Here is a 113,959-nt window from a genome sequence, read left to right as displayed (position 1 = left end):
GACCTGTTGTTCCGCTCGCTGCTGGACCTGTCCAAGCTGGAAGGGCGCAAGGTCTTGCCGACGCTGGAGCCGTGCGAGCTGGGTGCGCTGATCCGCGACGTGATGAGCCAGTTTGCCGCCGACGCGCGCGAAAGCGGGCTGACCCTGACGCCGCGCGTGCCCGACGAGCTGTACGCGATGGCCGAGCCCGTGCTGCTGCGCCGGGCCCTGTTCAACCTGGTGCAGAACGCGCTGCGCTACACCCAGCGCGGCGGCGTGCTGGTGACCGCGCGTCAGCGCCGCAAGAACGTGCGGCTGGAAGTCTGGGACACCGGCGCCGGCGTCACGCCCGAGCACCTGCCGGACATCTTCTCGCCGTACTACCAGGTCCACAACCCGCAGCGCGACCCGTCGCAGGGCCTGGGCCTGGGGCTGGCGATCTTCAAGGAATGCGTGCGGCTGATGCGCGGCACCTACGGCGTGCGCTCGGTGCCGGGCAAGGGTTCGGTGTTCTGGTTCGCGCTGTCGCCGGTGCCGGCCGAGACCGTGGCCAGCGTGCGCGAGATGCGCGCCATGGCGCAGGCCGAGGAGGCCAGGCCCGACCGCCTGCAGGGCACCGTGCTGGTGGTCGACGACGACAGCCAGATCCGCAAGGCCTGGATCGCGCTGATGGAGGCCTGGGGCATCCGCGTGGCCTGCGCCGCCCACGGCGCCGAGGCCGACCAGCTGTTCGCCAAGGGCCTGCGCCCGGACATCATTTTCTGCGACCTGCGCCTGCCCGGCAGCGAGAACGGCCTGGACCTGCTCGAGCGCTGGCAAAACACGCAGCCGCAGGCGCGCAGCGCGCTGCTGACCGGCGACCTGAAGTCGGCCGCGCTGGCGGCGGCGGAAGAGGCGGGGTATTTCGTGCTGCCCAAGCCGGTGGACCCGGCCTCGCTGCGGATGCTGCTGCGGCGCTGGCTGCGGCCGGCCTGAGGTAGGCAGGGCAGCAGGAAGGGGGCGGCGGCTGGCCTTACTGGCGCAGCCGGAACCGTTCCATCCGGGACATGACCTGCATGCGGGTGCGCACGCCCAGGCGCTGCAGGATGGCCGACACGTGTTCCTTGACGGTGTTCTCAGTCAGCCCCAGCCGGCGCGCGATCACCTTGTTCGGCAGGCCTTCGAGCACCAGCGCCAGCACCGAGCCCTGGCGCGGCGTCAGGCCGAGTTCGGCAGGCGTGACCGGAATGCCGTGGGCCGGGCCGAACGACTGCGCGTGCCCGTTCAGGGCTTCATCGGTGGGGAAGGAGGTGTCGCCCGCCAGCACCTTGCGCACCGCGGCAGTGAAGGCGTTGGCATCGAGGTGCTTGCCGACGAAGCCGCAGGCCGACAGCGCGCGGGCGCGGCCGACGATTTCAGGCGTGGCCTCGGCGGACATGAAGATAAAGCGTGCGCCCGGGATGACGGTCTTGAACGACTGCATGGCATCGAAGCCGGTGCCATCGTTCAGCCAGATATCCAGCAGCACGATATCGGGGCGCAGACCCTGCTGCAGGCTGGCCAGGGCTTCGCGGGCACTGCCGGCGGCATGGACTGCCACATCCGGCATGACTTCGGCCAGGAAGGCCGTGGTCCCTGACAAGGCCATAGGATGATCATCGACCACCAACAACGTCGGTGCAGCGTTCGACATGCGAATTCCCGTTCAATTTCCCGTTTCGTCCTTGTTGTCACCAGCTCCGGAGAGCCCCGTGTCATGCACAGGAATGGCGCGTGGACGTAGGGCCCACTCTAGCAGAGGGGGCGAAGCGTCACAATCCACCAATCGGGTTATAGGGCTTCGCTACCACAGGCAAGAGCTTTCGCGTCTGTCCGAATCTAGTGAATTAAGCACGTAATGGGTTGGCTTTACCGGAGTTTAGCGCCTTGCCTTGGTAGAATTGCGCGATGAAAAAAATTGTCATCCTGATTTCCGGGCGGGGCTCCAACATGGAAGCCATCGTCCGTGCCTGCGCAGGCGGTGGCTGGCCCGCCCGCGTGGCGGCGGTTCTGTCGAACCGGCCCGATGCCGCCGGACTGCGGTTTGCACAGCAGCAAGGCATTGAAACCGGCGTGGTCGACCATCGCCAGCACCCTGACCGGGCCTCCTTTGATGCGGCGCTGGCCGAGGCCATCGACGCCTACGCACCCGATCTGGTGGTGCTGGCCGGTTTCATGCGTATACTCACGCCCGGCTTCGTCGACCGCTATGCGGGCCGGCTGCTGAATATCCATCCGTCGCTGCTGCCGTGCTTCCCGGGCCTGAACACCCACAAGCAGGCGCTGGACGCTGGCGTCAAGCTGCATGGCGCCACCGTGCACTTCGTGACCCCTGAACTGGATCATGGTCCGATCGTGATCCAGGCTGCACTCGACGTGCGGCCCACGGACACGCCCGAGAGCCTGGCCACGCGCCTGCTCGAATGCGAGCACGTGATCTATCCCCGCGCCGTGCAATGGTTCGTCGAGGACCGCCTGCAACTGCAGGACGGCGTAGTCAACGTTATCAACCCGGCCGAACCGCAATTGCTGATGGCCATCTCCGCCGATACCCCGGCGGGAGGAGTCAAGGCATGAGCCGTACCCAGGCAGGAACCCGATCCCCGCGCAGCGAGAGCCGCGCCCCCGCGCGCAGCAAGGGCAAGGGCAGCCCCATCCGCAGGTCGCCCAATGCCGACGGCACCCAGGTGCGTTCGCACGGCGGGCTGCATGCCGCCCATATCCAGCATATCGACCGCCTGCTGGGCAAGGTCATGCTGTTCGCGCGCCCGGCCGATGCCGTGGTCAGCTATTACTTCCGCGAGAACGCCAAGCTTGGCCACCGCGAGCGCGGCATCATCGCCGAGGCGATCTACGCGGTGCTGCGCCGGCGCGTCGAGTTTGCCCAGTTTGCCGAAAGCGGCACGGGCGCGACCTCGCGCCGCCTCGCGCTGCTGGGCCTGGCCGCGACGCTGGGCCGCGACACGCTGACGCCGTTCCTGCATCCCGAAGAAGCCGAGTGGCTGGACCGCCTGACTACGATCGAGCGCTCCAGCCTGGCGCCGCGCGTGCGCGCCAACCTGCCCGAGTGGCTGTACGACGAACTGGTGCGCCAGCATGGCGACGCCTTTGCCGCGGCGCTGGGCGATGCCTGGCTGCGCCCGGCGCCGCTGGACCTGCGCGTCAACCTGGCCAAGACCAGCCGCGAGGCCGCGCTGGCCGAGCTGCAGGCCGCTGGCCTGGGCGCCGAGCCCACGCCGATGGCGCCGGCCGGCATCCGCATGGCCGGCAAGCCGGCGCTGAACCAGCTGCCGATCTTCGTCAACGGCCTGGTCGAGGTGCAGGACGAAGGCAGCCAGTTGCTGTGCAACCTGGTGGCGCCCAAGCGCGGCGAAATGGTGGTCGACTTCTGCGCCGGCGCGGGCGGCAAGACCCTGGCGCTGGGCGCGGCGATGCGCTCGACCGGCCGGCTCTATGCCTTCGACGTATCGGAAAAGCGCCTGGCCAACCTGAAGCCGCGCCTGGCGCGCAGCGGCCTGTCCAACGTCCATCCGGTGCTGATCGATTCCGAGCGCGATGCCAAGATCAAGCGCCTGGCCGGCAAGGCCGACCGTGTGCTGGTCGACGCGCCGTGCAGCGGGCTGGGCACGCTGCGCCGCAACCCCGACCTGAAGTGGCGGCAATCGCCGGAGTCGGTGCTGGAACTGACCGCCAAGCAGAGCGCGATCCTGGACTCCGCCGCGCGGCTGGTGAAGGGCGGCGGCCGCGTGGTCTACGCGACCTGCAGCGTGCTGGAAGCCGAAAACGAGCAGATCGTGCGCGATTTCCTGGCCTCGCATCCCAACTTCCGCCTGGTGCCGGCCGCCGAAGTGCTGGGCGAGCAGAAGATCGAAGTGGCCGGGCTGTCGGACAACGGCATGTTTGCCCTGTATCCGCACCTGCACCAGACCGACGGCTTCTTTGCCGCGGTGCTGGAACGCACGAGCTGAGCGCTGTTGCCTGCCGGGCCGCCCGCCGTGCGCGCGGGCGGCCGCGCCAACCCTGAGTCTGCACCATGAACGGTGAAACCCTGTCCGACCTGGGCGGCCTGAAGGACCTGAAAGCCTCCCATTCGATGTTCGGCAAGATGCTGGACGACCTGATCCGCGATGCAGGCGGGCCGGGCTTCTTCTGGCAGCTGCTGGTGCTGGCCGGCTGCCTGCTGGTGGCGTGGCCCCTGGCACGCTTCGTGGTGCGGCGGCTGGAAGCGCGCTATGAAAGCTCGAGCTTTTCCGTGCGCTTTGCCGCCGCCAGTCTTGAGCGCGCCATGTTCCCGCTGGCCGGCTGGGTGCTGGTGCTGATCGCCCGCTTCGCGCTGGCGCCGCTGATCCCGATCAGCGTGCTGCGGCTGGCGCTGGTGCCGCTGTTTGGCATCACCGCCCTGAATTTCACGTTCTATGTGCTGCGCCGGGTGATGTCGGGCAGCGGCCAGCTGCACGGCATGCTGCTGCTGGTGGAGAAGGTGCTGACCACGCTGGTGTGGGTCGGCATGGCGCTGTACGTGCTGGGCGTGCTGAGCGACGTGGTGGCGTGGATGGAGGGCGTGACCTTCTCCATCGGCGGCAAGCAGAAGATCAGCATGGCCGATACCCTGATGGCGGTGGTCTGGATCCTGCTGACGGTGCTGGTGGCGCTGTGGTTCGGCTCCTGGCTGGAAGAGCGGCTGATGCGCTCGACCAGCCTCGATGGCAATCTGAAGGTGGTGCTGACGCGGATTTCCAAGGCTCTGCTGCTGCTGGTGTCGCTGCTGCTGAGCCTGTCGCTGGTGGGGATCGACCTGACCGTGCTGTCGGTGTTCGGCGGCGCGCTGGGCGTGGGTCTGGGCCTGGGTTTGCAGAAGATCGCCAGCAACTACATCTCCGGCTTCATCATCCTGCTGGACCGCTCGGTCAAGCTCGGCGACCAGATCACGGTGGACAAGTACACCGGCATCGTGTCGCAGATCCGCACCCGCTATACCGTGGTGCGCAACGGCGACGGCGAAACCCTGGTGCCGAACGAGCAGCTGGTGGCGCAGCCGGTGCAGAACCATTCGTTCTCGAACACCAATGTGCGCGTGGCGACACGCGTGCAGGCTGACTACAATGCCGACCCGGAAACGGTGATCGCATTGCTGGCCGCCTGCGTGCGCGACCTGCCGCGTGTGCTGCCCGAGCCCGCGCCGGCCGCGTTCCTGGTGCTGTTTGCCGACAGCGGCATCGAGTACGAGGTGGCGGTCAACATTGCCGATCCGCAGAACGGCAAGCTGGGCGTGCAGTCCGCGATGAACCGCGCAATCTGGCGCACGATGCGCGAGCATGGCATTTCCATTCCCTATCCGCAGCGCGAAGTCCGCGTGCTGGGCGAAGCACCCTTGCCCGGCACCGATCTGCCCCCATCTAACGCAGTAGCGGATGCCGCGAATGCGGCGAGTGCGGCATAAGTCAGCACAGGCCCGCGGGTAGGCGCAGCATGCGCCACCCGTGGAACGAAAACCGTTGCGTGCCGTCAAAATCCGGGAAATAGCGTATGCTTGCGCGTCCCGCGATCCGGTAGAATGCCGGGTTGTCGTGGGTTGCAGCCAAGGTTGCAGGCGCACACTCCCACATCAGACAGCCGCCAGATTGCAGCGGCTCGTACCTTGTCCCGCCAGCCCTGCGCCATTCCAGCGCCGGCGCGAGACTCGTGTGCCTGGGAGCCCGGAATGACTTCGGGTCCCGTGGCAGGCGCCAGAAAGCTACCGCAATCACTTGGGTTCGCAGCCTTTTTTCTGCGCGTTGCGTGCACCGGCCCCGCTGGCCTGCACGGGAAAGTCCCTGTTTAACCGACGGAGAACAGTTTGTTCGACACTATTCTTGACTGGGCCGCCAACGGCCTTGCCAACTGGACCTGGTGGGAGATCGTCATCTACACGCTCGTGGTGACGCATATCACGATCGCCGGCGTCACCATCTTCCTGCACCGCTGCATGGCGCACCGGTCGCTGGATCTGCACCCCATCGCGCAGCATTTCTTCCGCTTCTGGCTGTGGCTGACCACCGGCATGGTCACCCGCGAGTGGACCGCCATCCACCGCAAGCACCACGCCAAGTGCGAAACCGAAGACGATCCGCACAGCCCGCAGACCCGCGGCATCCGCAAGGTGCTGCTGGAGGGCGCTGAGCTGTATCGGGCCGAAGCCAAGAACAAGGAAACCGTTGCCAAGTTCGGCCATGGCTGCCCCAATGACTGGATCGAGCGCAATGTGTATTCGCGCTTCGGCTGGCAGGGCGTGGGCCTGATGCTGATCATCGACCTGGCGCTGTTCGGCGTGATCGGCATGACCGTGTGGGCCGTGCAGATGCTGTGGATCCCGATCCATGCCGCCGGCGTCATCAATGGCCTGGGCCACTGGTGGGGTTATCGCAACTACGATTGCGAGGACGCCTCGACCAACGTGTCGCCGTGGGGCCTGATCATCGGTGGCGAAGAGCTGCACAACAACCACCACACCTACCCGACCTCGGCCAAGTTCTCGATCAAGTGGTATGAGTTCGATGTGGGCTGGGGCTATATCCGCGCGATGCAGGCAGTCGGCCTGGCCAAGGTCAAGAAGACCCCGCCCAAGGCGCGCCTGGTGGAAGCCCGTCCGGTCGATGAAAACACGCTGGAAGCCATTATCGCCAACCGCTATGACGTGATGGCGCGCTACGCCAAGGCTGTCAAGGGCGCGTTCCGCCAGGAACTGGAAAGGCTCAAGGAAGGCCGCGTGGCCGAGTACCGCAGCTTCAAGCCCGCCAGCAAGTGGATCCACCGCGAGGAAACCAAGCTGGCCGCGCCGCAGCGCGAACAGCTGGCCAGCATCGTCGAGCAGAACAAGGCGCTGCAGACCTTCGTGGAAATGCGCCGTGAACTGGCCGCCATCTGGGGCCGTTCCAACCTGACGCGCGAGCAGTTGCTGCAGCAGCTGCAGGCCTGGTGCCATCGTGCCGAGGCCAGTGGCATCCAGGCGCTGCACGATTTCTCGCTGCGCCTGCGCCGCTACGCCTGATACAATTCGGCCGCGCCGTATGGTTTGACAAAGCCCCGCCCATGGCGGGGCTTTTGTTTTAGATAAACTCCCCAATATTCTGGCCGGGCCGCATCCTTGCTGGCGCAGGTCTAGAGGAGTACCGGAGATGACCCCACAATCGATCAAGACCGTCGAGTTCGAAAAGCCGAACCTGGCGAATGCCGAAAACGCCACTGGCGGCAGCTGCGTGGCCCATGCCTGGGCCAAGGTGCCGCCGGTGCTGACGCCCGATGAGCGCCAGTCGCTGAAGGCGCGTATCCGCCGCCTGCTCAAGGAGCGCAACGCGGTGCTGGTGGCGCACTATTACGTCGACGCCGACCTGCAGGACCTGGCCGAGGAAACCGGCGGCTGCGTCTCTGACTCGCTGGAAATGGCCCGCTTCGGCCGCGACCATGAGGCCCAGACCCTGGTGGTGGCGGGCGTGCGCTTCATGGGTGAGACCGCCAAGATCCTGAGCCCCGAGAAGACCGTGCTGATGCCGGACCTGGACGCGACCTGCTCGCTGGACCTGGGTTGCCCGGCCGACGAGTTCGCCGCCTTCTGCGACGCGCACCCGGACCGTACCGTGGTGGTCTACGCCAACACCAGCGCCGCGGTGAAGGCGCGCGCGGACTGGATGGTGACCTCCAGCATTGGCCTGAAGATCGTCGAGCACCTGCATGCGCAGGGCAAGAAGATCCTGTGGGCACCGGACAAGCACCTGGGCGGCTATATCCAGAAGCAGACCGGTGCCGACATGCTGCTGTGGCAGGGCTCGTGCCTGGTGCACGACGAGTTCAAGGGCATCGAGCTGGACCTGCTGCGCCGGGAATTCCCCAACGCCAAGATCCTGGTGCACCCGGAGTCGCCGGAGAACGTGGTGGCGCAGGCCGACGTGGTCGGCTCCACCTCGCAGCTGATCGAGGCCGCCCAGAAGCTGGACGCGACCGAATTCATCGTCGCCACCGACAACGGCATCCTGCACAAGATGCGCATGGCGGCGCCCGGCAAGCATTTCATTGAAGCGCCCACCGCTGGGAACAGCGCCACCTGCAAGAGCTGCGCGCACTGCCCGTGGATGGCCATGAACGCGCTCACCAACCTGGCCGAGGTGCTGGAAACGGGCCGCAACGAGATCCATGTCGACCCGGTGATCGGGCGCCAGGCGGTGACCTGCATCGACCGCATGCTGGACTTCGCAGCCGCGCAGAAGCGCAATGTGCGTCCGTCGGCCGACCTGGCCAGGGAACAAGCGCTGTTCCAGGGGATCGGCCCGGCATGAGCGTGAATCCTGTTTTCGATAGTTACGGCCCGGCGCTGCAGGCCGCGCTGCAAGCCAATGTGCAGGCCGCCATCGCCGAGGATGTCGGCAGCGGCGACCTGACCGGGCTGCTGGTGCCTGCGGCCAAGGCGGCGCGCGCGCGCGTGATCGTGCGCGAGTCCGCGGTGCTGTGCGGCCAGCCGTGGTTCGATGCCTGCATGCGCGCGGTCGATCCGGCGCTGGAAGTGCACTGGCTGCAGCACGAAGGCGCGCGCATGGCACCGGACTCGGTGGTTTGCGAGATCACCGGCCCGGCGCGCTCGCTGCTGACAGCCGAGCGCCCGTCGTTAAACTTCCTGCAACTGCTGTCGGGCGTGGCCACCGCCACGCGCCGCTATGCCGACCTGATCGCCGGCACCCGCGCGCGCGTGCTGGATACGCGCAAGACGCTGCCGGGCCTGCGCCTGGCGCAGAAGTATGCGGTGCGCATCGGCGGCGGCGAGAACCAGCGCCTGGCGCTGTACGACGGCATCCTGATCAAGGAAAACCATATCGCCGCGGCCGGCAGCATCACCGCTGCCATGCAGGCGGCGCTGGCGCTGGACACCCAGGCATCGGTGCAGATCGAGGTGGAAACGCTGCCCGAGCTGGAAGAAGCGCTGGCGGCCGGCGCCACGTCCGTGCTGATCGACAACTTCACCGTGCCGATGATGCAGGACGCGGTCAGGCTCAACCAGGGCAGGGCCCTGCTGGAGGTGTCGGGCGGCGTCAATGCCGATACCATCCGCACCTTTGCCGAGACCGGCGTGGACCGGATCTCGGTCGGTGCGCTGACCAAGGACGTGCGGGCGACTGACTATTCGCTGCGGATCATCGGCTGACGCTTCGCGCGATACCAGAAAAACGGGGTGGGGCCTTGCGGCGCCACCCCGTTTTTCTTTGCCTGGCCAGCCGTCAACGCTTCGTTGCGGCCGGCGGCTGCATCACAGTCGGCAGCGCCTTGGGCAGCGCATCCGGATAGTCGCGGCTGAAATGCAGGCCCCGGCTTTCATGGCGCGAGTAGGCGCTGTCCACGATCAGCGAGGCCACTTCGACCAGGTTGCGCAGTTCCAGCAGGTCGCTGGTGACGCGGAAGTTGGCGTAGTACTCGGCGATCTCCTCGCGCAGCAGGCCGATGCGGTGCTGGGCGCGCTCCAGCCGCTTGCTGGTGCGCACGATGCCGACGTAGTTCCACATCATGCGGCGCAGTTCGTCCCAGTTGTGCGACACCACCACTTCCTCGTCGGCATCGGACACACGGCTTTCGTCCCAGGCGGGCAGGGTGATGTCCGGCAGGCCGGCCTTGTCCTTGGAGGCGATGTCCACGGCCGCGGCGCGGCCGATCACCATGCATTCGAGCAGCGAATTGGAGGCCAGCCGGTTGGCGCCGTGCAGGCCGGTGCAGGCGGTTTCGCCCACGGCATACAGGTTGCCGATGTCGGTGCGTCCCGAGGTGTCGGTCACCACGCCGCCGCAGGTGTAATGGGCGGCCGGCACTACGGGGATCGGCTCGCGCGTGATGTCGATGCCGAGCTCCAGGCAGCGCGCGTGGATGGTCGGGAAGTGTTCCTTCAGGAAGGACTCGGGCTGGTGGCTGATGTCCAGGTAGACGCAGTCCAGGCCGCGCTTCTTCATCTCGAAGTCGATCGCGCGCGCGACCACGTCGCGCGGGGCCAGTTCGGCGCGCTCATCGTGTTCGGGCATGAAGCGGGTGCCGTCGGGCAGCTTGAGCAGGCCGCCTTCGCCGCGCACCGCTTCGGAGATCAGGAAGGACTTGGCATAGGGGTGGTACAGGCAGGTCGGGTGGAACTGGATGAATTCCATGTTCGACACCCGGCAGCCCGCGCGCCAGGCCATGGCGATGCCGTCGCCGGTGGCCGTGTCGGGGTTGGTGGTGTACAGGTAGACCTTGCCCGCGCCGCCGGCGGCCAGCACGGTGTGCGTGGCGGTGAGGGTGCGCACCGCGCCGGTGCTGTCATCCAGCACGTACAGACCATAGGAGCGGTTGCCCGGCAGACCCAGCTTGCGCGAGGTGATCAGGTCGATCGCGAAGTGGTCTTCCAGGATGGTGATGTTCGGATGTTGCGTTGCCTGCTGCAGCAGCGTGCTGACCACGGCATGGCCGGTGGCGTCGGCGGCGTGGATGATGCGCCGGCGGCTGTGGCCGCCTTCGCGCGTCAGGTGGAAGCCCAGTTCGGCCTGCGCGTCGCGCGTGAACGGCACGCCGCGGTCGATCAGCCACTGGATGGCCTCGCGCCCATGCTCCACGATGAAGCGCGTTGCCTCTTCATCGCACAGCCCCGCACCGGCAACGAGCGTGTCCTGGGTGTGCTCGTCATGGCTGTCGCCGGAATCCAGCACGGCGGCGATGCCGCCCTGTGCCCAGTCGCTGGCGCCCTGGGTCATGGCGCGCTTGCTGAGGATGGCCACCCGGTGGGTGTCGGCCAGCTGCAGCGCGACCGTAAGGCCGGCCAGGCCGCTGCCGACGATGGCGACGTCGAAATTCATGGTGCGGAGTGCGCCGGGGGCGCTTGGCGGATGGGGGAAACGGGAAAGTCTACACCCGCGCGCCATGCCGTGCATCAGTGCCATGGCTGGGGTGGACGCTTATTGCACCAGCGCGACCAATCCGGGCGCACAAACAAAAAGCCCCGCGACATGGCGGGGCTTTCTGGCGGGATCCAGGATCAATTACTTGATCTTGGTTTCCTTGTAAGCGACGTGCTTGCGGACGACGGGATCGAACTTCATGATCTCCATCTTTTCCGGCATGGTGCGCTTGTTCTTCGTGGTCGTGTAGAAATGACCCGTACCTGCGGTCGATTCCAGCTTGATTTTGTCGCGGCCGCCCTTGCTTGCCATGATGTGCTCCTAATTAGACTTCGCCGCGTGCGCGCAGGTCGGCGAGCACGGAGTCGATGCCTTTCTTGTCGATCAGGCGCAGGCCGGCGTTCGAGACGCGCAGGCTCACCCAGCGGTTTTCGGATTCAACGAAGAAACGACGATTCTGCAGGTTGGGCAGAAAACGGCGCTTGGTCTTGTTGTTTGCGTGGGAAACGTTGTTGCCGACCATCGGCGCTTTCCCGGTCACTTGACAGACGCGTGCCATGAAGCACTCCTAAATCTTCTATTCGTGGACAATGTTCGCAACAGATCAACAAAAGGCGCGCGGGCCCGGACTGCAGCGGTTGAGACTTCAGCAAAACGGGCATTATAGACTGGAATCCCTCGCCGAATCAATGCCCGCTGTGCTTTGCCGTTGGCAGGTGTTGCTGCCTGGCCCAAGCCGTGGCGTTGGCGTCACAGCCCCGGCAAGCGGTCGCAGCAGTCGGCCAGCGAGTGGATTTCCTGCCCGGCCACGATGAAATGGTCGAGCAGCCGCACGTCGATCAGGGCGAGCGCGCGCGCCAGCTCGCGGGTCAGGTGGAGGTCGCTCTGGCTCGGCTCGGTGGTGCCGCGCGGGTGGTTGTGGGCCACGATGATGCCGGCTGCATTATGCACCAGCGCCTGGCGCGCCACCTCGCGCGGGTAGACGGCGGCGCGCGTCAACGTGCCGCGGAACAGCTCTTCGCTGGCCACCATGCGGTTGCGCGGATCCAGGAACAGACACAGGAAGACCTCGTGCGGCAGCGGCGCCAGCGTCAGGCGAAGGTAGTTGCGCACCGCCTCCGGGGAATCAAAGCCGGTGGGCAGCCGCAGCGACTCTGCCAGCGCGCGCCGCGCCAGTTCCGGGATGGCCTGCAGCTGGGCATATTTGGTCTCGCCCATGCCCCTGACGCCGGTCAGCGCATGCGCCTCGGCCGCGAGCAGGGCGGTCAGCGAGCCAAAACGGTGCAGCAGCTCGCGTGCGAGGTCCACGGCACTTTTGCCGGTCGTGCCTACGCGCAGCAGGACGGCCAGCAGCTCGGCGTCGGAGAGGGCGGCGGCGCCGCATTCCAGCAGTTTCTCGCGGGGCCGCTCGCAGGAGGGCCAGTCGGCAATGGTCATGGGTAAGTCCGGGGTAGTCACGCCGTGATCAGGGTTACACCCGAGCGCGGGGCGGCGGGCGACGGTCCAGTCGAATACAATAGGGGTTGTTGACTGGTTGATCACCCATGAATTTGCAAACTTTCGCGTCGGAAGCCGACGGCGGCACGGCTGGCCGCAAGACTGTCCAGCCAGACTCTTTCCTGACCCTGCACTACAGCATCGCACTCGAGAACGGCACCGAGGTAGTCAGCACGTTCGAGGAGAAGCCCGCGACGCTGCTGCTCGGTCAGGGCCAGTTCGCGCCGACGCTGGAACAAGCGCTGCTCGGCATGCCAGAGGGCGAGCGCATGACCTACCGGCTGGCGCCGGAGCAGGCCTTCGGCCCGCGCAACCCCGAGCTGCTGCAATGGGTGTCGCTCGCCACGCTGCGCGAGAACAGCTCATTCGAAGAGGACTACAGCCCGGGCGACCTGGTGGAATTCAACGCGCCCGGCGGCGGCAAGTACGCGGGCGTGCTCAAGGAGATCGGAGAGACGGCTGCGCTGTTCGACTTCAACCATCCGCTGGCCGGGCAGATCATCCTGTTCGACGTGCAGCTGATCGGCATTCTCTGAGCGCGCAGCATGTGTGCCGAACCTGTCCTGATACCGCAGCATGTCTGACCTGACCCCCGCACCCGACGCAGAAATCCTGATGGCCCAGCCGCGCGGCTTCTGCGCCGGCGTGGACCGTGCCATCGAGATTGTCGAGCGTGCGCTCGCGCGCTTCGGCGCGCCCATCTACGTGCGCCACGAAATCGTGCACAACGCCTATGTGGTGGCCGACCTGCGCCGCAAGGGCGCGGTGTTCGTGCACGAGCTCGATGAAGTGCCGGCCGGAGCCACCGTTATCTTCAGCGCCCATGGCGTGTCGCGCGAAGTGCGCGAGGACGCCGCCGCGCGCGGGCTGCATGTGTTCGATGCCACCTGCCCGCTGGTGACCAAGGTGCACGTCGAAGTGAGCAAGATGCGCGGGGAGGGCTGCGAGATCGTGATGATCGGCCATCGCGGCCACCCGGAGGTCGAAGGCACCATGGGCCAGGCCAACAGCGGCATGGTGCTGGTGGAGTCAGTCGCCGATGTCGGCAGGCTGCAGATCGCCGATCCGTCGCACCTGGCCTACGTCACCCAGACCACGCTGTCGGTGGACGAGACCCGCGAGATCGTGGCCGCGCTCAAGGCGCGCTTCCCGCAGATCCGCGAGCCCAAGAAGCAGGACATCTGCTATGCCACGCAGAACCGCCAGGACGCGGTCAAGTTCATGGCGCCGCAGGTGGAGGTGGTGATCGTGGTGGGCAGCCCCAACAGCTCCAACTCCAACCGCCTGCGCGAGCTGGCCGAGCGCCTGGGCGTGCCGGCCTATATGGTGGATGCGCCCGAGCAGGTGCGGGCCGAGTGGGTCGCCGGCAAGCGCCGCATCGGCCTGACCGCCGGTGCCTCGGCGCCCGAGGCGCTGGCCCAGTCGATCGTCGAGCGCCTGCGCGAACTTGGTGCGCGCCAGGTGCGCCCTCTCGATGGCATCGAGGAGAACATGGCCTTCCCGCTGCCGCGCGGGCTGCTGCCCACCAGCGCAGCCGCGTGAGGGATGCGCGGGCGTGCCCGCCTTTCAGTCCTGCCTGATTAAGAGGGCGCCGCTTGATGCGGCGCCCTTTTGTTTTTGGTGCCTTCGGATTGGCGGGCCATCATTTGTCGCCCGATTAATGCACGCGCACGGTGCAGTCATGGATGCCTGTCTTTTGTGTCAGACAAATCAGGGTAATCCCCTGATCTGGGGTTTTCCCTATTATGGTGCGGCGCTACATTCTGCACATTAGAGATTGGCGCCATTGCAATTAAATGAAACGCCTAATTAATAAAGGAGCATTATAGGTGGCGCCGGCGATGCTCATTCGCGCCCTACGGGCGGCGCAGGCACGATTCTTGTAAGTAGGTGGGGCGACCACGTCATGTGGGTGGGAATTGCCACAATCTGTGCATTGGGGAAATTCCCTAGCTCATTTGACCGGTAAATGGTTAAGGATGTTGCGTCGCGTATTGCATCGCCAAAGAAAGGGGATACAATGCGCGCGTTTCAAATTGAAACTAAACAAAGGCGGTCCAGGGAAACGCCCCGGGAGGCGTTGCAAATCCCTGTTTTTGTGAATCCTAGGAGATCACTCATGCAAATCACGTTTGCCAAGATTCTGCCGATCGCGGCCGCAGTGGCGCTGGTCACAGCTTGCGGCAAGAAGGAAGAGAAGCCGGCTGAGGCGGCATCTTCGGCGCCGGCGGCTGCGGCTCCCGCAGCGGGTGGCGGCGAGGTCGTCGTCAAGATCGGCCACGCGGCCCCGCTGACCGGCGGTATCGCGCACCTTGGCAAGGACAACGAAAACGGCGCCCGCCTGGCCGTGGAAGAAGTCAACAAGACCGGCCTGGAAATCGGTGGCAAGAAGATCAAGCTGGAACTGGTCGGCGAAGACGACGCCGCGGACCCGAAGACCGGCACCTCCGTGGCGCAGAAGCTGGTCGACGCCAAGGTCGTCGCCGTGGTCGGCCACCTGAACTCGGGCACGTCGATCCCGGCCTCCAAGATCTATAGCGATGCCGGCATCGTGCAGATCTCGCCGTCGTCGACCAACCCGGACTACACCAAGCAGGGCTTCAAGACCACCTACCGCGTGGTGGCCACCGACGCCCAGCAGGGCCCGGCACTGGCCAACTATGCCAGCAAGACCCTCCATGCCAAGAGCGTGGCGATCGTCGACGACGCCACCGCCTACGGCAAGGGCCTGGCCGACGAGTTCGAGAAGACCGCGAAGGCGGCCGGCGTGAACGTGGTGGCGCGCGAGGCCACCAACGACAAGGCCACCGACTTCAAGGCCATTCTCACCAAGATCAAGGGCAAGAAGCCTGACGTCATCATGTACGGCGGCATGGACGCCACTGGCGGCCCGTTCGCCAAGCAGGCCAAGGAACTTGGCATCGGCGCCAAGATCGTCGGCGGCGACGGCGTCTGTACCGACAAGGTGGCTGAACTGGCCGGCGATGCCGTGTCGAACATCATCTGCTCGGAGGCAGGCCTGGCCCTGTCGAAGATGGAGACCGGTGCCGACTTCGAGAAGCGCTACCAGGCTCGTTTCAACGCCCCGGTGCAGATCTACGCACCGTTCACGTATGACGCCGTGATGGTCATCGTCGACGCCATGAAGCGCGCCAACTCGACCGAGCCGGCGGCCATCCTGGCCGAAATGCCCAAGACCAACTACAAGGGCGTGATCGGCAACATCGCCTTCGACGAGAAGGGCGACATGAAGGAAGGCACCATCACGCTGTACGAGTACAAGGACAAGAAGAAGTCCGTCCTCGACGTCGTGAAGATGTAATCAGGGCTTACCGGCCCATCCGAACGGCACCGTGAGTATTTTGCGGTGCCGTTCTTTTTAGCCTCGCCTAATGTAGAAGCATCCTTACCCTGGATGGAGCATGGCAGGCCGCTTACCAGCAAACCAACCTCAGCAACCTTACCCATCACACATCATGGTCCCCCCGGCATCCACACCATGCCGTAAGGTCCGGGACTGAAGCAGGAGTTTTCATGGATATCTTTATCCAGCAGATCGTGAACGGTCTGGTGCTCGGCAGCATTTATGCGCTGATCGCACTGGGCTACACCATGGTCTACGGCATTCTGGGGATCATCAACTTCGCCCACGGCGACGTGCTGATGATCGGCGCACTGACCGCATTGTCAGCGATCCTTGGGCTGCAGAAATACGCCCCCGGCCTGCCGGAGTGGCTGACGCTGGTGATCGCCACGCTGATCGCCATGCCAGTTTGCGCAGTACTGGCCTATTCCATCGAGCGAATCGCCTACCGGCCCTTGCGCAATGCGCCACGGCTCGCACCGCTGATCACCGCGATCGGGGTCTCAATCATCCTGCAGACGATGGGCATGCTGATCTGGTCGCGCAACCCGCTGACCTTCCCGCAGCTGCTGCCGTCCGAGCCCATCGACATCGGCTCGACCGGCGCCACCATCACCGGCAAGGAAATGGTCATCATCGGCATGGCCGTGATGGTGATGGCCGGGCTGCTCGCGCTGGTCAACCGCACCAAGCTCGGCCGCGCCATGCGCGCCACCGCCGAGAACCAGAAGGTGGCCGGCCTGATGGGCGTGAACCCCAATTTCGTCATTTCCGCCACCTTCATGATCGGCGCCACGCTGGCCGCGCTGGCAGGCGTGATGATGGCCACCAACTACGGCAATGCCCACTTCTACATGGGTTTCATCCCCGGCCTGAAGGCGTTCACCGCCGCGGTGCTGGGCGGCATCGGCAACCTGGCGGGCGCCATGGTCGGCGGCATGCTGCTGGGCCTGATCGAGGCACTGGGCGCCGGCTATATCGGCGACCTGACCAACGGCGTGTTCGGCTCGAACTACCAGGACGTCTTTGCCTTTATCGTGCTGATTACCGTACTTGTGTTCCGTCCGTCCGGCATCATGGGCGAGCGGGTGGCCGAACGCGCTTGAGGAGCGAATCCATGAATACTCCGATTCCATCCACGGCGGCGGTTGCGGCGCCTTCCCGCGTGCCGGCCAAGACCCTGGCCGCGCTCATGGGCTTCCTGGTGGTCGCGCTGTGCGCGCCGTTCATCGTGCAGACGCTGGGCGGCAACTACTGGGTGCGCGTGCTCGACTTCGCGCTCATCTACATCATGCTGGCGCTGGGCCTGAATATCGTGGTGGGCTTCGCCGGCCTGCTCGATCTCGGCTATATCGCGTTCTACGCCGTCGGCGCCTACCTGATGGCCTTGCTGGGCTCGCCCCACCTGTCCAACCAGTTCGAGTGGATCCATCAGCTGTTCCCCCACGGCCTGCATCTGTCGATGTGGTTCGTGTTGCCGATCGCGATCCTGGTGGCGGCCACCTTCGGCGTGCTGCTGGGGGCGCCGACGCTCAAGCTGCGCGGCGACTATCTCGCTATCGTGACCCTGGGCTTCGGCGAGATTATCCGCATCTTCATGAACAACCTCGACCGCCCGTTGAACATCACCAACGGGCCGAAGGGGGTCACGGCGGTGGACCCGGTCCATATCTTTGGCTTCGACTTCTCGAAGTCCCACGAGATCTTCGGCCTCAAGTTCACGCCGGTGTTCATGTACTACTACCTGCTGGTGTTCCTGGTCATCGTGATCGTGTTCATCTGCCTGCGGCTGCAGAACTCGCGTATCGGCCGCGCCTTTGTCGCGATCCGCGAGGATGAGATCGCCGCCAAGGCAATGGGCATCAACACTCGCAACATCAAGCTGCTGGCCTTTGCCATGGGTGCCTCGTTCGGTGGCGCTTCCGGTGCAGTGTTCGGTGCCTTCCAGGGCTTTGTGTCGCCTGAATCGTTCGTGCTGTGGGAGTCCATCTATGTGCTGGCCATCGTGGTGTTGGGTGGCATGGGACACATCCCTGGCGTGATCCTCGGCGGCATCCTGCTGGTGGGCTTCCAGGAACTGCTGCGCGTGGTGGCCGAGCCGATGCAGACTGGCCTGTTCGGCCACGTGATCGTCGATGCCGAAGTGCTGCGCCAGTTGCTGTTCGGCCTGGCCCTGGTGGGCGTCATGCTGTATCGCCCGGCGGGCATCTGGCCGTCGCCGCGCAAGGAAGACCGTCCGGTGGTGCGCCGGGCGGGCAGTGTGGGCCGTTTCTGATCAGGGGGATAACATGAGCAACAACAATTTCCTCCTGTCGGTACAGGGGGTCAACAAGCGTTTCGGCGGCCTGCAGGCGCTGTCCGACGTGGGCCTGCAGATCAATCCGGGCGAGATCTATGGCCTGATCGGCCCCAACGGGGCCGGCAAGACGACGTTCTTCAACGTGATCACAGGCCTGTACACGCCCGATTCCGGTGAGTTCGTGCTGGGCGGCAAGCCCTACCAGCCGACCGCCGTGCACGAAGTGGCCAAGGCCGGCATCGCCCGTACCTTCCAGAATATTCGCCTGTTCAACGACATGACCGCGCTCGAGAACGTGATGGTGGGCCGGCACGTGCGGACCAAGGCAGGCCTGCTCGGTGCGGTGTTCCGGCCGCCTTCGGTGCGCCGGGAAGAAGCGGATGTGGAGGACCGCGCGCATGACCTGCTCGACTACGTCGGCATCGGCAAGTACGCCAACTTCACCTCGCGCAACCTGTCGTACGGCCACCAGCGCCGGCTGGAGATCGCCCGCGCGCTGGCGACCGAGCCCAAGCTGCTGGCGCTGGACGAACCGGCCGCGGGCATGAACGCGACCGAGAAGGTCGAGCTGCGCGGCCTGCTCGACAAGATCCGCAATGATGGCAAGACCATCCTGCTGATCGAGCACGACGTGAAGCTGGTGATGGGCCTGTGCAACCGCATGACGGTGCTGGATTACGGCAAGGTGATTGCCCAGGGCCTGCCACAAGACGTGCAGAACAACCCCGCGGTGATCGAGGCCTACCTCGGCGCATCGGCACACTGATGGCCGGAGGACAAGCAATGACACAGACTGTACTGAAGATCTCGGGCCTGAAGGTTGCCTACGGCGGCATCCAGGCCGTCAAGGGCATCGACCTCGATATCAAGGATGGCGAGCTGGTGACGCTGATCGGCGCCAACGGCGCCGGCAAGACCACCACCATGAAGGCCATCACCGGCCTGCAGGGCTGGGCCGGCGGCGACGTGGAATACATGGGCAAGTCGATCAAGGGCGTGCCCAGCTACGCGCTGCTCAAGCAGGGCATGGCGATGGTGCCGGAAGGCCGCGGCGTGTTCGCGCGCATGACCATCACCGAGAACCTGCAGATGGGGGCCTACACGCGCAACGATGAAGCCGGCATCAAGGCCGATGTCGAGCGCATGTTCGGCATCTTCCCGCGCCTGAAGGAGCGTGCCAACCAGCTGGCGGGCACCATGTCCGGGGGCGAGCAGCAGATGCTGGCGATGGCGCGCGCGCTGATGAGCCAGCCCAAGGTGCTGCTGCTGGACGAGCCCTCCATGGGCCTGTCGCCGATCATGGTCGAGAAGATCTTCGAGGTCGTGCGCGACATCTCGGCGCAGGGCGTGACCGTGCTGCTGGTCGAGCAGAACGCGCGCCTGGCGCTGCAGGCCGCGCACCGCGGCTACGTGATGGAGTCGGGCCTGATCACCATGAGCGGGGACGCCAAGCAGATGCTGGACGATCCGAAGGTGCGGGCGGCCTACCTGGGCGAATAAGTTCTTTCGCTCCGGAAGCAAAAAGGCCTCGCATTGCTGCGAGGCCTTTTTCATGGGCGCAAGGTGCTTACACCAGCTTCTTCAGCAGCGTGCGCAGCATGCCCATCATCTGGTCGATCTCTTCGCGGGTCACGTTCAGGGCCGGCATGAAGCGCAGCAGGTTGGGGCGCGGCGCGTTCAGCAGCAGGCCCTGCGGGCCCATGTCGCGCGCTTCTTCCACCAGTTGCGGGCCGATGTCCTTGTTCAGGAGCAGCGCGCGCAGCAGGCCCTCGCCGCGTTCGCCGCCCAGGCCGAACTCGGCCGACAGCGCCAGCAGCTGTTCCCGCAGGTACTCGCCCTTGGCCTTGACGTCGTCGAGGAAGCCCGGCGCGGTCAGCTGCTCGATCACGGCGCTGCCGACCGCGGTCATCAGCGGGTTGCCGTTGTAGGTGCCGCCCTGGTCGCCGGCCTCGAAGCTGGCGACCTCGGCCTTGCACAGCAACGCCGACAGCGGCACGCCGCCGCCGATGCCCTTGCCCAGCGTCATGATGTCCGGCTCGACGCCCGCCAGCTCATAGGCGAACAGCGTGCCGCAGCGCCCGCAGCCGGACTGGACTTCATCGACGATCAGCAGCAGCTTGTGCTTGTCGGCCAGCGCGCGCAGGCCCTGCATGAACGCGCGCGTGGCGGGGATCACGCCGCCTTCGCCCTGCACCGGCTCCAGCATGATGCCGACAGTCTTGTTGGTGATCAGCTTCTCCACCGAGGCCAGGTCGTTCAGCTCGGCGCGCGGGAAGCCCGGCACCTGCGGCGCGAAGATGGTGTCCCAGCCGGCCTTGCCCGACGCGCTCATGGTGGCGAGCGTGCGGCCATGGAAGCTGTGGTCCATGGTGATGATCTCGAAGGCGCCGTCCTTGTGCTTGCGGCCCCATTTGCGTGCCAGCTTGATCGCGCCTTCGTTGGCCTCGGCGCCGCTGTTGGCGAAGAAGACCTTGTCGAAGCAGCTGCTGTCGGTCAGCTGGTTTGCCAGCTTGAGCATGGGCTCATTGTAGAAGGCCGGGCTCGGGTTGATCAGCTTGTGCGACTGGGCCACCAGTGCGTCGATCATGCCCTGGTTGGAATGGCCCAGGCAGTTCACCGCCCAGCCCTGCACGAAGTCCAGGTATCGCTTGCCGTTGTGATCCGTCAGCCAGGAGCCCTTGCCCTCGGTGAACACGAGTTCGGGCCGGTTGGTGATGTACATCAGGGATTGGACGGGATACTCAGCAAATGCCATGGCGGACTCCAGGGGTCGGCGTGTAACGATGGACGGACGGGCGCGAAAGACGCAACAGGAACAACAAAAACAAAAAGCCACGGGGGTTGCCCGTGGCTCGTTGACCTGAACAGACGCAGTCGACGGTCAGCCGCGCGGCACCCCAGCGGGGAGCGACGTACGGAAGCTGCGGCGTCGGTTGAAGGTCGTGTGCATGCGGGCAAATATAAGGCGCATGGGCCCGGGTGTCAAAACGAATTTTGGCGGGCCCGGGCATTGTTGCGCTGAAGGAACGGCTGTCCGGCGGCCTCAGGCCGCGGGAGCGGCCGGGTGCATGTCGGCCTCGGAGGTGAACGAGTCGGCGAAGAACGCGTCCTCGTGCAGCTTGCACTGGTGGGTGAAGTCGCCACGCGCGGCATTGATCATCACCGGCGCGCCGCAGGCGTAGACCTCGTGGCCCGACAAGTCGGGATGGTCGGCGATCACGGCCTGGTGGACAAAGCCGGTGCGGCCCTGCCAGTTGTCTTCCGGCAGCGCGTCGGAGATCACCGGCACGTACCGGAAGTCGGGCAGGTCGCGCGCCCATTGCTCGGCGAGCGCGTGCATGTACAGGTCCTTGGGCCGGCGGCCGCCCCAGTACAGTGTCATCGGGCGCGTGATGCCGGTGTAGGCGGCGTGCTCGACGATGGCCTTGATCGGGGCAAAGCCGGTGCCGGAAGCCAGCAGGATGATCGGGGCGTCCGATTCTTCGCGCAGGAAGAAGCTGCCCAGCGGGCCCTCGAAGCGCAGGATGTCACGCTCCTTCATGACCGGTTGGCCATCCCTGGCGCCGAAGACGTAATCGGTGAAGGCGCCGCCCGGCATATGGCGGATATGCAGCTCGATCGGGCCGTCTTCATGCGGCGGCGTGGCGATCGAATAGCTGCGGCGCTTGCCGTCGCGCAGCAGGAATTCCACGTACTGGCCGGCCAGGTACTGCATGCGCTCGGTCGCCGGCAGCTGCAGCTTGATGGCGATCACGTCGTCGGCCAGGCGCTCGAGCGAGGTGACGCGGCACGGCACCTTCTTGATCGGGATGTCGCCCGCGCCGTGGACTTCGCGGCATTCGATGGTGACGTCCGAGGCGGCGTTGGCGCAGCAGAACAGGGCGCGGCCCTCGGTCTTTTCCTGTGCGGTCAGGGCCGCCGCAGCGTGGTCGCCCTGCACGATGTCGCCTTCGAGCACGCGGCCCTTGCACGAGCCGCAGGCGCCGTTCTTGCAGCCGTAGGGCAGCCCGATGCTGTGGCGCAGGGCCGCGCCGAGGATGGTTTCGTCCGCGGCCACTTCAAACTTGTGGCCGCTGGGCATGACGGTTACTTGATAAGCCATAATCGGTCTATGAGCCAAATTCTGTCGAAGCTGCAGCCCTCGCGCCTTCCACAACCTCCGCGGCTGCCGGCACCTTCGCGCCGGCTGGGCCGCCCGCGCCTCCTGATTGTCGGCTGCGGGGATGTGGGGACGCGCTGCCTGCGAATCCTGTCGTCGCGCATGCGTGTCTTTGCCGTGACGTCGCAGCCGGCGCGCCGCGCCGAACTGCGCGCCGCCGGCGCGGTGCCGCTGGTGGCGGACCTGGACCGGCCGGCTACGCTGGCGCGGCTGCGCGGGCTGGCCACGCAGGTGCTGGACCTGGCGCCGCCGCCCGGGCAGGGCGAAGGCGATCCACGCACGCGTGCACTGCTCGCCGCATTGCGCCGGTCGGCCTGGCGCCGTGCCAGGACGTCCGCCAGCATGCTTCCCGGCGAGCCCGCCATTCTACCCGACCGTACCCCGCCCCGCGTTGCGTTTGTCTACGCCAGCACCTCCGGCGTCTATGGCGACCGGCAGGGCGCCCGGGTCTCGGAATTCCACGCGGTGCGGCCCCAGACCGCGCGCGCGCGCCGCCGCGTGGCCGCCGAGCAGGCGGTGCGCGCCTTTGGCCGCGATGCCGGCTGGCGCGCCAGCGTGGTGCGCATCCCCGGCATCTATGCCGAAGACCGCCTGCCGGTGGCCCGGCTCAAGCGCGGCACGCCGGCGCTGGTGCCGCAGGACGACGTCTATACCAGCCATATCCACGCCGACGACCTGGCGCGCACAATGATCGCGGCGCTGTTCCGCGGCCGCCCGCAGCGCGTGGTCCATGCCAGCGACGACACGGAGTTGCGCATGGCCGACTATTTCGACCTGGTCGCCGACCGACGCGGCCTGCCGCGCCCACCGCGGATCACGCGCGGCGAAGCGCGTGAAGTGATCGACAAGACGCTACTGAGCTTTATGAGCGAATCGCGCCGCCTCGACAACCGCCGCCTGAAGCGCGAGCTGCGCCTGCGGCTGCGCTATCCCACCGTCACCTCCTTCTTCGACGCCTGACCGCCTTGCCGGTGCGCCCTGTGCGGCTGGCACGGGGCTTGCTATCTCTGCGCGTCGTTTTGATCCTGTCTATACAGCATCGCTTCCGGAGCGCTGACATGGTGCTGGCACCCTGATCCGTGAACCGGGGTGGTGCAAGGCCTGTTAAGGAATTCCCGCCGGAAAGCGATTTTTAAGGCATCTATCTGCCTGATAGCTTGGTGGAAGCCCTACGTTGACTTGTATATACAGGCATTGTTTAATGCCCGAAAACGAGCGCGGCCGCACGCATGGCCAGCCGTCGACGGACACACCAAAGGAGCGCACAGATGAAGGTTCACAGCAGGATTCGCGGTCGGATGGCAATGCAGGCTGCGATGCTGGTCGCGGCACTCGGAGCCGGTGCGGCGCACGCCCAGGCGACCCAGGTCACGCTGGGCATGAGCGGCTGGACCGGTTTCGCGCCGCTGACGCTGGCCGACAAGGCCGGCATCTTCAAGAAGCACGGCGTTGATGTGGACATCAAGATGATCCCGCAGAAGGATCGCCACCTGGCGCTGGCCTCGGGCGCGATCCAGTGCGCGGCCACCACGGTGGAAACGCACGTGGCCTGGAACGCCAACGGCGTGCCCATCACCCAGATCGTGCAGCTCGACAAGTCCTACGGGGCCGACGGCCTGGCCGTGCGCGCCGATGTGAAGAGCTTTGCCGACCTGAAGGGCAAGACCATCGGCGTCGATGCGCCGGGCACCGCGCCTTACTTCGGCCTGGCCTGGATGCTGAAGAAGAACGGCATGTCGCTCAAGGACGTCAAGACCACCACGCTGTCGCCGCAGGCGGCCGCGCAGGCCTTCGTGGCGGGTCAGAACGACGGCGCCATGACCTATGAGCCGTACCTGTCGACGGTGCGCCAGAACCCGGACAAGGGCAAGATCCTGGCGACCACGCTGGATTACCCGATGGTGACCGACACGCTAGGCTGCGCGCCCAAGTGGCTCAAGGACAACCCCAAGGCCGCGCAGGCGCTGGTCGACAGCTACTTCGAGGCCCTGGAGATGATCCAGAAAGAGCCGGCCAAGGCCAACGACATCATGGGCGCCGCGGTCAAGCAGACCGGCGAGCAGTTCGCCAAGTCCTCCGCCTACCTGCGCTGGCAGGACCGCGAGGCCAACCGCAAGTTCTTTGGCGGCGAACTCGCCAGCTTCAGCAAGGAAGCGGCGGGGGTGCTGCTGGATATCGGCGTGATCCGCCAGGTGCCGGACGTGACGGCGCTGTATGACGCGCGTTTCCTCAAGTAACCGACAGTCTTCTGGAGGCGTGACGTCATGACGCAAGCCCGACTTGGAACACCCGCCCCGGCCGCCGCTGTGGCGGCCCCTGCCGCAGCGGCAGCGCTGGTGCGCCGGCGCCACCCGTGGCTGGCCCCGCTGGTGCCGGTGGCACCCAACACCCGTTGGCTGCTGGGCCTGTCCTTCTTCGTGCTGTTCTTCGGCATCTGGGCGGTGGTGACGCTGGGCGGCTTCGTGCCGCGCACGTTCCTGGCCGACCCGATGACGATGGCGAAGGAGGGTGTGCTGCTGTTCACCGAGTACAACTTCATCGGCGACATCGGCATGACCGTGTGGCGCGTGCTCGGCGGCTTCGTGCTGGCCGCGTTGCTCGCGGTGCCGCTGGGCATCTTCATGGGCGCCTACAAGGCGGCCGAGGCGTTCTTCGAGCCCTTCGTGTCGTTCTGCCGCTACCTGCCCGCGTCGGCCTTCATCCCGCTGCTGATCCTGTGGGCCGGCATCGGCGAGACGCAGAAGCTGCTGGTGATCTTTATCGGCTCGTTCTTCCAGATCGTGCTGATGGTGGCCGTGGCCGTCGGCGGCGCGCGCAAGGACCTGGTGGAGGCGGCCTACACGCTGGGCGCCAACAGCGCCGGTATCGTGCGGCGCGTGCTGATCCCGGGCGCGGCCCCGGAGATCGCCGAGATCCTGCGGCTGGTGCTGGGCTGGGCCTGGACCTACGTGATCGTGGCCGAGCTGATCGGCTCGTCGTCGGGCATCGGGCACATGATCACCGACAGCCAGGCGCTGCTCAATACCGGGCAGATCATCTTCGGCATCATCGTGATCGGCTGCATCGGCCTGGTCTCGGACCTAGTCTTCAAGCGCGCCAACCAGCGCCTGTTCCCGTGGAGTTCGATCCAATGAGCGCACTGTCCATCCAGCAGGTCTCGCGCACCTTCTCCAACCCGCGCGGCGGCCAGACCCTGGCGCTGCAGCCGGTCGACTTCGAGGTCGGCGACAACGACTTCGTCACCATCCTCGGGCCCTCGGGCTGCGGCAAATCCACGCTGCTGCGCATCGTGGCCGGACTGGACACTCCCACCAGCGGCCGCGTGCTGCTGGACGGTCAGCCGGTGTTCGCCCCCGGCGCGGACCGCGGCATGGTGTTCCAGTCGTACACGTTGTTCCCGTGGCTGACGATCGAGCAGAACGTGCGCTTCGGCCTGCGCGAGCGCGGCATGAGCGCGGCCGAGCAGAAGGAGCGCAGCGACTTTTTCATCCAGCGCGTGGGTCTGCGCGGCTTCGAGCACCATTACCCGAAGCAGCTGTCGGGCGGCATGCAGCAGCGCACCGCGATTGCGCGCGCGCTGGCCAACGATCCCAAGATCCTGCTGCTCGACGAGCCCTTCGGCGCGCTCGACAACCAGACCCGCGTGCTGATGCAGGAGTTGCTGCTGGGCATATGGGAGGCCTCGCGCAAGACGGTATTATTCGTGACCCACGATATCGACGAGGCCATCTTCATGGCCAACCGGGTGGCGGTGTTCTCCGCCAGGCCGGGTCGGATCAAGAGCGAGATCGCGGTGGATTTTCCGCATCCGCGCCATTACACGATCAAGACTACTCCGGAGTTCTCCGCGCTCAAGGCGCGGCTGACCGAGGAAATCCGCGCCGAGGCCATGGCCGCGGCCGAGCACTAAGACCTTATGAACCACGCCGCCGGCACTTCACCTTCCGCTTCTGCCTCTCCCACCGCGCTCTACCAGCAGGTGAAGGAGTACATCGCCCGCCAGATCCAGAGCGGCGCGTGGCAGCCGGGCGACCGGGTGCCGTCGGAGCAGGAACTGGTGAACCGCTTCAGCGTCTCGCGCATGACCGTCAACCGGGCGCTGCGCGAGCTGCAGGAACAGGGCCGGGTGGTGCGCGTGGCCGGGGTGGGTACCTTTGTGGCCGAGCACAAGCCGCAATCGACGCTGCTCTCCGTGGTCAACCTGCAGGACGAGATCCGCATGCGCGGGCATGACTATGCCTGCGACGTGATCCTGGTGGAGCGCGTCTCGGCATCGATCGAGGTGGCCGCCGCGCTGGAACTGCGCACCGGTGAATCGGTGTTCCACTCGGTGTGCGTGCATCGCGAGGACGGCGTGCCGGTGCAGCTTGAGGACCGCTACGTCAACCCGCGCGTGGCGCCGGACTTCATCAGCCAGGATTTCAGCGAGACCCAGCCCGGCGAGTACCTGCTGCGCCACGTGCCCTACGATCAGGTGGAGCATGTGGTGGATGCCATCGCCGCCACGCCGGAGCAAGCCGCGCAGCTGGAAATGCCGCCCACGCAACCTTGCCTGATGCTGACGCGCCGAACCTGGACCAACGGCGTGCCGGTGACTTTTGTGCGTTGCCTGCATCCGGGCAACAGATATCGCCTCGGCAGCCGCTTCCGCGCCGAGGGCAACCCCGCTTTCGGCTGATTCCACAAGACTCAGCCCAACGGTTCAATTTTTACTCTAAGCTGTATAGACAGGAACATACAAATGACTGCGAGCGTACAAGCCAGCCAACAAGACCAAGCTTCCCGCCCCGTGCTGACCTTGCAGCCGGGCCAAGTCACCCTGGCCGACCTGCGCCGCGTCTACCGCGGCGAGGTGCGCCTGGCCATGGCCGAATCGGCCTGGGCCGGCGTGCGTGCCGCGCAGGCCACGGTGCAGGACATCATCGACGCCGACGCCGTGGTCTACGGCATCAACACCGGCTTCGGCAAGCTGGCGCAAAGCCGCATTCCGCACGACAAGCTGGCGCAACTGCAGCGCAACCTGGTGCTGTCGCACAGCGTGGGTACGGGCCCGGACCTGGCGGCCGACACCGTGCGCCTGATCCTGGCCACCAAGGCGGTGAGCCTGGCGCGCGGCCATTCCGGCGTGCGCCCGGAACTGATCGAGGCGCTGCTGGCGCTGGCCAACCACGGCGTCACGCCGTGCATCCCGGCCAAGGGTTCGGTCGGTGCCTCGGGCGACTTGGCGCCGCTGGCGCATATGTCGTGCACGCTGATCGGCGTGGGCGACGTGCTGATCGACGGCAAGCGCCTGCCGGCCGCCGAAGGCCTGGCCCATGCTGGCCTGAAGCCGTTCGAGCTTGGCCCGAAGGAAGGCCTGGCGCTGCTCAACGGCACGCAGGTGTCGACCGCGCTGGCGCTGGCCGGCCTGTTCGGCGCCGAAGACGCTTTTGCCGCCGGGCTGGTGGCGGGCGCGCTGTCGCTGGAAGCCATCAAGGGTTCGGTCAAGCCGTTCGATGCCCGCATTCATGCGGCCCGCGGCCAGGCCGGCCAGATTGCCGTGGCCGGCGCCGTGCGCGCCATGCTGGACGGCAGCGAGATCGTCGATTCGCACAAGGCCTGCGGCCGCGTGCAGGACCCGTACTCGATCCGCTGCCAGCCGCAGGTAATGGGCGCGTGCCTGGACAACCTGCAGCACGCCGCGCGCATCCTGCAGATCGAGGCCAATGCCGCCTCGGACAACCCGCTGGTCTTCTCCGAGCAGGGCGATGTAGTGTCCGGCGGCAACTTCCACGCCGAGCCGGTGGCCTTCGCCGCCGATATCATCGCGCTGGCGATCGCCGAGATTGGCGCCATTTCCGAACGCCGCCTCGCGCTGCTGCTCGATACCGGCCTGTCTGGCCTGCCGCCGTTCCTGGTGCGCGAGGGCGGCCTGAACTCGGGCTTCATGATCGCGCAGGTGACCGCGGCCGCGCTGGCCTCGGAGAACAAGTCGCTGGCGCATCCGTCCAGCGTCGACAGCCTGCCGACCTCGGCCAACCAGGAAGACCATGTGTCGATGGCCACCTACGGCGCGCGCCGCCTGGGCGACATGGCCGCCAACACGGCGGTGGTGGTCGGCATCGAGGCCATGGCCGCGGCCCAGGGCATCGAGTTTCACCGCCCGCTGAAGTCGTCGCCGCTGGTGGAGCAGGAACTGGCCCGCATCCGCGCGCGCGTGGCCTTTGTCGAAGAGGACCGCTACCTGGCGCCGGATATCGAGGCGATGAAGCAATGGGTGGTGCAGGGCGATGCCGGGGCGGGCTGGCCCGACGCCGTGCGCGCGATCCTGCCGACCAACCTGTCGTAACGCGCCCCGCACCGACACTGCCAGACCCGATCCGCAGCCGGAGAACAAGACATGAACGCCAACGAAAACCAATTCATCCAGCGCGGCCAGCGCGAGATCCGCGCGCCGCGCGGCAGCCAGCTGCATTGCAAGAACTGGCTGATCGAAGCCGCCTACCGCATGATCCAGAACAACCTCGACCCGGACGTGGCCGAGCGCCCGCAAGACCTGGTTGTGTACGGCGGCATCGGCAAGGCCGCGCGCAACTGGGAATGCTTCGACGCCATCCTCGACAGCCTGCGACGCCTCGGTGAAGACGAGTCGCTGCTGGTGCAGTCGGGCAAGCCGGTGGGCGTGTTCCGCACCCATGCCGATGCGCCGCGCGTGCTGATCGCCAATTCCAACCTGGTGCCGCACTGGGCCAACTGGGACAAGTTCAACGAGCTGGACCGCGCCGGGCTGATGATGTACGGCCAGATGACGGCGGGCTCGTGGATCTATATCGGCACGCAGGGCATCGTGCAGGGCACCTACGAGACCTTTGTCGAAGCCGGCCGCCAGCACTACAACGGCGACCTGTCGGGCAAGTGGATCCTGACCGCGGGCCTGGGCGGCATGGGCGGCGCGCAGCCGCTGGCGGGCGTGCTGGCCGGTGCCTGCGTGCTGGCGATCGAATGCCAGGAATCGCGCATCGATTTCCGCCTGCGCACGCGCTATGTCGACAAGAAGGCCACCACGCTGGATGAGGCGCTGGCGATGATCGCCGAGGCCACGCAGAAGAAGGAAGCGATCTCGGTCGGCCTGCTCGGCAATGCCGCCGAAATCCTGCCGGAGCTGGTCAAGCGCGCGCAGGCCGGCGGCATGCGCCCGGACATCGTCACCGACCAGACCTCGGCGCACGACCTGGTCAACGGCTATCTGCCAGCCGGCTGGACCGTCGAGCAATGGGACGCGGCGCGTACGAATGATCCCAAGTCGGTCGAGGCCGCCGCGCGTCCGTCCATCGTCAGGCACGTGCAGGCCATGCTCGATTTCCAGAAGATGGGCGTGCCGACGGTCGACTACGGCAACAATATCCGCCAGGTCGCGTTCGACGAGGGCGTGAAGAACGCTTTCGATTTCCCCGGCTTCGTGCCGGCCTATATCCGCCCGCTGTTCTGCCGCGGCAAGGGCCCGTTCCGCTGGGTCGCGCTGTCGGGCGATCCCGAGGATATCTACAAGACCGATGCCAAGATGAAGGAGCTGTTCCCGGAGGACAAGCACCTGCACCGCTGGCTCGACATGGCGCACGACCGCATCGCCTTCCAGGGCCTGCCGGCGCGCATCTGCTGGGTGGGCCTGGATGAGCGCCACCGCGCCGGCCTGGCCTTCAACGAGATGGTCAAGTCCGGCGAGCTCAAGGCGCCGGTGGTGATCGGCCGCGATCACCTGGATTGTGGCTCGGTCGCGTCGCCCAACCGCGAGACCGAAGCCATGCGCGACGGCTCGGATGCGGTGTCGGACTGGCCGCTGCTCAACGCACTGCTGAACACCGCGGGCGGTGCCACCTGGGTCAGCCTGCACCATGGCGGGGGCGTGGGCATGGGCTTCTCGCAGCATGCCGGCGTGGTGATCGTGTGCGATGGCACCGATGCGGCGGCAAAGCGCATCGAACGCGTGCTGTGGAACGATCCGGCCACCGGCGTGATGCGCCATGCAGATGCGGGCTATGACATCGCCATCGAATGCGCGCATGAGAAGGGCCTGAACCTGCCGATGGTGAAGGGCGTATGAGCCAGTCGCTACCAAGACGCTTCGCGCTGGCCGACATCGCACCCACGCGCTGGAAGAACGGCGGCGGCAACACGCGCGAGATCGCGGTGTGGCCGCCGGCCGCCGGCATGGATGATTTCATCTGGCGCCTGAGCGTGGCCGATATCGAACGCGACGGCCCGTTCTCGGCGTTCCCGGGCATCGACCGCCAGATCGTGCTGCTCGAAGGCGCCGGCGTGACGTTGCGCGCGGACGATGCCAGCTTCCGCCATCGCCTGGATCGCATCGGCGAGCCGTTCGCCTTCTCCGGCGATACCGGCCTGCAGTCAACGCTGCTCGGCGGCGCCACGCGCGACTTCAACGTGATGACGCGGCGCGGCCACTGCCGCGCGCGTGTCGAAGCCTTCCGGCAGGGGTTTGCATTCGACACCGGCGGCCGTACTGTCTGCCTGCTGGCCGTCAGCGGAGCATGGCGGGCGCACGACGCCGGCCTGGTGCTGCAAGCGGGCGAAGGGGCGCTGTACGGCGCCGCCGACGCCGCCACGCCTTCGTTTGAACCTGTGGGCGACGCGGCCCTGTGCCTGTGCGTCACCCTTGAGACGGAGCCCGGTCAATGACGCTGTCCCCTCGATCCTCAACCTTGTCCGCGCTCAGCGCGGACGGCGTCTGGCACAACTGCCACCTGCTGCCCGATGGCGATCCCGCACGGGCAATCCGCGATGCCGCGCTGGTGGTCGAGCAAGGTCGCATCGCCTGGCTCGGCGCCGCCGCGGACCTGCCGGATGCCTGGCGTGGCGCACCGCGCCATGACGCCAACGGTGCCTGGATCACGCCGGGCCTGGTCGATTGCCATACGCACCTGGTCTACGGCGGCCAGCGCGCCGACGAGTTTGCGATGCGGCTGGCCGGCGCCGGCTATGAAGAGATTGCGCGCGCCGGCGGCGGCATCGTCTCGACCGTGCGCGCCACGCGTGCCGCCGACGAAGACACGCTGTTTGCGCAGGCCGCGGCGCGCCTGCGGCCGCTGCTGGCCGAGGGCGTCACCGCCATCGAAATCAAGTCTGGCTACGGGCTGAACCTTGAAGCCGAGCGCAAGCAACTGCGCGTGGCGCGCCGGCTGGGCGAGCACTTCGGGATCTCGGTCCACACGACCTTCCTGGGTGCGCACGCGTTGCCGCCGGAATACGCGGGCCGTGCCGACGACTATATCGACCTGGTCTGCAACGCCATGCTGCCGGCGCTGGCCGAGGAAGGACTGGTCGATGCCGTCGATGCCTTCTGCGAATCGATCGGTTTTTCGATTGCACAGACCGAGCGCGTATTCGAGGCCGCGGCGCGCCGCGGCCTGCGCGTCAAGCTGCATGCCGAGCAACTGAGCAACCTCGGTGGCGCGGCACTGGCAGCGCGCCACCGCGCCTTGTCCGCCGACCACCTCGAGCACCTCGACGAGGCCGGTGTCGCGGCGATGGCAGAGGCCGGTACGGTGGCGGTGCTGCTGCCCGGTGCCTACTACTTCCTGCGCGACACCAACCTCCCGCCGATCGCGCTGCTGCGCCAGTACGGCGTGCCGATGGCGATCTCGACCGATCACAACCCGGGCACTTCGCCGGTGACTTCGCTGCTGTTGATGATGAATATGGCCTGCACCCTGTTCCGGCTGACGGTGCCGGAAGCGCTGGCTGGCGTGACCGTGAACGCCGCGCGTGCGCTCGGCGCGGCGGATCGCCATGGGTTGCTGGAAGTGGGGCGCGTTGCGGACTTCGCGCTCTGGCGCATCGATTCGCCTGCCGAGCTGGCGTATTGGTTCGGCCGCAACCCGGTGGCGACGGTGGTGCGCCAGGGGCGTGTGTATGCGCACGAAGGAGCCTCGGCATGAGCGACACGCAACTCTTCGCACCCTTTGCGCTGCTGCCGACCGGCTGGGCACGCGATGTACTGCTGGCCTGGGATGAGCAGGGCCGCTTCACCACCGTGCAGACCGGTGCCGCACCGGAGGCTGGCGTGCCGTGCGCGGTCGGCCCGGTGCTGCCCGGCATGCCCAACCTGCATTCGCACGCATTCCAGCGCGGCTTTGCCGGGCTGACCGAATTCCGCAGCAGCCCGCAGGGCGACGACCCGGCCGGCGCCGATTCATTCTGGAGCTGGCGCACGCTGATGTACCGCTTCGCGCAGCGGCTCTCGCCCGACACGCTGGAGGCCATCGCCACCCAGCTCTATATCGAGATGCTGCGCGCGGGCTACACCAGCGTGTGCGAGTTCCACTACGTGCATCACGATGCCGGCGGCAAGCCTTATGCCGATGCCGCCGAGATGTCGCTGCGGCTGCTGCGCGCGGCGCAGCGTACCGGCATCGGCATGACGCTGCTGCCGGTCCTGTACCAGACCGCGGGCTTTGGCGGCAAGCCGCCTCTCGCTGAGCAGCGCCGTTTCCTGCATGACACCGACGCGATGCTGAAGCTGCTGGAACGGCTTGGCCCTGCGTGCGTGCTGTCCGGCGCGCGGCTGGGGCTGGCACCGCATTCGCTGCGCGCGGTGCCGGAGGAAAGCCTGGCGCACGCACTGGCGGGGCTGCAGGCGATCGACCCGCAGGCGCCCATCCACATCCACATCGCCGAGCAGCAGAAAGAGGTCGACGACTGCATCGCCTGGTCGGGCACGCGCCCGGTGACCTGGCTGTTCGACCATGTGCAGGTCGACGCGCGCTGGTGCCTTGTGCATGCCACCCATATGGACTGGGACGAGCGCCGGCGCCTGGCGCACAGCGGCGCGGTGGCCGGCATCTGCCCGACTACCGAGGCTAACCTGGGCGATGGCGTGTTCGAGGCCGCGCCCTACCTGGCGCAGCATGGCGCATGGGGCATCGGCTCCGACAGCCATGCCAGCGTCAGCGTGGCGGAAGAGCTGCGCCTGTTCGAATACGGGCAGCGGCTGGGGCTGCAGCGGCGCAACGTGCTGGCGTCCGACACGCATGCGCAGGTGGCCGACCGCTTGTACCTGGAAGCCGTGGCCGGTGGCGCGCGCGCCTCGGGCCGCGCGGTGGCCGGACTGGCGGTGGGGCAGCAGGCCGACTTCGTCGTGCTGGACGGCGCGCATCCGACGCTGGCGGGCCTTGACGGGCCGCAGGCGCTGGCCACCCATGTGTTCGCCTGCCACGGTCATGAGACACTAGCGGATGTCCGCACGGCCGGCCGCAGCCGCGTGCAGCATGGCGCGCATCCGCTGCAGGCTGATACGGGGCGCCTGTTCATCGCGGCGCGCGCCAGCCTGCTGGCCGACTGAAACCGGGCGCACGCCCACTGCATCGCAAAGACCATGTCCTTCTCCACCGATACCCCCGCCTTCACCCTGCATCGCGGCACGCGCCCGTTGCTGGTATCGATGCCGCACGTCGGCACGCACCTGCCGGCTTCGGTCTCGCAGCGCCTGACCGCCGAAGCGCGCACGGTGCCCGACACCGACTGGCACCTGGAACGCCTCTACAACTTCGCCCGCGAACTGGGCGCATCGGTGCTGGTGGCCACGCACTCGCGCTATGTGGTCGACCTGAACCGCCCGCCCGACAACGCCAACCTGTATCCCGGCCAGGACACCACCGGCTTGTGCCCGGTCGATACCTTCGACAAGACCCCGCTGTATGCCGACGGCAATGGCCCCGACGATGCGGAAATCGCCGTGCGCCGCGACGCGATCTGGCGCCCGTACCACGAGGCGCTGGCCGCGGAACTGGCCCGCCTGAAGGCGGAGCACGGCACGGTTGCGCTGTGGGATGCGCATTCGATCCGCTCGGTGCTGCCGCGCTTTTTTGAAGGCAGGCTGCCGGACTTCAACCTCGGCACGGCCAATGGCGACAGCTGCGATGCCACGCTGGCCAGCCAGCTGCTGGAGCAGGCCAGTGCGGTAGCCGGCCATACCGCGGTGCTCAACGGGCGCTTCAAGGGTGGGTATATCACCCGGCAATATGGCAAGCCGGCAGACGGCGTGCATGCGGTGCAGCTGGAGTTGTCGCAGTGCGCGTATATGAGCGAGGTGTATCCGTTTGCGTATGATGAGGCGCTGGCGACGGCGTTGCAGCCGGCGCTGCGGGGGATGCTGGCGACTGTGTTGGAGTTTGTTGAGTCCTGTTGAGGGATGTTGGGGGTTTGTTTTGGGCTTGTCCCTGCGCGGTTGGTTGGCGTGCTTGGCGGGTGTGGGCTGTTTCGCCGGCGTAGCCGGCGGGGCTGCTTGCTCGTAGGCTTGGTTATGTCGGTCGGGTTCGATGTTGTCGTAGGATTAACCGCCTGGTTCCGCCCTGCTGGGCGGGTCACTTTTTGTCCGAGCGACAAAAAGTAACCAAAAAGCGCGTCGCCTCTGGCGGCTGGCCATCAATTTGGTGGTGGGGGTGGTTCGGGCGGCGGTGCTTGCCGTTTGGCGTGGTTGGCCGTTCGGGCCTGCTACGCACCCTGTCTGTGCCCACATCAACGGACTATTGGACGAACCCGACTTTAGGCGGTTGGCAGCCTGCTAAGCACCGCGTCGGTGGGACGCCTTCGGCTGCGCTTCGCGCCGGCCCTAACGTGGCAGAGCTGCGGACCACGTCCTGATTTGCGCCTTTGGCCCGGCATCACGACAGCGCCATGCGAGCGCAGCGACGCACTCCGTGCCCGAGCACCCGACCTACGATACTGAGTGCGCGCAGCGCAGCCGTAGGCGTCCTACCGATGACCTGGTTAGCAGGCTGCCAATAGCCTAAAGTCGGGTTCGTCCAATAGTCCGTCGACGCAGGCACCGGACAGGGTGCGTAGCAGGCTCGAACCACCTACCCCATCGAACGGAAATCACCGCCGCTCGAACCACCCACGCCGAGGAATGGATGGCCAGCCGCCAGAGGCGACGCGTTTTTTGGTCACTTTTTGTCGCTCGGACAAAAAGTGACCCGCCCAGCAGGGCGGAACCAGGCGCTTAAACCTACGACAACATCGACCCCGACCTACATAACCAAGCCACCGAGCAAGCAGCCCCGCCGGCTAAAGCCGGCGAAACAGCCCACCCCCGCCAAGCACACCAACCAACCACGTAACGACGACCAAAACCTACCTCAAATCCACCCCAACGAACAAAAAAAAAGCCCAGCGCAATGCCAGGCCCAGGCCACGCCAGCGAAGGCTTATTTCTTCAAGACATTCTTGTCGGCCTTGCTCCCCGTCGCCGCGTTGTACTTCTCGACATAGGCCTCGAACAACTTGCGGATCGAGCGCCCGATCTTGGCGTAGTCGGCTTCGTTCAGGTTGGCCAGCGACACCCGCCCTGACGGATGGCGCGTGCCGAAGCCGCGGCCCGGCAGCAGCACCACGCCCGCCTCATCGGCCAGCTGGAACAGCAGCTCGTTCGGCTCGACCGAGTTCAGCACCCATTTGACGAAGTCCGGCCCGATCGCCTTGCCGCCCAGCTGCTCGATATCGAGCAGCGTGTAGTAGTCGACGGCATTCGGGTCGTCGCTTTCGGGCGCAATGCCGATCTCGCGGTACAGCGCGGCCTTGCGGCCGCGGATCAGCCGCTTCATCGCGTTCTTGTAGTTGTCCGGCGTATCCATCAGCGAGAACAGCGAGAACAGCACCATCTGCACCTACTGCGGCGTGGACAGGCCGGCCGTGTGGTTCAGCGCCACAGTGCGGCTGTCGGCCACCAGACGGTCGATGAACTTGAGCTTCTCCGGCTCGGTGGTGATCGAGCTGTAGCGCTTGTTCAGTTGCTGGCGCTGTGCGTCCGGCAGCTTGCCGATCTGCAGGTCGAAGATATTGTCGCGGTGCGTGGCGATCACGCCCAGGCGCCAGCCGGTCGCGCCGAAGTACTTGGAGAACGAATACACCAGGATGGTGTTCTTCGGGCACATCGCGAACAGCGAGACGAAGTTGTCGGCAAAGGTGCCGTAGACGTCGTCGGTCAGGATGATCAGGTCCGGGCGCTCCTTGACGATCGAGGCCAGGTACTCCAGGCTTTCTTCGCTCATGCGCACCGACGGCGGGTTGCTCGGGTTGACCAGGAAGAAGGCCTTGACCTTGGGGTCGCGCAGCTTGTCGAGTTCCTTCTTCGAATACTGCCAGCGCGACTCGGGATCGGCATTGACCGACAATTCCACCAGCTGGTAGTCGTTCAGCTCCGGGATCTCGATATACGGCGTGAAGATTGGCATGCCCAGCGCGATGGTGTCGCCGGCCTTGAGCAGGTGGTTCTCGCGGATGGTGTTGAACAGGTAGGTCATCGCCGCGGTGCCGCCTTCGACCGCGAACAGATCGAACTCGCCGATGAACGGATGGTTGCCGATCATCTCCTTGCGGATGTACTGGCCGACGACAATCTCCGACAGCTTGAGCATGCGGTCGGGCACCGGGTAGTTGCAGGCCAGGATGCCTTCGCACATTTCATAGAGGAAGTCGCCCGCGCTCAACCCGAGCTGGTCGCGCACGTATGACACCGCGCCGGCCAGGAACTTCACGCCCGGGGTATCGGCGAACTCGCGCGCAAACTGGTTGAAGCGCTCCTCGATGCCTTCGCGGCGCGGGAAGCCGCCCACGCCCTCGGGCATGTACGAGAACGAACGCTCGGATTCGCGCATCGCGACAGGCCCAGCTGCCAGAAGCCGTGGCGCGGCACGGTGGCGAGGAAGTTGGGGTTGCCGCGGCCGGCGTTCAGCATCAGGCGTTCCGCGTCGCTTCTGGCCAGCTTGATCAGTTCATCCTTCAGCTCGAAGGGGGAGAGGCTGGACAGCTTGGAGATATCGAACTTGCTCATGGCTTGCTCCTGTGTTGACGCTTGTCGGTTGGGCCGGCGGGCCAGGTTGGGAGAGGGAAGGCCCGCGCAGCAGGAGAGATGGCGAGAAAGACGCGCGCTAGACGAGACCCACTACCAGCGGCCCCAGCAGCGTCAGCAGCACGTTGGCCAGCGCATAGGTGATGGCGAACGGCACCGCCGGCACCGGGCTTTCGGCCTTGTCGAGAATGCCGCCGAAGGCTGGGTTGGCGCTGCGCGAGCCCGACAGCGCGCCGGCCAGCACGGCGGCGTTGTCGTACTTCAGCACGTAGCGGCCAAACAGCATCGTCAGGAACAGCGGCAGCAGCGTCACCACCGCGCCCAGCAGGAAGATGGTCAGGCCGCTCTGGCGCAGCGTGGTCACGGCCTGCAGGCCGGAGTTGATGCCGACGATGGCCACGAACGCGGCCAGGCCGAAGTCCTTGAGCTTGGCAGGCCGCGGTCGGCATCGCGCCGAACATCTTGTGCTTGGACCGGGCCCAGCCGAACACCAGGCCCGACAGCAGCGCGCCGCCGCCGGCACCGAGCGTCAGGGGAATCGAGCCGACGCGCCATACCAGCAGGCCGATCAGCAGGCCCACCAGCACACCGGCGCCAAAGTAGACGAAGTCCGTCTTCTCGCTGGGCACCAGCTCATAGCCTGCGGTCTCGGCGGCACGCGTGGTATCGGCGGGGGTGCCGTAGAGCGTGATGATGTCGCCGTGCTGCAGCTTGAGATCCGGCAGCAGCGGCAGCGGATGGTCGTAGCGCTCGATGTGCTCGATATACACGCCATGGCGCATGTCGCGGCCCACGGTCTCGACGATCTCGGCCACCGTCTTGTTGTTCATGCCCTTGGCGGTGAACACCACCTTGCGCGACTGCATCACCAGGCCCATGCCCTTCGCATTGGCCACTTCCTCGCCGATCTGCGCCGCGGTCGGCACCATGGCATCGCGCCGGCCCACCAGCAGCACCAGGTCTTGCCTGACTTCCAGCTGCTTGCCGGCACGCAGCACCTGTTCCACGGTGACCAGGTCTTCGCCGCCGATCTCGATCTGCGACACGGTCTTGCCGACCGCGCCCGTGACGCGGAAGATCCGGCCCACCAGGCGCGGCAGCGCACCGCGCTGGCCCGGGCCGAATTGCGGCAGGCCACCGCTGAGCTGGGCTTCCATCGTCTTGGCGTCGGTCTTCAGGTCCGACTTCATGAGGCGCGGCAGGATGTTCACGCACACGATGATCGCGCCCAGTGAACCGAACACATAGGTCACCGCATAGCCGATGGCCACATTGGCCTGCATCGTCTTGACCTGGTCGGGCGGCAGGCCCAGCTTGGTGATGGCGTCGCCCGCCGTGCCGATGATGGCCGACTGCGTCATGCCGCCGGCGGCCAGGCCGGCTGCCAGGCCCTTGTCGAGGTGGAACAGCTTGGCCAGCACCACCACCGTGACCAGGCCGCACACCGCCATGAACACCGACATGGCGATCTCGCGCAGCGAGCTGCGGTTCAGCGAGTTGAAGAACTGCGGGCCGCTTTCATAGCCCACGGCGTAGATGAAGACCGCGAACATCACGGCCTTGACGCCGTTGTCGATCTCGACGCCGACCTGGCTGATCAGCACCGCGGCGAGCAGCGAGCCAGCCACGCCACCCAGCTGGAAGCGCCCGAACGTGATCTTGCCGATGGCGTAGCCGACTGACAGCGCGAAGAAGAGCGCCGATTCGGGCGACTTCTGGAAAATCTCATGCAACCATTCCATCGAAGGCTCCTGAAGCGAGTGATGCGGGTTGGGTGAGTCGTTGCATCGGTTTGCGTGGGTGGTGGGAATTCGGCACAGGACCAGGCGGCGCAGGACTAACGGTGGGTGGCGTGCAGGGTGGAGGGCATTTCCATGGCGCGGCGGCGTGTCCTTGGTAAGAAGGTGATCACGGCGATCACGGCAATCACGGTGGCGCCGCGGGACGCGCGTGCAGGGCGCGACCGCATCGACCGTGCGAATGCAGCGTGAGGCATTATCACTGCCGCTTTTTGGCCAGCGTATTGAAAGCTTTTGTCGGCGAATTAAACGCAGTCAACATTGCGCGCGCAGGGCTGCGCGGATCTGAGACTGGTGGGGTGAGCGGTGCTGATGCGGAGGAGGTGGAAGCGGGCGGAAGGGGGATGCCGCCTCACCCGATCGGGTTGGGCGGCAGTGACGAAAGCGCTGCAGTCAGCGCCCGCCGGCGAGGGGCGCTTCGATATGCCGGGCGCACTCCGGCGATCCCGGGTGCGAGTCCGGCAGCCCTCGCGCCGCCGCTGCGGTGCCCGCCAGGCCCGGAACCATCTCGTACGCAGCACCGACGACCTGGTCCACCTGCACGTCGTCGATATCGGTCCCGACCAGGGGATTCGCGATGCGAATGCGCTCGCTGTCGCCCGCGGGCCCGGTCACATGCCAGAGCGTGGGCCCGAAAATGGCGACAACCGGCGTACCGAATGCCGCCGCGACATGGGTAGGCCCGGTATCTGTGCCGATCAGAAGCGCGGCCTCGGCGATCAGCGTCATCATCTCCGGCAGCGGGGTTTTTCCGCAGAGATTGCTGGCATTCGGGAATTTGTCGGCAATCTTCGCCATATGCTCGGCTTCGGCCGGCGTGCCGATCAGGACCGGCTTATGCCACGGGAAAAACCGCGCCCAGCCTTCCAGCAATTCGATCCATTTATCCACCGGCCAGAGGCGCGTGTTCTTTCTATTGTGGTAGAACGAGCTGTTCCCGGTATGCAGGCAGATATAGGGCTGGTCGAGGCCATAACGCGCCCGGATATCGATTGCCGGCTTCCGCAACGAAGGCATGGCGCGGTGTGCGATCGCTTCGGGCACGCAATACGCCAACAGGCGCTGGATGACCTTGGTTCGGTGTGTTTCAGGCGGATCCACCTCATGGCGCACCTTGTAGACCTTGACCTTGTGGGCAGCGGGAAACAGCCAGCCCAGGCTGGGGAAGAAGTCTGACCGGTTAATGGTCAGGTCCAGGATCAGGTGGTAGGGGTAGCGAACCAGCGCGCGCGCCAGGATCAGCCATTTGTGCGGATTGACCAGCAGCGGCAGCCGGGGGCCGCCCCGCAAGATCAGGACGCGCGAAACCCGGGGGTCGTGCTTGAACAGGGCGTCGGATCGATGCTTGACCAGCAGATCGATTTCCATGTGCTCACCGTACGCTTCGCGCAAGGCGTCGATCGATGCGCTGGCCCACACCACATCACCAAGCCCACCCGTGCACATGATCAATGCGCGGGGGCGGGTCTTGCCGGTGGTCAACGGTCTTTTCAAATGCAATGGCCGCTCCAGAGTTCAGGGGGGTCGGGGGGACGTGTGGTGTCGGACAGCCTGTTGCCCGATGGGTTCCGGCAGGATTCTTACTCGGACCCGGCACCATCTGCTGGCCGGTCTATGAGATTGCCTGCCTGGCCGCCCGTCACGATCATGGGTCCCGCCGGAGCGTATTGTATTTCAGTGTCTGAGCGGGATCGCAGCCGGTTGTAAGTTCTTGCCGGAAATGTGCCCCAAGACGCGCAGCGTCTGATAAAGGCCGGCGCTGCATCGGATCGAATGAGCACAGCAAGCCTACCTCAGCGGGTTGCCAAGCTCAGTTCATGAACCAGATCAATGAGTGCCCGCAGCCGCGCCGGCACGAACCGATGGCCGGAGTAATAAAGCCTCAAGCCGCCAAACGATGGGCACCACGGCACCAGCACAGGTGTCAACGCGCCGGACTTCAACTCATCCTGGATAAACCATTCGGTGATGAAGCCGATGCCCAGCCCGAGCAGCACGGCTTGCTTGATGGCGGGAAGCTCATTGAGGGCCATGCGCATGGGTAGATCCATCTGCAGCTTCTGGCCGCCTTTCTCCAGCTCCCAGCGGTAGATGCCCCCGTGTGACATGCGCATGCCGATGCTCTGGTGCTTGAGCAAATCACGCGGATGCCTGGGTGTGCCGTGGCGTTTGAGGTACTCGGGCGTTGCTACCACGAGCATGCGGATGTCGCGCGAGAGCGGCACGGCAATCATGTCCTGCGGCACGGATTCGGCGAGGCGAATGCCTGCATCAAAGCCCTCGGCGACGACGTCGATCATGCGCGATTCGCTCACGATATCGATGCGCACCTCGGGGTAGCGCTGCGCGTACTGGTTAAGGAGCGGCTCCAGCAGCAGGAAGGCTACGCCCTGTGGTGCGTTGATGCGCAGGGTGCCGCTGGGCACATCGATGCCGGTGCCGGCTTCTTCGCCGGCGCTTTTGATTTCGGCCAGCGCGGGGGCGATGCGCTCCACATAGCGCTGGCCGGCATCCGTGAGCGCTACGCTGCGTGTCGAGCGGTTGAAGATGCGCACCTTCAGGCGCGCCTCCAGCCCGGCCACGGCGCTGCTCACGGCCGTGGTGGACATGCTCAACTCCTGCGCCGCGCCACGAAAACTGCTGCGGCGCGCGACGGCCAGAACCACCTCCAGCTCGGTCATTCCTGTCCTGTGCATGGATTGTCCTGAAATTACGGATACATCATCATCAATAAACTCGCTTATCAGAACAATAAACCATTCCTAGACTTCGCTCCATCCCGGCTTGAAATCATGTGAGCCGCTTTGAAAAGGAGCAGTCATGCAGCAACGTATTGAGCACATCTATATCAACGGCGAATTCGCCGTGCCGCACGGCCAGGAATGGTTCGCCCTGCACAACCCCAGCACCGAGGAAATCATCGGCCAGGTACGGCTGGGCGACGCGCAGGACGCGCTGCGCGCCATTGCGGCGGCCAAAGCCGCGTTCCCGGCCTGGTCACGCACCTCGCGCGAGGAGCGCATCGCGGCGCTGCAGCGCATGCACCGGGCCGTGGCGGCGCGCGAAGAAGAGTTGATGGAGGCCATCCTTACGGAATACGGCGCGCCTTCGGTGCGCGGGCGCTGGATGGCGACGTATCCCGCCGCTGTCATTGCCCAGGCCATCGACACGCTGCAGTCCTTTGCGTTTGAAGAGCAGGCAGGGAGTGCACGCGTCATCCTGACGCCCATCGGCGTGGCGGGCCTGATCACGCCCTGGAACAGCAATGCCGGCTTCATCTGCAACAAGCTTGCCACCGCGCTGGCGGCGGGCTGCACTGCCGTCATCAAGCCCAGCGAGATGAGCGCCATGCAAACGCAGGTGATTGCCCGCGCACTGCATGAAGCAGGGCTGCCGCCGGGCGTGTTCAACATCGTCAACGGCCGGGGCGAAGTCGTGGGCGAGGAAATCGCGCGGCATCCCGATATCGCCAAGATCTCATTCACCGGATCTTCCGCCGTGGGCCAGCATCTGGTGAGCGCGGGCGCAGCCACCATGAAGCGCGTGACGCTGGAGCTCGGCGGCAAGTCGCCAACCGTGGTGCTTGACGATGCGGACTTCGCCGCCATCATGCCCCTGGCGCTGCAGGCCGGCTTCGTCAACAGCGGCCAGGCCTGCATCGCCGGCACGCGCATCCTCGTGCCGCGCCTGCGGCTCGCGGAGTTCGAGCAGGTCGCCAGGCAGGCGGTTGCACAGTTCAAGGTTGGCGACCCGCGCTATGTCGAGACCGCCATCGGCCCGATGGTGAGCGCCAGGCAGTGGGAGCGCGTGCAGCACTACATCCGCATCGGCATCGATGAGGGCGCGCAGGTGCTGGCGGGTGGACAGGGACGGCCCGAGGGACTGCAGGCGGGCTGGTTCGTCAAACCGACGATCTTCACCAACGCTACCAACCAGATGCGCATAGCGCGCGAGGAAATCTTCGGCCCGGTGCTGACCCTCATTCCCTATGAGAATGACGCCGACGCTATCGCCCTTGCCAATGACACGCACTATGGCCTGAGTGCCCTGGTGCTCGGCAACGACCCGGAACGCTGCGAACGCGTGGCGCGCCAGATCGACGCAGGCCGCGTGCTCGTCAATACGCTGGCCAACGAGCCGCGCGCGCCATTTGGCGGTTTCAAGCATTCAGGGCTTGGGCGCGAGATGGGCAAGTGGGGGATGAGCGCGTACCTGGAGCCCAAGACTTTGCTGATGGCGGCGGGGCTGTCGGGGCATTGATTCCATCCACAGGCGCATCGCCTATGTGGCAGAGCGCCAATGCCGTTCAGTTAGCGACTGTCGTTCCCGCGCTGGCGGGAACCCAGTGACGTTCAAAAGACGCTGGACCCGCCTGCGCGGGAATGACGGTGGGGCTTGGGACCTTAACTGTACGGCATTACCCCGTAGACCCTGATTCTACGGGGGGCTGGAATGCATTGGGGGTACCTGGTGCCGGGGTCGGACTGAAACAGTTGTCGGAAAGCCACGCCAGATAATGGTTTGGCTTTTCTTGATCAGGAATGTACCCCCGGATGTACCCCCAGAGATACCCCGCTGCACCACTTAGGCCGCACGCCCAAACAAGAGCACCTCGCCGGGACTCGCGCGCCAGCCGGCGAGGTGCAGAGTGCGGGATCGAGGAAACGGATTGCCCGCACGGCATCAGTGTGCGATGGGAATTGATCAGGTTCTGTGCGCCACTGAACAGAGCGGCACGGATGCGACGCCCAGAAAAAAGCCCTTGTGCCAGGTAGGACAAGGGCTCTGCGTTTCTCTTTGGACCGGAACCAAGTCCGTGCGACCAGGTTGAGTTATCACAGCTGTACGGCTGTACACAAGGCAGCGCAGGCATCGTCACGGCCATCGCGTCAGAGGGCAATGGTTGTCTGGCCAAGGCAGGGTAGCGCAGGCGCGACAGGGCCAGAGCTTGCCGGAGGCTCGCTGGAATCGGTGCTGCAGAGGGAGATCCCTCGCGCGCGATGCGTGCGGATTGCCTACCAGAACTTAGAGGCGCGATCATGCCCAAGCAACCGCGCCATCTGCCCGAACAGCGCGGCGTCCTTGGCTTCCTCGATCCGCTCCAGTTCGTCTAGCAGGCGCTCGCGGGTCCGCAGTAGGGGGCAGAGAAGCCAAATCCGCCCGCCGCCGTAGTTGCTGGGCGTGCTGAGGGCCCTAATGCGCTGCTCCACGCCCTCGCCGTCAATCCGATATAAAACCGCGATGCAGGGTATCGGGCTCAAGCGGCAGTCAGGCAGGGCAATGGCATAATTCCGCTTTCTCGCGACTGATCAAATGGACCTCTTCTCGATCTGGCCTAGCATCGTAATCATCACTTTTTGTCTGGTCTTGGTTTGGCCAAAGCAGTTGTGGAGATTTCTTGATGATCCCCCGGCAAAACAAGGCCTGCGCTACGTGACGGTGGACGGCTTGCGAGGATTCCTTGCGCTGGCGGTGGTGCTGCATCATTGCGTCATCAGCTACGGCTTCCATCAAACGGGGGAATGGAAACTCCCCCCGTCTCCCTTTTACGCGATCCTTGGCCAGGCCGGCGTGTCAGTGTTCTTCATGATCACGGCTTTTCTCTTCTGGGGACGTCTTCTTGACGAAGGGAAGCGGGTAGACTGGTTCGCTCTCTATTGCAACCGCTTGTTCCGCATCGCACCCCTGTACTGGGTTGTGATCGCATTGATGCTTCTGATGGTGGCCATCAAGACAGACTTCAGCATGGCTGTTCCGCTCGCTGATCTGCTAAGTCAGGTCTTTCAGTGGCTGTTGCTGGCCATCATGAAGGCGCCGCCGGCGGTGAATGGCTACGCGCACACCAATACGATTACAGCCGGCGTTACCTGGACCCTCTACTACGAGTGGATGTTCTACTTCTCCCTTCCGTTGCTGGGCATCGCTTCCGCCAAGCGCTCACCACTTGGATTCTTGCCAGTCTGCATCTGGGTCATCTTCGTCCTGCCAGATACTCTCACTAACCCCTACGCGCGCTACTTCGTGGCAATGTTTGCCATTGGCATGGCCGCTGCCAGCATTGTTCGGCGATCCCCGGAGATAATTGGTGACAGCGCGCTGAAATCGATGGTAGCAGTAGCCTTGCTTGCTTATCCGCTTCTGAATAGGGACACGGCCTACGAATGGACGTCCATCGCATCCCTAGGAGCGTTCTTCTTTCTCGTCAGCAGTGGCGCCTCCCTATTCGGGCTTCTAACGTCCAGAAGCGCTATCAGGCTGGGCATCATGAGCTACGGTATTTACCTCCTGCAGGGGCTTGTAATTACCGTATTTCTTTCACCGCACGTCCTTGGTGCATTTGCAAGGAAGGGGCCGGCTCAATTCTGGCTGACTGGCCTGGCCATTGCACTTGCACTTGTGTGTATTGCAGCAGTGTCATATCACTTCATCGAGAGGCCGTGCATCCGCATCGGGAAGAGGGTAGGGAGGGAGCGACGGCGGGTAGACATCGGCGACGAGACAAGTGGGGTACTGTCTTAACGTAGAGCCGCTTCTTACTGCGCTACTCATAGGGTGACAATGGTCGCCAGCGATCATGCAGGGAGCAAATACCCAGAACGTTGACTGCGTGCGCAGGTTGCTGGCATAAGTGAATTCGCGAGGCATCACCAGAACTTAGATGCTCGAGCGTGCCCCAGGAGGCGGGTCAGTTGCCCAAACAGAACGAACTACGCCGCAACGAAGGCCAAAATATCGTCACGGTACGGCGAGCCGAGCAGACAGAGGGCGGCGTAATGCACCGTATCGGCGTCTACATGATTGGGGGCAGAGTAATGCCGGTAGCGACCATATGTGAGAACTGGCTGCTGCGTCTGCAGGAGCTTGCGGTACGCCATTCCTATCTCGGCCTGGCCGCCGCCTATCCACCCTGACGCTGATCGAACTATGGGGCGGGGCGAAACCACGCGATCCCAACGGTAGGCATACGCGCATGTATGTGACGCTGTTGAATAGTCCTGCCTGGCGCGTGCTGGGGTCATCTGCTGCCAAGTTGTTCATGGACCTGCGGGCATCCGTCACCGGCACCGAAGATGCGCGTTTTTTGATTGCAACGTCAGTCGTGGGCATAGCGGGATATGCGTCGCGGTGGATGGGGTCGTCTTGCACCCCACATGCCCCCGCCGTGTTGGGGTGGGTTGGGGGTACATTCTCCCGCGAATGAGGCACTTTTCACGAGATACCCCCAAATGTACCCCCGCTGCCAGTGGGCGTTCTTGGACGTCGCGGGAAGCAAAAACCCCCGCAAAGCTAGGCTGGACGGGCGTTTGTGGACTATTTGGACTGCTTGGGACTTGTTCTTGGTGCCCGGGGTCGGACTCGAACCGACACGCCTTGCGGCGGGGGATTTTGAGTCCCCTGCGTCTACCTGTTTCACCACCCGGGCAGGGTGTATGGCGCCGGAACCGGTGCCGTGCTGAGCCGAGGATTATGCCGGAATTCCCGGCATCGGACAACCGACGCCGGATCCTTGGGCGGTCGCGCAAATCCGGTAGCATGGCGCCCAGCCCCTGACACGCCCACCACCCCGACCACCCCCCGACTGCCATGACCAATCAAGCTTCGCTGGCGCGCCTCGCCAGCCTGCCTTCGCAGGACCCCGGCTTCTATGACCGGGAGTACAACAACCGCGCCAATGTGCCGGACAACCCGGCCCATATGGCGCGCTGGGCGCAGTGGTCCGCGCAGGTGCGCGCGCGCAGCCCCTTCCTGGCGGACCTGAGCTATGCCGGCGAGGACTCGCCGCATGCGCAGGGCGAGACGCTCGACTACTTCCCCGCGCAGCGGGCCAACGGGGCGCTGCCGCCGCTGCTGGTGTTCGTGCATGGGGGCTATTACCGGGCGCTGGACAAGCACGACCACAGCTTTGTCGCCAGCGCGTTGCCGGCGCTGGGCGTGTCGGTGGCCGTGGTCAACTACACGCTGGTGCCAGCGGTGACGGTGCCTGAGATCGTGCGGCAGGTGCTGCGCAGCGTGGCCTGGCTGTACCGGCAGGCGGACCGGCTGGGCCATGATCCGGACAAGCTCTTCCTGGCGGGGCATTCCGTCGGCGGGCACCTGGTGGCGATGCTGATGGCCGCGCGCTGGCCGCAGCTGGATGCGGACCTGCCGGTCGACCTAGTCAAGGGCGGGCTCTCGGTCAGCGGGCTGTACGACATGGAGCCGCTGCGGCGCGCGGCCTTTTTGCAGCGCGACCTGCAGTTCTCGGAAGACGATGTCGCGCGGCTGTCGCCCGCGTATATGCCGCCGGCCAGCGGTGCGCCGCTGGCGATCGCGGTGGGGGAACTCGAGGCCGCCGAATACCACCGCCAGCACGCGCTGATCCGCGCGGCGTGGCCGGCCAAGGTGGCGCATCCGGCGGCGAGCGACCTGGTGCTGGCGGACTGCCATCACTTCAATGTGCTGGACAGCTTTGCCAGCGCGGACGGTGCCCTGACGCGCGCGGTGCTGCGGCTGATGGAGCGCTGACAGGAAGGGCGTCAGCCCTCCAGCACGCGCAGCAGCGACGAGGTGTCGTCCGTGCCCCAGCCCCTGGCCATCAGCGCGCGCAGCTGCGCCGAGGTGGCCTGCATCGCGGGCAGGTCCAGGCCGATTTCCTCGGCGATATCGCGCGCCAGCCCGAAGTCCTTGTCGTGCAGCCGTGCCTCGATGCCGGCCGCGAAGTTGCGCGCCACCATCTTGGGGCCCATCAGGTCGAGCATGCGGCTGCCGGCCATGCCGGTTGCCATGGCCTCGAACACGCGGCCGGTGTCGACGTTCTGCGCGGCGGCAAAACGCATGGCCTCGGCAATGCCTTCGATATTGACCACCTGCGCGATCTGGTTGCACAGCTTGGCGACCTGGCCCGCGCCGTGGTCGCCGATATGGGTGATGGTCTTGCCCAGCCGTTGCAGCAGCGGACGCACGCGCTCCAGCATCTCGGGCTTGCCGCCGACCATGATGGTCAGCGTGGCGGCCTCGGCGCCCATGGTGCCGCCCGAGACCGGGCAGTCCAGTGCCTCGATACCGTGCGCGGCCAGCGCCGCGGCGATCTCGCGCGTGACGATCGGCGAGATGGTGCTATGGTCCACGCAGATGGTGCCCGGCGCGGCGCCGTGGATCACGCCCTGCTCGCCCAGCAACACTTCGCGCACGTCTTCGGACGAGGTCACGTTGGTGAAGACGACGCTGGCGCCGCGCGCCGCTTCGGCGGGGGTGAAGAACGGTTCCGCCCCCAGCGCGCGCGCGGCCTCGGCGGCTTCCGGGCGGCGCACGAAGGCGCGCACGGTGTGGCCGGCGCCCAGCAGGTGGCGGACCATGTGCGAGCCCATGGCGCCCAGGCCGATGAAAGCGACGGTGGTGGGGGTGTGGCTGGTGCTCATTGCAATGCTTCCTTTCTTGATGCGTTGATGCAGCGGGCTGGTCCACTGAATCACTGAAGTTGGTCGGAGCCTGCCATGTCATGCGGGCGCATCGCGTCGTTGCAAATGCTCGCAATAGCCGTGCTATTGCTGCGCTTTGCCCTTGCAGGGCGCACATGCGCTTGCAAGCGCATGTCGCTACGCAGGCGGATTGCCATGCAATCCGAAACCCCTGCTTCGCCCTAGCGCTGCATCCCGCATGACATGTCCTTCACCTCCCATTTCAGTGATTCAGTGGACTACTTGTCGCCCGCATAGGCAAACTTGCCGTTGCGGATCACCCCCATCACGCGTGAACGCTGGTCGAAGCCCTGGTGGTCCTTCGGGTTCATGTTCATCACGCCGTTGGGGATGGTGAGATTGGTGGTGGCTTCCAGCGCGTCGCGCATGGCGGCGCGGAACTCGCGCGTGCCGGGCTGGGCGCCGGTCTTCAGCGCGCGGCGGGCGGCGTCGTCCAGCAGCATCCACGCGCCCCAGGCATCGCCGGCGAACTGCGTGACGCTGTCGGCGCCGTACTTGGCCTCGTAGCGGTTGACGAACTCCAGCGCCACCTTGCGCACCGGGTGGCTCTCGGGCAGCTGGCGCGCCACCACCACCGGCCCGGTCGGGAACAGCGTGCCTTCCACGTCCTTGCCGCCCATGCGCAGGAAGTCCCAGGTGGCGATGCCGTGGGTCTGGTAGACCTTGCCCTTGTAGCCGCGCTCGCCCAGCGTTTTCTGCGGCAGGACGGACGGCGTCCCGGCGCCGGCGATCAGGATCGCGTCCGGATTGGCCGCCATCAGCTTGAGCACCTGCCCGGTCACGGAGGTGTCGTTGCGCGAGAAGCGCTCGTTGGCCACCACCTTGATCTTGCGCACCTCGGCCAGCTTCGAGAACTCGCGCCACCAGCTTTCGCCGTAGGCGTCGGCAAAGCCGATAAAGCCGACGGTCTTCACGCCATGGTTGCTCATGTACTCGGTCAGCACGGTCGCCATGTGCGAGTCGTTCTGCGGCATCTTGAAGGCCCAGCGGCGCTTGGCGTCGGCCTGCGGCTCGACGATGGAGGCCGAGGCGGCCAGCGCCACCATCGGCGTCTCGCCCTCGGCCACGGCGTCGAGCGCGGCGATGGCGGTGGGCGTGATATTGGGGCCGACGATCACGTCGACCTTTTCCTCGGAGATCAGCTTGCGCACGTTGCGCACCGCGGCGGCGGGGTCGGTGCCGTCGTCCAGGATGACGTAGTGCGCCTTCTGCCCGCCCAGGGTCTGGGGCCACATCAGCACGGTGTTCTTGGAGGGGATGCCGATCGAGGCCGCCGGGCCGGTGGTGGACACATCGACGCCGACGCGGATGTCGGCATGCGCGGTGCAGGTGAAGAGCAGGGCGCCAGCCAGCAGCAGGGGGCGCAGGGGCAGTTTCAGCATCGTCTCCTCCGTTCTTATATGTGACGGGAAGGATAGCCGAACTCGGCCGGCGGGGCACCTCCGTGCCCCGCCGCGACCGTCAGGCGGTCAGCGCACGCCCAGGCGCCAGAGCGAGGTCACTTCGGCGGAACGCGCTGCATGCAGCGGATCGGCCGCATCCGTCGCGCGCGGGTGGCGCGGGCGGATATCGGAGCGGCCCAGCACCTTCAGCCCGGCGGCGTCGATCCAGGCCGTCAGCTCCTCGCGCGGGCGCAGGCCGAGATGCTCGGCCAGGTCCGACAGCAGCAGCCAGCCTTCGCCGCCCGGCTCCAGATGGTCGGCCAGCCCTTGCAGGAAGCCGCGCAGCATGGCGCTGTCGGGGTCGAAGACGGCGCGCTCGACCGGCGAGCTGGGCCGTGCCGGCACCCAGGGCGGGTTGCACACCACCAGCGGCGCCCGGCCTTCGGGGAACAGGTCGGCCTGGACGATCTCGACCTCCGCGGTGTAGCCAAGCTGCGCGATGTTCTCGCGCGCGCAGGCCAGCGCGCGCGGATCCTGGTCGGTGGCGACCACGCGCCGCACGCCGCGGCGGGCCAGCACCGCGGCCAGCACGCCGGTGCCGGTGCCGATATCGAAGGCCAGGGTCTTCGCCGGCAGCGGTTCGGCCGCGACCAGGTCGATATATTCGCCGCGCACCGGCGAGAACACGCCGTACCAGGGGTGGATGCGGTCTTCCAGCGCGGGAATCTCCACGCCCTTCTTGCGCCATTCAAAGGCGCCGATCATGCCCAGCAGCTCGCGCATCGATGCCACATAGGCTTCGCCGGCCGGGCCGTAGACCTGCTCGCAGGCGTCGCGCACATCCGGCGCGCGGCGCAGCGGCACCTCGTGGCTGGCCTCGAACGGCAGCAGCAGCATGCCCAGCGTGCGGGCGCGCTGCGACTGGGCCAGCCGGTGCAGGTGAAAGGCTTCGGTCGGCGAAGCCGCCGCACCCTTGGTCTTGTCCTTGGCCTTCTGGCCGGGGCGGCTGGCCTTCTTGGGCTTGCGCTCGGTGCGGCGGGCCAGCGCGTGCAGCAGCTGGCGCGCGTTCTGGAAGTCGCCGCGCCACAGCAGCGCAGTGCCTTCGCAGGCCAGGCGGTAGGCGGTGTCGGCGCTGGTAGTGTCATCGGCGATGACCACGCGCCGGGGCGGCGGCAGGCCGGCTTCGGAGCGCCAGGCGGCGCTGCGCTCGACGCCGTCCTCAGTCCAGTGAATACGGGGCAGGTCGCTCACAGGGCCTCCGGCCGGCAGGGCGTGATGGGCAGTGCATGCATGGTGGGGTTTGCTTCTTATATAGAAGAGGCGGCGGCGGGCCGACCTCAGAGTTCGTAGGCTTCGTGTTCGCCGGACATGGCCTGCTCAACCAGCTTGCGGTTGAGCGTCGGCGAGAACAGTTCGATGAAGGTGTAGACAAAGCTGCGCAGGTAGGCGCCCTGCTTGACGGCCAGGTGCGTCACATTGCTGCCGAACAGGTGGCCGGCCGGGATCCCGCGCAGGTTGCGGTCGCGCTCGGCATCATAGGCCACGCCGGCGACGATGCCCACGCCCAGTCCGATCTCTACATACGTCTTGATCACGTCCGCGTCGATGGCCTCCAGCACGATGTCGGGCTCCAGGTGGCGCAGCGCGAAGGCCTTGTCGATCTTGGTCCGCCCGGCAAAGTTGGCATCGTAGGTGATCAGCGGGAAGCCCATCAGATCCTCCAGCGCCAGGTGCTTCTTGTCCAGCAGCGGATGATCGGGTGGCGTAATCACCATATGCGTCCACTGATAGCCCGGCAACGACACCAGGTTCTTGTCGGCGGAGATGCCTTCCGTGGCGATACCGATATCGGCCTGGTCGTGCAGCAGCATGTCGGCGATCTGCGACGGGTTGCCCTGCTGGATCGACAGCCGCACCTTGGGGTAGCGCTTGGTGAACTCGCTGATCACCCGCGGCAGGGCGTAGCGCGCCTGGGTGTGGGTGGTGGCGATGGTGAAGTTGCCCTGGTCCTGTGCCGCATAGTCCATGCCGACGCGCTTCAGGCTTTCCACTTCCTGCAGGATCTTCTCGACCGAGCTTAGGATGCGCCGCCCCGGCTCGGTCAGGCTGCGGATGCGCTTGCCATGGCGGGTGAAGATATCCACGCCCAGCTCTTCTTCCAGCTCGATGATGGCCTTGGACACGCCAGGTTGTGACGTGTAGAGCGCTTTGGCGGCTTCGGTCAGGTTGTAGTTCTGCCGGACGGCCTCACGCACGAAACGAAACTGGTGCAAGTTCATATATCTGGGTTCGTATAAACAAACAACTTCTTATTAGTTTGAGGTATGAGGCCAGTTTATTACGATTCTCGAACTTTGTTAATGAACGGCCTGCCCTCAGTGCGTCTTCTCGCAGCAGCTACTTTGTGATGCGAGATCCACGGGCCAGGCCCCCACCGAGTCCCCCATGTCTGTTGCCTATACCGTTTCCGGTCTATTTGTAGGCGTCCTCGTCGGTCTGACCGGGGTGGGAGGGGGCTCGCTGATGACGCCGCTGCTGACACTGCTGTTCGGCTTCTCGCCGGCCACCGCGGTCGGCACCGACCTGGCCTTCGCGGCCATCACCAAGGGCTTTGGCACGATCGCGCACCGCGCCCACGGCCATGTGCAGTGGCAAGTGGTGCGCCGCCTGTGCATCGGCAGCCTGCCGGCGGCCGTGGCCGCCATCCTGGTGCTGAAGAGCGCGGGCGAGCTCAACGCGCAGTGGCTGCATGCGATCCGGCTGACCATCGGCGTCTCGGTGCTGCTGACGGTGCTGTCGCTGCTGTTCCGCAAGCAACTGCTGGCCTGGCTGGCGCGCAACCCCCGCTTCCAGCTGGAAGGCCGCCGCCAGGCGGTCGCCACCGTGGCGGTGGGCGTGGTGCTGGGCGTGCTGGTGACGGTGTCGTCGATCGGCGCCGGCGCGGTTGGCGCCACGCTGATCCTGCTGCTGTATCCCCATATGAAACCGGCCGAAGTGGCCGGCACCGACATTGCCTACGCCGTCCCGCTGACGGCGATTGCCGGGCTGGGCCATGTGTGGCTTGGCACGGTCGACTGGAATTTGCTGCTGTCGCTGCTGGTGGGTTCGATCCCCGGCATCTGGCTGGGCGCGCAATTGTCGCGGGCGCTGCCCGAACGGCTGGTGCGTGCCGCACTGGCGACCACGCTGACGCTCGTTGCCATCAAGCTTGTTTCCTGAATTTAACGAATACTGAACGGATCCCGCCATGTATCAGTACGACCAATATGACCAGCGCATCGTCGCCGAGCGCGTCGCCCAGTTCCGTGACCAGGTGCGCCGCCGCCTGTCCGGCGAGCTGACCGAGGAAGAATTCCTGCCGCTGCGCCTGCAGAACGGCCTGTACATGCAGCGCCATGCCTACATGCTGCGCGTGGCGATCCCGTACGGCCTGCTGTCGTCGAAGCAGATGCGCAAGCTGGGCCATATCGCGCGCGAGTACGACCGCGGCTACGGCCACTTCTCTACCCGCCAGAACATCCAGTACAACTGGATGGACCTGGAGCGCGTGCCCGACGTGCTGGCCGAGCTGGCCAGCGTCGAGATGCACGCGATCCAGACCTCGGGCAACTGCGTGCGCAACATCACCACCGACCACTTCGCCGGCGTCGCGCCGGACGAATCGGTGGACCCGCGCGTGCTGGCCGAGCTGCTGCGCCAGTGGAGCACCTTCCAGCCGGAATTTGCCTTCCTGCCGCGCAAGTTCAAGATCGCGATCTCGGCATCGGCCGACGACCGCGCGGTGGTGCAGATGCACGACATCGGCATCTACGCCTACAAGAACGCCGAAGGCGAAACGCGCCTGCGCATCCTGGCCGGCGGCGGCCTTGGCCGCACGCCGATCCTGGGCACGGTCATCAAGGACGACCTGCCGTGGCAGCACATGCTGTCCTATGTCGAGTCGGCCATCCGCGTGTACAACCGCTATGGCCGTCGCGACAACAAGTACAAGGCGCGCATCAAGATCCTGGTGAAGGCCATCGGCGCCGAGAAGTTCGCGCAGGAAGTCGAGGAAGAATGGCAGCACAGCAAGGACGGCCCGGCCACGCTGACGCAGGCCGAGTTCGACCGCGTGGCGCAGTACTTCACGCCGCCGGCCTATGAAAAGCTGGCTGACACCGACGCCTCGTACGAGAACCACCTGCTGGAAGACAAGGCCTTTGCGCGCTGGGTCAGCCGCAACGTGCACGGCCACAAGGTGCCGGGCTACGCCGCGGTGACGCTGTCGACCAAGCCCGGCGTGGTGTCGCCCCCGGGGGACGCCACCGACGCGCAGATCGAAGCCGTGGCCGACCTGGCCGACCAGTTCGGCTTTGGCGAGCTGCGCGTGGCGCACGAGCAGAACCTGATCCTTCCGGACGTGAAGAAGCAGGACCTGTTCAAGCTGTGGGGCCTGGCCAGGAAGGCCGGCCTGGCCACGCCCAACATCGGCCTGCTGACCGACATCATCGCCTGCCCGGGCGGCGACTTCTGCTCGCTGGCCAATGCCAAGTCGATCCCCATCGCGCAGGCGATCCAGGAGCGCTTCGACGACCTCGACTATGTCTATGACCTGGGCGAGATCTCGCTGAATATCTCGGGCTGCATCAACGCCTGCGGCCATCACCACGTCGGCAATATCGGCGTGCTGGGCGTCGACAAGGATGGTTCCGAGTGGTATCAGGTCACGCTGGGCGGCGCCCAGGGCAACCAGACCGCGCTGGGCAAGGTGATCGGCCCGTCGTTCAGCGCCGAGGAAATGCCCGAGGTGGTGACCCGCATCATCGACACCTTCGTGGCCAACCGCATCGAAGACGAACGCTTTATCGAAACCCTGTCCCGCATCGGCATCGCTCCGTTCAAGGAACGCGTTTATGCCGACAAGCAACCGCGCGAGCGCGCTGAAGCCTGAGGACCGGAGACTGAACATGGCAAAGATCATTCAACTGCAACAGGACGGCGCTACCGTCGCCCCCGTCATCGTCGATGACGCCTGGACCGTGCTGCGCGGCACCGCCGAGCAGCCGCTGACCGACGAGCAGATCGCCGCGGCCGTGCAAAGCCAGGACGCGGTGCTGTTCCCGCTGTCGGTGTGGAAGGCCAACGAATCGCTGCTGGCCGGCCGCGACGCGGCTCGCACCGGCGTGTGGCTGGCCCCGGAAGACGAGCCGGGCGATGCCGAGGCCTTGTTCGCGCGCGTGGCGCTGGTGGCGGTGGACTTCCCGGTGTTCCGCGACGGCCGCGGCTTCTCCACGGCCTACCTGCTGCGCACCCGCTACCACTGGAAGGGCCAGCTGCGCGCCATCGGCGACGTGCTGCGCGACCAGCTCAACTTCATGAAGCGTTGCGGCTTCGACGCCTTCGCGGTGCGCGCCGACAAGAGCATCGACGACGCCATCAAGGGCTTTACCGAGTTCACCGTGACCTACCAGGCCTCGGTGGACGAGCCGCTGCCCCTGTTCCGCCGCGCGCGGGCAGAGGTTGGCGCGCAAGCGAAGGAAACGGCATGAGCACGGTGCTGAGCGACATCGCCGTGGTCGATGCTGGCGCCGTATCGGCGCTGCGTCCGCCCGCGCTGTGGGTCGCGCCGGAATACACCGGCAGCGTCGCCGCGCTGGAACAGAAGGAGCGTGAGCTGGGCGAACGCCTGGCGGGCATCGCCGGCCGCTACTTCCGCGCGCGCTTTGCCTCGAGCCTGGCGGCCGAGGACATGGTGCTGACCGACGCGATCCTGCGCGGCACCGAAGGCGTGCGCGCGGGCATCCGCGTGTTCACGCTGCAGACCGGGCGCCTGCACGCCGAGACGCTGGCGGTGCTGGACAAGGTGCAGGCGCACTACGGCTACAGCATCGAGCAGTTCACGCCGGACGCCGAGGCTGTCGAGAACTACCTGAAGAAGCACGGGCTGAATGGCTTCTACGACAGCATCGACCTGCGCAAGGAATGCTGCGGCATCCGCAAGGTCGAGCCGCTCAACCGCGCGCTCTCGCACGCGGACGCGTGGCTGACCGGCCAGCGCCGCGAGCAGGCCGTCACGCGCTCGGAACTGCCGTTCGAGGAACTGGACGAGGCCCGCGGCATCCCCAAGTTCAATCCGCTGGCGGACTGGAGCGAGGCCGAGGTGTGGGCCTACCTGAAGCGCCACAACGTGCCCGTCAACGACCTGCACGCCAAGGGCTACCCCAGCATCGGCTGCGAGCCGTGTACGCGTGCGGTGCGCGCGGGCGAGGACGTGCGCGCGGGACGTTGGTGGTGGGAGAGCAAGGACTCGAAAGAGTGCGGGCTCCACGAACAGAACATCAAGCATTGAGGCCGGAATAAAATGGGCATCATGAACGACATCGCAGAAGCCACCAGCAGCGTGGCGCACCTGTTGCAGGTACAGAACGACCATCTCGACCGCCTGGAGGCGGAGTCCATCTACATCATCCGCGAGGTGGTGGCCGAGTGCCGCAACCCGGCGCTGCTGTTCTCCGGCGGCAAGGACTCGATCGTGATGCTGCACCTGGCGCTGAAGGCCTTCCGCCTGGGCGACCGCAAGATCGAGCTGCCGTTCCCGCTGGTGCATATCGACACCGGCCACAACTATCCGGAAGTCATCGCCTTCCGCGACCAGCGCGTGGCTGAGCTGGGCGCGCGCCTGGTGGTGGGCCATGTCGAGGATTCGATCAAGCGCGGCACCGTGCGGCTGCGCAAGGAAACCGATTCGCGCAACGCGGCCCAGGCCGTGACGCTGCTGGAAACCATCGGCGAGCATCAATTCGACGCGCTGATGGGCGGCGCCCGCCGCGACGAAGAGAAGGCCCGCGCCAAGGAGCGCATCTTCTCGTTCCGCGACGAGTTCGGCCAGTGGGACCCCAAGGCCCAGCGCCCCGAGCTGTGGAGCCTGTACAACGCCCGCATGGCGCAGGGCGAGCAGATGCGCGTGTTTCCGATCTCGAACTGGACCGAGCTGGACGTGTGGCAGTACATCGCCCGCGAAAAGCTGGCGCTGCCGCCGATCTACTACGCGCACGAGCGCGAAGTGGTGCGCAAGAACGGCCTGCTGGTGCCGGTCACGCCGATCACGCCCAAGCAGGACGGCGATGTCAGCGAGGTGCTGTCGGTGCGCTTCCGCACCGTGGGCGACATCAGCTGCACCTGCCCGGTGGCCAGCGTTGCCGATTCGCCGGAAGCGATCATCGCCGAGACCGCGGTGACCGAGATCACCGAGCGCGGCGCCACCCGCATGGACGACCAGACGAGCGAAGCCTCGATGGAACGCCGCAAGAAGGAAGGCTACTTCTAAGCCGCACGCAGCAAAGGATTCAGACATGACTCACCAAGCAACCCATCAAGGCCTGCTGCGCTTTATCACCGCCGGCTCCGTCGACGACGGCAAGAGCACGCTGATCGGCCGCCTGCTGTATGACAGCAAGGCTGTGCTGTCCGACCAGCTGACCGCGCTGGCCAACGCCAAGAACAAGCGCACCGCCGGCGAGCAGATCGACTTCTCGCTGCTGACCGACGGCCTGGAGGCCGAGCGCGAGCAGGGCATCACCATCGACGTGGCCTACCGCTACTTCTCGACCGCGCGCCGCAAGTTCATCATCGCGGACACGCCGGGCCACGAGCAGTACACCCGCAACATGGTCACTGGCGCCTCGACCGCGGACGCGGCCATCGTGCTGGTCGATGCCACCCGTGTCACCGTCAAGGACGGCCGCGCCGAGCTGCTGGCCCAGACCAAGCGCCATTCGGCGATCCTGAAGCTGCTGGAAATCCGCCACGTGATCGTCGCCATCAACAAGATGGACCTGGTCGACTACAGCGAAGAGCGCTTCAACGAGATCCGCACCGCCTACACCGAACTGGCCAGCCAGCTCGGCCTGAAGGACGTGCGCTACGTGCCGGTGTCGGCGCTGCGCGGCGACAATATCGTGCACGAGAGCGATGCCATGCCGTGGTTCCAGGGCGAGCCGCTGCTGCCGCTGCTGGAGGACCTGCCGGTGGAAGAAGCCGCGCCCGAGGACGATGCCGCGCTGCGCTTCCCGGTGCAACTGGTGATCCGCCAGGACGGTTCCCAGTCGGACGACTTCCGCGGCTATGCCGGCCGCATCGAAGCCGGCACCGTGCGCGTCGGCCAGAAGCTGCGCGTGCTGCCCGCCAACCGCGAAGCCGTGGTCGCCGAGGTGCTGACGCCCAACGGCGTGGCGGAATCCGCCAACGTCGGTGACACTGTCACCGTGCGCCTGACCGAGGACGTCGATGTATCACGCGGTGACATGTTCGTCGCCGCCGATGCCGCCACCGCGCCGGCCAAGAAGCTGCAGGCCGACCTGTGCTGGTTCGACGACGAATCGCTGAACCCGGCGCGCAAGTACGTGCTCAAGCACACCACGGCGAGCGTGTTCGCGCGCGTGTCGGCGGTGGACCGCGTGCTGGACGTGCACACGCTGTCGCATGAGACTGGCCGCCACGATATCCGCCTGAACGACATCGGTTCGGTGCAGATCTCGCTGCAGAAGCCGATCGTGTGCGATGCCTATGGCGACAACCCGGCAACGGGCGCCTTCGTCCTGATCGACGAAGCGACCAACCACACGGTGGCCGCAGGCATGATCCGTGCGTTCTCCTGATCGCTGACAGACAGGAACGAACAGGCTAGGGGCCGGAGATGAACCAGCAGGCACAGAAGACTTACGGCAAGGTGAGCCTCATCGGGGCAGGCCCCGGTGCGGCAGATCTCATTACGGTGCGTGGTGCACGGCTTTTGGGCGAAGCCCAGGTGGTGCTGCACGATGCACTGGTAGCGCCGGAGATGCTGGCCTGGTGTCCGCAGGCGGAACTGGTCGAGGTGGGCAAGCGCTGCGGGCAGCGCTCCACCGCGCAGCTGTTCATCAACCGCCAGATCGTCGACCTGGCCAGCAAGTACGAGCGCGTGGTGCGCCTGAAGGGCGGCGACCCGATGCTGTTCGGCCGCGCCGACGAGGAACTGCAGGCGCTGGAAGCGGCCGGCATCGAATACGAAGTGGTGCCGGGCATCACCGCTGCGCTGGCGGCTGCTTCGGCAATCGGCAAGCCGCTGACCAAGCGGGGTGTGTCGCGCAGCGTGGCGTTTGCCACGCAGGCAAAGGCCGCGGATGGTGAGGGCTCGGCCGACATCGAAGCCGCGGTCAAGGCCGATACGCTGGTCTATTACATGGGCCGCGACCAGGCGGCATCGATTGCCGCGCAGCTGATCGCGCATGGCAAGCCGGCTTCTACGCCGGCGTGGGTGGTGGAAGCCGTCTCCACGCCGCGGCAGCGCAGTCGTGAATTCACACTCGGCCGGATGGCCGCAGGTGAAGCGGCCGCGTGGATCGATCCGGTGCAGCCGAGCCTGCTGATGATTGGGGCCGCGCTGGCCGCGCGGGCCACCGAAACGCCGCGCGAAGGCGTCGGCGAAACCGCAGTGCAGACGCCGCGCGCCGCCTGATCTCTACCTGAGCGCCACCAAGCAAAAAGCCCTGTATCGGCATGCCGGTACAGGGCTTTTGTCATGGCGGGCCGCGCTTCTGCTCAGGGCTGGCTGCTTCCGGGCAATGAGGCAACGCAGTACGCCGCCATCGCATCCAGCACCGCATCGGCCTCGCCCACTGCCGTCGCGCAATGGATGCGCAGCCCGGGGTGCGCTTGCCGGCATTGGTCGAGCAAGGCCGGCAGGTCGCGCCGCAGGTGACCGCCCTGGCCCAGGAACACCGGCACCACGGTGACGTCGGACATGCCGTGCGCCGCCAGGTCGGCCAGCGCGTCCGGCAGCACCGGCGTCATCAGCTCCAGGAACGCCAGCCGCACCTCGCACCTGGGCAGGGCAGCGGCTACCTTCTGCTGCAGGCGGTCGAACGGCTCGCGCCAGCGCGCATCGCGCGCGCCGTGCGCGAACAGCACCAGGGCCTGGGTGGGCGCGGTCATGGCAACCCTCGCCTCAGTGCCGGTCCACCCAACGCAGTGCCAGCAGCGCCACCATCAGGTAGAGCGTGCCCGGCACCAGCGCCGAGATGATCGGCGGCCAGGTATGCAGCAGGCCGACATGCGAGAACAGCGTATTCGACAAGTGGAACGACAGCCCCAGCATGATGCCGCCGAACACCTTCACGCCGACGGCGCCGGCGCGTGCGTGCAGGTAGGCGAAAGGCAGGGCCAGAGCCACCATCACGAACAGCGTCAGCGGGTAGACCACCTTCTTCCAGAAGGCGATCTCATAGCGCTGCGTGTCCTGCTTGTTGTCGCGCAGGTGGCGGATATAGCGGAACAGGTCCAGCGTCGACATCCGTTCCGGCGTCACCAGCAGCACCGACAGGATCTGCGGCGTCAGCTCGGAATGCATGGCCACGCGCGGGAACTTGACCTGCTCGGCGCGGAAGTCCGGGGTCAGGGCGTCGCGCGCGGGGGCCGGGTGTTGGGCGGCTGCCGGATGCGCGCCCTGGGCCTGCGGCGCCAGCTCGATGAAGCGGGTTTCGCTGACGTTCTGCAGCTCCCACGACTGGCCCCCCTGGTAGCGCCCCTCCTGCGCCACGCGGATCACGCGCAGGCGGTATTGCGGGTCGAACTCATACATGGTGATGCCGGTGATGGTCTGGTCCGGCCGCAGCCCCGCCACGTTGACGAAGCGGGTGATCTCGCCGCCGCCGGCGGCATCCTTGTCGCGGTCCTTGACCCAGACCCCGGAGCGGAAGTCCGACGACACCGTTGCGCCGATTGCCTCGAGCTTGACCTTCTGCGCGAACTGCTCGGCGCGCGGGCCGATGAACTCGCCGAAGATAAAGGTCACCAGCGCTAGCGGCACCGCCAGCTTGAACAGCGAGAACAGCGCCTGGCGCGTGTTCAGGCCGGCCACGCGGAAGATGGTGAACTCGGACTGGCTGGCCAGCTGCGAGAACACGTAGATCGCACTGATCAGCACCGCGATCGGCAGCACTTCGTACACGCGCGTGGGCGCCTGCAGCAGCACGTGGAACAGCGCGATCAGCGAGGTGTACTTGCCGTTGACGCTCTCCAGCTCACTGAGCATGTCGAAGAACACGAACAGCGACAGCACCGCGAACAGGATGAAGGCGAACACGCCATAGACCAGGCGGCCGAAGTAGCGTTCATAGACGCGCAGGATCCTCATGCCCGGCCTCCGGTGGTCGCACGCGTGCCGGTATTGCGCCTGCGCAGGCCGAACACGGCGCGCCAGCCGCCCAGGCTGCGGTTCTGGCGGTAGCGGAACAGCAGCAGCGCCCCCAGCAACACCCCCAGGTGGATCGGCCACCATGCCAGCCAGAACGGAAGCGCGCCCGAGCGCACCCAGGACTGCGACAGGTTGATCAGGTTGCTGTAGGTCAGGTAGATCAGCACCGCGAACACCAGCGGCGTGTAGCGTCCCAGGCGCGGGTTCACGTAGGCCAGCGGGATCGCGATCATGACGAAGTTAAAGGCCAGGATCGGCAGCGAGATGCGCCACAGCAGCTCGCCCAGGTTTTCACGCGTGGGGTTGCGGATCAGGTCGATGGTGTCGCGGCTCTTGGGCGGCGTGTCGGCCTCGGACTCGGGCGGCTTGTTGTCCACCTTGACCGCATAGCGTTCGAACTCGACGATGCGGTAGTCGATCTGGCCGGGCGTGCCGGAATAGCGCCGCCCGTTTTCCATCACCACCAGGCGGTCGCCGTTGGGCATGGTCTCGAACTGGCCCTGGTGCGCCAGCGCCACGCCGATCTTGTTGGCTTCGGCGTTGGCCACGAAGACATTGCGCGCATGCTTCATGTCGGCGTCCATGCCTTCGATGAACAGCACGTAGTTGGCCTTGGCGGGCTCGATAAAGCGGCCGGCGGCGATCATCGACATCACCCCGCGCTGCTCGAAGCGGTCGCGGAACAGCGTGCTCTGCTGGTTGGCCCAGGGCCAGGCGAACATGCCCAGCAGCAGCGCCAGCACGATGAAGGGCGCGGCGAACTGCAGCACCGGCTTGACCAGGTCGCGCAGCGAGATGCCGGCGGAGAACCACACCACCATTTCCGAATCCTTGTACCAGCGCGTCAGCACGATCAGGGTGGAAATGAACAGCGTGGCCGAGAGCAGGATCGACAGGTAGCCGATGGTGGCCAGGCCGATCAGCATCAGCACGTCGTTGGGGCTGGCCTTGCCGTTGGCTGCCATCCCCAGGATGCGGATCACGAGCGACGTGAGCATGAAGGTCAGCATCACCAGGAACACCGCGCCGGCGGTGTAGGCGAGCTCGCGTCGCAGGGCTTGTTGAAGGATCATGCAGGTTCGGTTCCGGGCTGCCGGCCGGAGCGGGCGATGTGCCGTGCGATGTGCCTGGCAGAACGGCTGGCTGGCGGCACAGCGTGCTGTCAGCGTGGCCGGGGCGTATCAGCGGCGGCAGGTCGCGGGGTAAAAATCGCGGATAATGGAGGCTTTCGTGTCTAACGAGCCCCTGGAAGGAAGCGCGATGGAATTTAGCACAAAAGCCCTGGATTGGAGCAAAGCCGGCCAAAATGGTTTCCTGGCGACCAAGACCGACTGCCTCGTGGTTGGACTGTTCGAAGGCCAGAACCTGGCCGGCGTGGCCAAGGCCCTGGATGTGGCCACCAAGGGCTTGGTGGGCCGCCTGGTCAAGCAGGGCGACTTCGAGGGCAAGCGCGGCACGCACCTGATGCTGCATGAGGTGGCCGGCGTGGGTGCCGCGCGCGTGCTGCTGGTGGGCCTGGGCAAGGAAGCCGATTTCAGCGACAAGGCCTTTGCCGATGCGGTCCGTACCGCCGTGCGTGCCTTGTCGTCCACGCGTGCGGCCACGGCCCTGTGGTGCCTGGCGCAACAGGCGCCACAGCAGCGCGACGTCGCCTGGGCCGTCATCACCACCATCACCCTGGTGCGCGACGCCGGCTACCGCCTGCTGGAGCGCCATCCGGGCCTGAAGCGCGCCAACGCCCAGACTGCCGCCAGCGGCAAGCCCAACGGCAGCGACATGTCATCGCTGCGCAAGGTCGTGATCGCGGTCGACAGCGCCGACGCCCGCGCCGCCACCCAGGCCGCAGTGCGCGGCACCGCCATCGCCAACGGCATGGAGCTGACGCGCGACCTGGGCAACCTGCCGTCCAATATCTGTACGCCGACCTACCTGGCCAATACCGCCCGCGGCATTGCCAAGCGCCACAAGCTCAAGGCCGAGATCCTGGGCCGCAAGCAGATCGAGGCCCTGAACATGGGCGCCTTCCTGGCCGTGACCAAGGGCAGCGAGGAGCCGCCCCAGTTCATCGTGCTGCGCTATGACGGCGCCGGCGCCAAGCAGGCGCCGGTGGTGCTGGTGGGCAAGGGCATCACCTTCGACACCGGCGGCATCTCGCTCAAGCCGGGCGAGGGCATGGACGAGATGAAGTACGACATGTGCGGCGCCGCCTCGGTGCTGGGCACGATCCAGGCCGCCGCCGAGATGGGCCTGAAGCTCAATGTCGTCGCCGTGGTCCCGACCTGCGAGAACATGCCGAGTGGCATCGCCACCAAGCCTGGTGACGTGGTCACCAGCATGTCCGGCCAGACCATCGAGATCCTGAACACCGATGCCGAAGGCCGCCTGATCCTGTGCGACGCGCTGACCTACGTGGAGCGCTTCAAGCCGGCCGCGGTGATCGACGTGGCGACCCTGACCGGCGCCTGCATCATCGCGCTCGGCCACGTCAACAGCGGCCTGTACGCGCGCTCCGACGCGCTTGCCGACGCCCTGCTCCAGTCCGGCCGCCGCGCCATGGACACCGCCTGGCGCATGCCGCTGGACGACGAGTACCAGGACCAGCTCAAGTCCAACTTTGCCGACATGGGCAATATCGGCGGCCGCCCGGCCGGCAGCGTCACCGCGGCCTGCTTCCTGGCGCGCTTTACCGAGAAGTACGACTGGGCCCACCTGGACATCGCCGGCACGGCCTGGAAGAGCGGCGCGGCCAAGGGCGCCACCGGCCGCCCGGTGCCGATGCTGACGCAGTTCCTGATGGACCGCGCGGCCTGAGGGCGGCGGTCAAAGCAAGGAGCATCGACTGTCCATGACGCGCATCGACTTCCACAGCAACGTGCCGGATGTGCTCGGCTATGTCTGCCGGCTGGTCCGCAAGGCCTACGGCGCCGGGCAAAAGGTGGTGATTCACGGCGCGCCGGCGCAGCTGGCGGACCTGGACGCGCGCCTGTGGACGTTCTCCGCGCTGGACTTCCTGCCGCATTGCGGGCTGGAAAGCCCCAATGCGGCGGTCACCCCGATCCTGCTGGCCGCCACCACCGAAGGCGTGCCGCACCACCAGCTGCTGATCAACCTGGCGGACGAGGCCCCGGCGCAGTTTGCCAGCTTTGAACGGCTGATCGAGGTGGTGGGCGCGGGCGATGCCGCGCGCGAGGCCGGCCGCCAGCGCTACCGCTTCTACCGCGAACGCGGCTATCCGCTGACGCACCACGACATCGGCCAGCCCAAGGGAGACGCCGCATGAGCGAACGCACCACCTCGCGGGTGATCCCGCGCCCAGGCCCGAACGACAGCATTCCGCTGCTGACCGAGGTCGTTGAACTGCCGGATGCAGAGACCGCGCCGCAGGGCGGCGTGATCGATACCTTCGGCATGGACGATGCCGGGCTGGTGATGCAGGTGGGCGATACCGGCGAGCCGCCGGCGCAGCCCGCCGCGCACGCCGAGGTCCGCGATCCGGGCGAAGACGACCTGCGCGCGGTCCGCACCGAACTGCTCAGCCGCGTGATGATGCGCTTTCGCACCGAATGGCCGCAGGTCGTGGCCGCCCACACCGAAGCCACGCTGCAGTCGCGGCTGGCGCCGCTGACGGCGCAACTGGCCAGCGAGCTGACACAGTCGCTGGAAGCGCGGCTGGTTGAGTGGCTGGATGCGACGCTGGAGGAGATTGAGAAGACGCCGGGCAGGGATTGAGCCGGCACTTGCTGCCAGTGGCCGAAAAAAAAAGCCTGCGAGCGATCGCAGGCTTTTTGACATCTGGCGCGCCGTAATCAGTCCGTGACCGCACCCTTGCTGGCCGTCGACGCCAGCTTCGAGAACTTCGCCAGCACGCCGCGGGTGTAGCGCGGGGCCGGCTGCTTCCAGCTGCCGCGGCGCCTGGCCAGTTCTTCATCGGACACGTTCAGCTGCAGCAGCAGCTTGTGCGCGTCGATGGTGATCGAGTCGCCTTCCTGCACCAGCGCGATGGTGCCGCCCACGTACGCTTCCGGCGCCACATGGCCGACCACCATGCCCCAGGTGCCGCCCGAGAAGCGGCCGTCGGTGATGAAGCCGACCGATTCGCCCAGGCCCTTGCCGATGATCGCCGAGGTCGGGGCCAGCATTTCCGGCATGCCGGGGCCGCCCTTGGGGCCCAGGTAGCGCAGCACCAGGATGTCGCCGGCTTTGATCTTGTCGGCCAGGATGGCGTCCATCGCGCTCTGCTCGTCCTCGAACACGCGGGCCGGGCCGGTGATGACCGGGTTCTTCAGGCCGCTGATCTTGGCGACCGCGCCTTCTTCGGCCAGGTTGCCCTTCAGGATGGCCAGGTGGCCCTCGGCGTAGAGCGCCTTGTCGATCGGCAGGATCACGTCCTGGTCGGCGCGCGGGGCGTCGGGCACGTTTTCCAGTTCTTCAGCCAGCGTGCGGCCGGTGATGGTCAGGCAGTCGCCGTGCAAGAGGCCCGCCTTGAGCAGGATCTTCATCACCTGCGGGATGCCGCCGGCGCGGTGCAGGTCGGTCGCCACGTACTGGCCCGACGGCTTCAGGTTGCAGATCACCGGCACCTTGCGGCGGATGCGCTCGAAGTCGTCGATGGTCCATTCGACCTCGGCGGCGTGGGCGATGGCCAGGTAGTGCAGCACGGCGTTGGTCGAGCCGCCGGTGGCCATGATCAGCGCCACCGCGTTCTCGATCGACTTGCGCGTGATGATGTCGCGCGGCTTGATGTCCTGCTTGACGGCTTCCACCAGCACGCGGGCCGATTCGGCGGCGCTGTCGACCTTTTCCTGGTCGGGGTTGGCCATGGTCGACGAATATAGCAGCGACATGCCCAGCGCCTCGAACGACGAGCTCATGGTGTTGGCGGTGTACATGCCGCCGCACGAGCCGGTGGACGGGCAGGCGTTCTTTTCCACGCCCTCGAAGTCTTCCTGGCTCATGCGCCCGGCGGTGAATTCGCCCACGGCCTCGAACGACGAGACGATGGTCAGGTCCTTGCCCTTCCAGTTGCCCGGCTTGATGGTGCCGCCGTACACGTAGATGCCCGGCACGTTGGTGCGCGCCAGCGCGATCATGCCGCCCGGCATGTTCTTGTCGCAGCCGCCGATCACGACCACGCCGTCCATCCACTGGCCCTGCGCCGCGGTCTCGATGCAGTCGGCAATGACTTCGCGCGAGATCAGCGAGTACTTCATGCCCTCGGTACCCATCGACATGCCGTCCGAGATGGTCGGGGTGCCGAACACCTGCGGGTTGGCGCCCGATGCCTTGATGGCGTCGATGGCGGCATCGGCCAGGCGCTGCAGGCCGGCGTTGCAGGGGGTGATGGTCGAATGGCCGTTGGCGATGCCCACCATCGGCTTGTCGAAGTCTTCCTTCTGGTAGCCGAGTGCGTAGTACATCGAGCGGTTGGGGGAACGTGCCACGCCTTGCGTGATGTTCTGCGAGCGCTTGTTGAATGCCATGGTGGGAAGTCTCCGGGGGATCTTCAGTGCCGCTCCGCGCTGCGCCTGAAAGCCGAACGCGCGGCGGCGATGTTGTGCGCCAAAGAATGACGCTTGCGTTTTGGAGTGTCAAATATATTATTTGACCTTTATTGAGTCGAAAAAGATATCAGGAGCCATATTGGACCTGCGCCAGCTGCGTTACTTCGTCACAGTGGCGGAAGAGTTGCATTTCGGCCGCGCGGCGCAGCGCCTGTCGATGACGCAGCCGCCCTTGTCGCAGCAGATCCAGGCGCTGGAAGAGGAGATCGGCGTGCAGCTGTTCGCGCGCACGCGGCGCTCGGTGGCGCTGACGCCGGCCGGCCAGCAGTGGCTGCCCGAGGTGCGGCGCGTGCTGGCCGATGCCGCGGCGCTGCCCGGGCTGGCGCAGCGGCTGGCGCGGGGCGAGTTGGGGTCGCTGTCGCTGGCCTTTGTCAGCACCGCCGACTACGGCATCCTGCCTGACCTGCTACGGCGCTTCCGTGCCCGCCACCCGGAGGTGCAGCTGCAATTGCGCGAGGCCACCAGCGACGTACAGCTCGAAGCGCTGATGGAAGGCGCGATCGATGCCGGCCTGGTGATCCGGCCGCAGCTGCCGGCCATGCCGCACGGGCTGGCCTACCTGCCGCTGGTCAGCGAGCCGCTGGTGCTGGCCGTGCCCGACGGCTGGCGGGCAGCGGGCGATGGCAGCGTGTCGCTGCCTGACGGTACGGTTTCGCTACGCGAGGCCGCCCATGAACCGCTGATCATCTTCCCGCGCCGAAGCGCGCCAGCGTTTTATGACATCATTACGGGCTACTATGCGCGCGAGGGCCTGGTGCCCGTGATCGCGCAGGAAGCCATCCAGATGCAGACCATTGTCAGCCTGGTGTCGGCCGGCATGGGCGTGGCGTTGGTGCCGGCGTCGCTGTGCAACCTTCGCCGCACCGGCGTGTCGTACCTGGCGCTGCGCGAGGCCGGCCCGCAGATCGAGACCGGCCTGGTGTGGCGCGACGGCGCGTCCACCGGCGTGGCGCCGGTGCTGCGCTCATTCATCGACATTGCGACCGCGCTTGCGCAAGAAGCGGGCACAGCCGGGCTTGCCCGTCGCTGACCTCACGAATGTCACCGAGGCCGCGGACAATACGCAGGCTGCGGCCTTTTCAACCACCATTCACGCCAACATGCTGATTCATCCCCAGTTCGACCCGGTAGCCATCCACCTGGGCCCGCTTGCCATCCGCTGGTACGGGCTGATGTACCTGGCCGGGTTCATCATGTTCCTGTGGTTCGGGCGCCTGCGCATCCGCCAGCCGCATATCGCGGCCAAGGGCTGGACCACGCGCGACCTGGACGACATGCTGTTCTTCGGCGTGCTGGGCGTGATCCTGGGCGGGCGGCTGGGCTATGTGCTGTTCTACAAGCCGTCCTACTACCTGTCCCACCCGATCGAGATCTTCAAGGTATGGGAAGGCGGCATGGCCTTCCATGGCGGCTTCCTGGGCGTGGTCGTGGCGATGTGGCTGTTCGGCAGACTGCGCCGGCGCCACTGGATGGAAGTGACCGATTTCATCGCGCCGATGATTCCCTGTGGGCTGGCCGCCGGGCGCATCGGCAACTTCATCAACGGCGAGCTGTGGGGCCGTGCCACCGACCTGCCGTGGGGCATGATCTTCCCGCAGGCCGGCGACAACATCCCGCGCCATCCGTCGCAGCTCTATCAGTTCGCGGGTGAAGGCGTGGCGCTGTTCATCATCCTGTGGCTGTTTGCGCGCAAGCCGCGGCCGATGGGCGCGGTATCGGGCGTATTCCTGATCGGTTACGGCGCCTTCCGCTTTGTCGCGGAGTTCGCGCGCGAGCCCGACAACTTCCTGGGCCTGCTGGCGCTGAAGCTGTCGATGGGCCAGTGGCTGAGCCTGCCGATGATCCTGGCCGGCATCGCCATGGTGGTCTGGGCCTACCGGCGCCAGACCGGCGCCGGCGCATCGCAGCCGGCGGCCTGAGTTCCGGTTCCGGCCTGCGCTATTTGCCGGCGCGGCGCAGGGCGTCGATGCGCGCCTGCGTTTGCGGGTGGGTCGACATGAAGTCCTGGCCGCGCTCCGGCTCGGCGTCCGACGCCGAACCGCGCCGGTTCTCCAGCCTGACCAGCACGTCGGCCAGCGCCGCTGGCGGCAGGCCATTGCGCTGCATGACCTCGATCGCATAGGCGTCGGCCTCGCGCTCGTGCTCGCGTGAATAGCGCAGCGTCAGCATGGCTGCCGGCACGCCCGCCAGCACCGACGAGATATCGCCGAACAGGTAGGCCGACAGCGCGGCCAGCGCCGACCCCTGGATCACCTGCTGCAGTCCGTGGCGCCTGGCCACGTGGCCCGCTTCGTGGGCCAGCACGCCCATCATGCCGGGACCGGTGCCCGCCAGGCTGACCAGTTCGTCGGTGACCACGATGGTGCCGCCCGGCAAGGCCAGCGCATTGGCGCCGATTTCTCCGCCCTGGCGGAACAGGATCTGGTAGTCGTGCCCGGCATCGGGCGGCCGCCGCAGCGCCGCGAAGCCCGAGCGGATGCGCTGCTGCTCCGCGGCCGGCAATTGCGTCGGCTTGACCACGCCGTTGTCCAGGCTCGCCAGGGTCAGCTTGCCGAGACGGGCCTCCAGCTCGGGCGGCACCGCGCGCGCCATCATGCCCGCGCCCCATGGCAGCAGCACGTAGTAGCCCAGCACCAGTACCGCAACCAGCGCCGCCACGGCGAGGCCGGCCAGGCGCCAGCTGTTTTGCGCGCGCGCCACCAGACTGTCGCGGTGGCCAGTGGCGGCCAGCATGTGGTCGAAGGCGGCGTGGTCGGTGATCTCGCAGAAGGCGCCGTCGGCAAAGGTGACCAGCCGCGGCGCGCGGCGTACGCGTTCGGACACGCGCAGGTCCGACAGCGGCGCGCGCCGCAGTTCGCCGCCGGAAGCGTCGCGCAGCACGGCCTGCTGTGCCTCGACGGCCAGCGTGGCCGGATGCGCGCGCGACGAGCGGCCATCGAAGAAGGTGACTGGGATCATGGTGCTGGCGTGATCAGCGCATGGCGCCTCAGAGCGCGATGTCGATGTCGTACCAGTCTACCGCCGCCTCGCCCAGCGCACCCACTTGCTGCGCCTCGCCGGCCACGAAGCTGTCGAGCGGACCGGCCGCCAGCATGGTCACGCATTCGAGCCGGTAGCGCGCCGAGCGCACCCGCGCGAACGGCAGGAACAGGCCCAGCGTCAGCGCGATGGCGATCAGGTTGGTGACGAAGATAAAGACCATGCGGGCCGCGCCGACCTCGCTGCGAAACGCATGCGGCGCCAGCGTGGTGTGGCTCCACACGACATTCTGCAGGCGCGCCATCACGTAAGGGCTGACGGCCAGCAGCGCCAGGTAGAAACCGCCCACGCCGATGCCGAACGACAGCATCATGCCCGCCTTGCCCGAAGCGCTCGCGCCCAGCACGAAGCCGGCCAGCGCCGCGGCCGCGACCAGCGCCACCATCACGCCGAAGGCACGCAGGTAGACCCTGTAGAAAGCGCCCGCGCCGGCGTCGAAGGCAAACGGTGCGGTGCCGAAGCGGGTGTGGTTGTGCTGATAACGCTTGAAGCGCTGATGCGCCACCGGCCCCAGCAAGCCCAGCGTGGCCACTGCCGCCAGCGGCCACAGCACGAACACCTTATAGGCATCGGCATCGCCGCCGGTGAAGGCGAAGCGCAGGCCGCGGTAGCTGGAGTTGGCCATGCGAAAACGCAGCGAACGCACCAGCAGCAACGGGAATAGCGCCAGCAGCGCCACCAGCATCGCCAGTGCGAGGAAGGGTGAGAAGGTCGAGGCGATCTGGAAGGCGAACACCAGCGCAAACACGATGGCGCGGCCTTTCAGGATTGCCGACGGCTTGCCGTGGTAGTCGAAGCTGGCGCCGTCGAGCTGCGTATTGCGATAAAAGTACTGCAGCGTGCGGACCTTGGCCCAGGCCGAATAGATGCCGAACGTGACCAGGGTCAGCAGCACATTGACGATCCAGATCCGGAAATACTCCGAGCCGGATCCGTTGAAGGTCAGGGCCAGCGGCCGCGGTGCGGCATGGCGTGGTTCGGCGGGGAAGGCCGCGTCGTCGGCCAGGGTGAAATCGCTGCTGCCAGCTTGCATGGCGGGAGCTCCAGGTGTGTTTGGAAAACGACAGTAAAAGACAGCAATCTTTTCCGTAGTTTCAGAAATGCAACCACATCAATCGGGACATTTGCGGCGATGCGCTCACATTCTCGCACCGATAAATAACGGAGACGGCACAATCTGCATATGCAGTTGCCGCCAGCCAGGTCCCGCCAGCGCGAATGTGGGAAAACCCGCGTAACAGTCTAGAAACATTCTGTTACACTGATCTCATTCTGTAACAAGTTTCGAATGCGCGCCATCAATAAAATCAGGGACTTAGTCCCGCTGGCACGCAAATCGCTATGGATCTTGTTACAAGATGAGCGGCAAGCCACAGTCGCCACGGTAGCGCCAGGGGGGAGTAGGCCTGTAGGGTCAAGGGTCACTTGCCGCGCTTCACGAACCTATACGGGCACGGGAAAATCCGCGCATCCAGCGCGTTTCAAGGGGTGGTGCAGGGCCAGCGCCAGCTAATCCATGGACCCACGCGGCGGACGCTCACGGTGACCGCCTGCGATGAAACAGTAGTACAGGCAGTTCTTTTCAGGCGCGGGCGTTTCCTAGCGGGGAGGCAGGGAAACGCCCGCCGCACCTCGCGCCATATCTCCTTTCTTCTCCGCGGTTTTTTCCGCGACACCCAGCGCAACGCCGGTTTTCCGGGCGGTTGCAGCGCAGCATCGAAATCCCTTGTATCGTTCACGTCCTAATCCATAATTATGAATTATGGCGAACGGGGCGCATCGGTTCCCACAGCCGGATCGTGATCGGCGGCCCGGTCACGTCAAAGAGACCCGGGGGAAGCATGCGCATCGTCCAGCAGGCGTTGTATCTGGAAGTGGCAGACCGGTTGCGCGCCATGATCGACGCGCACAGGTTGGTGCCCGGCGCATGGATCGACGAGAACGCCATGGCCGAAATGCTGGGCATCTCGCGCACGCCGCTGCGCGAGGCGCTCAAGGTGCTGGCCGCCGAGGGCCTGGTGCGGCTGGAGCCGCGCCGCGGCTGCTTCGTCAATGAACTCTCCGAGCAGGACCTGGATGAGATCTTCCCGCTGATGGCGCTGCTGGAAGGGCGTTGCGCCTATGAGGCCGCCCGCAACGCCACGCGCGCCGACCTGGACGCGCTGGACGGCCTGCATGCCGACCTGGCGCGCTACGCGCAGGCCGGCGACATCGACGCCTACTACGAGACCAACGCCCAGATCCATGAAGCGATCCAGCGGCTGGCCGGCAACCGCTGGCTGACGGGGCTGATCAGCGACCTGCGCAAGGTGCTGCGGCTGTCGCGCCACAAGAGCCTGAAGCTGCCGGGCCGGATCCAGGAATCGTGCGCCGAGCACCTGTCGGTGTTTGCCGCGCTCAAGGCCCGGGACCCTGAAGGCGCCGAGGCGATGATGAAGACCCACCTGCTGCGCCAGCGCGGCGCGCTCAAGACGCTGGATGCCGGCGGCGCCGCCGTGGCGGCAGAGACGCAGGCCGTACGCGCGCCGCCTGCGTTGCGCGTGGCGGGCGGCGAAGCGTAGCCGCGCGACGCCACACCAGGCCACACCGATGTTTTTCCCACGTTCCGATCGATGCACCAAGGCAGGTACCGCATGAATTCCTTCGACACAGGTGACCAGAAGATCAGTGCGCCGCTGGGCGAGAGCGAGCCGTCTGGCTCGAATATCCTGTCGCGGCTGGGCCGCTGGTGGGGACGCAAGGGCGAGGGCGACGCCAGGGCCAATGCCAAGGCCACCGCAATCACGCCGGCTGACGGCGAGGCGCCGCTGCCGCCGCGCGTGGTCCGCCGCCAGCGCGAGCAGCTGCGCCTGTGTTTCGACGCGCGCCTGACCGATGGCGCCGCCAATGCCGCCGCGCAGGCCTGGCAGGCTGAATACGAAGCTGCCGGCGAGGCCACCCGGCGCGGCATGCTCGCGGTGCTGGCCGAGGTGGCCGGCAGCGGCGGTGAAGAGGGGGCTGCCGACGCCGACAAGGCGGCGCGGGGCGCACGCGCGCAGGCCGGGCCGTCGGGCCTGAGCCAGGCACTGTCCAATGCGCGCATCCGCTTCTTCAAGCGGCTGGCCGCGCTGCACGGCCAGCGTGGCAGCAGCGCCTGCGGCCTGCATTTCCTGATCCAGCTGCGGGCCGACATGCTGCGCTGGCAGCGCCGCATGCCCGGCCTGCGTCCGCTCGACGACGACCTCGAGGCGCTGTTCTCCAACTGGTTCGACGTGGGCCTGCTGGAACTGCAGCCGATCACCTGGGACTCGCCGGCGTCGCTGCTGGAAAAGCTGATCCGCTACGAGGCCGTGCATGAGATCGCCTCATGGACCGACCTGCGCAACCGCCTCGATTCCGACCGCCGCTGCTACGCCTTCTTCCACCCCCGCATCCCGCGCGAGCCGCTGATCTTTGTCGAAGTGGCCTTCGCCCCGGAGATGGCGGCCGATGTCCATACCTTGCTGGATGAGGCCGCGCCGCTGGAAGACCTGCGCCGCGTCAAGTGGGCGATCTTTTATTCGATCAGCAATACGCAGGCGGGCCTGCGCGGGGTCAGCTTCGGCAATTTCCTGCTCAAGCGCGTGATCGAGGAAGTGCAGCGCGAATTCCCGAAAGTAAAGCAGTTCGCCACGCTGTCGCCGATCCCGGGGTTTGCCGACTGGCTGCGCAAGGAGGATGGCGATGCCGTGGCGCGCGTGCTGGGCGACAAACGTGTGGCGCGCTGGCGTGAGCGCCACGGCAATGCGCCCGCCGACGGCGCCGGTTGGCTGGAAGCGCTGGCGCCGGATGCCGCCGATGCCGTGGTCCGCGACACCGCCATGACCCTGGCCGCGCATTTCCTGGTGCGCGAACGCAACCAGTCGATGCCGGCCGATCCGGTGGCGCGCTTCCACCTGGGCAACGGTGCCTGCGTGGAGCGGCTGAACTGGGGCGCCGACCTGTCGCGCAAAGGCCGCAGCCAGAGCTGCGGCATGATGGTCAATTACCTTTACGTGCCCGAGGCGCTGGATGACAATCTGGCACGCTTGGGCGCCGGCAACCCGCGGATCAGCCGTAGCGTCGGGAAGCTGCTGTGACCCTGGTACGGTCACGGGGATCGCCCTAGTCCGGTCACGGGATCGCCCTCGCACCCGCGGCGCCTGGCGCGCCGCGTTCTTTTGTCGGGACCCATGTCGTAGAAGCAAAGCCAGCCGCGGCGCGTGCCTGTGCAGGTGCGTGTGGCCATCAGCTTGACTTTCCAGAAGAGAGAGGAGACAACAACATGAATCGTCGTCAGTTCAGCCTGGCCGCATGCGCGCGCGCAGCGGGCACGGCCCTGGGCCTGGCCGGCATCAGCGCCGGCGCCATGCTTGCGGCGCCCGCCGCGCATGCCGATACCTGGCCTTCCAAGCCCGTTACCGTGATCGTGCCGTTTCCCGCTGGCGGTGGCACCGACGCCTTTGCCCGGCCGCTGACCGCGCAGCTGTCCAAGCAGCTCGGCAAGCAGTTCGTGATCGACAACCGCGGCGGCGCCGGTGGCACGGTCGGCGCCAGCATCGCGGCCAAGGCCGCGCCGGACGGCTACACGGTGTTTATCGGCGGCGCCCACCACGCCATTGCGCCGTCGTTCTACAAGAAGCTGGACTACGACATCGAAAAGGATTTCATCCCGGTCACGGTGATCGCGCAGCCGCCGCAGGTGGTGGTGGTCAACCCCAGCCGCGTCAAGGCCAACACGTTGCAGGAGCTGATTGCCTACGCCAAGGCCAATCCCGGCAAGCTGAACTACGGTTCAGCCGGCAACGGCTCGTCGCACCACCTGGCCGGCGAGCTGTTCAAGCTCCAGACCAAGACCTTCATCACCCATATCCCGTACAAGGGCGCGGGCCCGGCGCTGTCCGACCTGATCGCGGGCCAGGTCGACCTGATGTTCGACGGCCTGGGCTCATCGGCGCAGCATATCCGCGCCGGCCGCATCAAGGCGCTGGCCGTGGCTTCGACCAAGCGCTCGGCAGCCTTCCCCAATGTGCCGACCGCGGCCGAGGCCGGCGTGCCCAATTTTGACGTGTCCACCTGGTATGCGATGTGGGTGCCCAAGGGCACGCCCAAGGAGATCGTTGACCGCCTGTACGCCGAAACCGAGAAGGCGCTGAACACGCCGGACCTCAAGCAGGTCTGGCTCAGCAATGGCTCGGATACGCCCGCCTTCACGCAGGAACAGTTCGCGCAGTTCCAGCGCGCCGAGATCCGGCGCTGGGCCCAGGTGGTGCAGCAGTCCGGCGCCACGATCGACTGACGGGACACCATGCCAATGCTGATCCGATGCCAGGGGGCACAGCCATGAGCGGCACCGTGCAGTTTGCCGCGCAAGGCACTACTGCCACCGTAACGCTGTCGCACGCGGGCAAGCTCAACGCCATTTCCGCGCAGATGTGGCGCGAGCTGGCCGCGGGCTTTGCGCGCCTGTCGGCCGATACCTCGCTGCGCTGCGTGGTGGTGCGCGGCGCCGACGGCAACTTTGCCGCTGGCGCAGATATCGCCGAGTTTCCCGCCGAGCGTGGCGACGAGGCCGCGGTGCGTCACTACCACATGGCCACCATCGCGCCCGCGCTGGCGGCGGTGGCGCAATGCACGCACCCCACCATCGCGATGATCGAGGGCGTCTGCGTGGGCGGCGGGCTGGAAATCGCCTGCCATTGCGACCTGCGCATCGCCGCCTCGGACAGCCGCTTCGGCGTGCCGATCAACCGGCTGGGCTTCCCGATGGCGCCCGGCGAGCTGCAAGGCCTGCTGGCGCTGGCGGGCCGTGCCACGGCGCTCGAGATCCTGCTCGAAGGCCGCGTATTCGGCGCCGCCGAGGCGCGCGAGAAGGGGCTGCTGACGCGCGTGGTCGAGCTCGGCGCGCTGGCTGCGGAGGTTGATGCCACGGTGCGCCGCATCGCTGCCGGCGCGCCCGCCGCGGCCCGCATCAACAAGGCCACCATCCGCCGGCTGGCGCCGTCGCCGGCACCGCTTTCGCCGGCTGAACTGGATGCCCATTTCGCCTATGCCGAAGGCGCGGACCACGCGGAAGGCGTCGCCGCCTTCCTCGCGCGCCGGCCGCCGCAATTCCGTGGGGAGTAGGGCACTGCCTCCCACATCCTTGTCTTCTTCGTTTTCCTTAGCCTTTCGTTCGATCCCCGCCATGAACGCCAACCTGTTCGCCCTGTTCGAATCCCGCTTCCCCGCCGACCGCACCGCCTGCTGCATCGAGACCCATGACGGGCTGTACTACAGCTGGGACGACCTTGACCGCGCCACCGCCAAGCTGGCCAACCTGCTGGCTTCGCTGCACCTGCCTGAAGGCGCGCGCGTGGCGGTGCAGGTGGAGAAGTCCCCCGAAGCGCTGTTCCTGTACCTGGCCACGCTGCGCGCGGGCTACGTCTACCTGCCGCTGAACACCGCCTACCAGGAAGCCGAGATCGACTACTTCGTCGGCAATGCCGAGCCGTCGGTGGTGGTCTGCGGCAGCAAGAATTTCGGCTGGGTCTCCAAGGTGGCGTTCCGTTACGGCGTGAACCACGTCTTTACGCTGGACGACGACCGCAGCGGCTCGCTGCTGTCGCGCGCGGCGGGCAAGCCAGATGCCTTCGAGACGGTCGCGCGCCAGGACGACGACCTTGCCGCCATCCTCTACACCTCCGGCACCACCGGCCGCAGCAAGGGCGCGATGCTGACGCACCGCAACCTGGCAGCCAATGCACAGACGCTGCATGAATTCTGGGGCTGGCGCAGCGACGACGTGCTGCTGCACATGCTGCCGATCTTCCACGTGCACGGCCTCTTTGTCGCGTCGCACGGCGCGTTGCTGGCCGGCGCCAAGATGATCTGGGCGCCCAGGCTGGACATGGCGCAGGTGCTGAAATTCCTGCCGCGCTGCACGATAATGATGGGTGTGCCGACCTACTACGTGCGCATGCTGCAGGAGCCGCGCTTCGACGATGACACCTGTCGCCGCATGCGGCTGTTCGTGTCGGGTTCGGCGCCGCTGCTGATGGAAACCTTCGATGCCTTCCGCGAGCGCACCGGCCATACCATCCTGGAACGCTACGGCATGAGCGAGACCGTGATGCTGGTGTCGAATCCGTATGATGCGGCGCTGGGCGAGCGCATCGGCGGCACCGTCGGCATGCCGTTGCCGGGCGTGTCCGTGCGCGTGGTCGATGGCGAGGGCCAGCCGTGCGCGCCGGGCGAGATCGGCAATGTCGAGGTCCAGGGCCCCAACGTGTTCAAGGGCTACTGGCGCATGCCGGAGAAGACGAAGGAAGAGTTCACGGAAGACGGCTGGTTCAAGACCGGCGACGTCGGTCGCTTCGGCGGCGCCATGGTCAGCCAGGCTGGCGAGCGCGTGGTGCCGGACAACTACCTGACCATCGTCGGGCGCAGCAAGGACCTGATCATTTCGGGCGGCTACAACGTCTACCCGAAGGAGATCGAGAGCTTTATCGACGAGATGCCGGGTGTGGCCGAGAGCGCGGTGATCGGCGTGCCGCACGCGGACTTCGGCGAGGCGGTGGTGGCGGTGGTGGTGCGCAAGCCGGGCGCGGAGATCGATGAAGCGGTGCTGATCGGCACGCTCAAGGGCCGCATCGCCAACTTCAAGGTACCGAAGCGCGTGCACCTGGTGGACGAGCTGCCGCGCAATACCATGGGCAAGGTGCAGAAAAACGTGCTGCGCGAGCAGTTCGCGGTGCTCTGAGGGACGTGAAGGCAAGCGCCCTGCGCGATGGCGCAGGGCGCGGCCGTCTTACTTCAGCATCTGCACGGAGCCATTGACCGACACCGTCACCTGCGTCTTGCCGCCCTCGACCGGCACCGGCACCGCGGAGTCGGACATCATGGCCTTGGCGGCACCGTACATGCGCGGCATCGGCGGCACCACGCCGGTTTCATTCAGGCTGACTTCGCGGATGGTGTAGCTGTTGTAGCCGAACAGCCTGGTGGTCGACTGCGCCTTGTTGCGGAATGAGGCAACGGCTTCCTCGGCCAGCTTGGCCTCGGCTGCCTCGCGTGCTTCGCGCGACAGCGAGAAGGCGATGTTCTGCACCTGCATCTGGCTGGCCAGTTCGCCCGCGAGCCTGGACACCGCCGAGAAATCACGCGACTTCAGGATGACCTCGGAACGCCCGCGCCAGGTGCTGATGCGGCCGTTGCGGTCGGTGTTGGGGTGGATGGTGAAGCCGCCCGATTCGGCGGTCACGCCCTGGACGCGGCGCGCCTGCGTGATGACGGCCTGGGTCCGGGTCGACAGGCCCGAGGAGATCGCGGCCGGTTCGGCGCCTTCCTGCTCAGCAGCAAGGGTCAGGTGCACGATATCGGTCGGCACTTCGGTGACGGCCTGAGCGCTCAGCGACAGCACGCCCGACGGCGTTTCAGTGGGGCCGCCATGCGCCGAAGCGACGACGGCGGTGGTGCCAAGCAGCGTGGCGGCGAGCCAATGTTTCATATGTTCTCCCGTTCAAACGTGATGGGTATCAGACGTAAGCGGAGGTCCAATCGTTCCGCGACATTGCAAACCATTGTTACGAAGCCGGCGCGGGCGGGGTCTCCCCCGTTCGGGTCAGAAGGCCTGCCAGGCCTTCCACAACATATAGGTTGCCAGGCACAGCAGCAGCACGGCAAAGATCTTGCGCAGCTGGCCCACATCCATCCGGTGCGCGGTGCGCGCGCCCAGCGGCGCGGTCAGCACGCTGGCCGCCGCGATCACCAGCAGCGCGGGCAGGTAAAGATAGCCGAGCGAACCCGCCGGCAGTCCCGGCGCCTGCCAGCCGCTCCAGATGTAGCCCGCCACACTCGCAGCCGCGATCGGGAAGCCGAGCGCGGCCGAGGTGGCCACCGCGTTGTGGATCGGCACATTGCACCACGTCATGAACGGCACCGAGACGAACGCGCCACCCGCGCCCACCAGGCTCGACAGGAAACCGATCACGCCGCCCGCGCCCGCCATGCCGGCGAACCCCGGCAGCTGCCGGCCAGGCTTGGGGCGCCGGTTGCGCAGCATCTGCAGCGCCGAGAAACCCACGAAGCCGGCAAAGGCCAGCGACAGCCAGCTGGTCTTGAGCGCCGCGAAGACCTTGCCGGCGCCGATCATGCCGCCGATCAGGATGCCAGGCGCCAGCGCCAGCACAATCGGCCAGCGCACCGCGCCGCGCTTGTGGTGCGCGCGCACCGACGACAGCGAGGTGAACAGGATGGTGCCCATCGAAGTGGCGATCGCCATATGGACGATGGCTTCGTCGGCAAAGCCCAGGCTGGTGAACAGCAGCGTCAGGAACGGCACCATCATCATGCCGCCGCCCACGCCCAGCAGGCCGGCGCAGAAGCCGGTGAAAGCGCCCAGGGCAAGCAGGGCGGGGATCAGCACCGGCAGGTTGTCGAACTGCATTGTGTCTTGAAGATCGTTGTTATTGTTGTCAGTCTTGCCCGGCCGGGCATGGCTCAGCGCATCAGCTTGCCGGTGATGAAGCGCCATTCGGCCGGCGTCACCGGCGTGATCGACAGTCGGTTGCCGCGCCTGAGCACCACCATGTCGGCCAGCTCCTCATGCTCGCGCAATGCGGCCAGCGGGATCAGCGCGCTCTTGCGCCCGAAGCGCACGTCGACCAGCAGCCAGCGCGGGGCCTCGGCCTTGGAGGCGGCATCGAAGTACGGGCTCTTGCGGTCGAACTGGGTGGGGTCGGGGTAGGGCGTGGAGCAGACCTCGGCCAGGCCGGCAATGCCGGGCTCCGGGCACGACGAGTGGTAGAACAGCACGCCGTCGCCGAGCCGCATGGCGTCGCGCATGAAGTTGCGCGCCTGGTAGTTGCGCACGCCGGTCCAGGGCAGTGTGCCTTCCCGGGCCAGGTCGTCGATGCTGGCTTCGTCCGGTTCCGATTTCATCAGCCAGTACTGGCGGGCGCGTTGGTTCTGGTTGGGGCTCACGGCGCGGCTCAGGAATGGAAGGCCCGTGGGGAAAACACAGGCAAGAAAAAAGGCGATGGTTCAGAAAACCACCGCCTTTTTAAGGGGTCCCCGCCTTGGCCGCTGGGTCGGCATCCTGAACCCAAGTGAGGTTCAGAGTGGCTGCGGAAGTCGCATTTCGGGTACATCATCCACTCAGGGAGTCCAGGCCAGGCCCAGACTATGAATGCGATGACGCGCTCGCCCACGCGACATAATCCCGCACCATGCAATGCATATCGGTTCAAGGAGTTTATGACCCTCACGAACCAGGCAGGGAAACTGTCAAGCGTCTGACTCTCCAGGCGCATCATCGTGCCCGGAAAACCGGACCGCGTGCGGGATGTCAGACGTTTGCCGTTTCTGACTAGGATGGGATGAAAACGGCGGCCGGGCGCGATAACCTGGCCTGTCTGCTGCACATCTGTGGTGCCTCGTGCAGTCTGGCTACACTATACACCGCGTCGCAGGCCATACCAAGTCCACTCGCGCGTGTCGTTACATTTTGTGCGACAGCGCGGCATCCGCAGCACATCCCATCGTCATCGCTCAGCCTCGCGTACCCGTGCCAACGTGCGCATATTGCCGCAGGGCTTCGTCGGCGCGGTCGTTGAGTTCGCGGATGCGCGCGCGAATGGCATCGACCGGGATCGCGCCGTCGGCCTGCTGCTTGCGCTGCATCGACAGCAGGTCCGAGGCGATGCTGATTGCGGCCATCACCGCCACGCGCTCCACGCCCTTGGCCGCGCTGCCGCTGCGCAGCTTGTTCATCTGCGTGTCGACCAGGGCCACGGCTTCGAGCAGCGCTGCCTCGTTCTCGGGCGCGATGGCAAAGCGGTAGGCCTGGCCGGCGATGTTGACTTCGACTTGCTTGTTGCTCATGCGTGTTCTCCGGGGGCCTTGTGCGCTTCGGCGCCCTGCGCCGCGGCTTCTTCGCCGAGCAGGTCGAGCTGGCGCGTGTCGCTGGCGGTTGGCAGCTTGTCAAGGATGGACTGGATGCGCAGCTGCGCTTCCTCGATCTTGATATTGAGCAGCTCGCGGTCGGCGGCCATGGCCTCGCGCTCGCCGCGCAACTGCGCGGCTTCGCCCTCCAGCCGGGCGATCTCGTCGCGCAGCCGCTGGTTCTCCGCCGCCAGGGTGTCCGCATGGTGCAGCACGCGCCCGATCTTGGCGGCCAGTTGTTCGAGTTCGGTGAGCATAGGGCCTGTCATGATGGGAGTGGTGTCAGGTATCGCGATTCTAGCCGATGCGCCGGCTTGCACAATGCGGAGGAAAGGGTTTGTGACCGGGCACCCGCATGGAAGTTGCAGCCTTCTGCACTCAAAACGCTGCGAGAGTTGTGACAAAACGCTACCGGTGGGCGCGCGGCCGGTGCGTCGCTGGTGCGTTGACGCGGGGGGCGAAACCACCTAGACTCGCGCACGTTCCAGGTGCTCGCCCTTTTCGTCCCTGGCGAAAGGGCAGTTCAACGGGAAACAGGGAGCCGGGCCGGCTGCGCGCCGGACGGGCCAACCTGTGCTGCCCCCGCAACGGTAAGCGACCGCGTGCGCATCTGCCAGACCCCGACATAGCCGACAGCCAGCCTGCCGGCGACGCCGCTGGCAAGGCCGGATCCATTCCCGGCCACATGCCCCGCAGGACCGGCCACACGCCACTGAACCCACAGGTTCGGGAAGGCGCCGGCCCAGTGTCGCCAGCCCGGATACCGGCCTGAACTTGGGCTGCCGCCCGTGCGCGGCACGCCTCATCGCCATATGGTCCGCGGGGGAACGGGCCCGGCCGTTCCTATCCAGTCCTGCATCATGCGTTCATCGCTCCACAGGTCGACCCGCCCGGTAACCCCGGCGGTGCGTCCGTCCGTGTCCGCCATCCTGGCGGCCATCGCCTCGTTCACCCTGGTCCCGGCCACTTCGTTCGCGCAAGCGGCCGACGGCGGCACTGCGCAGCTTGCGCCGGTGGTGGTCACTTCCACCCGTACTGCCCAGTCGATTACCGAGGCGCTGCCGCATACCACGGTGGTCACGCAGCAGGACATCGTCAATTCGCAGGCGCCTGACCTGCGCACGCTGCTGCGCAACCAGGCCGGCGTGGAGTTCTCGACCAACGGCGGCATGGGCAGCAATACCACGCTGTTCATGCGCGGCGCCAACTCCAACCAGACGCTGATCCTGATCGACGGCGTGCGGGTCTCGTCGGCCAGCAGCGGCACCGCGCAGCTGGCCAATATCCTGCCCGACCAGATCGACCACATCGAGGTGGTGCGCGGCAACGTCTCGGCGCTGTACGGCTCGGACGCGATCGGCGGCGTGGTGCAGATCTTCACCAAGAGCGGCGCGGGCCAGGCGCCGGCGGCCAATGCGCAGGTGGAGTACGGCAGCAACAACACGCGCCAGGGCACGGTCGGCTATGGCGGCCAGGTCGGCGATACCTCGTTCAACCTGACCGGATCGGCATTCAAGACCGATGGCTTTTCGTCGATCAACACGAAGCAGGCGCCGCGTGCCAACCCCAACGACAACCCGTACGAGAACCAGAGCGTGTCGGGCCAGGTGAAGCACCGCTTTACCGCCGACTGGGATGCGGGCGTCAGCGCCTATTACTCCAAGAGCAAGTTGTCCTTCGACAGCACTTTCGGCCGTCCCACCGACGACAACCGGACAAACAGCGAGTTGTACACGGTGCAGGCCTTTGCCAACGGCAAGCTTGTGCCGGACTGGTCCACGCACTTCAAGCTGGCACAGAGCGAAGACCGCAGCGACACCTTCCTCAACGGCACGCAGAACGGCGCCTTCCATACGCGCAACCGCCAGTTCAACTGGCAGAACGAGTACGCCCTGGCTGCCGCCCACACGCTGCTGTTCGGTACCGACTACCTGCAGCAGGCGCTCGATGCCAACAGCTTCGGCACTGCCTTTGGCCCGACTCGCAATGTGTTTTCCGTGTTCGGCGGCTATGACGGCCGTTTTGGCAAACACCAGTTGCAGCTCAATGCCCGCAACGACCACTACTCTGATTTTGGCAACCAGGGGAGCTTCTTCGCCGGCTACGGCTACAACCTGACCAGCGCGCTCAAGCTGATCGCCAATGTCAGCAACGCCTTCCGTGCCCCGACCTTCAACGAGCTGTATTTCCCCGGCTTCGGTAATCCCAACCTGCAACCCGAGCGCGCCAAATCCGCCGAAGCGGGCCTGCAGTACAACACTGCGAGCACCGGGCTGTTGCGCGTGACCGCATTCGAAACCCGCTACGACAACCTGATCGTCAACGTGACGCAGCCCAATGGCCTGCTCGCGCCCCAAAACGTCAACAAGGCCAAGGTGCAGGGGGTCGAGGCCTCGTGGCGCGCCAGCGTGTACGGCACCGACCTCGGCGCCAGCGTGACCTTCCAGAATCCGGTCGACGAGCAGACCAACACCCAGCTGCTGCGCCGCGCGCGCCGCCATGCCGCGCTGGACGTGGGCCGCAACTTCGGCAACTGGCGCTTTGGCGGCGAATGGCAGGTGTCGTCGTCGCGCATGGATACCGGCTCGCGCCGACTGGGCGGATACGGTATTGTCAACCTGAACGCCCGCTACAACATCGACAAGCAATGGTTCATCGCCGCCCGCGTCGAAAACCTGTTCGACAAGGACTACCAGCTCGCCTACCCCTACAACACGCAGGGGCGCGCGGGCTTCATCACGCTGGGCTGGCGCCAGCGATGAGCGCACGGGCGCGCCATGTCTGAGTTCCGGCGCGCCCTGGCGATCTGGCTGGTGCTGGCGCTCGCCGCGCTGCTTGCGTTCGCGTTCTCGCTGGCGCTGGGCAGCGTGTCGCTGGATATGCGCGAGCTCTGGCTGGCGTTAAGCGGTACCGACACCGGCACCGCCGGCGCCATCGTGCGCGAGCTGCGGCTGCCGCGCGCGGCCGCGGCGTTTGCCTGCGGCGGGCTGCTGGCCCTGTCCGGCGCGCTGATGCAGGTGCTGCTGCGCAACCCGCTGGCCGAGCCCTATGTGCTGGGCGTATCGGGCGGCGCCTCCACCGCCGCGCTGCTGGCCATGCTGCTGCTGGCGCCGTGGTGGGGCGTGCAGGCCGCCGCCGCGGCCGGCGCGCTGCTGGCGATGGTGCTGGTGGCGTCGCTGGCGCGGCGCGACCTGCTGCATCCGCAGGTGCAGGGCGGCCACCGCGAGGCCGGCGCCCGGCTGTTGCTGACCGGCGTGATCCTGGCCGCGGGCTGGGGCGCGGTCATTACCCTGATCCTCTCCGTCGCACCGGAATCGCGCCTGCGCGGCATGCTGTTCTGGCTGACCGGCGACCTGAGCGGCACCGCCAGCTACGGCGGCGCGCTGGCCATGCTGGTGGTGGCGCTGCTGCTGGCCATGCCGATGGCGCGCGCGCTCAACGTGATGCTGCTGGGCGAGACCGTGGCGCAGTCGCTGGGCGTGCGCGTGGGCCGCGTGCGGCTGGCGACCTTCATGCTGGCGTCGCTGTGCATCGCCGCGGCCATCACCACGGCCGGCTCGATCGGCTTTGTCGGGCTGGTGGTGCCGCACCTGGTGCGACTGGCCTGGGGCAACGACCAGCGCCTGCTGCTGCCGGCCGCCACGCTGCTGGGCGGCGCGCTGCTGATGGCCGCCGACCTGATCGCTCGCACCGTAGTCGCGCCCGCGCAACTGCCGGTGGGCGTGATCACCGGGCTGCTGGGCGTGCCGACCTTTCTCTACCTGCTGCTGCGGAGGCCGCGATGAGCCAATGCCCGCACTGGTCCCATCCTCTCACTGTCTGTCCGCAGCTCGTGCTGCGCGATGTGACGCTGCGCACCGGCCAGCGCGTGCTGGTGGACAGCCTGAGCATGACCATCGGCCCGGGCCAGCTGTGGTGCATTGCCGGGCCCAACGGTGCCGGCAAGTCCACGCTGATGACGGTGCTGGCCGGCCTGCGCCACGCCGACGGCGGCAGCGTCGAGATCGACGGCACCGCGCCGGCGCAGGTTGCACCCGCGGTGCTGGCGCGCCAGCGCGCCTACCTGCCGCAGGCCGTGCACGACACCTTCTCGATGCCGGTGCTCGACGCCGTGCGCGTTGGGCGCCATCCGCACCTGTCCGGCTGGGGCTGGACCGGGCGCGAGGACGACCGCGTCGTCCACGACGTGATCGGCGCGATGGATATCGAGGCACTGGCCGCGCGCGATGTGCTGACCCTGTCCGGCGGCGAACGCCAGCGCGCCTCGCTGGCCGCCGCGCTGGCGCAGCAGGCGCCGCTGCTGTTGCTGGACGAGCCGGTATCGCACCTGGACCTGCGCCACCAGATCCTGGTGCTGGAGCAACTGGCCGCGCTGGCCAGCGCGGGGCGCCACGCCATCGTGGTGATCCTGCACGACCTGACGCTGGCACTGCGCTACGCCACCCACGCCCTGCTGATGGCCGAAGACGGCACCACGCTGCACGGCGCCGCCGCGCAGGTGCTGACCCCCGAACATTGCTCGCGCGCGCTGCGCACCGCCATCGTCAGCGTCACCGACGGCGCGCATACTGCGCTGATTCCCGACGGCGCCGCCCCTACCCACCCCCGATACACGCCATGACAGATATTCAGAACCCGCCTGCCGAAGACCCGGACCGCGATGCCCGCCACAAGGCGCGCATGGTGCGCAAAAAGGAAGTCGTCGACGCCAAGATCGCCGCCGCGCAGGACGAGCGCGGCGTGATCGTCATCACCACCGGCAACGGCAAGGGCAAGTCCAGTTCGGGCTTCGGTATGGTGGTGCGCGCGCTCGGGCACGGCATGCGCACCGGTGTGGTCCAGTTCATCAAGGGCGCGCAGCCCACCGGCGAGGAGATGTTCCTGCGCCGCTTCCCCGACGAATGCGCCTTCCACGTGATGGGCGAGGGCTATACCTGGGAAACCCAGGACCGCTCCCGCGACGTGGCCAAGGCCGAGGCCGCCTGGGAAGTGGCGCGCGGCATGCTGCGCGACCCGGGCATCGGCCTGGTGCTGTTCGATGAGTTGAACATTGCGCTCAAGCTGCACTATCTTGATGTGGAGCAGGTCATTGCCGACCTGCGCGCGCGCCCGCCGATGCAGCACGTGGTCATCACCGGCCGCGGCGCGCCGCCGGCGCTGGTGGAGGCGGCCGATACCGTCACCGACATGACGCCGGTCAAGCATGCCTTCCAGCAGGGCATCAAGGCGCAGCGCGGCGTGGAAATGTAGCCGCACCTTTTGGGACATAAAGTCAAAGCACCATGCAGTTTCCGGAAATCACTCCCCTCGACGACACCCTGCGCCCTGTGCTGCAGGCCGCCATCGACGACAAGACCAAGCCGCTCGGCGCACTGGGCCGGCTTGAGTCGCTGGCCTTGCAGCTGGGCCTGATCCTCGGCACGGCGCGGCCGGCGCTGCAACGGCCGACGGTGATTGTGTTTGCCGCGGACCACGGCGTGGCCGATGCCGGTGTCAGCGCCTATCCGGCCGAGGTCACGGCGCAGATGGTGCAGAACTTCCTGGCCGGCGGCGCGGCGATCAATGTGTTCTCGCGCCAGCACGGCATTGCGCTGGAGATCGTCGACGCGGGCGTGCGCGTGCCGCTGCCGGCGGCTCAAGGTCTCGTCAATTGCCGCATTGCCGACGGCACCCGCAACTTCGCGGTCGAACCCGCGATGACGCCGGAGCAGGCGGCCGCGGCGATGACCGCCGGGATGGCGCGCGTGCTGCGCCATGCGCAGCAGGGCTGCAACGTGATCGGCTTCGGCGAGATGGGCATTGCGAATACCTCGGCGGCGGCCTGCGTGATGCAGCGGCTGACCGGCCTGCCGCTCGAAGACTGCATCGGGCGCGGCACCGGGCTGGACGATGCCGGCCTGGCGCGTAAGCGCGAGGTGCTGCAGCGCGCGCTGGCGCTGCACGCCGATGTGCAGGCGCCGCTGGACGTGCTGGCGACCTTCGGCGGCTTCGAGATCGCAATGATGGCCGGCGCTTTCCTGGCCGCCGCGGCCAGCCGCATGGTGATCCTGGTCGACGGCTTTATCGCCACGGCCGCGCTGCTGGTGGCGCAGCGCCTGGACCCCTACGTGCTGCAGTACTGCGTGTTCACGCACTGCTCGCACGAGCGCGGCCACCGCGCGCTGCTGGACCAGTTCGGCGCCGCGCCGCTGCTGGCGCTGGACCTGCGCCTGGGCGAAGGCACCGGCGCCGCGCTGGCGTGGCCGCTGCTGGCTTCGGCGGTGGCGTTCCTGAATGAGATGGCGACCTTCAGCGGCGCCGGCGTCAGCACCGCGTCGCCATGAGCGTGCCGTCCGACCCGGTGCCAGTGTCTGAACCACGCACCCCCGCGGGCGTGGCCGGCGAGTTGCGCTATTTCCTGACGGCGCTGGGCTACTTCACGCGCGTGCCGCTGCCGGGCTGGCTGGCGCGCTGGGTCGGATTCGAACCGCATTACCTGCACGCGGCCGCGCGCTACTTCCCGCTGGTCGGGCTGCTGGTGGGCGGTGTGGGTGCGCTGGTCACCTGGGGTGCAATGCTGTGGTGGCCGCCCGGCGTGGCCGTGCTGCTGGGCATGGCCGCCACGCTGCTGCTGACTGGCGCCTTCCATGAAGACGGGCTGGCCGATTGCGTCGATGCCTTCGGCGGCGCGTGGCAGCGCGAGGACGTGCTGCGCATCATGCATGACTCGCGCATCGGCGCGTTCGGCGCGATTGCGCTGGTGGTGGCATTGCTGCTCAAGTGGCAGTTGCTGGTGGCGATCGCAGAGCGCGGCGGGTTGATGGTGCTGCTGGCGGTGATGGTCGCTGCGCATGCCGCCAGCCGCGCGATGGCGGTCAGCTACCTAGCCACGCTGACCTATATGCGCCCGGAGGGCAAGGCCAAGCCGGTGGCGCAGAAGCTGGCCGGCGCGGGGCTGGTGTTCGCGCTGCTGTGCGGGCTGGTGCCGCTGTGGCTGGTGTCGCCGTGGTTCTGCGCGGCGGCAGCCGGCGCGCTGCTGGTGCTGCGCCTGCTGCTCGGCCGTTACTTCGTGCGCCGCATCGGCGGCTATACCGGCGACTGCCTGGGCATGGCCCAGCAGTGCGCCGAGATCCTGCTCTACCTGGTGGCCGCGGCATGGATGTGGTCCTGATCCGCCACGCGCAGCCACAGGTGCCCACGGGTACCTGCTATGGCTGCCTCGACCTGCCGCTGGTGGTGCCGCTGACGCCTGCGGCGGCGGGGATCGCCGCGGACCTGCCCACGCCTGATCGCATTGTCGCCAGCCCGCTGGCGCGCGCGCTCGGCACGGCGCAGGCGCTGGCGCAGACGTTACCGGCGGGCGTGCCGGCCATCGACACCGAACCCCGGCTGCGCGAGATCGATTTCGGCAGCTGGGAGGGCGTGGCCTGGGACGCGATCGACCGCGCCGCGCTCGACCAGTGGGCGGCCGACCTGCTGCACGCGCGCCCGCATGGCGGTGAATCACCGGCGCAGGCGATGGTGCGGGTGGCCGGCTGGGCCGCGACGCTGGCTGAAGATCGCGCGCAATGCCTGTGGGTAGTCTGCCACGCCGGCCCGATGCGCATGCTGGCCGCGCACTGGCTGGGCTTGCCGCTGGCGGCGACAGTGAACTGGGAGTTGGACTTCGGTGCCAGTTGTGGCTTCACGCTGGGGCCGGGCGCTGTCCGGCTCGGCTGGTGGAACCGCGCCGCCTGATCAGCGTGGCGGCCGGCGGCTGCGCGCCGTGTCGAGGTCCTTGCAGATCTGCCCGGCACCTTGCACCGCGCGCGGACCGGCACGGTTGACCAGGTCGCCGTCGATCACAAACAGGTTGTTGCGCGCCACTGCCGTGACCTGCTTCCAGCGCCGCCACATCTCGAAATCCGGCAGCGGCTGGTCCGAGCGCGTGGCGCCGATGCCTGCCGTCAGCATGGCTTCCGGGTTCCCCGCGATCACCGCTTCGATGGACACGGTCGGTACCAGCGGCGTCTCGGCCGCGAACAGGTTGCGCCCGCCGCACAGCGCCAGCATGTCGCTGACCAGGTGCTGGCCGTTGAGCGTCATCAGCGGCTGCTGCCAGACCTGGTAGAACACCGTCACAGGCGGGCGCGCCGCGTAGGTCTTGCGTAGTGTTTCCACCTGCTGGCGGAAGCCGTCGGCGGCGCGTCGCGCGGTGGCCTCGGTGCCAAGCAGCGCGCCGAGCTTCTCGATGTCTTCCGCGATCGTCGCCAGCCTGCGCGGCTCGCTGTAGAACAGCGGGATGCCGAGCGCGCGCAGGCGGTCGGTCTGCTTCTGCGCATTGCCATGGCGCCAAACCACGATCAGGTCCGGCTTGAGCGCGGCAATGCGCTCCAGGTCCAGCGCCTTGTTGTCGCCCACGCGCGCGATCTCGCGCGCTTGCGGCGGGTAGTCGCTGTAGCTGACCGTGCCGACGATGCGATCGCCGCCGCCCGCGGCGAAGAGCATTTCGGTGACGTGCGGCGCCAGCGAGATCACGCGGCGCGCGGGCTGCGCCAGCGTCACGGTCTGGCCCGAGTCGTCGACGGCGGACACCGCGGCGCAAGCGGGTAGTGCGGCGAGCAGCAGGGTGGAAGCGATAACAGGCGTCAGGCGGTTCAGCATGGAATTCGGAAGTGGTTCAGGCAGTGGCCGCGGCCAGCGCCGTGTCCAGCCGCTGCCAGGCGTGTGGCTGGTCCGGCGGCAAGCCCAGGCGCAGGCTCGGCGGGCAGCCGCCGGCGGCGTCGAAGTAGCGGGTCCAGACGCCCTGTTGCGCGAGCATGTGATGCAGCCGTGCGGCTTCGTGATGCGGCACCCAGCAGAACAGCGGATGCATCACCGGTGGCAGGCCATGGCGGTCCAGCAGTGCGGCCAGCCTGGCCCCGCACGCTTGCAGCCGCGCACGCGTGGCGTCCTGCCAGGCGTGGTCGGCCAGGGCGTGACGCGCCACTTCGCGCGCAGGGCCTGATACGGTCCAGTGGCCCAGGCGCGCGCGCAGCGCATCCAGCAGTGCAGGCTGTGCCAGCACGAAGCCGCAGCGGATGCCGGCCAGGCCATAGAACTTGCCGATCGAGCGCAGCACCACCAGCCCGGCGTTGCTGCTGTGCGCGGCCACTGAACTGTCGGGCATGCAGTCGATAAAGGCTTCATCGACCAGCAGCGTGCCGCCGCGCGCCATCAGCTTCGCATGCCAGCGCAGCAGCGTGGCGGCGGGCAGCACGCGGCCGGTCGGGTTGTTCGGGTTCACCACGACCAGGTGGTCTAGCTCTTCTGCCAGCTCCGCCCGCGCGAAATCGGTTTCGTCCAGTGCCACCACCGTATGCCCCGCGGCCGCGAAGGCCGGCGCATATTCGCTGTACCCGAGTGCGGCGATGCCTACGCGGCCCGGGCGCAACAGGCCCGGCAGCGTGCGGATGGCAGCCTGCGAGCCGGCCACGAGCAGGGCATGCGGCGCGCCACATGCCTGCCCCGCCATTTCGGCCAGGCCGTCGTCATCCTGCGGCAGCCGCTGCCACACCTGCGCGGGCAGCGCCGGCACCGGATAGCCGTCGGGATTGATGCCGGTGGACAGGTCGAGCCAGTCGACGGCGGGTCGGCCGTAGCGCCGCACCGCGGCCAGCAGGTCGCCGCCATGGCGGATCGGGGGCAGGGCGGAGTTCATGTCGGCGTGGAGACAGCCAGGACGGCCAGCGCGCTGGCGCCTGCCAGCACCAGCCACAGCCATAGCGTGCGCTCGACCAGGCGCAGGCAGGCCATCACATGCGCGGCTTGCGGCGCAGTGCCGGCGCCCAGCGGCGGGCGTTGTTCGATTTCACCGTGGTAGCGCGCCGGGCCGCCCAACTGCACACCGACTGCACCGGCACCCGCGGCCATCACCGGGCCGGCATTGGGACTCGACCACGCCGGCGCCTGCGTGCGCCAGCAGCGCAGCGCCTGCGCGGTGGCGCCGAGCAACGCATACGACAGTGCGGTCATGCGCGCCGGCACGAGGTTGAGCGCATCGTCGATGCGCGCCGCGGTCCAGCCGAAATACACCAGCCGCGGTGTGCGGTAGCCCCACATCGCGTCGAGGGTATTGGCCAGGCGGAACACGATCACCGCGGGCGCGCCGCCGACCAGGAACCAGAACAGCGCGCCGAAGATCGCGTCATTGCCGTTCTCCAGCGCCGATTCGCAGGCGGCGCGGGCCAGCGCTTCGCTGTCGGCATCGGCGGTGTCGCGCGAGACAATGCGCGCGGTCAGCGTGCGCGCGGCGGGCAGGTCAGCCGCGGCGAGGGCGTTGGCGATCGGGGCGATATGCTGGTGCAGGCTGCGCGCGCCGAGCGCGGCATACAGCGCCACGGCATGCAGTGCCAGCGCGGCAAGGGGGTGCCAGCCGGCGACGGCGTCGACCAGCCACCATGCGAGCGCGGCCGGGACCAGCACCAGCACGCACCAGCCGGCAAGGCCGGCGATGCGCTGGCGCCAGGGTGCGCCACGGCGTGCGGGATCGTTGAGCCGGTGCTCCAGTGCGGCTGCGATGCGGCCGAAGCCCACCAGCGGATGCCAGCGGCGCGGCTCGCCGAGCCAGCGGTCCAGCAACGCGCCCAGCCATGCCGCTGCCACGCATGCCGGCCAGGCCAGCATCAGCATGTGGGATCGGGGCCTTTTACCGCAACCGGAATGCCTGCCACCAGCAGCCGCACGCAGTCGGCCGCGGCGGCCAGCTTCTGGTTCAGGCGACCCAGTTCATCGACATAGAAGCGGGTGATGGCGCCCATCGGGATCACGCCGAAGCCGATCTCGTTCGAGACCAGGATCACGTGGCCCGGCAGCGTGGGCAGCGCGTTGAGCAGCGCTTCGATTTCTTCCGTGAAGGCATCCGGCGGCGTGATCACGCCATGTTCGGGATAGCTGCGGCCTTCCAGGAACAGCAGGTTGTTCATCCACAGCGTCATGCAGTCCACCAGGATGCAGCCGTCGTGGCGCGCGTTGCCATAGAGCGCATCGGCCAGGTGCACCGGCTCTTCCACCAGGCGCCAGTCGGCGGGACGGCGGGCGCGGTGCAGGGCGATGCGGACCTCGAGCTCCTGGTCGGCCAGCGCCGGGTCCTGGTGCGCGGTGGCGATGTAGGTGACCGGGCCGCCGGTGATGGTGGCGTGGTCGGTGGCGAGCTGTTCGGCGAAGTGGCTCTTGCCGGAACGTGCGCCGCCCAGCACCAGGGTGAGCTGGCGGCTGCCGGCCCCGCTGGCGGCGGCACGCGGCTGGGCCGCCGCGGCAGTGCCGGGCGCGGTGGCGGGTGCGATGGCCGGGGTTTCCATCCGCGTATTGTAGCCGCCGCATCCGGCCCTCGCACGGCCCGCGTGCAGGCTGGTGCGATAATCCGCCAATGCAATTCGACTCTCCGCAATCCCTGCCGCCGGGTGCCCTGCGCGGCACGCTGATGGTCCAGGGCACGACCTCCGACGCCGGCAAGAGCACCATCGTGGCCGGCCTGTGCCGGGTGCTGGCGCGTGCCGGCACGCGCGTGGTGCCGTTCAAGCCGCAGAACATGGCGCTGAACAGCGCCGTCACCGCCGATGGCGGCGAGATCGGCAGGGCGCAGGCGCTGCAGGCGCAGGCCGCGCGGCTGGCGCCGCATACCGACATGAACCCGGTGCTGCTCAAGCCCAGCAGCGACACTGGCGCGCAGGTGATCATCCACGGCCGCGCACGGCTGGACCTGGATGCGCGCGCCTACCATGCCTACAAGCCCGAGGCGATGAAGGCCGTGCTGGCTTCGCATACGCGCCTGGCGCAGGGCTATGACGTGGTGCTGGTGGAAGGCGCCGGCAGCCCGGCGGAGATCAACCTGCGCGAGCGCGACATCGCCAACATGGGCTTTGCCGAGCGCGTCGACTGCCCGGTGGTGCTGGTGGCGGACATCGACCGCGGCGGCGTGTTCGCGCACCTGGTCGGCACGCTCGACTGCCTGTCCGACAGCGAACGCGCGCGCGTGACCGGCTTCATCATCAACCGCTTCCGCGGCGATATCGGCCTGCTTGAGCCAGGGCTGGACTGGCTGGTGGCACGCACCGGCAAGCCGGTGTTCGGCGTGCTGCCTTACCTGCACGGCCTGCATCTCGATGCCGAGGATGCCATCATCGGCGCGCAAGCGGACAAGACCGGCACGCCGGCGCAGCGCCTGCGCGTGATCGTGCCGGTGCTGCCACGCATCGCCAACCATACCGACTTCGACGCGCTGCGCGCGCACCCGCAGGTGGACCTGCAGTTTGTCGGGCCGGGCATGCCGATACCGCCCGCGGACCTGGTGGTGCTGCCTGGCAGCAAGAACGTGCGCGGCGACCTCGACTTCATGCGGGCCAATGGCTGGGATGCGGCGCTGGCCCGGCACCTGCGCTATGGCGGCAAGCTGATCGGGATCTGCGGCGGCATGCAGATGCTGGGGCGGCAGGTGCACGATCCCGATGGCCGCGAGGGCGCGGCCGGCAGCAGCGCGGGCCTGGGCTGGCTGGATTTCGAGACCACGTTGGCGGCGGAGAAGCAACTGCGCCAGGTCGGCGGCCGGCTGGCGCTGGACGAGACCGATGCGCCGGTGCGCGGCTACGAGATCCACCTTGGCGTCACTACCGGCAACGGGCTCGGGCGGCCGGCCCTGTGGCTGGACCGCGACGGCACGGTGCTGCCCGACGGCGCGCGCTCGGCCGACGGCCAGGTGCTGGCCACCTATGTCCACGGCCTGTTCGACGAGCCGGCCGGCTGCCAGGCGCTGCTGCGCTGGGCGGGGCTGGACGGCGCCCAGGCGGTGGACCTCGATGCGCTGCGCGAAGCGTCGCTAGAGCGGCTTGCCGACACCATGGCCGCGCACCTGGACCTGGGGGCGATGCTGGCGCCGCTGGGGCGCTGAGGCTGGTCAGCTTGGCAAGGGACTGGGAAGACACCGGGTCCTGCTAGAATCGCGAATCCTTCGCATTTGCATTCTGCCTGGAGATGGCTTCTACGCCATATTCCGCGCACTGCAGCGTCCGCTCAACGTACTTCACCTCCGTCATGGTCACCGGCCGCCTGCGCGTCGTCTTCGTCAAGCTGCACCTCTATATCGGCCTTAGCCTTGGCCTGCTGTTCGTCCTGATGGGGCTGACCGGCATGACCATCGCCTGGCGCGACGAGCTGGATGCGTGGCTCAATCCCGACCTGCTGGTGGCGTCCGCGCCGATGACGGCGCCGGTTTCTCCTGCCACCGTCCAGGCGGTGACCGAGCGGCTGGCGGCGCCGCCATACGGCAAGCCCACCCTGCTGATGCTGCCAGCCCATGCCGACGGCGTCTTTACCGCCTGGTACCAGGTCAAGGGGCCCGACGGCGTGGTGCCCGGACGCTCGCGCCAGGTGATGGTCGACCCGGTCACGCTGGAAGTGAAGGGCGAGCGCGTCTGGGGCGAGGCAGGGCTGTCGCGCCGGCTGCTGCTGCCCACGCTGTTCCACCTGCATCGCTACCTGCTGTCGGGCGATACCGGCAAGACCATTACCGGGGTGGCCGGCATGCTGCTGTTGCTGACCACGCTGGTCGGGGTGGTGGTGTGGTGGCCCAAGATGAAGCTGCGCTCGGTGGTGCAGGCGTTCCGCATCACGCATGGCGGCTCATGGTCGCGCTTCAACTATTCGCTGCATCGCGCGGGCGGCATCCTGGCCGCGCCGGTGCTGGCCACCATCGCTTTTTCCGGCTGGTACCTGAACTTGCCCAAGTGGGTAACGCCGATCGTAGCGGGCGTGGTCACCGTGACGCCGCCGGCCAGGCATGTCTCGGCACCGGCGCCGGCGGGGGCCCGTCCGCTGGACGCGGGCGAGATCATGGCCGCGGCGCAGGCACAGTACCCGCTAGCGCAGGTGACCCGCATCAGCTTTCCGCGCAAGCCCGGCGATGCGTTCGAGATCCGGCTGCGCCAACCCGGCGAAGTGCGCCAGGATACTGGTGCCACACGGCTCTGGCTGGATGCCTGGACCGGGCAGCGGCTGGGCGTGCGGGATCCTAGGGACGCGCCGGCCGGGGATACGCTGCTGAACTGGCTGTTCCCGCTGCATACTGGCGAGGCCTTTGGGCTGCCGGGGCGGGTTTTCATTACGCTGTTTGGGCTGGCGCCGTTGGTGTTTGCTGTGACCGGCGTGCTGATATGGTGGAAGCGGCGGCGCGGGCATCAGCGGCATGTGGTGAAGGTTGCACAGCGGGTGGGGGTGCGGGGGGTGTGAATGGTTCTGGGGGGCGGGTTCGATGTTGTCGTAGGTTTGAGCGCCTGGTTCCGCCCTGCTGGGCGGGTCACTTTTTGTCCGAGCGACAAAAAGTAACCAAAAAGCGCGTCGCCTCAGGCGGCTGGCCACCAATTCCTCGGCGTGGGTGGTTCGAGCGGCGGTGCTTGCCGTTTGGCGTGGTTGGCCGTTCGACCCTGCTACGCACCCTGTCCGGTGCCTGCGTCGACGGACTATTGGACGAACCCGACTTTAGGCTATTGGCAGCCTGCTAACGAGGTCATCGGTAGGACGCCTACGGCTGCGCTGCGCGCACTCAGTATCGAAGGTCGGGTGCTCGGGCACGGAGTGCGTCGCTGCGCTCGCACGGGGCTGTCGTGATGCCGGGCCAAAAGCGCAAATCAGGACGTGGTCCGCAGTGCTGCCACGTTAGGGCCGGCGCGAAGCGCAGCCGAAGGCGTCCGACCGACGCGGTGGTAAGCAGGCTGCCAACAGCCTAAAGTCGGGTTCGTCCAATAGTCCGTCGATGTGGGCACAGACAGGGTGCGTAGCAGGTTCGAACGGCCAACCACCAACACCACCAAATTGATGGCCAGCCGCCAGAGGCGACGCGTTTTTTGGTTACTTTTTGTCGCTCGGACAAAAAGTGACCCGCCCAGCAGGGCGGAACCAGGCGGTCAAGCCTACGACAACATCGAACCCGACCCACATAACCAAGCCAACGAGCAAGAAGCCCCGCCGGCTAAGCCGGCGAAACAGCCCCCACTCAGATCTCCAAATTGTCGATCAACCGAGTAGCCCCCAGCTTGGCAGCCGTCAGAATCACCAGCGGCTCTCCGGCAAGGAATTCCTCACGCGTCGGCGCCTGCAGATCAACGCGCTTGCGGATCGACACATAGTCCGGCTTCCAGCCGCGCTTGGCCAGCGACTCCTTGGCGCCGGCTTCCACCGCCAGCAGGTCGGCCGCGGCGCGGTCGCTGCCCAGCACGGTGTCGCGCACGTCGTGCAGGGTACGGTACAGCACCGGGGCCTCGGCGCGCTCGTCCGGGCTCAGGTAGCGGTTGCGCGACGACAGCGCCAGGCCGTCTTCCGCGCGCACGGTCTCGGCGGGGATGATGTCGATCGGCAGCGCGAACTGCTGCACCATGCGGCGCACGATCATCAGCTGCTGGTAGTCCTTCTTGCCGAACACCGCCACGCGCGGCTGCGCGCACGAGAACAGCTTCATCACCACCGTGCACACGCCCTGGAAGAAGCCGGGGCGGAACTCGCCTTCCAGGATGTCGCCCAGGTCATGCGGCGGCTCCACGCGGTATTCCTGCGGCTCGGGGTACATGTCGCGCTCAGAGGGCGCAAACAGCACGTAGACGCCTTCCTTCTGCAGCTTCTCGACATCGTCCTGCAGCGTGCGCGGGTATTTGTCGAAATCCTCGTTGGGGCCGAACTGCAGGCGGTTCACGAAGATGGATGCCACCACCGGGTCGCCATGCTGGCGCGCCAGGCGCATCAGCGACAGGTGGCCTTCGTGCAGGTTGCCCATGGTGGGGACAAAGGCAGCGCGGTTCTGGCCGCGCAGTTGGTCCCGCAGCTCTTGGATGGAGGAAATGACTTTCATCTGCCTTGGTGTGCTGGTCGTGTGTGGTGTGACCCGGGCGCCTGTTCAAACTGGCAGGCGCCAGACATGCCGGTCTCGGCCTTCTGTCGGGCGTGAGCTTGTCTGGCCGGCTGTCGGCGGATTGTAGAACATGTGGGGCGGGGCCGGACCCCGCGGCGCGGGTGGGTCAGGTAGGGCTGTACGCCAATCGCACATAAATTGGCGCGAACGGCTCGGCCTGGGTGATCTCCACCAGCGCTTCGCGCGACAGCTCCAGCATGGCGATGAAGTTCACCACCACCACAGGCACGCCCTTGCCGGAGCGCACCGCGTCCTCGAACAGCTCGGAGAACTCCATGAAGCGCGCATGCTGCAGCCGGCGCAGGATCTGGCTCATGTGCTCGCGCACCGACAGTTCCTCGCGCGAGATCTTGTGGTGCTGGTTGAGCTTGGCGCGCTTGAGCACGTCGGCCCAGGCCGACTGCAGGTCCACGGTTTCCACTTCCGGGAAGCGCGGCGCCAGGCTTTGCTCGATATAGACCTGCGAGCGCAGGAAGTCGCGGCCCAGCTGCGGCACCGTATCCAGGCGCTGCGCGGCCAGCTTCATCTGCTCGTACTCCAGCAGGCGGCGCACCAGCTCGGCGCGCGGGTCCTCGGCTTCGTCGTCGCTGTCGGCCTTCTTGACCGGCAGCAGCATGCGCGACTTGATCTCGATCAGCATCGCCGCCATCAGCAGGTATTCCGCCGCCAGTTCCAGGTTGGTCTTGCGGATCTGCTCGATGTACGACAGGTACTGCCGGGTGACCTGCGACATCGGGATGTCGAGGACGTTGAAATTCTGCTTGCGGATCAGGTACAGCAGCAGGTCCAGCGGACCCTCGAAGGCTTCCAGGAAGATCTCGAGCGCGTCCGGCGGGATGTAGAGGTCCTGCGGCAGCTTGAACAGCGGCTCGCCGTACAGGCGCGCGAACGCCATCCCGTCGACCATGTCGGCGGGGCCTCCCGGACCGGATGCGGTGGCCACGGCCACGGCCGGCAATTCCACGGGCAGCGGCAGCTTGTCCTGGTCGCGTGCGCTCATGGTCTGGGTGCGGTCGCGGGGGCGGCGGGGATCAGTTGTCCAGCGAGTAGACGTAAGGCTTCTGCGCCACGCGCGAAGCCTCGGCGCGGGCGCGCTCTTCGAGGTTGATCGGCGACTTGTCCCACAGCAGTGCGCGGCCGTCGCGCTGCTCGGCCTCCAGCGTCGGGCGCTCTTGCTTGAGCTGCTTCAGGAACTGGGTGATATCGGATTCGTAGATGGCCATGTTCAACCGTGATGCGCCCGCGCGGGCGCCAGATAGGTGCAGTGGGCCACGATTTTACAGTATCGGCCCCCCGGAATGCATCCGGGCCGGGTGCAACGGCACGGAAAGGGGCGGGAAAGGGGCCGGAAAGTTTCGGGCGCGAGGCCGGGTGTGGTCAAATACCGACTTCGTATGTGTGGACAATCGGCGATGCCGCAAGACACCGCTAATACCGCTGGCCGCGCGCCACGCGACATCAACGGATGAGGATCGAACTGGCAGGGATGGCAGCCCACCGGCCCCGCATCGCCATGCCTAATGCGGCACATGCAGGCTGCGCGCCGTGGCGCGTGGCTGCGCGCGCGCTGGCCGCACTGGGCGCATTGCTGGCGCTGGCGGCCGGGCCGGCCCAGGCCGCCTACAAGGTCGAGGTCGAGGCACCCAAGCCGATCCGCGAGATGCTGGAAGAGCACCTCGACCTGGCCCGCTACAAGGACAGGGCCGACCTCTCGCAGGACCAGTTCGACTATATGGTCGAGACCGTCGGCGAGCAGGTGCGGGGGTTCACCTCCACTGAAGGCTATTTCGACCCGACCACCACCACCCGTGTGGAAGGCGAGGGCGACAAGCGCGTGGTCCACGTGATGGTCGACCCCGGCGCGCGCACGCTGATCCGCAATGTCGACGTCCAGGTGACCGGCCCGGCCACCACGCAATCGCCCGAGCAGGTGGCGGAGGTGCAGGCCAAGTGGGGATTGCCGGTCGGGGAACCGTTCCGGCAGAACGACTGGGACAAGGCCAAGGAAGACGCGCTGGTCACGCTGCAGAGCCACAATTACTACGGCGCGCGCCTGGCCGCGTCGCAGGCGCGCGTGGAGCCGGACGACCAGCGCGCGGACCTGTCGGCCCACTATGCCAGCGGTCCGGCCTACCGGCTGGGTCCGCTCAAGGTGGCGGGCACGCGCCGCTACCCGGAACAGATCATCTACAACGTCAACCCGCTCAACGAGGGCGAGCCCTACCGCGTGGAGCGGCTGCTGGAGCTGCAGCGCGCGATCCAGAACCAGCCGTACTTCTCCAACGTGCAGGTCGACCTGGAACCGCCCCCCGATGCCGACAAGGCGGTCGACGGCGTGGTCACCGCACCGGTGTCGGTGCGGGTGCGAGAGTATCCGGCGCACCGGCTCAACAGCGGCGTGGGCTTTACCACCGACACCGGCGCGCAGGTGGAAGGGCGCTATTCATACTACAACCTGTTCAACCGCGCCTGGACCTTCGACTCGCAGGCGCGGCTGGAGCAGAAGCGTTCCTACCTGTTCGCCGAGACCGCGATGCCGCCGGGCAGGGGCAACTACCGCAACAGCGTGTACAGCAGCTACGAGCGCACCATCGACATCGAGAACACAGACACCACCAGCCTGCGCGCGGGCCTGAAGCGCTCGCGCTCGCGCGAGAAGTACGACGTGACCACGTCGCTCGACTTTTACTACGACAAGCTGCTGCCGATGGACCAGGCCAGCCAGATCAGCAAGGCGCTGGTGCCGGCCTTTGCCTGGACGCGCCGCGATGTCGACAACCCGGTGTTCCCGCGCCGCGGCAATGTGATCAGCACCCAGGTCGGGGTGGCCGCCAAGGGCCTGCTCAGCGATGCCACCTTCCTGCGGCTGTATGGCCGCGTCCGCCAGTACATCCCGGTCGGCAAGCGCGACCTGGTGGTGGCCCGGCTGGAGCTCGGCGCCGACCTGGGCGGCGAAAGCTCGAGCCAGATCCCGGCCACGCTGCGTTTCCGCGCCGGCGGCAGCGATTCGATCCGCGGCTACAGCTACCAGTCGATCGGCACGCCCAGCGGCTCCAGCATCTTGCCGGCCAAGTACCTCGGCACCGGCAGCCTGGAGTACCAGTACTGGTTCAAGCCGGACTGGGGCGTGGCCGCGTTCTGGGATGCCGGCACCGCCTCCGACAACCTGCGCGGCGTGACCATCTACAACGGCGTGGGCGTCGGCGTGCGCTGGCGTACGCCGGTGGGCCCGCTGCAGCTGGACCTGGGCTACGGCATCCAGAAGCGGCAGTTCCGGCCGCATATCTCGCTGGGGGTGGCGTTCTGATGAGCGCCCACGACCTGCCTTCCGTGCCCGGCGGCGGCGACCGGGCCCCGCCCCCGGCAGCCCCCGCGCCGCGCAAGCATCGGCGGCTGTGGCGCGTGCTGGCCTGGCTGGCGGGCATCCTGCTGCTGCTGATGGTGGCGCTGGTGGCCGCGGGCGTGGCGGCGCTGCGCACCGAGGCCGGCACCCGCCACCTGTGGACGCTGGCCACGCGGCTGTCTGCCGGCATGCTCAGCGGGCGGCTGGAAGGCGGCACCGTGGCGCACGGCCTGCGCCTGCGCGACGTGGTGTTCGCCAGCGGCCAGACCCGCGTGGCGGTGGATCGCGTCGACGGCAACTGGACCTTCGGCTGGCAGCCGCGGCGGCTGCATGTGCAATGGCTGCGCATCGGCAAGGCCGAAGTGAAGCTCGGCCCCTCGGCGCCGAGCACCGAGCCGATGCAGATGCCCAGGTCGCTCGAGCTGCCGCTGGCCATCGATGTCGATTCGCTCACGCTTGAGCGGCTGTCGCTGCTGCAGGGCACGGCGCCTACGGCCGCGCCGATGGTGTTCGGCAATCTAGCCGGCGCGCTGCACAGCGACGGCCAGCGCCACCGCGTCAGCGTGGACAAGCTGGAAACGCCCTATGGCAAGCTGGCCGCCAACGCGCAGGTGGGGGCGATTGCGCCGTTCGTGCTCAGCGCCGAAGCCCTGCTGGAGAGCAGCTGGCAGGATGAGTCCTTCGCCGTCAAAGCCACCGCGAACGGCAACCTCGAAGCGCTGCGCGCCGAGCTGCAGGCCAGCGGCGACCGCATCCACCTGCGCGCCGGCGTCGACGTGACGCCGTTTGGCAAGGTGCCGTTCACGCACCTGCTGGTCGATGGCGATCGCATCAACCCGCGCCTGTTCAGCCCGTCGGCGCCGCAGGCCAACCTGACCGTGCATGCCGAGCTGCGGCCGGTGGATGGCGTGGCGGCCGGCAAGAAGGCGGCAGGCGCTGCAGCGGCGTCGGCCCCTGCTGCGGCAGCCGCATTGGCGGCCTCCGCAGCATCCGCACCTGCGGCAGCGTCGACCCCTGCTGCCGTGCCCGCGCCCGCACCGCTGGCCGTCGCCGGCGACATCGAGATCCGCAACCTGGAAGCCGGTCCGCTGGACAAGGAGCGGCTGCCGGTGCAGTCGGTGCGTGCCCATGTCGAACTCAGCGAGATGGCGCAGGCGGTGTCGGACCTGCGCGTGGCGCTGAGCGGCAAGGCCGAGATTAACGGCGGCGGTTCGCTGCGCGGCGGCCGTGGCGGCTTCGACCTGGACGTGCGCAGGCTGGATCCGGCCGCGCTGCATGGCTCGCTGACCAGCGCCAGCCTGTCGGGCCCGGTGGTGGTGCGCATGGAGCCGGGACGGCAAAGCGTGGCGCTGGACCTGTCGGACGGGCCGCTCAAGCTTTTTGCCGATGCCAGCATGGACGCCGAGACCGTCACCCTGGCTGCGCTGCGCGCGGCGGTCGGGCCGGGCCTGCTGACCGCGGAAGGCAAGCTGGGCCTGAAGGACAAGCAGCCGTTCAGCTTCAAGGGCAAGCTGGCCGCGTTCGATCCCTCGCGCCTGGCCAAGGTGGCCGCCGGCCGGATCAACGCCGATTTCACCGCGACCGGCGAGATCGCGCCGCAGCTTGGCGTGGCGCTGGACTTCGCCGTGCACGAGAGCGAATACGCGGGCCTGCCGATGAGCGGCGGCGGCAAGGTGCGCCTGGCGGGCGAGCGGCTGTTGCCGAGCGAGGCGTCGCTGAGCATGGCGGGCAACCAGGTCAATCTGCGCGGCAGCTTCGGCGCGCGCGGCGATGCCTTGAAGCTGGCGGTCGATGCGCCGCAGCTGGAGCGCCTCAAGTTCGGCGTGGCCGGCAGGCTCAAGCTCGACGCCACCATCACCGGCACGCTGAAGAAGCCCGAGGTGGTGGCCGACTACAACGCGCAGGCGCTGGAGGTGGGCCCGCACAAGGTGGCCAGCGCCAGCGGCCGCGCCGAAGTGCGCGGCGGGCTGGACGGGCCGCTGTCGGTGCAGCTGGCCGCGCGCGACTACCGCGGCCCGCAGGCCAGCCTGAGCACGCTCGATGCCACGCTCAACGGCACCCAGGCCAACCACAGCTTCGACGTCAAGGCGGCCGGCAGCCTGAACAAGCGGCCTTTTCAACTGGCGCTGGCGGGGCAGGGCGCATGGAAGGGCAAGGACGGCTGGAACGGCAACATCAGCAAGCTGGAGGAGCGCAGCACGGTCAATCTGCGGCTGGCAGCGCCCACCCAACTGCAGGTGGCCGACCAGCGCGTGCGCCTGGGCGCCACGCGCCTGCTGCTAGATCGCGCCACGCTGGCGATCGACAGCCTGGACTGGGACCATGGCCGCATCCGCACCGCGGGCAGCCTGGACGGGCTGCAGGTGGGCCACGTGCTGGAACTGATGGAAACCATCACCGGCGAGAAGCCGCCGGTGCGCTCCGACCTGGTCATCGACGGCCGCTGGAACCTGGCGCTGGCCGAGACCGCGACCGGGTTTGCCGAACTGCGCCGGCGCAGCGGCGACCTCTCGGTCAACGCGGGCCGGGGCTTCACCACGCTCGGCCTGGGCGAGACCAGCCTGCGCGCCGAAGCCGGCGGCAACCGCATCGCGCTGCGCGGCGGCATGGTGTCGGGCCGTATCGGCAAGGTGGTGGTGGACGCCTCCGCCGGCCTGGTGCAGGAACAGGGGCTGCAGACCGTGGGCCCGGCCTCGACCCTGGGCGGCACGGTAACCGTCGACGTGCCGCGCCTGAAATCGCTGGAAGCGCTGACCGGCCCGCAGTACGCCTTCGACGGCAAACTGGCCGCGGCGATGCGCCTGGCCGGCACGGTCGGCGCGCCGCTACTGACCGGCACCGTCGACGGCGACAACCTGGCCGTCACTATGTACGACCTGGGCCTGCGCCTGACCGACGGCACCGTGCGGGTGGTGCTGGACCAGAACACGGTCGAGCTCAAGCATGTGGAATTCCACGGCGGCGACGGCAAGATCACGGCCACGGGCAACGTCAAGCTGGGCGAGGCCGATGCCAACCTGACCGGCAAGATCGTTGCCGACAAGCTGCAACTCTTTGCCAGCCCGGAACGCACGCTGGTGATCTCGGGCGATGCCAGTATCGGCAACGAGAACAAGCAGGTCGTGATCCGCGGCAAATTTCGCGTCGACCGCGGCCTGTTCGACCTGCCCAAGGCCGGCGCGCCGGTGCTGGGCGACGATGTCGTAGTGATCCGCCGCAAGGACCAGCGCGCCGTGAAGACGGCCGCCACGCCGGCGCCGGAGACCAAGCCGGCCAGCAAGTTCAGCCCGGTGATCGACCTGGCCGTGGACCTGGGCAACAACTTCCGCTTCCGCGGCGCGGGCGCGGATCTGTTGCTGGCCGGCCAGATGGAGGTCAAGAGCGAACCCCTGGCACCGATGAAGGTCACCGGCACGGTGCGCGTGACCGACGGCACCTATGAGGCGTTCGGGCGCAAGCTCAATATCGAACGTGGCATCATCAACTTCAACGGCCCGATCGACAATCCGAACATGAATATCCGCGCCATGCGCCGCAACCAGGAAGTGGAAGCGGGCGTGGAGGTGACCGGCACGGTGCGGCTGCCGCGCGTGCGGCTGGTGTCGGAGCCCAATGTGCCGGACGAGGACAAGTTGTCATGGCTGATGTTCGGCTATGGCGCGGAGAGCGCCGGTGCCGGCCAGCAGCGCCAGATGAGCGGCGGCGCACTGGGCGGCGCGGCGCTGGGCCTGATCGGCGGCAAGGCTGGCAAGGGTATCGTCTCGCATTTCGGCATCGACGAATTCTCGATCGGGCCCAGCACCGCGGGCCTCAATGACCAGCAGGTGGTCAGCATGGGCAAGGCCATTACCGAGCGCATGTCGGTCGGCTATGAGCAGAGCCTGACCTCGGCCTCGAACGTGGTGAAGCTGACCTGGCAGCTCTCGCGGCGCTGGTCGCTGATTGCCAAGGGCGGCTCCATCAACGGTTTGTCGGTCTTGTTCAACCGCCGCTTCGACAGCTGGGCGAACCTGTTCAGCGGGACCTCGAATCGCAGCGGCACCAGAAGGAGCCAGGATGACAGTCAGCCACTCGATTCCGCAGATCGCACAAGCGGCGCCGCGCAGGCGGCCTCGTCCGTCATCGCCGAGCCGGTGCGCCGCTGATTTACGCCCATCCACTTTTGCGTCGCCGCGACGCCTTGCCGCCATGGGACTGATTGCCTCGATGCTTGCGCTGTTCGGCTGCGACCAGCAGAAGGTCGATGAAGCCATGAAGAAGGCGGGCGACACCGCCCGCAACACCTGGAACGCGATCAAGCCCGACAGCGAGCTGTTCAAGGGCATCGTGCCGGGCCAGTCGACCGAGGAAGACCTGCGCCGCCAGGCCGGCAAGCCCGAGATCGTCTGGGAAGAGGCCGACGGCGGGCGCCGGCTGGAATACCCGCGCGGCCCCGAGGGCACCACCACGTGGATGGTCACCATCGGCGCCGACGGCAAGGTCGCGAAGATCGAGCAGGTGCTGACGGCCGAGAACTTCGCGCGCGTGCGCGCCGGCATGAGCAAGGACGACATCCGCCGCCTGCTGGGCAAGCCCACCAAGGTGGAGGCGTTCGCGCTGAAGAAGGAAGAGGTGTGGGGCTACCGCTGGATGGAAACCTCCACTGACAAGGCCTTCTTCAACGTGCATTTCAACAGCGACGGCACCGTCACCACGACCTCGCGCAGCGACGATCCGTCGAAGATGCAGGGCGGCTGAGGCGGGGCAGTCTCGGCCATAAAAAAAAACGGCGGTCGCCCGCAGGTGCCGCCGTTTCGTCTTTGCGCGGGTCAGGTCAGCCGATGCGCATGCCCGGCACCGCGCCATCGTGCGGCTCCAGGATATAGAGGCCAGGTGTGGCCTTTTCATCCGCGGCCGAGGCTGCCAGCACCATGCCTTCGGACACGCCGAACTTCATCTTGCGCGGGGCCAGGTTGGCCACCACCACGGTCAGCTTGCCGACCAGCTGCTCCGACGTGTAGGCCGACTGGATGCCGGAGAACACGTTGCGGGTGCGGCCTTCGCCCAGGTCCAGCGTCAGCTGCAGCAGCTTGTTCGAGCCTTCCACCTTCTGGCATTCGACAATCCTGGCCACGCGCAGGTCGATCTTGGCGAAGTCGTCGATGGTGATGGTGTCGGCGATCGGCTCGATGGCCGGGCCCGCAGCCGCCGGCGCCGCGGTTGCCTGCAGCGATTCGCGGTTGGCGGCCAGCAGCGCGTCGACCTGCTTGGCGTCCACGCGCGTCATCAGGTGCTGGTAGGCCTGCACCGGGCTGGCGGCCGACAGCTGCTTGTCGATGGCGCGCCAGTCCAGCGGCTCGACATTCAGGAAGCGTTCCACGCCGGCGGCCACGTTCGGCACCACCGGCTTCAGGTACACCGTCAGCAGGCGGAAGGCTTCCAGCGAGACCGAGCACGCCGCATGCAGCGCCGCGCGCTTGCTTTCGTCCTTGGCCAGCTCCCACGGCTTCTCGGTGTCGACGAAGGCGTTGACCGTGTCGGTCAGCTCCATCACCAGGCGCAGCGCCTTGCTGTACTCGCGGCTTTCATAGAAATGGGCGACCTGCGGCGCGGCCTGGCGCAGCTGCTCGAGCAGCGGATGGGCCAGTGCGGCCTCATCGACCTTGCCCTCGAAGCGCTTGACCAGGAAGCCCGCGGCGCGGCTGGCGATATTGACGTACTTGCCGATCAGGTCGCTGTTCACGCGCGCGATGAAGTCATCGAGGTTCAGGTCGAGGTCTTCCATGCTCGCGTTGAGCTTGGCGGCGAAGTAGTAGCGCAGCCATTCCGGGTTCATGCCGGTGTCGATGTAGCTCTGCGCGGTGATGAAGGTGCCGCGCGACTTGCTCATCTTGGCGCCGTCCACCGTCAGGAAGCCGTGGGCGAAGACGTTGGTCGGGGTGCGGTAGCCCGAGAAGCGCAGCATCGCCGGCCAGAACAGCGTGTGGAAATACAGGATGTCCTTGCCGATGAAGTGGTACTGCTCGGCGTTCGAGTGCGGGCCGACCCAGGCGTCGAAGTCGATGCCCTTCTTCGCGGCCAGGTTCTGGAAGCTGGCGTAGTAGCCGATCGGGGCGTCCAGCCACACGTAGAAGTACTTGCCGGGCGCGCCGGGGATCTCGAAGCCGAAGTAGGGCGCATCGCGCGAGATGTCCCAGTCGGACAGGGTCGAGGCCTCGCCCTCGGCGCCCAGCCATTCCTGCATCTTGTTGGCGGCTTCGGGCTGGGCCAGGTCGGCCACCCATTCGCGCAGGAAAGTCTCGCAGCGCGGATCGGACAGCTTGAAGAAATAGTGGGCCGACGACTTGCGCACCGGCGTCGCGCCCGACACCACCGAGTACGGGTTCTTCAGGTCGGTCGGCACGTAGGTGGTGCCGCAGACCTCGCAGGAGTCGCCGTACTGGTCCTTGGCGCCGCACTTGGGGCACTCGCCCTTGATGAAGCGGTCCGGCAGGAACATGTTCTTGACCGGGTCGAAGAACTGCTCGACCTCGCGCTCGGCGATCAGGTCCTCGGCCTTCAGGGCCAGGTAGATCTTCTCGCACAACTGCCGGTTTTCATCGGCGTCGGTGCTGTAGTAGTTGTCGAACGACACCAGGAAGCTGTCGAAATCGCGCTTGTGCTCGGTCCAGACGCGGTCGATCAGTTCCTTGGGCGTGATGCCTTCCTTCTCGGCGCGCAGCATGACCGGCGTGCCGTGGGTGTCGTCGGCGCCGACGTAGTAGACCTCGTTGCCCATCATGCGCTGGAAACGCACCCAGATATCGGTCTGGATGTATTCCACCAGGTGGCCGATATGGATCTGGCCGTTGGCATAAGGCAGGGCGGATGTGACGAGGATGCGACGTGCGGTCATAAACAGGAGCCGGTCAGGAGCGGGGACTATCAGGGGGACGGCGCCAGCCAGGGGGACGGGCGCGTGCCGGGAAGCGGCTATTTTAGCAACTGGCCGGCGCCTGCGCGGCGGTTCCGCATGGCGGAATGCCGTGGACCCCGGATCGGTCCGGCCAAAAAAAAAGCGCCGGTCAGAGCCGGCGCAGCTTTCCACAACGGAAAAGGAGGAGAAATCAGGCACCGCCCGGGAGGTCAGCCACCCATCGCGAGCCAGCAACGGTGGCAAGCGGTACCTGTTTCTATGACAGGATCACCCTTGAATTGGTTTCAAAAAAATTTCGACGCGGCGATTTTGTGCCCGTCCGGCCTCAGTCGCGTTGTCCGCGACCGGCTGGGTCTGCCCGCGTCCTTCGGCCGTCAGGCGGTTCCGTGCGACGCCGCGATCACCCAGGTAGCCGGCCACGCTCTGGGCGCGGCGCTGCGACAGCTGCATGTTGTAGTTGGGGTTGCCGGTGCTGTCGGTATGGCCCACCACGTTGGCGCTCACGTCCTGGTGCTGGCCCAGGGTCTGCGCGACCTGGTCGAGCACCGAGCGGAACGATGGCTTGATGGTGGAGCTGTCGGTATCGAAGGTGACCTGGCTGGGGATGTTGACCTTCAGCGAGCCGTCCGGCTGCTCGGTGATCTGGGTGCCCGTGCCCGCGGTGTCCTTGTTCAGCTTGCCGCGGATGGCATTCCAGTTGTAGCCGGTTGCGCCGCCGATGGCCCCGCCCACGGCCGCGCCCACCAGCGTGCCGGTGGTGTTGCCGCCGATCAGGTTGCCAAGCCCCGCGCCGACCGCGGCGCCGACGCCGGTACCAACCGCCGTATGGGTCTGCTGTTCGGTGGCGCAACCAGCGGCCAGCAGCGTGGCGGCGGCGAGCGAGACGGTAACGAGCTTGATCTTCATGTTTTCTCCTTCTGGTGTTCCCGTAAATGTCCTTGGTACCGCATCGCGATGGTAATGCCATGGCTAGCGGCGGTAACCCTTTGTACGTGTCAGACCCGGTCGGACCCGGCACCGCCTACGGTGCCGACGTGCCGGGACGCTCAACCGCACTACAATATGGATATGGCGGCGCGCGCACAAGTGCAAGCTTGTGATATTTGTAAATGTCTGTAATCCCCCACCTCAGGGAGGGTATTGCGCGCGGATTACCGGCCTTCATGGCCGGTGCTGCATACTTTGATACATCAGGCGCGAATTGAGCTGCGCCAGTCCCCCCAATCCTCGAAGCGGAGTTTGTCTTGAGCGTCAGCACTGAGCAGGTCACGGAAGCCCTGCGCACCGTCATCGACCCCAATACGGGCAAGGACCTGGTGTCCACCCGCTCGGCCAGGAACATTCGCGTCGACGGCGGCGATGTTTCGCTGGAAGTCGAACTCGGCTACCCCGCGAAGAGCCAGTTCGATCCGATCCGCAAGCTGGTGGTTGCTGCAGTGCGGCAAGTGCCGGGCGTCAGCAATGTCAGCGTGGCCGTGACCATGAAGATCGTCGCGCACGCGGTGCAGCGCGGCGTCAAGCTGCTGCCGGGCGTGAAGAACGTGATCGCGGTGGCGTCGGGCAAGGGCGGGGTGGGCAAGTCCACCACGGCCGTGAACCTGGCGCTGGCGCTGGCCGCCGAGGGCGCGCGCGTGGGCATGCTCGACGCCGATATCTACGGCCCGAGCCTGCCGATGATGCTGGGCATCGACGGCCGCCCGGAATCCGCGGACGGCCAGACCATGGAGCCGCTGGAAGGCCACGGCCTGCAGGCCAACTCGATCGGTTTCCTGATCGAGCAGGATAACCCGATGGTCTGGCGCGGCCCGATGGTCACCTCGGCGCTGGAGCAGCTGCTGCGCCAGACCAACTGGCACGACCTGGACTACCTGATCGTCGACATGCCGCCGGGCACCGGCGACGTCCAGCTGACGCTGTCGCAGAAGGTGCCGGTCACCGGTGCGGTGATCGTCACCACGCCGCAGGATATCGCGCTGCTGGATGCCAAGAAGGGCCTGAAGATGTTCGAGAAGGTGGGCATTCCCATCCTCGGCATCGTCGAGAACATGGCGGTCTACTGCTGCCCGAACTGCGGCCATGTCGAACATATCTTTGGCCAGGGCGGCGGCGAGAAGATGTGCGCCGACTACGGCGTGGACCTGCTGGGCAGCCTGCCGCTGAACCTGCAGATCCGAGAGCAGGCCGACTCCGGCCGCCCGACCGTGGTGGCCGAGCCCGACAGCCCGGTGGCCGAGATGTACCGCGCCATCGCGCGCAAGGTGGCGATCAAGGTCGCCGACAAGGCGCGCGACATGACCAGCAAGTTCCCGAGCATCGTGGTGCAGAACACCTGAGCGCGCCGCGGCCCCAGCCATGGACAGCCAGCCTATCCCCGACCTGCCGGCACCCGGTGCCCGCCCCGCCGTCACCATGGCGGTGGTGATGCGCAAGGTTGCCCTGGCCAACCGCTGGCAGCCGTGGAAGTGGGAACTCGATGAGGTGCTGCCGGACCTTGGCGAGTTCGGCACCCACCCGGTGTGCCTGGCGCACGACGCCCACGGCGCGCGCTGGCTGTACCCGGGCTTCGAGGTGGAACTGTTCCGCGACCAGGGCGAAGGCTATTACCTGAACCTGACCTCGACCACGCCGTGCTGGTTCGTGCTGTGGCGCATGCCCGAAGACGACGGCAACGGCGAGGAGGCCCATCCGGTGCCGATGACCGTGACGCTGTCGTACAACGAGGCCGGCCGCTGGCTGGACGCCGGCGAGACCGTCGAGAACGTACCGCTGGCACCCGAGCAACGCGAGTGGCTGCAGGCCTACGTCAGCGAACACTACCGGCCCGAGCCCAAGAAGCGGCGCCGGCCCGAATCCTTCAAGGCGCCGGAAGACCGCGCCCGCTACTGACCCCGGCACCCTGACACTACCGTGAAGCTGCCCCGCCGATGAGCGATTCGTCCTTCCTGTCGCGCTGGTCGCGCCGCAAGGCCGCGGTGCGCGAGGGCGTACCCGTGCCGGCCGAACCGCTGACGCCGCCGGCGGCCGAAGCTGTGCCCGCGACGACTGAAGCATCGCCCGTGGTGCCGGAAGTACCGGCCCCGACGCTGGCGGACGTGGCGGCGCTGCAGCCCGGCGATGACATTGCCCGCTTTGTGGTCCGCGGCGTGGATGAATCGGTCAAGCGCGCCGCGCTGAAGACGCTGTTCGCCGATCCGCACTTCAATGTGATGGACGGGCTCGACATCTATATCGACGACTACAGCAAGCCTGACCCGATCCCGCCGGAGATCCTGCGCCAGCTGCGCCAGGCCGAGACCCTGGGCCTGTTCGAGCCGACCGACGAGGAGCGTGCGGCGGCCGAGGCCGCGGCCCGACTGTCCGGACCCGAGCAGGTACCGCCGGCAGCGCACGATGCGGCTGAGGAGGCGGAGCAAGCGGCGGAGCCGATGGCTCAGGCCGAGGTGCCGGCAGCCGTCGAAACACAGCCGCCGGCTGCCAGTCAAACCGTAGAACAGGGCCAGCCAGACCCGCACAAACGCGCGTAGCCCCCGGGGGCACCGCAGCCTACAATAGGCCTCCCCACAATCAGCCGGCCCGCAGACCCCCGCCAAGAAGGGATGTCCGGACCGGTCAGCCGCATTCGCCATGCCGACGCTGATCTGCAACTGCAACGACACCATGCTGCTTGACGGGGCGGCGTTGTCCGAAGCAACCAAGGACGCCAGCCAGGGTCCCTTGAAGGTCCATCGCCTGCTGTGCCGGCGCGAAATCGGCGACTTCACCGCCGCGCTCGACGGCACCGACGACGTGATCGTCGCCTGCACCCAGGAACGCCAGCTCTTTACCGAAGTGGCCGCGCAAGCCGCCCGGGGCAGCGATGGCCGCCCGGTGGTGACCGCGCCGGTGCGCTTCGTCAATATCCGCGAGACCGGCGGCTGGTCGCAGGGCGCCCGGCGCGACCCGAAGACCGCCAATGCCAAGATCGCCGCGCTGCTGGCCGTGGCCGCACTGCCGGAACCCGATCCGGTGCCGGTGGTGGATTACCGCTCCGATGGCGCGGTGCTGGTGCTGGGGCCGGCGCAGCGTGCGCTGCCGTGGGCCGAGCGCCTGGCCGCGATGCAGCTGGAAGTCACGGTGCTGCTGACCGGCAGCGACCAGCGCGAAGGGGCCGCGGCGCAGCCGGCGGCGCGCGCCTATCCGGTCCACAGCGGCCGGCTGGCCTCGCTGACGGGCTGGCTCGGCGCGTTCGAGGCCAGCTGGGAGACCGGCGCCGGCCGCAGCAACCCGATCGACCTGGACCTGTGCACCCGCTGCAATGCCTGCGTCGACGCCTGCCCCGAGGACGCGATCGACTTCAGCTACCAGGTCGACCTGTCGCGCTGCCGCTCGCACCGCGACTGCGTGCGCGCCTGCGGCGCCGCCGCGGCGATCGACTTCGACCGCCCGCAGGGCAGCGTGCAGGGTCGCTTCGACCTGGTCTTCGACCTGTGCGACACGCCCGCCTTCACCATGCACCAGCCGCCGCAGGGCTACCTGCACGCCGGCGCCGATGCCGCGCGCCAGCAGGCGCAGGCGCTGATGCTGGCGGGGCTGGTGGGGGAGTTCGAGAAGCCCAAGTTCTTCCGCTACAAGGAAAGCCTGTGCGCGCACGGCCGCAACCAGACCACCGGCTGCACCGCCTGCATCGATATCTGTTCGACCGAGGCCATCGCGTCGCGCTGGCATGACGGCAAGGGGCGCATCGAGGTCGCGCCCAACCTGTGCATGGGCTGCGGCGCCTGCACCACCGTCTGCCCGAGCGGTGCCATCAGCTATGGCTACCCGGGGCCGGAAGTGACCGGCGCGCGCCTGCGCACGCTGCTGTCGGCATACCGCCAGGCCGGCGCGCGCGATCCGGTGGTGGTGCTGCATGGCGAGGAATATGGCACGCCTGCGCTGCTGGCGCTGGGCCGCGCCGCCCGCGGTGGCAAGGCCAACGGCGTGCCCGCCAATGTCATGCCGTTGCCGCTGTTCCATCCGGCCTCGGCCGGACTGGAGCTGTGGCTGGCCGCGCTGTGCTGGGGCGCGAGCCGCGTGGCCGTGCTGCTGACCGGCGACGAGGCACCGCAGTACCGCGCCGCGCTGCGCGAGCAGATGGCGGTCGGGCGCGCCATGCTGGCGGGCCTGGGCTATGACGGCGAGGTGCTGTCGCTGGTCGAGGCCGCCGACACCGCGGCGCTCGATGCCGGCCTGGCGGCGCTGCGCCCGGGCCGCAACGCGCTGCCGCCGGCGCCGTTCGGCGCCGTGGCGGCCAAGCGCGAGATGCTGGACTTTGTGCTGGACCACCTGGCGCGGCACGCGCCGGTGCCGGCGCAGAGCGTGCCGCTGCCGGCCGGCGCGCCGATTGGCGCGGTCGCCGTGGATACCGGCAAGTGCACCCTGTGCATGGCCTGCGTGGGCGCTTGCCCGTCGCAGGCGCTGCGCGACAACCCCGAGCGCCCCGTGCTCAGCTTTATCGAGCGCAATTGCGTGCAGTGCGGGCTGTGCGAAAAGACCTGCCCGGAAGACGCCATCACCCTGGTGCCCCGCCTGCTGGCCGGCGACGCGGCACGCCGCCCGGTGACCCTCAACGAGACCCAGCCGTTCCATTGCATCCGCTGCGCCAAGCCCTTCGGCACGGCGCAGATGGTGGAGTCGATGCTGGTGCGCCTGGCCGGCCACCCGGCCTTTGCCGGCGCCGCGGCCGAGCGCCTGAAGATGTGCCCTGACTGCCGCGTGGTGGACATGATGGAGCGCGATCCGGGCACGATAACCGGCGCCACGCTGCGCTGACGGCGGCAAGACCCCAGGACAATTCATCACGACATGACAGATTTCCAGCCGATCCAGCTCACCGCCGCGCCGCCCGCCGACGATGCCGAAGACACCGCCCGCGCTGACCTGTACGGGCTGCTCGCAACACTGTTCTATAGCGCACCCGACGCCGCGCTGCTGCACCACATCGCGGCCAACCGCGCCGTGGGCGAGGACGCCAACACCGTGCTCGGCAAGGCGTGGAATGCGTTGTGCGATGCGGCATCCGAAACCACCGCGGCCGAGGCCGAGGAGGAATACCGTCAACTGTTCGTGGGTGTGGGCCGCCAGGATGTGTTCCTGTACGGCTCCTTCTATATGGCCGGCTTCCTCAACGAACGCCCGCTGGTCGCGCTGCGCGAGGACCTGGCCCGTTACGGCCTGGAGCGCCATGAAGGCGTCAGCGAGACCGAGGACCATATCGCCACGCTGTGCGAGGTGATGCGCTTCCTGGTGGCGGGCGACGACCTGTCGGTGTCCAACCTGGGCGAGCAGCAGCGCTTCTACGCGCAGCACCTGCAGCCGTGGGTGGAGCGGTTGTGCGATGCGGTAACGGCGCACCCGCAGGCGCGCTTCTATCGCAGCGTGGCGGGTTTGCTGGGCGCCTTTGCCGGCGTGGAGGCCGTGGCGCTGGAGATGCATTGAGCGCGGACACCGGATCCGCGTGCCGCGAGACGGCTTTGGCACGGCTGAGCCGACGGCAGTCTCTTACTCGAAATCGGGTGGGAAGGTAAGGAAAAACCCGCGCATATCATGGTCTTTCCTGCCAGTTACTTCTAGAATATGCATAAGAACGCATAACGGCGACAACCATCGGGCTTTGACAGCCGAGGAGCCCCACATGAGAGAGAAGCCAACCAGGGTCGCGCGCCGCACGTTTCTCGCGGGCGCTGGAGTTGTGGCTGCCGCTACGGGCGCGGCAGCGCTGACCGCGCGCGGTCCGGCCATGCCGGGCCAGGCCGCAGCCCTGCCGGAACCTACCGACGCCCCGTCGGACAGCAAGGGTTACCGGGTCTCTGACCACATCCGCAAGTATTACCGGACCACGCTGGTGTAACTGCCAGGGCGGCGTGGTCTGCCGCGCCGCCTGCAACCGGACGTCACCGCATGCACACGCGAAGCGTCCGCATCTGAGGTGAGACATGATCTTGACCCGCAAACGCGCGGCGCAGGGCGCATCCGCCCGCCTCGCCGACGCAGCCTCCGGCCGACTCACGCAGCGGCTCGCGGCCAGCCTGGCCGGTGCGATGCCGACCATGGACCGCCGCAGCTTCCTCAAGCGCTCGGGCATCGGCGTTGGCGCCGGACTGGCGGCCTCGCAACTGACGCTGCTGCGCAAGGCCGACGCGGCCGACGACAAGACGGCCGCCGCCGACGGCAAGACCGGCATCGTGGTCAGGCGCACCGTGTGCGGCCACTGCTCGGTCGGCTGCGCGGTCGACGCGGTGGTGCAGAACGGCGTGTGGATCCGCCAGGAGCCGGTGTTCGATTCGCCCATCAACATGGGCGCGCACTGCGCCAAGGGCGCCGCGCTGCGCGAGCACGGCCACGGCGAATACCGTCTCAAGTACCCGATGAAGCTGGTCAACGGCAAGTACCAGCGCATCGG

99 protein-coding genes, 1 tRNA gene, 1 other RNA gene and 2 pseudogenes (2 of these 103 cut by a window edge) are annotated in these 113,959 nt (G+C 67.0%); 65 read left to right on the top strand and 38 right to left on the bottom strand.

The window, feature by feature from the left end; translation table 11 throughout:
* Positions 1-954, top strand: partial view of a hybrid sensor histidine kinase/response regulator gene (locus DN412_RS01550; protein ID WP_115012893.1) — the 3' portion only. The gene continues 861 nt to the left of window position 1, outside the view; the window shows 954 of its 1,815 coding nt (coding positions 862-1,815); its start codon lies off the left edge, out of view; the stop codon is at positions 952-954.
* Between the two features lie 37 nt (positions 955-991).
* On the opposite strand, the gene DN412_RS01545 is transcribed toward DN412_RS01550, so the two are convergent.
* On the bottom strand, positions 992-1,651 hold the full coding sequence (locus tag DN412_RS01545) for a response regulator (RefSeq protein ID WP_078197747.1): 660 nt from the start codon (positions 1,649-1,651) through the stop codon (positions 992-994).
* Positions 1,652-1,905: 254 nt separating this feature from the next.
* Between DN412_RS01545 and purN the strand changes: the two genes are divergently transcribed.
* The 6 genes from purN to nadC all read left to right on the top strand — a co-directional run bounded on the left by purN (position 1,906) and on the right by nadC (position 9,166).
* A complete protein-coding gene (gene purN / locus DN412_RS01540) occupies positions 1,906-2,574 on the top strand; it encodes a phosphoribosylglycinamide formyltransferase (protein ID WP_115012892.1) in 669 nt (222 codons plus the stop codon).
* Entirely contained in the window at positions 2,571-3,965 is a 1,395-nt protein-coding gene (locus DN412_RS01535) for an RsmB/NOP family class I SAM-dependent RNA methyltransferase (RefSeq protein ID WP_115012891.1), read from the top strand. The genes purN and DN412_RS01535 overlap by 4 nt, the downstream gene beginning before the upstream one ends.
* Positions 3,966-4,030: 65 nt before the next feature.
* Positions 4,031-5,437: a mechanosensitive ion channel family protein gene (locus DN412_RS01530; RefSeq protein WP_115012890.1), complete on the top strand. Its 1,407-nt coding sequence runs from the start codon at positions 4,031-4,033 to the stop codon at positions 5,435-5,437.
* A gap of 396 nt (positions 5,438-5,833) precedes the next feature.
* A complete protein-coding gene (locus tag DN412_RS01525; RefSeq protein WP_078197743.1) occupies positions 5,834-7,024 on the top strand; it encodes a DesA family fatty acid desaturase in 1,191 nt (396 codons plus the stop codon).
* 127 nt (positions 7,025-7,151) lie between these two features.
* Complete coding sequence (gene nadA, locus DN412_RS01520; RefSeq protein WP_115012889.1) at positions 7,152-8,306, top strand: quinolinate synthase NadA; 1,155 nt, start codon at positions 7,152-7,154, stop codon at positions 8,304-8,306.
* Positions 8,303-9,166, top strand: a complete 864-nt coding sequence (gene nadC, locus DN412_RS01515; protein ID WP_115012888.1) for a carboxylating nicotinate-nucleotide diphosphorylase — start codon at positions 8,303-8,305, stop codon at positions 9,164-9,166. The genes nadA and nadC overlap by 4 nt, the downstream gene beginning before the upstream one ends.
* Before the next feature lie 73 nt (positions 9,167-9,239).
* Here nadC and nadB read toward each other — a convergent pair whose 3' ends face one another.
* From nadB to radC, 4 genes are all read right to left on the bottom strand, one after another.
* Positions 9,240-10,832, bottom strand: coding sequence for an L-aspartate oxidase (nadB, locus tag DN412_RS01510; RefSeq protein ID WP_115012887.1), 1,593 nt, complete (start codon positions 10,830-10,832; stop codon positions 9,240-9,242).
* Between the two features lie 183 nt (positions 10,833-11,015).
* Positions 11,016-11,186 (bottom strand): 50S ribosomal protein L33, encoded by a 171-nt coding sequence (gene rpmG / locus DN412_RS01505; RefSeq protein ID WP_078197739.1) that lies wholly within the window; start codon positions 11,184-11,186, stop codon positions 11,016-11,018.
* 13 nt (positions 11,187-11,199) lie between these two features.
* Positions 11,200-11,433: a 50S ribosomal protein L28 gene (gene rpmB, locus DN412_RS01500; RefSeq protein ID WP_006575661.1), complete on the bottom strand. Its 234-nt coding sequence runs from the start codon at positions 11,431-11,433 to the stop codon at positions 11,200-11,202.
* A 191-nt stretch (positions 11,434-11,624) separates the two neighbouring features.
* Positions 11,625-12,311, bottom strand: coding sequence for a RadC family protein (gene radC / locus DN412_RS01495; protein ID WP_115012886.1), 687 nt, complete (start codon positions 12,309-12,311; stop codon positions 11,625-11,627).
* A 107-nt stretch (positions 12,312-12,418) separates the two neighbouring features.
* Here radC and DN412_RS01490 point away from each other — a divergent pair, with 107 nt between their 5' ends.
* The 7 genes from DN412_RS01490 to DN412_RS01460 all read left to right on the top strand — a co-directional run bounded on the left by DN412_RS01490 (position 12,419) and on the right by DN412_RS01460 (position 19,534).
* Positions 12,419-12,907 carry an FKBP-type peptidyl-prolyl cis-trans isomerase gene (locus tag DN412_RS01490; RefSeq protein ID WP_078197737.1) on the top strand — a complete coding sequence of 163 codons (489 nt, stop codon included), beginning with the start codon at positions 12,419-12,421 and terminating at the stop codon, positions 12,905-12,907.
* Positions 12,908-12,947: 40 nt separating this feature from the next.
* Entirely contained in the window at positions 12,948-13,913 is a 966-nt protein-coding gene (ispH, locus tag DN412_RS01485; RefSeq protein ID WP_115012885.1) for a 4-hydroxy-3-methylbut-2-enyl diphosphate reductase, read from the top strand.
* A gap of 577 nt (positions 13,914-14,490) precedes the next feature.
* Positions 14,491-15,693 carry a branched-chain amino acid ABC transporter substrate-binding protein gene (locus DN412_RS01480; protein ID WP_115012884.1) on the top strand — a complete coding sequence of 401 codons (1,203 nt, stop codon included), beginning with the start codon at positions 14,491-14,493 and terminating at the stop codon, positions 15,691-15,693.
* Between the two features lie 212 nt (positions 15,694-15,905).
* Entirely contained in the window at positions 15,906-16,841 is a 936-nt protein-coding gene (locus DN412_RS01475) for a branched-chain amino acid ABC transporter permease (RefSeq protein ID WP_115012883.1), read from the top strand.
* Positions 16,842-16,852: 11 nt separating this feature from the next.
* Entirely contained in the window at positions 16,853-18,010 is a 1,158-nt protein-coding gene (locus DN412_RS01470; RefSeq protein WP_115012882.1) for an ABC transporter permease subunit, read from the top strand.
* A gap of 13 nt (positions 18,011-18,023) precedes the next feature.
* A complete protein-coding gene (locus DN412_RS01465) occupies positions 18,024-18,800 on the top strand; it encodes an ABC transporter ATP-binding protein (protein WP_115012881.1) in 777 nt (258 codons plus the stop codon).
* A gap of 17 nt (positions 18,801-18,817) precedes the next feature.
* Positions 18,818-19,534: an ABC transporter ATP-binding protein gene (locus DN412_RS01460; protein ID WP_115012880.1), complete on the top strand. Its 717-nt coding sequence runs from the start codon at positions 18,818-18,820 to the stop codon at positions 19,532-19,534.
* 67 nt (positions 19,535-19,601) lie between these two features.
* Here DN412_RS01460 and DN412_RS01455 read toward each other — a convergent pair whose 3' ends face one another.
* Both DN412_RS01455 and DN412_RS01450 read right to left on the bottom strand, forming a co-directional pair.
* On the bottom strand, positions 19,602-20,789 hold the full coding sequence (locus tag DN412_RS01455) for an acetylornithine transaminase (protein WP_115012879.1): 1,188 nt from the start codon (positions 20,787-20,789) through the stop codon (positions 19,602-19,604).
* 288 nt (positions 20,790-21,077) lie between these two features.
* On the bottom strand, positions 21,078-22,136 hold the full coding sequence (locus DN412_RS01450) for a CDP-6-deoxy-delta-3,4-glucoseen reductase (protein ID WP_115012878.1): 1,059 nt from the start codon (positions 22,134-22,136) through the stop codon (positions 21,078-21,080).
* 9 nt (positions 22,137-22,145) lie between these two features.
* Between DN412_RS01450 and DN412_RS01445 the strand changes: the two genes are divergently transcribed.
* From DN412_RS01445 to hutG, 11 genes are all read left to right on the top strand, one after another.
* Complete coding sequence (locus tag DN412_RS01445) at positions 22,146-23,153, top strand: NAD-dependent epimerase/dehydratase family protein (RefSeq protein ID WP_115012877.1); 1,008 nt, start codon at positions 22,146-22,148, stop codon at positions 23,151-23,153.
* A 308-nt stretch (positions 23,154-23,461) separates the two neighbouring features.
* Positions 23,462-24,430, top strand: coding sequence for an ABC transporter substrate-binding protein (locus DN412_RS01440; RefSeq protein WP_115012876.1), 969 nt, complete (start codon positions 23,462-23,464; stop codon positions 24,428-24,430).
* Positions 24,431-24,457: 27 nt separating this feature from the next.
* The gene (locus DN412_RS01435; protein ID WP_115012875.1) at positions 24,458-25,327 is read left to right on the top strand and encodes an ABC transporter permease; all 870 of its coding nucleotides are present in this window, start codon (positions 24,458-24,460) and stop codon (positions 25,325-25,327) included.
* Positions 25,324-26,103: an ABC transporter ATP-binding protein gene (locus DN412_RS01430; protein WP_115012874.1), complete on the top strand. Its 780-nt coding sequence runs from the start codon at positions 25,324-25,326 to the stop codon at positions 26,101-26,103. Before DN412_RS01435 ends, DN412_RS01430 begins: the two co-directional genes overlap by 4 nt.
* Before the next feature lie 6 nt (positions 26,104-26,109).
* Positions 26,110-26,871, top strand: a complete 762-nt coding sequence (hutC, locus tag DN412_RS01425; protein WP_115012873.1) for a histidine utilization repressor — start codon at positions 26,110-26,112, stop codon at positions 26,869-26,871.
* A gap of 63 nt (positions 26,872-26,934) precedes the next feature.
* Positions 26,935-28,521 carry a histidine ammonia-lyase gene (hutH, locus tag DN412_RS01420; protein WP_115012872.1) on the top strand — a complete coding sequence of 529 codons (1,587 nt, stop codon included), beginning with the start codon at positions 26,935-26,937 and terminating at the stop codon, positions 28,519-28,521.
* A 51-nt stretch (positions 28,522-28,572) separates the two neighbouring features.
* Positions 28,573-30,273 carry a urocanate hydratase gene (hutU, locus tag DN412_RS01415; RefSeq protein WP_115012871.1) on the top strand — a complete coding sequence of 567 codons (1,701 nt, stop codon included), beginning with the start codon at positions 28,573-28,575 and terminating at the stop codon, positions 30,271-30,273.
* A complete protein-coding gene (locus tag DN412_RS01410) occupies positions 30,270-30,869 on the top strand; it encodes a HutD/Ves family protein (RefSeq protein ID WP_115012870.1) in 600 nt (199 codons plus the stop codon). The genes hutU and DN412_RS01410 overlap by 4 nt, the downstream gene beginning before the upstream one ends.
* The gene (hutI, locus tag DN412_RS01405) at positions 30,866-32,128 is read left to right on the top strand and encodes an imidazolonepropionase (RefSeq protein WP_115012869.1); all 1,263 of its coding nucleotides are present in this window, start codon (positions 30,866-30,868) and stop codon (positions 32,126-32,128) included. Before DN412_RS01410 ends, hutI begins: the two co-directional genes overlap by 4 nt.
* Complete coding sequence (locus DN412_RS01400; protein ID WP_115012868.1) at positions 32,125-33,531, top strand: formimidoylglutamate deiminase; 1,407 nt, start codon at positions 32,125-32,127, stop codon at positions 33,529-33,531. The genes hutI and DN412_RS01400 overlap by 4 nt, the downstream gene beginning before the upstream one ends.
* A 33-nt stretch (positions 33,532-33,564) precedes the next feature.
* Positions 33,565-34,377: an N-formylglutamate deformylase gene (gene hutG / locus DN412_RS01395; RefSeq protein ID WP_115012867.1), complete on the top strand. Its 813-nt coding sequence runs from the start codon at positions 33,565-33,567 to the stop codon at positions 34,375-34,377.
* A 1,018-nt stretch (positions 34,378-35,395) separates the two neighbouring features.
* Here the strand turns inward: hutG and DN412_RS01390 are convergent.
* The 4 genes and pseudogenes from DN412_RS01390 to DN412_RS01375 all read right to left on the bottom strand — a co-directional run bounded on the left by DN412_RS01390 (position 35,396) and on the right by DN412_RS01375 (position 41,533).
* Positions 35,396-37,020, bottom strand: a pseudogene (locus DN412_RS01390) (bifunctional aspartate transaminase/aspartate 4-decarboxylase).
* Between the two features lie 97 nt (positions 37,021-37,117).
* Positions 37,118-38,780, bottom strand: a pseudogene (aspT, locus tag DN412_RS01385) (aspartate-alanine antiporter).
* 450 nt (positions 38,781-39,230) lie between these two features.
* Positions 39,231-40,319, bottom strand: a complete 1,089-nt coding sequence (locus tag DN412_RS01380; protein WP_115012866.1) for a glycosyltransferase family 9 protein — start codon at positions 40,317-40,319, stop codon at positions 39,231-39,233.
* 311 nt (positions 40,320-40,630) lie between these two features.
* Positions 40,631-41,533, bottom strand: a complete 903-nt coding sequence (locus DN412_RS01375) for a LysR family transcriptional regulator (protein WP_167471059.1) — start codon at positions 41,531-41,533, stop codon at positions 40,631-40,633.
* A gap of 124 nt (positions 41,534-41,657) precedes the next feature.
* Between DN412_RS01375 and DN412_RS01370 the strand changes: the two genes are divergently transcribed.
* Positions 41,658-43,097, top strand: a complete 1,440-nt coding sequence (locus tag DN412_RS01370; protein ID WP_115012864.1) for an aldehyde dehydrogenase family protein — start codon at positions 41,658-41,660, stop codon at positions 43,095-43,097.
* 755 nt (positions 43,098-43,852) lie between these two features.
* Here the strand turns inward: DN412_RS01370 and DN412_RS01365 are convergent.
* Positions 43,853-44,047: a hypothetical protein gene (locus DN412_RS01365; RefSeq protein ID WP_133303012.1), complete on the bottom strand. Its 195-nt coding sequence runs from the start codon at positions 44,045-44,047 to the stop codon at positions 43,853-43,855.
* A gap of 103 nt (positions 44,048-44,150) precedes the next feature.
* On the opposite strand from DN412_RS01365, the gene DN412_RS01360 reads away from it, so the two are divergent.
* Together DN412_RS01360 and DN412_RS42945 are read left to right on the top strand one after the other, a co-directional pair.
* Positions 44,151-45,356 (top strand): acyltransferase family protein, encoded by a 1,206-nt coding sequence (locus tag DN412_RS01360; protein WP_115012862.1) that lies wholly within the window; start codon positions 44,151-44,153, stop codon positions 45,354-45,356.
* A 170-nt stretch (positions 45,357-45,526) separates the two neighbouring features.
* On the top strand, positions 45,527-45,748 hold the full coding sequence (locus tag DN412_RS42945; protein ID WP_133303011.1) for a helix-turn-helix domain-containing protein: 222 nt from the start codon (positions 45,527-45,529) through the stop codon (positions 45,746-45,748).
* Positions 45,749-46,175: 427 nt separating this feature from the next.
* Here the strand turns inward: DN412_RS42945 and DN412_RS01355 are convergent.
* Positions 46,176-46,260, bottom strand: a tRNA-Leu gene (locus tag DN412_RS01355).
* A 161-nt stretch (positions 46,261-46,421) separates the two neighbouring features.
* Between DN412_RS01355 and DN412_RS01350 the strand changes: the two genes are divergently transcribed.
* Complete coding sequence (locus DN412_RS01350; protein WP_115012861.1) at positions 46,422-47,342, top strand: alpha/beta hydrolase; 921 nt, start codon at positions 46,422-46,424, stop codon at positions 47,340-47,342.
* An 11-nt stretch (positions 47,343-47,353) separates the two neighbouring features.
* On the opposite strand, the gene DN412_RS01345 is transcribed toward DN412_RS01350, so the two are convergent.
* The 4 genes from DN412_RS01345 to DN412_RS01330 all read right to left on the bottom strand — a co-directional run bounded on the left by DN412_RS01345 (position 47,354) and on the right by DN412_RS01330 (position 51,956).
* Entirely contained in the window at positions 47,354-48,235 is an 882-nt protein-coding gene (locus DN412_RS01345; protein ID WP_115012860.1) for an NAD(P)-dependent oxidoreductase, read from the bottom strand.
* Positions 48,236-48,513: 278 nt separating this feature from the next.
* A complete protein-coding gene (locus DN412_RS01340) occupies positions 48,514-49,677 on the bottom strand; it encodes an ABC transporter substrate-binding protein (RefSeq protein WP_115012859.1) in 1,164 nt (387 codons plus the stop codon).
* Positions 49,678-49,764: 87 nt separating this feature from the next.
* Complete coding sequence (locus tag DN412_RS01335) at positions 49,765-50,928, bottom strand: methyltransferase (protein WP_115012858.1); 1,164 nt, start codon at positions 50,926-50,928, stop codon at positions 49,765-49,767.
* 86 nt (positions 50,929-51,014) lie between these two features.
* Complete coding sequence (locus DN412_RS01330) at positions 51,015-51,956, bottom strand: CysB family HTH-type transcriptional regulator (protein WP_115012857.1); 942 nt, start codon at positions 51,954-51,956, stop codon at positions 51,015-51,017.
* Positions 51,957-52,122: 166 nt separating this feature from the next.
* On the opposite strand from DN412_RS01330, the gene DN412_RS01325 reads away from it, so the two are divergent.
* Genes DN412_RS01325 through cobA form a run of 7 tightly spaced genes read left to right on the top strand, consistent with a single transcriptional unit; the run spans position 52,123 to position 59,152 of the window.
* Positions 52,123-52,896 (top strand): sulfite exporter TauE/SafE family protein, encoded by a 774-nt coding sequence (locus DN412_RS01325; RefSeq protein WP_115012856.1) that lies wholly within the window; start codon positions 52,123-52,125, stop codon positions 52,894-52,896.
* 28 nt (positions 52,897-52,924) lie between these two features.
* Entirely contained in the window at positions 52,925-54,607 is a 1,683-nt protein-coding gene (locus tag DN412_RS01320; RefSeq protein ID WP_115012855.1) for a nitrite/sulfite reductase, read from the top strand.
* A 16-nt stretch (positions 54,608-54,623) separates the two neighbouring features.
* Entirely contained in the window at positions 54,624-55,205 is a 582-nt protein-coding gene (locus DN412_RS01315; protein ID WP_115012854.1) for a DUF934 domain-containing protein, read from the top strand.
* Complete coding sequence (locus tag DN412_RS01310; protein WP_115012853.1) at positions 55,202-56,005, top strand: phosphoadenylyl-sulfate reductase; 804 nt, start codon at positions 55,202-55,204, stop codon at positions 56,003-56,005. Before DN412_RS01315 ends, DN412_RS01310 begins: the two co-directional genes overlap by 4 nt.
* 12 nt (positions 56,006-56,017) lie before the next feature.
* Positions 56,018-56,983: a sulfate adenylyltransferase subunit CysD gene (gene cysD / locus DN412_RS01305; RefSeq protein ID WP_115012852.1), complete on the top strand. Its 966-nt coding sequence runs from the start codon at positions 56,018-56,020 to the stop codon at positions 56,981-56,983.
* A gap of 25 nt (positions 56,984-57,008) precedes the next feature.
* The gene (locus DN412_RS01300) at positions 57,009-58,313 is read left to right on the top strand and encodes a sulfate adenylyltransferase subunit 1 (RefSeq protein WP_115012851.1); all 1,305 of its coding nucleotides are present in this window, start codon (positions 57,009-57,011) and stop codon (positions 58,311-58,313) included.
* 38 nt (positions 58,314-58,351) lie between these two features.
* Complete coding sequence (cobA, locus tag DN412_RS01295; protein WP_115012850.1) at positions 58,352-59,152, top strand: uroporphyrinogen-III C-methyltransferase; 801 nt, start codon at positions 58,352-58,354, stop codon at positions 59,150-59,152.
* An 83-nt stretch (positions 59,153-59,235) separates the two neighbouring features.
* Here the strand turns inward: cobA and DN412_RS01290 are convergent, their stop codons facing one another.
* The 3 genes from DN412_RS01290 to lptF are packed head-to-tail and all read right to left on the bottom strand — an operon-like array spanning position 59,236 to position 61,962.
* Positions 59,236-59,628: a sirohydrochlorin chelatase gene (locus tag DN412_RS01290; RefSeq protein ID WP_115012849.1), complete on the bottom strand. Its 393-nt coding sequence runs from the start codon at positions 59,626-59,628 to the stop codon at positions 59,236-59,238.
* Positions 59,629-59,641: 13 nt separating this feature from the next.
* Positions 59,642-60,829, bottom strand: a complete 1,188-nt coding sequence (gene lptG / locus DN412_RS01285) for an LPS export ABC transporter permease LptG (RefSeq protein WP_115012848.1) — start codon at positions 60,827-60,829, stop codon at positions 59,642-59,644.
* Positions 60,826-61,962 (bottom strand): LPS export ABC transporter permease LptF, encoded by a 1,137-nt coding sequence (gene lptF / locus DN412_RS01280; protein ID WP_115012847.1) that lies wholly within the window; start codon positions 61,960-61,962, stop codon positions 60,826-60,828. The genes lptG and lptF overlap by 4 nt, the downstream gene beginning before the upstream one ends.
* A 187-nt stretch (positions 61,963-62,149) precedes the next feature.
* On the opposite strand from lptF, the gene DN412_RS01275 reads away from it, so the two are divergent.
* The 3 genes from DN412_RS01275 to DN412_RS01265 are packed head-to-tail and all read left to right on the top strand — an operon-like array spanning position 62,150 to position 64,618.
* Positions 62,150-63,700 (top strand): leucyl aminopeptidase, encoded by a 1,551-nt coding sequence (locus DN412_RS01275; protein ID WP_115012846.1) that lies wholly within the window; start codon positions 62,150-62,152, stop codon positions 63,698-63,700.
* 34 nt (positions 63,701-63,734) lie between these two features.
* Positions 63,735-64,169, top strand: a complete 435-nt coding sequence (locus tag DN412_RS01270) for a DNA polymerase III subunit chi (protein WP_022536403.1) — start codon at positions 63,735-63,737, stop codon at positions 64,167-64,169.
* A complete protein-coding gene (locus DN412_RS01265) occupies positions 64,166-64,618 on the top strand; it encodes a hypothetical protein (RefSeq protein WP_078197694.1) in 453 nt (150 codons plus the stop codon). The genes DN412_RS01270 and DN412_RS01265 overlap by 4 nt, the downstream gene beginning before the upstream one ends.
* Positions 64,619-64,695: 77 nt before the next feature.
* Here the strand turns inward: DN412_RS01265 and ilvD are convergent, their stop codons facing one another.
* Positions 64,696-66,369 (bottom strand): dihydroxy-acid dehydratase, encoded by a 1,674-nt coding sequence (gene ilvD / locus DN412_RS01260; RefSeq protein WP_115012845.1) that lies wholly within the window; start codon positions 66,367-66,369, stop codon positions 64,696-64,698.
* Positions 66,370-66,529: 160 nt separating this feature from the next.
* Here ilvD and DN412_RS01255 point away from each other — a divergent pair, with 160 nt between their 5' ends.
* Together DN412_RS01255 and lgt are read left to right on the top strand one after the other, a co-directional pair.
* A complete protein-coding gene (locus DN412_RS01255; RefSeq protein WP_115012844.1) occupies positions 66,530-67,480 on the top strand; it encodes a LysR family transcriptional regulator in 951 nt (316 codons plus the stop codon).
* 70 nt (positions 67,481-67,550) lie between these two features.
* On the top strand, positions 67,551-68,369 hold the full coding sequence (lgt, locus tag DN412_RS01250) for a prolipoprotein diacylglyceryl transferase (protein WP_115012976.1): 819 nt from the start codon (positions 67,551-67,553) through the stop codon (positions 68,367-68,369).
* Between the two features lie 19 nt (positions 68,370-68,388).
* On the opposite strand, the gene DN412_RS01245 is transcribed toward lgt, so the two are convergent.
* Positions 68,389-69,408 (bottom strand): M48 family metallopeptidase, encoded by a 1,020-nt coding sequence (locus DN412_RS01245; protein WP_115012843.1) that lies wholly within the window; start codon positions 69,406-69,408, stop codon positions 68,389-68,391.
* Between the two features lie 28 nt (positions 69,409-69,436).
* A complete protein-coding gene (locus DN412_RS01240; RefSeq protein ID WP_115012842.1) occupies positions 69,437-70,522 on the bottom strand; it encodes a YjgN family protein in 1,086 nt (361 codons plus the stop codon).
* A gap of 808 nt (positions 70,523-71,330) precedes the next feature.
* Here DN412_RS01240 and DN412_RS01235 point away from each other — a divergent pair.
* The 5 genes from DN412_RS01235 (at position 71,331) to DN412_RS01215 (ending at position 77,227) form a co-directional block, all read left to right on the top strand.
* A complete protein-coding gene (locus DN412_RS01235) occupies positions 71,331-72,050 on the top strand; it encodes a GntR family transcriptional regulator (protein WP_115012841.1) in 720 nt (239 codons plus the stop codon).
* A gap of 72 nt (positions 72,051-72,122) precedes the next feature.
* A complete protein-coding gene (locus tag DN412_RS01230; protein ID WP_115012840.1) occupies positions 72,123-73,586 on the top strand; it encodes a malonyl-CoA decarboxylase domain-containing protein in 1,464 nt (487 codons plus the stop codon).
* Between the two features lie 185 nt (positions 73,587-73,771).
* Positions 73,772-74,785 carry a Bug family tripartite tricarboxylate transporter substrate binding protein gene (locus DN412_RS01225; protein ID WP_115012839.1) on the top strand — a complete coding sequence of 338 codons (1,014 nt, stop codon included), beginning with the start codon at positions 73,772-73,774 and terminating at the stop codon, positions 74,783-74,785.
* A gap of 44 nt (positions 74,786-74,829) precedes the next feature.
* A complete protein-coding gene (locus DN412_RS01220) occupies positions 74,830-75,612 on the top strand; it encodes an enoyl-CoA hydratase/isomerase family protein (RefSeq protein ID WP_115012838.1) in 783 nt (260 codons plus the stop codon).
* Between the two features lie 61 nt (positions 75,613-75,673).
* On the top strand, positions 75,674-77,227 hold the full coding sequence (locus tag DN412_RS01215) for a malonate--CoA ligase (RefSeq protein WP_115012837.1): 1,554 nt from the start codon (positions 75,674-75,676) through the stop codon (positions 77,225-77,227).
* Between the two features lie 48 nt (positions 77,228-77,275).
* On the opposite strand, the gene DN412_RS01210 is transcribed toward DN412_RS01215, so the two are convergent.
* From DN412_RS01210 to DN412_RS01185, 6 genes are all read right to left on the bottom strand, one after another.
* Positions 77,276-77,974 carry an SIMPL domain-containing protein gene (locus DN412_RS01210; RefSeq protein WP_115012836.1) on the bottom strand — a complete coding sequence of 233 codons (699 nt, stop codon included), beginning with the start codon at positions 77,972-77,974 and terminating at the stop codon, positions 77,276-77,278.
* A gap of 114 nt (positions 77,975-78,088) precedes the next feature.
* The gene (locus tag DN412_RS01205; RefSeq protein ID WP_115012835.1) at positions 78,089-78,913 is read right to left on the bottom strand and encodes a sulfite exporter TauE/SafE family protein; all 825 of its coding nucleotides are present in this window, start codon (positions 78,911-78,913) and stop codon (positions 78,089-78,091) included.
* 53 nt (positions 78,914-78,966) lie between these two features.
* Complete coding sequence (locus DN412_RS01200) at positions 78,967-79,449, bottom strand: EVE domain-containing protein (RefSeq protein WP_208647544.1); 483 nt, start codon at positions 79,447-79,449, stop codon at positions 78,967-78,969.
* 83 nt (positions 79,450-79,532) lie between these two features.
* A non-coding RNA gene (ssrS, locus tag DN412_RS01195) (6S RNA) lies at positions 79,533-79,750 on the bottom strand.
* A 266-nt stretch (positions 79,751-80,016) separates the two neighbouring features.
* Positions 80,017-80,349: a cell division protein ZapA gene (locus DN412_RS01190; protein ID WP_078197682.1), complete on the bottom strand. Its 333-nt coding sequence runs from the start codon at positions 80,347-80,349 to the stop codon at positions 80,017-80,019.
* Complete coding sequence (locus DN412_RS01185; protein WP_025583947.1) at positions 80,346-80,666, bottom strand: MreC domain-containing protein; 321 nt, start codon at positions 80,664-80,666, stop codon at positions 80,346-80,348. Before DN412_RS01185 ends, DN412_RS01190 begins: the two co-directional genes overlap by 4 nt.
* A 603-nt stretch (positions 80,667-81,269) precedes the next feature.
* On the opposite strand from DN412_RS01185, the gene DN412_RS01180 reads away from it, so the two are divergent.
* Genes DN412_RS01180 through DN412_RS01150 form a run of 7 tightly spaced genes read left to right on the top strand, consistent with a single transcriptional unit; the run spans position 81,270 to position 88,125 of the window.
* On the top strand, positions 81,270-83,171 hold the full coding sequence (locus DN412_RS01180; RefSeq protein WP_115012834.1) for a TonB-dependent receptor plug domain-containing protein: 1,902 nt from the start codon (positions 81,270-81,272) through the stop codon (positions 83,169-83,171).
* A gap of 15 nt (positions 83,172-83,186) precedes the next feature.
* Complete coding sequence (locus DN412_RS01175; protein WP_115012833.1) at positions 83,187-84,194, top strand: FecCD family ABC transporter permease; 1,008 nt, start codon at positions 83,187-83,189, stop codon at positions 84,192-84,194.
* Entirely contained in the window at positions 84,191-85,030 is an 840-nt protein-coding gene (locus tag DN412_RS01170) for an ABC transporter ATP-binding protein (protein WP_115012832.1), read from the top strand. The genes DN412_RS01175 and DN412_RS01170 overlap by 4 nt, the downstream gene beginning before the upstream one ends.
* The gene (cobO, locus tag DN412_RS01165; RefSeq protein ID WP_115012831.1) at positions 85,027-85,659 is read left to right on the top strand and encodes a cob(I)yrinic acid a,c-diamide adenosyltransferase; all 633 of its coding nucleotides are present in this window, start codon (positions 85,027-85,029) and stop codon (positions 85,657-85,659) included. The genes DN412_RS01170 and cobO overlap by 4 nt, the downstream gene beginning before the upstream one ends.
* A 32-nt stretch (positions 85,660-85,691) precedes the next feature.
* Positions 85,692-86,732, top strand: coding sequence for a nicotinate-nucleotide--dimethylbenzimidazole phosphoribosyltransferase (gene cobT, locus DN412_RS01160; RefSeq protein WP_115012830.1), 1,041 nt, complete (start codon positions 85,692-85,694; stop codon positions 86,730-86,732).
* A complete protein-coding gene (locus DN412_RS01155) occupies positions 86,729-87,559 on the top strand; it encodes an adenosylcobinamide-GDP ribazoletransferase (protein ID WP_115012829.1) in 831 nt (276 codons plus the stop codon). Before cobT ends, DN412_RS01155 begins: the two co-directional genes overlap by 4 nt.
* Positions 87,544-88,125 carry a histidine phosphatase family protein gene (locus DN412_RS01150; RefSeq protein ID WP_115012828.1) on the top strand — a complete coding sequence of 194 codons (582 nt, stop codon included), beginning with the start codon at positions 87,544-87,546 and terminating at the stop codon, positions 88,123-88,125. Before DN412_RS01155 ends, DN412_RS01150 begins: the two co-directional genes overlap by 16 nt.
* Here the strand turns inward: DN412_RS01150 and DN412_RS01145 are convergent, their stop codons facing one another.
* From DN412_RS01145 to cobU, 4 genes are read right to left on the bottom strand one after another with little or no spacing between them, the layout of a single operon-like run.
* Positions 88,126-89,031, bottom strand: coding sequence for a cobalamin-binding protein (locus tag DN412_RS01145; protein ID WP_115012827.1), 906 nt, complete (start codon positions 89,029-89,031; stop codon positions 88,126-88,128).
* Between the two features lie 16 nt (positions 89,032-89,047).
* Positions 89,048-90,067 (bottom strand): threonine-phosphate decarboxylase CobD, encoded by a 1,020-nt coding sequence (gene cobD / locus DN412_RS01140; RefSeq protein ID WP_115012826.1) that lies wholly within the window; start codon positions 90,065-90,067, stop codon positions 89,048-89,050.
* A complete protein-coding gene (locus DN412_RS01135) occupies positions 90,064-91,038 on the bottom strand; it encodes a CobD/CbiB family cobalamin biosynthesis protein (RefSeq protein WP_115012825.1) in 975 nt (324 codons plus the stop codon). Before DN412_RS01135 ends, cobD begins: the two co-directional genes overlap by 4 nt.
* Positions 91,032-91,706, bottom strand: coding sequence for a bifunctional adenosylcobinamide kinase/adenosylcobinamide-phosphate guanylyltransferase (gene cobU / locus DN412_RS01130; protein WP_115012974.1), 675 nt, complete (start codon positions 91,704-91,706; stop codon positions 91,032-91,034). Before cobU ends, DN412_RS01135 begins: the two co-directional genes overlap by 7 nt.
* A 68-nt stretch (positions 91,707-91,774) precedes the next feature.
* Here cobU and DN412_RS01125 point away from each other — a divergent pair, with 68 nt between their 5' ends.
* Together DN412_RS01125 and DN412_RS01120 are read left to right on the top strand one after the other, a co-directional pair.
* Positions 91,775-93,292: a cobyric acid synthase gene (locus tag DN412_RS01125; RefSeq protein ID WP_115012824.1), complete on the top strand. Its 1,518-nt coding sequence runs from the start codon at positions 91,775-91,777 to the stop codon at positions 93,290-93,292.
* 143 nt (positions 93,293-93,435) lie between these two features.
* Complete coding sequence (locus DN412_RS01120; protein ID WP_115012823.1) at positions 93,436-94,629, top strand: PepSY-associated TM helix domain-containing protein; 1,194 nt, start codon at positions 93,436-93,438, stop codon at positions 94,627-94,629.
* Between the two features lie 763 nt (positions 94,630-95,392).
* On the opposite strand, the gene panC is transcribed toward DN412_RS01120, so the two are convergent.
* The 3 genes from panC to DN412_RS01105 all read right to left on the bottom strand — a co-directional run bounded on the left by panC (position 95,393) and on the right by DN412_RS01105 (position 97,524).
* Positions 95,393-96,241: a pantoate--beta-alanine ligase gene (gene panC / locus DN412_RS01115; protein WP_115012822.1), complete on the bottom strand. Its 849-nt coding sequence runs from the start codon at positions 96,239-96,241 to the stop codon at positions 95,393-95,395.
* Positions 96,242-96,407: 166 nt separating this feature from the next.
* The gene (locus DN412_RS01110; protein WP_115012821.1) at positions 96,408-97,301 is read right to left on the bottom strand and encodes a segregation and condensation protein A; all 894 of its coding nucleotides are present in this window, start codon (positions 97,299-97,301) and stop codon (positions 96,408-96,410) included.
* A gap of 31 nt (positions 97,302-97,332) precedes the next feature.
* Complete coding sequence (locus tag DN412_RS01105) at positions 97,333-97,524, bottom strand: DUF3460 family protein (protein WP_115012820.1); 192 nt, start codon at positions 97,522-97,524, stop codon at positions 97,333-97,335.
* 290 nt (positions 97,525-97,814) lie between these two features.
* Here DN412_RS01105 and DN412_RS01100 point away from each other — a divergent pair, with 290 nt between their 5' ends.
* Genes DN412_RS01100 through bamE form a run of 3 tightly spaced genes read left to right on the top strand, consistent with a single transcriptional unit; the run spans position 97,815 to position 104,381 of the window.
* Positions 97,815-99,608 carry an autotransporter assembly complex protein TamA gene (locus DN412_RS01100; RefSeq protein WP_115012973.1) on the top strand — a complete coding sequence of 598 codons (1,794 nt, stop codon included), beginning with the start codon at positions 97,815-97,817 and terminating at the stop codon, positions 99,606-99,608.
* Positions 99,608-103,789 carry a translocation/assembly module TamB domain-containing protein gene (locus DN412_RS01095; RefSeq protein WP_115012819.1) on the top strand — a complete coding sequence of 1,394 codons (4,182 nt, stop codon included), beginning with the start codon at positions 99,608-99,610 and terminating at the stop codon, positions 103,787-103,789. Before DN412_RS01100 ends, DN412_RS01095 begins: the two co-directional genes overlap by 1 nt.
* A 43-nt stretch (positions 103,790-103,832) precedes the next feature.
* Positions 103,833-104,381 (top strand): outer membrane protein assembly factor BamE domain-containing protein, encoded by a 549-nt coding sequence (bamE, locus tag DN412_RS01090; protein WP_115012818.1) that lies wholly within the window; start codon positions 103,833-103,835, stop codon positions 104,379-104,381.
* Positions 104,382-104,457: 76 nt separating this feature from the next.
* Here the strand turns inward: bamE and metG are convergent, their stop codons facing one another.
* Both metG and DN412_RS01080 read right to left on the bottom strand, forming a co-directional pair.
* Positions 104,458-106,518, bottom strand: coding sequence for a methionine--tRNA ligase (metG, locus tag DN412_RS01085; protein ID WP_115012817.1), 2,061 nt, complete (start codon positions 106,516-106,518; stop codon positions 104,458-104,460).
* Positions 106,519-106,806: 288 nt separating this feature from the next.
* The gene (locus DN412_RS01080) at positions 106,807-107,445 is read right to left on the bottom strand and encodes a YiaD family glycine zipper/OmpA-like lipoprotein (RefSeq protein WP_115012816.1); all 639 of its coding nucleotides are present in this window, start codon (positions 107,443-107,445) and stop codon (positions 106,807-106,809) included.
* A 338-nt stretch (positions 107,446-107,783) separates the two neighbouring features.
* Between DN412_RS01080 and apbC the strand changes: the two genes are divergently transcribed.
* The 7 genes from apbC to DN412_RS01045 all read left to right on the top strand — a co-directional run.
* Positions 107,784-108,872, top strand: a complete 1,089-nt coding sequence (gene apbC, locus DN412_RS01075; RefSeq protein ID WP_078197653.1) for an iron-sulfur cluster carrier protein ApbC — start codon at positions 107,784-107,786, stop codon at positions 108,870-108,872.
* Between the two features lie 19 nt (positions 108,873-108,891).
* A complete protein-coding gene (locus DN412_RS01070) occupies positions 108,892-109,425 on the top strand; it encodes a DUF3305 domain-containing protein (protein ID WP_115012815.1) in 534 nt (177 codons plus the stop codon).
* A 38-nt stretch (positions 109,426-109,463) separates the two neighbouring features.
* On the top strand, positions 109,464-110,063 hold the full coding sequence (locus tag DN412_RS01065) for a DUF3306 domain-containing protein (protein WP_115012814.1): 600 nt from the start codon (positions 109,464-109,466) through the stop codon (positions 110,061-110,063).
* 100 nt (positions 110,064-110,163) lie between these two features.
* Positions 110,164-112,329, top strand: a complete 2,166-nt coding sequence (locus tag DN412_RS01060; protein ID WP_115012813.1) for a 4Fe-4S binding protein — start codon at positions 110,164-110,166, stop codon at positions 112,327-112,329.
* Positions 112,330-112,362: 33 nt separating this feature from the next.
* On the top strand, positions 112,363-112,995 hold the full coding sequence (locus DN412_RS01055) for a TorD/DmsD family molecular chaperone (RefSeq protein WP_115012812.1): 633 nt from the start codon (positions 112,363-112,365) through the stop codon (positions 112,993-112,995).
* A 196-nt stretch (positions 112,996-113,191) separates the two neighbouring features.
* On the top strand, positions 113,192-113,407 hold the full coding sequence (locus DN412_RS01050) for a formate dehydrogenase (protein WP_115012811.1): 216 nt from the start codon (positions 113,192-113,194) through the stop codon (positions 113,405-113,407).
* Between the two features lie 85 nt (positions 113,408-113,492).
* Positions 113,493-113,959, top strand: the 5' portion of a protein-coding gene (locus tag DN412_RS01045; RefSeq protein WP_115012810.1) for a molybdopterin-dependent oxidoreductase. The gene runs 2,536 nt beyond the window's last position; the window shows 467 of its 3,003 coding nt (coding positions 1-467); the start codon lies at positions 113,493-113,495; its stop codon lies beyond the right edge, outside the window.

Origin of the sequence: Cupriavidus lacunae, assembly GCF_003353055.1 — a bacterium.
Lineage (GTDB): Bacteria > Pseudomonadota > Gammaproteobacteria > Burkholderiales > Burkholderiaceae > Cupriavidus > Cupriavidus lacunae.
Note: the sequence above shows the minus strand (reverse complement) of the source record. Positions and strands in the feature narration are given on the sequence as shown.

Excerpts from the sequence above, each read along its gene's own strand:
- DN412_RS01440 (WP_115012876.1), top strand. The coding sequence starts at position 23,462 with ATGAAGGTTCACAGCAGGATTCGCGGTCGGATGGCAATGCAGGCTGCG.
- DN412_RS01170 (WP_115012832.1), top strand. The coding sequence starts at position 84,191 with ATGAGCCAATGCCCGCACTGGTCCCATCCTCTCACTGTCTGTCCGCAG.
- DN412_RS01240 (WP_115012842.1), bottom strand. The coding sequence starts at position 70,522 with ATGCAAGCTGGCAGCAGCGATTTCACCCTGGCCGACGACGCGGCCTTC.
- cobT (WP_115012830.1), top strand. The coding sequence starts at position 85,692 with ATGCAGTTTCCGGAAATCACTCCCCTCGACGACACCCTGCGCCCTGTG.
- DN412_RS01175 (WP_115012833.1), top strand. The coding sequence starts at position 83,187 with ATGTCTGAGTTCCGGCGCGCCCTGGCGATCTGGCTGGTGCTGGCGCTC.
- nadC (WP_115012888.1), top strand. The coding sequence starts at position 8,303 with ATGAGCGTGAATCCTGTTTTCGATAGTTACGGCCCGGCGCTGCAGGCC.
- hutH (WP_115012872.1), top strand. The coding sequence starts at position 26,935 with ATGACTGCGAGCGTACAAGCCAGCCAACAAGACCAAGCTTCCCGCCCC.
- DN412_RS01225 (WP_115012839.1), top strand. The coding sequence starts at position 73,772 with ATGAATCGTCGTCAGTTCAGCCTGGCCGCATGCGCGCGCGCAGCGGGC.
- DN412_RS01185 (WP_025583947.1), bottom strand. The coding sequence starts at position 80,666 with ATGCTCACCGAACTCGAACAACTGGCCGCCAAGATCGGGCGCGTGCTG.
- DN412_RS01475 (WP_115012883.1), top strand. The coding sequence starts at position 15,906 with ATGGATATCTTTATCCAGCAGATCGTGAACGGTCTGGTGCTCGGCAGC.
- DN412_RS01460 (WP_115012880.1), top strand. The coding sequence starts at position 18,818 with ATGACACAGACTGTACTGAAGATCTCGGGCCTGAAGGTTGCCTACGGC.
- DN412_RS01330 (WP_115012857.1), bottom strand. The coding sequence starts at position 51,956 with ATGAACTTGCACCAGTTTCGTTTCGTGCGTGAGGCCGTCCGGCAGAAC.
- cobA (WP_115012850.1), top strand. The coding sequence starts at position 58,352 with ATGAACCAGCAGGCACAGAAGACTTACGGCAAGGTGAGCCTCATCGGG.
- DN412_RS01320 (WP_115012855.1), top strand. The coding sequence starts at position 52,925 with ATGTATCAGTACGACCAATATGACCAGCGCATCGTCGCCGAGCGCGTC.
- DN412_RS01445 (WP_115012877.1), top strand. The coding sequence starts at position 22,146 with ATGAGCCAAATTCTGTCGAAGCTGCAGCCCTCGCGCCTTCCACAACCT.
- lptF (WP_115012847.1), bottom strand. The coding sequence starts at position 61,962 with ATGATCCTTCAACAAGCCCTGCGACGCGAGCTCGCCTACACCGCCGGC.
- DN412_RS01470 (WP_115012882.1), top strand. The coding sequence starts at position 16,853 with ATGAATACTCCGATTCCATCCACGGCGGCGGTTGCGGCGCCTTCCCGC.
- DN412_RS01430 (WP_115012874.1), top strand. The coding sequence starts at position 25,324 with ATGAGCGCACTGTCCATCCAGCAGGTCTCGCGCACCTTCTCCAACCCG.
- DN412_RS01135 (WP_115012825.1), bottom strand. The coding sequence starts at position 91,038 with ATGCTGATGCTGGCCTGGCCGGCATGCGTGGCAGCGGCATGGCTGGGC.
- DN412_RS01530 (WP_115012890.1), top strand. The coding sequence starts at position 4,031 with ATGAACGGTGAAACCCTGTCCGACCTGGGCGGCCTGAAGGACCTGAAA.
- DN412_RS01340 (WP_115012859.1), bottom strand. The coding sequence starts at position 49,677 with ATGCTGAAACTGCCCCTGCGCCCCCTGCTGCTGGCTGGCGCCCTGCTC.
- DN412_RS01455 (WP_115012879.1), bottom strand. The coding sequence starts at position 20,789 with ATGGCATTTGCTGAGTATCCCGTCCAATCCCTGATGTACATCACCAAC.
- DN412_RS01310 (WP_115012853.1), top strand. The coding sequence starts at position 55,202 with ATGAGCACGGTGCTGAGCGACATCGCCGTGGTCGATGCTGGCGCCGTA.
- DN412_RS01050 (WP_115012811.1), top strand. The coding sequence starts at position 113,192 with ATGAGAGAGAAGCCAACCAGGGTCGCGCGCCGCACGTTTCTCGCGGGC.
- DN412_RS01180 (WP_115012834.1), top strand. The coding sequence starts at position 81,270 with ATGCGTTCATCGCTCCACAGGTCGACCCGCCCGGTAACCCCGGCGGTG.
- DN412_RS01205 (WP_115012835.1), bottom strand. The coding sequence starts at position 78,913 with ATGCAGTTCGACAACCTGCCGGTGCTGATCCCCGCCCTGCTTGCCCTG.
- DN412_RS01080 (WP_115012816.1), bottom strand. The coding sequence starts at position 107,445 with ATGAAGATCAAGCTCGTTACCGTCTCGCTCGCCGCCGCCACGCTGCTG.
- DN412_RS01370 (WP_115012864.1), top strand. The coding sequence starts at position 41,658 with ATGCAGCAACGTATTGAGCACATCTATATCAACGGCGAATTCGCCGTG.
- cobU (WP_115012974.1), bottom strand. The coding sequence starts at position 91,706 with ATGGAAACCCCGGCCATCGCACCCGCCACCGCGCCCGGCACTGCCGCG.
- DN412_RS01125 (WP_115012824.1), top strand. The coding sequence starts at position 91,775 with ATGCAATTCGACTCTCCGCAATCCCTGCCGCCGGGTGCCCTGCGCGGC.
- DN412_RS01215 (WP_115012837.1), top strand. The coding sequence starts at position 75,674 with ATGAACGCCAACCTGTTCGCCCTGTTCGAATCCCGCTTCCCCGCCGAC.
- DN412_RS01545 (WP_078197747.1), bottom strand. The coding sequence starts at position 1,651 with ATGTCGAACGCTGCACCGACGTTGTTGGTGGTCGATGATCATCCTATG.
- lgt (WP_115012976.1), top strand. The coding sequence starts at position 67,551 with ATGCTGATTCATCCCCAGTTCGACCCGGTAGCCATCCACCTGGGCCCG.
- hutU (WP_115012871.1), top strand. The coding sequence starts at position 28,573 with ATGAACGCCAACGAAAACCAATTCATCCAGCGCGGCCAGCGCGAGATC.
- DN412_RS01220 (WP_115012838.1), top strand. The coding sequence starts at position 74,830 with ATGAGCGGCACCGTGCAGTTTGCCGCGCAAGGCACTACTGCCACCGTA.
- DN412_RS01450 (WP_115012878.1), bottom strand. The coding sequence starts at position 22,136 with ATGGCTTATCAAGTAACCGTCATGCCCAGCGGCCACAAGTTTGAAGTG.
- DN412_RS01315 (WP_115012854.1), top strand. The coding sequence starts at position 54,624 with ATGGCAAAGATCATTCAACTGCAACAGGACGGCGCTACCGTCGCCCCC.
- DN412_RS01155 (WP_115012829.1), top strand. The coding sequence starts at position 86,729 with ATGAGCGTGCCGTCCGACCCGGTGCCAGTGTCTGAACCACGCACCCCC.
- DN412_RS01400 (WP_115012868.1), top strand. The coding sequence starts at position 32,125 with ATGAGCGACACGCAACTCTTCGCACCCTTTGCGCTGCTGCCGACCGGC.
- lptG (WP_115012848.1), bottom strand. The coding sequence starts at position 60,829 with ATGAGGATCCTGCGCGTCTATGAACGCTACTTCGGCCGCCTGGTCTAT.
- DN412_RS01235 (WP_115012841.1), top strand. The coding sequence starts at position 71,331 with ATGCGCATCGTCCAGCAGGCGTTGTATCTGGAAGTGGCAGACCGGTTG.
- DN412_RS01375 (WP_167471059.1), bottom strand. The coding sequence starts at position 41,533 with ATGCACAGGACAGGAATGACCGAGCTGGAGGTGGTTCTGGCCGTCGCG.
- DN412_RS01465 (WP_115012881.1), top strand. The coding sequence starts at position 18,024 with ATGAGCAACAACAATTTCCTCCTGTCGGTACAGGGGGTCAACAAGCGT.
- DN412_RS01300 (WP_115012851.1), top strand. The coding sequence starts at position 57,009 with ATGACTCACCAAGCAACCCATCAAGGCCTGCTGCGCTTTATCACCGCC.
- hutG (WP_115012867.1), top strand. The coding sequence starts at position 33,565 with ATGTCCTTCTCCACCGATACCCCCGCCTTCACCCTGCATCGCGGCACG.
- DN412_RS01210 (WP_115012836.1), bottom strand. The coding sequence starts at position 77,974 with ATGAAACATTGGCTCGCCGCCACGCTGCTTGGCACCACCGCCGTCGTC.
- ilvD (WP_115012845.1), bottom strand. The coding sequence starts at position 66,369 with ATGGCATTCAACAAGCGCTCGCAGAACATCACGCAAGGCGTGGCACGT.
- rpmB (WP_006575661.1), bottom strand. The coding sequence starts at position 11,433 with ATGGCACGCGTCTGTCAAGTGACCGGGAAAGCGCCGATGGTCGGCAAC.
- DN412_RS01100 (WP_115012973.1), top strand. The coding sequence starts at position 97,815 with ATGCCTAATGCGGCACATGCAGGCTGCGCGCCGTGGCGCGTGGCTGCG.
- DN412_RS01065 (WP_115012814.1), top strand. The coding sequence starts at position 109,464 with ATGAGCGATTCGTCCTTCCTGTCGCGCTGGTCGCGCCGCAAGGCCGCG.
- metG (WP_115012817.1), bottom strand. The coding sequence starts at position 106,518 with ATGACCGCACGTCGCATCCTCGTCACATCCGCCCTGCCTTATGCCAAC.
- DN412_RS01265 (WP_078197694.1), top strand. The coding sequence starts at position 64,166 with ATGAGCGAACGCACCACCTCGCGGGTGATCCCGCGCCCAGGCCCGAAC.
- DN412_RS01110 (WP_115012821.1), bottom strand. The coding sequence starts at position 97,301 with ATGAGCGCACGCGACCAGGACAAGCTGCCGCTGCCCGTGGAATTGCCG.
- nadB (WP_115012887.1), bottom strand. The coding sequence starts at position 10,832 with ATGAATTTCGACGTCGCCATCGTCGGCAGCGGCCTGGCCGGCCTTACG.
- ispH (WP_115012885.1), top strand. The coding sequence starts at position 12,948 with ATGTCTGACCTGACCCCCGCACCCGACGCAGAAATCCTGATGGCCCAG.
- DN412_RS01345 (WP_115012860.1), bottom strand. The coding sequence starts at position 48,235 with ATGAGCACCAGCCACACCCCCACCACCGTCGCTTTCATCGGCCTGGGC.
- DN412_RS01150 (WP_115012828.1), top strand. The coding sequence starts at position 87,544 with ATGGATGTGGTCCTGATCCGCCACGCGCAGCCACAGGTGCCCACGGGT.
- hutI (WP_115012869.1), top strand. The coding sequence starts at position 30,866 with ATGACGCTGTCCCCTCGATCCTCAACCTTGTCCGCGCTCAGCGCGGAC.
- DN412_RS01145 (WP_115012827.1), bottom strand. The coding sequence starts at position 89,031 with ATGCTGAACCGCCTGACGCCTGTTATCGCTTCCACCCTGCTGCTCGCC.
- nadA (WP_115012889.1), top strand. The coding sequence starts at position 7,152 with ATGACCCCACAATCGATCAAGACCGTCGAGTTCGAAAAGCCGAACCTG.
- purN (WP_115012892.1), top strand. The coding sequence starts at position 1,906 with ATGAAAAAAATTGTCATCCTGATTTCCGGGCGGGGCTCCAACATGGAA.
- DN412_RS01245 (WP_115012843.1), bottom strand. The coding sequence starts at position 69,408 with ATGATCCCAGTCACCTTCTTCGATGGCCGCTCGTCGCGCGCGCATCCG.
- cobD (WP_115012826.1), bottom strand. The coding sequence starts at position 90,067 with ATGAACTCCGCCCTGCCCCCGATCCGCCATGGCGGCGACCTGCTGGCC.
- DN412_RS01105 (WP_115012820.1), bottom strand. The coding sequence starts at position 97,524 with ATGGCCATCTACGAATCCGATATCACCCAGTTCCTGAAGCAGCTCAAG.
- DN412_RS01410 (WP_115012870.1), top strand. The coding sequence starts at position 30,270 with ATGAGCCAGTCGCTACCAAGACGCTTCGCGCTGGCCGACATCGCACCC.
- hutC (WP_115012873.1), top strand. The coding sequence starts at position 26,110 with ATGAACCACGCCGCCGGCACTTCACCTTCCGCTTCTGCCTCTCCCACC.
- DN412_RS01190 (WP_078197682.1), bottom strand. The coding sequence starts at position 80,349 with ATGAGCAACAAGCAAGTCGAAGTCAACATCGCCGGCCAGGCCTACCGC.
- DN412_RS01490 (WP_078197737.1), top strand. The coding sequence starts at position 12,419 with ATGAATTTGCAAACTTTCGCGTCGGAAGCCGACGGCGGCACGGCTGGC.
- DN412_RS01435 (WP_115012875.1), top strand. The coding sequence starts at position 24,458 with ATGACGCAAGCCCGACTTGGAACACCCGCCCCGGCCGCCGCTGTGGCG.
- DN412_RS01480 (WP_115012884.1), top strand. The coding sequence starts at position 14,491 with ATGCAAATCACGTTTGCCAAGATTCTGCCGATCGCGGCCGCAGTGGCG.
- panC (WP_115012822.1), bottom strand. The coding sequence starts at position 96,241 with ATGAAAGTCATTTCCTCCATCCAAGAGCTGCGGGACCAACTGCGCGGC.
- bamE (WP_115012818.1), top strand. The coding sequence starts at position 103,833 with ATGGGACTGATTGCCTCGATGCTTGCGCTGTTCGGCTGCGACCAGCAG.
- DN412_RS01120 (WP_115012823.1), top strand. The coding sequence starts at position 93,436 with ATGGTCACCGGCCGCCTGCGCGTCGTCTTCGTCAAGCTGCACCTCTAT.
- DN412_RS01270 (WP_022536403.1), top strand. The coding sequence starts at position 63,735 with ATGACGCGCATCGACTTCCACAGCAACGTGCCGGATGTGCTCGGCTAT.
- DN412_RS01055 (WP_115012812.1), top strand. The coding sequence starts at position 112,363 with ATGACAGATTTCCAGCCGATCCAGCTCACCGCCGCGCCGCCCGCCGAC.
- DN412_RS01060 (WP_115012813.1), top strand. The coding sequence starts at position 110,164 with ATGCCGACGCTGATCTGCAACTGCAACGACACCATGCTGCTTGACGGG.
- rpmG (WP_078197739.1), bottom strand. The coding sequence starts at position 11,186 with ATGGCAAGCAAGGGCGGCCGCGACAAAATCAAGCTGGAATCGACCGCA.
- DN412_RS01230 (WP_115012840.1), top strand. The coding sequence starts at position 72,123 with ATGAATTCCTTCGACACAGGTGACCAGAAGATCAGTGCGCCGCTGGGC.
- DN412_RS01275 (WP_115012846.1), top strand. The coding sequence starts at position 62,150 with ATGGAATTTAGCACAAAAGCCCTGGATTGGAGCAAAGCCGGCCAAAAT.
- DN412_RS01325 (WP_115012856.1), top strand. The coding sequence starts at position 52,123 with ATGTCTGTTGCCTATACCGTTTCCGGTCTATTTGTAGGCGTCCTCGTC.
- DN412_RS01350 (WP_115012861.1), top strand. The coding sequence starts at position 46,422 with ATGACCAATCAAGCTTCGCTGGCGCGCCTCGCCAGCCTGCCTTCGCAG.
- DN412_RS01360 (WP_115012862.1), top strand. The coding sequence starts at position 44,151 with ATGGACCTCTTCTCGATCTGGCCTAGCATCGTAATCATCACTTTTTGT.
- radC (WP_115012886.1), bottom strand. The coding sequence starts at position 12,311 with ATGACCATTGCCGACTGGCCCTCCTGCGAGCGGCCCCGCGAGAAACTG.
- cysD (WP_115012852.1), top strand. The coding sequence starts at position 56,018 with ATGGGCATCATGAACGACATCGCAGAAGCCACCAGCAGCGTGGCGCAC.
- DN412_RS01290 (WP_115012849.1), bottom strand. The coding sequence starts at position 59,628 with ATGACCGCGCCCACCCAGGCCCTGGTGCTGTTCGCGCACGGCGCGCGC.
- cobO (WP_115012831.1), top strand. The coding sequence starts at position 85,027 with ATGACAGATATTCAGAACCCGCCTGCCGAAGACCCGGACCGCGATGCC.
- DN412_RS01070 (WP_115012815.1), top strand. The coding sequence starts at position 108,892 with ATGGACAGCCAGCCTATCCCCGACCTGCCGGCACCCGGTGCCCGCCCC.
- DN412_RS01535 (WP_115012891.1), top strand. The coding sequence starts at position 2,571 with ATGAGCCGTACCCAGGCAGGAACCCGATCCCCGCGCAGCGAGAGCCGC.
- DN412_RS01095 (WP_115012819.1), top strand. The coding sequence starts at position 99,608 with ATGAGCGCCCACGACCTGCCTTCCGTGCCCGGCGGCGGCGACCGGGCC.